The sequence below is a fragment of the Thioalkalivibrio sp. ALE23 genome (genome assembly GCF_000378545.1).
In the GTDB taxonomy this organism is placed as follows: Bacteria; Pseudomonadota; Gammaproteobacteria; order Ectothiorhodospirales; family Ectothiorhodospiraceae; genus Thioalkalivibrio.
Genome location: NZ_KB900035.1, coordinates 56,342 through 167,676, shown reverse-complemented (window position 1 = coordinate 167,676; position 111,335 = coordinate 56,342). Strand labels below are relative to the sequence as shown.

At 68.6% G+C, this 111,335-nt stretch carries 112 protein-coding genes, 1 pseudogene and 1 riboswitch (2 of these 114 running past the window's edge); of the genes and pseudogenes, 68 read left to right on the top strand and 45 right to left on the bottom strand.

Features of this window, described 5'->3' with window-relative positions:
- Positions 1-375, bottom strand: partial view of a histone deacetylase family protein gene (locus F573_RS0111120; protein ID WP_019022641.1) — the start only. The gene continues 549 nt to the left of window position 1, outside the view; only the first 375 of its 924 coding nucleotides appear in the window; the start codon lies at positions 373-375; its stop codon lies off the left edge, out of view.
- Positions 376-435: 60 nt separating this feature from the next.
- Between F573_RS0111120 and F573_RS0111115 the strand changes: the two genes are divergently transcribed.
- The 3 genes from F573_RS0111115 to F573_RS0111105 all read left to right on the top strand — a co-directional run bounded on the left by F573_RS0111115 (position 436) and on the right by F573_RS0111105 (position 4,618).
- Positions 436-3,117, top strand: a complete 2,682-nt coding sequence (locus tag F573_RS0111115; protein WP_019022640.1) for a bifunctional acetate--CoA ligase family protein/GNAT family N-acetyltransferase — start codon at positions 436-438, stop codon at positions 3,115-3,117.
- 20 nt (positions 3,118-3,137) lie between these two features.
- Positions 3,138-4,103: a YafY family protein gene (locus F573_RS0111110; protein ID WP_019022639.1), complete on the top strand. Its 966-nt coding sequence runs from the start codon at positions 3,138-3,140 to the stop codon at positions 4,101-4,103.
- A 98-nt stretch (positions 4,104-4,201) separates the two neighbouring features.
- The gene (locus tag F573_RS0111105; RefSeq protein WP_018869635.1) at positions 4,202-4,618 is read left to right on the top strand and encodes an HIRAN domain-containing protein; all 417 of its coding nucleotides are present in this window, start codon (positions 4,202-4,204) and stop codon (positions 4,616-4,618) included.
- A gap of 170 nt (positions 4,619-4,788) precedes the next feature.
- Here the strand turns inward: F573_RS0111105 and F573_RS0111100 are convergent, their stop codons facing one another.
- Entirely contained in the window at positions 4,789-5,043 is a 255-nt protein-coding gene (locus tag F573_RS0111100) for a type II toxin-antitoxin system RelE/ParE family toxin (protein ID WP_024329990.1), read from the bottom strand.
- 26 nt (positions 5,044-5,069) lie between these two features.
- Positions 5,070-5,342: a CopG family ribbon-helix-helix protein gene (locus F573_RS0111095; protein WP_018869633.1), complete on the bottom strand. Its 273-nt coding sequence runs from the start codon at positions 5,340-5,342 to the stop codon at positions 5,070-5,072.
- 237 nt (positions 5,343-5,579) lie between these two features.
- On the opposite strand from F573_RS0111095, the gene F573_RS0111090 reads away from it, so the two are divergent.
- On the top strand, positions 5,580-6,584 hold the full coding sequence (locus F573_RS0111090; RefSeq protein WP_019022638.1) for a hydrolase: 1,005 nt from the start codon (positions 5,580-5,582) through the stop codon (positions 6,582-6,584).
- A 38-nt stretch (positions 6,585-6,622) separates the two neighbouring features.
- Here F573_RS0111090 and F573_RS0111085 read toward each other — a convergent pair whose 3' ends face one another.
- Positions 6,623-8,131 (bottom strand): SulP family inorganic anion transporter, encoded by a 1,509-nt coding sequence (locus F573_RS0111085; RefSeq protein WP_019022637.1) that lies wholly within the window; start codon positions 8,129-8,131, stop codon positions 6,623-6,625.
- Positions 8,132-8,418: 287 nt separating this feature from the next.
- On the opposite strand from F573_RS0111085, the gene F573_RS0111080 reads away from it, so the two are divergent.
- Positions 8,419-8,913: a universal stress protein gene (locus tag F573_RS0111080; RefSeq protein WP_018869630.1), complete on the top strand. Its 495-nt coding sequence runs from the start codon at positions 8,419-8,421 to the stop codon at positions 8,911-8,913.
- 13 nt (positions 8,914-8,926) lie between these two features.
- Positions 8,927-10,351: a hypothetical protein gene (locus F573_RS0111075; protein WP_019022636.1), complete on the top strand. Its 1,425-nt coding sequence runs from the start codon at positions 8,927-8,929 to the stop codon at positions 10,349-10,351.
- Here the strand turns inward: F573_RS0111075 and F573_RS0111070 are convergent.
- Positions 10,348-12,399, bottom strand: coding sequence for a GNAT family N-acetyltransferase (locus F573_RS0111070; protein WP_019022635.1), 2,052 nt, complete (start codon positions 12,397-12,399; stop codon positions 10,348-10,350). The genes F573_RS0111075 and F573_RS0111070 overlap by 4 nt on opposite strands.
- 129 nt (positions 12,400-12,528) lie before the next feature.
- Between F573_RS0111070 and F573_RS0111065 the strand changes: the two genes are divergently transcribed.
- The 14 genes from F573_RS0111065 to F573_RS0111000 all read left to right on the top strand — a co-directional run bounded on the left by F573_RS0111065 (position 12,529) and on the right by F573_RS0111000 (position 26,153).
- The gene (locus F573_RS0111065; protein ID WP_019022634.1) at positions 12,529-12,831 is read left to right on the top strand and encodes an STAS domain-containing protein; all 303 of its coding nucleotides are present in this window, start codon (positions 12,529-12,531) and stop codon (positions 12,829-12,831) included.
- Positions 12,832-13,093: 262 nt separating this feature from the next.
- Entirely contained in the window at positions 13,094-13,456 is a 363-nt protein-coding gene (locus tag F573_RS0111060) for a response regulator (RefSeq protein ID WP_018869626.1), read from the top strand.
- Positions 13,457-13,458: 2 nt separating this feature from the next.
- Positions 13,459-15,525 (top strand): chemotaxis protein CheA, encoded by a 2,067-nt coding sequence (locus F573_RS0111055; RefSeq protein WP_026300891.1) that lies wholly within the window; start codon positions 13,459-13,461, stop codon positions 15,523-15,525.
- A gap of 21 nt (positions 15,526-15,546) precedes the next feature.
- On the top strand, positions 15,547-16,068 hold the full coding sequence (locus F573_RS0111050; protein WP_018869624.1) for a chemotaxis protein CheW: 522 nt from the start codon (positions 15,547-15,549) through the stop codon (positions 16,066-16,068).
- A 13-nt stretch (positions 16,069-16,081) separates the two neighbouring features.
- Positions 16,082-16,837 (top strand): ParA family protein, encoded by a 756-nt coding sequence (locus F573_RS0111045; RefSeq protein ID WP_019022632.1) that lies wholly within the window; start codon positions 16,082-16,084, stop codon positions 16,835-16,837.
- 15 nt (positions 16,838-16,852) lie between these two features.
- The gene (locus F573_RS0111040) at positions 16,853-19,159 is read left to right on the top strand and encodes a methyl-accepting chemotaxis protein (protein WP_019022631.1); all 2,307 of its coding nucleotides are present in this window, start codon (positions 16,853-16,855) and stop codon (positions 19,157-19,159) included.
- A 23-nt stretch (positions 19,160-19,182) separates the two neighbouring features.
- Positions 19,183-20,007, top strand: a complete 825-nt coding sequence (locus tag F573_RS0111035) for a protein-glutamate O-methyltransferase CheR (protein WP_019022630.1) — start codon at positions 19,183-19,185, stop codon at positions 20,005-20,007.
- Positions 20,004-20,630 (top strand): chemoreceptor glutamine deamidase CheD, encoded by a 627-nt coding sequence (cheD, locus tag F573_RS0111030; protein WP_019022629.1) that lies wholly within the window; start codon positions 20,004-20,006, stop codon positions 20,628-20,630. Before F573_RS0111035 ends, cheD begins: the two co-directional genes overlap by 4 nt.
- Positions 20,627-21,739: a chemotaxis response regulator protein-glutamate methylesterase gene (locus tag F573_RS0111025; RefSeq protein ID WP_019022628.1), complete on the top strand. Its 1,113-nt coding sequence runs from the start codon at positions 20,627-20,629 to the stop codon at positions 21,737-21,739. Before cheD ends, F573_RS0111025 begins: the two co-directional genes overlap by 4 nt.
- Positions 21,736-22,938 carry a methyl-accepting chemotaxis protein gene (locus tag F573_RS15515; RefSeq protein ID WP_019022627.1) on the top strand — a complete coding sequence of 401 codons (1,203 nt, stop codon included), beginning with the start codon at positions 21,736-21,738 and terminating at the stop codon, positions 22,936-22,938. Before F573_RS0111025 ends, F573_RS15515 begins: the two co-directional genes overlap by 4 nt.
- A gap of 27 nt (positions 22,939-22,965) precedes the next feature.
- Positions 22,966-23,271 (top strand): STAS domain-containing protein, encoded by a 306-nt coding sequence (locus tag F573_RS0111015; RefSeq protein WP_018868784.1) that lies wholly within the window; start codon positions 22,966-22,968, stop codon positions 23,269-23,271.
- A 5-nt stretch (positions 23,272-23,276) separates the two neighbouring features.
- Entirely contained in the window at positions 23,277-25,016 is a 1,740-nt protein-coding gene (locus F573_RS0111010; protein ID WP_019022626.1) for a SpoIIE family protein phosphatase, read from the top strand.
- A complete protein-coding gene (locus tag F573_RS0111005; RefSeq protein WP_019022625.1) occupies positions 25,013-25,768 on the top strand; it encodes an SDR family NAD(P)-dependent oxidoreductase in 756 nt (251 codons plus the stop codon). The genes F573_RS0111010 and F573_RS0111005 overlap by 4 nt, the downstream gene beginning before the upstream one ends.
- A gap of 181 nt (positions 25,769-25,949) precedes the next feature.
- On the top strand, positions 25,950-26,153 hold the full coding sequence (locus tag F573_RS0111000) for a cold-shock protein (protein WP_018868787.1): 204 nt from the start codon (positions 25,950-25,952) through the stop codon (positions 26,151-26,153).
- Positions 26,154-26,328: 175 nt separating this feature from the next.
- Here F573_RS0111000 and glnA read toward each other — a convergent pair whose 3' ends face one another.
- Both glnA and F573_RS0110990 read right to left on the bottom strand, forming a co-directional pair.
- A complete protein-coding gene (gene glnA, locus F573_RS0110995; protein ID WP_019022624.1) occupies positions 26,329-27,738 on the bottom strand; it encodes a glutamate--ammonia ligase in 1,410 nt (469 codons plus the stop codon).
- Between the two features lie 218 nt (positions 27,739-27,956).
- Positions 27,957-29,183: a cation diffusion facilitator family transporter gene (locus F573_RS0110990; RefSeq protein WP_019022623.1), complete on the bottom strand. Its 1,227-nt coding sequence runs from the start codon at positions 29,181-29,183 to the stop codon at positions 27,957-27,959.
- A gap of 139 nt (positions 29,184-29,322) precedes the next feature.
- Between F573_RS0110990 and glyQ the strand changes: the two genes are divergently transcribed.
- From glyQ to F573_RS0110970, 4 genes are all read left to right on the top strand, one after another.
- Positions 29,323-30,270, top strand: a complete 948-nt coding sequence (glyQ, locus tag F573_RS0110985; RefSeq protein WP_018936517.1) for a glycine--tRNA ligase subunit alpha — start codon at positions 29,323-29,325, stop codon at positions 30,268-30,270.
- A 90-nt stretch (positions 30,271-30,360) separates the two neighbouring features.
- Positions 30,361-32,442, top strand: coding sequence for a glycine--tRNA ligase subunit beta (gene glyS / locus F573_RS0110980; protein WP_019022622.1), 2,082 nt, complete (start codon positions 30,361-30,363; stop codon positions 32,440-32,442).
- 12 nt (positions 32,443-32,454) lie between these two features.
- A complete protein-coding gene (locus F573_RS0110975; protein ID WP_019022621.1) occupies positions 32,455-33,195 on the top strand; it encodes a 1-acyl-sn-glycerol-3-phosphate acyltransferase in 741 nt (246 codons plus the stop codon).
- A 114-nt stretch (positions 33,196-33,309) separates the two neighbouring features.
- The gene (locus F573_RS0110970) at positions 33,310-33,954 is read left to right on the top strand and encodes a hypothetical protein (protein ID WP_018868793.1); all 645 of its coding nucleotides are present in this window, start codon (positions 33,310-33,312) and stop codon (positions 33,952-33,954) included.
- 25 nt (positions 33,955-33,979) lie between these two features.
- Here the strand turns inward: F573_RS0110970 and F573_RS0110965 are convergent, their stop codons facing one another.
- The 3 genes from F573_RS0110965 to F573_RS0110955 form a co-directional block, all read right to left on the bottom strand.
- Positions 33,980-34,981, bottom strand: coding sequence for a PA2778 family cysteine peptidase (locus F573_RS0110965; RefSeq protein WP_019022620.1), 1,002 nt, complete (start codon positions 34,979-34,981; stop codon positions 33,980-33,982).
- Positions 34,982-34,988: 7 nt separating this feature from the next.
- On the bottom strand, positions 34,989-35,468 hold the full coding sequence (locus tag F573_RS0110960) for a PA2779 family protein (protein ID WP_019022619.1): 480 nt from the start codon (positions 35,466-35,468) through the stop codon (positions 34,989-34,991).
- Positions 35,469-35,561: 93 nt separating this feature from the next.
- A complete protein-coding gene (locus F573_RS0110955; protein ID WP_018868796.1) occupies positions 35,562-36,827 on the bottom strand; it encodes a 6-phosphofructokinase in 1,266 nt (421 codons plus the stop codon).
- A gap of 191 nt (positions 36,828-37,018) precedes the next feature.
- On the opposite strand from F573_RS0110955, the gene F573_RS0110950 reads away from it, so the two are divergent.
- On the top strand, positions 37,019-38,032 hold the full coding sequence (locus F573_RS0110950) for a class 1 fructose-bisphosphatase (RefSeq protein ID WP_018868797.1): 1,014 nt from the start codon (positions 37,019-37,021) through the stop codon (positions 38,030-38,032).
- A gap of 277 nt (positions 38,033-38,309) precedes the next feature.
- On the opposite strand, the gene F573_RS0110945 is transcribed toward F573_RS0110950, so the two are convergent.
- The 3 genes from F573_RS0110945 to F573_RS0110935 all read right to left on the bottom strand — a co-directional run bounded on the left by F573_RS0110945 (position 38,310) and on the right by F573_RS0110935 (position 42,756).
- Positions 38,310-39,611, bottom strand: a complete 1,302-nt coding sequence (locus tag F573_RS0110945; RefSeq protein WP_019022618.1) for an acetyl-CoA carboxylase biotin carboxylase subunit family protein — start codon at positions 39,609-39,611, stop codon at positions 38,310-38,312.
- 33 nt (positions 39,612-39,644) lie between these two features.
- Positions 39,645-41,654 (bottom strand): CocE/NonD family hydrolase, encoded by a 2,010-nt coding sequence (locus tag F573_RS0110940; protein WP_019022617.1) that lies wholly within the window; start codon positions 41,652-41,654, stop codon positions 39,645-39,647.
- A 94-nt stretch (positions 41,655-41,748) separates the two neighbouring features.
- The gene (locus F573_RS0110935; RefSeq protein ID WP_019022616.1) at positions 41,749-42,756 is read right to left on the bottom strand and encodes a 2-hydroxyacid dehydrogenase; all 1,008 of its coding nucleotides are present in this window, start codon (positions 42,754-42,756) and stop codon (positions 41,749-41,751) included.
- Positions 42,757-42,913: 157 nt separating this feature from the next.
- On the opposite strand from F573_RS0110935, the gene F573_RS0110930 reads away from it, so the two are divergent.
- From F573_RS0110930 to F573_RS0110880, 11 genes are all read left to right on the top strand, one after another.
- Positions 42,914-44,026: a sulfite reductase subunit A gene (locus tag F573_RS0110930; RefSeq protein WP_019022615.1), complete on the top strand. Its 1,113-nt coding sequence runs from the start codon at positions 42,914-42,916 to the stop codon at positions 44,024-44,026.
- Positions 44,023-44,496: a Crp/Fnr family transcriptional regulator gene (locus F573_RS0110925; RefSeq protein WP_019022614.1), complete on the top strand. Its 474-nt coding sequence runs from the start codon at positions 44,023-44,025 to the stop codon at positions 44,494-44,496. Before F573_RS0110930 ends, F573_RS0110925 begins: the two co-directional genes overlap by 4 nt.
- Positions 44,486-45,361 (top strand): FAD/NAD(P)-binding protein, encoded by an 876-nt coding sequence (locus F573_RS0110920; RefSeq protein ID WP_019022613.1) that lies wholly within the window; start codon positions 44,486-44,488, stop codon positions 45,359-45,361. The genes F573_RS0110925 and F573_RS0110920 overlap by 11 nt, the downstream gene beginning before the upstream one ends.
- Positions 45,358-46,146: an oxidoreductase gene (locus F573_RS0110915; RefSeq protein ID WP_019022612.1), complete on the top strand. Its 789-nt coding sequence runs from the start codon at positions 45,358-45,360 to the stop codon at positions 46,144-46,146. Before F573_RS0110920 ends, F573_RS0110915 begins: the two co-directional genes overlap by 4 nt.
- Positions 46,143-47,441 (top strand): Ni/Fe hydrogenase subunit alpha, encoded by a 1,299-nt coding sequence (locus F573_RS0110910; RefSeq protein ID WP_019022611.1) that lies wholly within the window; start codon positions 46,143-46,145, stop codon positions 47,439-47,441. The genes F573_RS0110915 and F573_RS0110910 overlap by 4 nt, the downstream gene beginning before the upstream one ends.
- A gap of 68 nt (positions 47,442-47,509) precedes the next feature.
- Positions 47,510-47,782, top strand: a complete 273-nt coding sequence (locus F573_RS0110905) for a BrnT family toxin (RefSeq protein ID WP_019022610.1) — start codon at positions 47,510-47,512, stop codon at positions 47,780-47,782.
- Between the two features lie 25 nt (positions 47,783-47,807).
- A complete protein-coding gene (gene brnA / locus F573_RS0110900; protein ID WP_019022609.1) occupies positions 47,808-48,017 on the top strand; it encodes a type II toxin-antitoxin system BrnA family antitoxin in 210 nt (69 codons plus the stop codon).
- Positions 48,018-48,246: 229 nt separating this feature from the next.
- Positions 48,247-48,720 carry a hydrogenase maturation protease gene (locus tag F573_RS0110895; RefSeq protein WP_019022608.1) on the top strand — a complete coding sequence of 158 codons (474 nt, stop codon included), beginning with the start codon at positions 48,247-48,249 and terminating at the stop codon, positions 48,718-48,720.
- Positions 48,721-48,979: 259 nt separating this feature from the next.
- Complete coding sequence (locus F573_RS0110890; RefSeq protein WP_019022607.1) at positions 48,980-50,104, top strand: Fic family protein; 1,125 nt, start codon at positions 48,980-48,982, stop codon at positions 50,102-50,104.
- Between the two features lie 261 nt (positions 50,105-50,365).
- Positions 50,366-50,839, top strand: a complete 474-nt coding sequence (locus tag F573_RS0110885; protein ID WP_019022606.1) for a hypothetical protein — start codon at positions 50,366-50,368, stop codon at positions 50,837-50,839.
- Between the two features lie 57 nt (positions 50,840-50,896).
- The gene (locus F573_RS0110880) at positions 50,897-52,036 is read left to right on the top strand and encodes an acyl-CoA desaturase (RefSeq protein WP_019022605.1); all 1,140 of its coding nucleotides are present in this window, start codon (positions 50,897-50,899) and stop codon (positions 52,034-52,036) included.
- A gap of 92 nt (positions 52,037-52,128) precedes the next feature.
- Here F573_RS0110880 and F573_RS0110875 read toward each other — a convergent pair whose 3' ends face one another.
- Together F573_RS0110875 and F573_RS0110870 are read right to left on the bottom strand one after the other, a co-directional pair.
- Positions 52,129-52,446 (bottom strand): hypothetical protein, encoded by a 318-nt coding sequence (locus F573_RS0110875; RefSeq protein ID WP_018868813.1) that lies wholly within the window; start codon positions 52,444-52,446, stop codon positions 52,129-52,131.
- A gap of 16 nt (positions 52,447-52,462) precedes the next feature.
- Positions 52,463-52,702 carry a hypothetical protein gene (locus tag F573_RS0110870; protein ID WP_019022604.1) on the bottom strand — a complete coding sequence of 80 codons (240 nt, stop codon included), beginning with the start codon at positions 52,700-52,702 and terminating at the stop codon, positions 52,463-52,465.
- Between the two features lie 73 nt (positions 52,703-52,775).
- Between F573_RS0110870 and F573_RS0110865 the strand changes: the two genes are divergently transcribed.
- From F573_RS0110865 to F573_RS0110820, 10 genes are all read left to right on the top strand, one after another.
- Positions 52,776-53,036, top strand: coding sequence for a hydrogenase maturation nickel metallochaperone HypA (locus F573_RS0110865; RefSeq protein WP_019022603.1), 261 nt, complete (start codon positions 52,776-52,778; stop codon positions 53,034-53,036).
- A complete protein-coding gene (gene hypF, locus F573_RS0110860; RefSeq protein ID WP_019022602.1) occupies positions 53,033-55,381 on the top strand; it encodes a carbamoyltransferase HypF in 2,349 nt (782 codons plus the stop codon). Before F573_RS0110865 ends, hypF begins: the two co-directional genes overlap by 4 nt.
- A 4-nt stretch (positions 55,382-55,385) precedes the next feature.
- Positions 55,386-55,643, top strand: coding sequence for a HypC/HybG/HupF family hydrogenase formation chaperone (locus F573_RS0110855; RefSeq protein ID WP_019022601.1), 258 nt, complete (start codon positions 55,386-55,388; stop codon positions 55,641-55,643).
- A complete protein-coding gene (gene hypD, locus F573_RS0110850) occupies positions 55,640-56,728 on the top strand; it encodes a hydrogenase formation protein HypD (RefSeq protein WP_019022600.1) in 1,089 nt (362 codons plus the stop codon). Before F573_RS0110855 ends, hypD begins: the two co-directional genes overlap by 4 nt.
- Complete coding sequence (hypE, locus tag F573_RS0110845; RefSeq protein WP_019022599.1) at positions 56,725-57,729, top strand: hydrogenase expression/formation protein HypE; 1,005 nt, start codon at positions 56,725-56,727, stop codon at positions 57,727-57,729. Before hypD ends, hypE begins: the two co-directional genes overlap by 4 nt.
- 58 nt (positions 57,730-57,787) lie before the next feature.
- Entirely contained in the window at positions 57,788-58,006 is a 219-nt protein-coding gene (locus tag F573_RS0110840; RefSeq protein WP_019022598.1) for a hypothetical protein, read from the top strand.
- A gap of 115 nt (positions 58,007-58,121) precedes the next feature.
- Complete coding sequence (locus F573_RS0110835; RefSeq protein WP_018868822.1) at positions 58,122-59,072, top strand: PDC sensor domain-containing protein; 951 nt, start codon at positions 58,122-58,124, stop codon at positions 59,070-59,072.
- 99 nt (positions 59,073-59,171) lie between these two features.
- Positions 59,172-59,732, top strand: a complete 561-nt coding sequence (locus F573_RS0110830; RefSeq protein ID WP_019022597.1) for a rhodanese-like domain-containing protein — start codon at positions 59,172-59,174, stop codon at positions 59,730-59,732.
- Between the two features lie 146 nt (positions 59,733-59,878).
- Complete coding sequence (locus F573_RS0110825) at positions 59,879-60,721, top strand: PP2C family serine/threonine-protein phosphatase (protein ID WP_019022596.1); 843 nt, start codon at positions 59,879-59,881, stop codon at positions 60,719-60,721.
- Between the two features lie 63 nt (positions 60,722-60,784).
- Positions 60,785-61,828, top strand: coding sequence for a LysM peptidoglycan-binding domain-containing protein (locus tag F573_RS0110820; protein ID WP_019022595.1), 1,044 nt, complete (start codon positions 60,785-60,787; stop codon positions 61,826-61,828).
- Here the strand turns inward: F573_RS0110820 and F573_RS0110815 are convergent.
- The 4 genes and pseudogenes from F573_RS0110815 to F573_RS14255 all read right to left on the bottom strand — a co-directional run bounded on the left by F573_RS0110815 (position 61,777) and on the right by F573_RS14255 (position 66,681).
- Positions 61,777-63,498 carry a serine/threonine-protein kinase gene (locus tag F573_RS0110815; protein WP_019022594.1) on the bottom strand — a complete coding sequence of 574 codons (1,722 nt, stop codon included), beginning with the start codon at positions 63,496-63,498 and terminating at the stop codon, positions 61,777-61,779. The two genes, F573_RS0110820 and F573_RS0110815, sit on opposite strands and share 52 nt — an antisense overlap.
- A gap of 3 nt (positions 63,499-63,501) precedes the next feature.
- Positions 63,502-64,044 (bottom strand): FHA domain-containing protein, encoded by a 543-nt coding sequence (locus F573_RS0110810; RefSeq protein ID WP_018868827.1) that lies wholly within the window; start codon positions 64,042-64,044, stop codon positions 63,502-63,504.
- A 76-nt stretch (positions 64,045-64,120) separates the two neighbouring features.
- A complete protein-coding gene (locus F573_RS0110805) occupies positions 64,121-64,669 on the bottom strand; it encodes a copper chaperone PCu(A)C (RefSeq protein ID WP_018868828.1) in 549 nt (182 codons plus the stop codon).
- 26 nt (positions 64,670-64,695) lie between these two features.
- Positions 64,696-66,681 (bottom strand): annotated as a pseudogene (locus F573_RS14255) (TonB-dependent copper receptor).
- Positions 66,682-67,013: 332 nt separating this feature from the next.
- Between F573_RS14255 and F573_RS0110795 the strand changes: the two are divergent.
- Entirely contained in the window at positions 67,014-67,982 is a 969-nt protein-coding gene (locus tag F573_RS0110795) for a sigma-54-dependent Fis family transcriptional regulator (RefSeq protein ID WP_019022591.1), read from the top strand.
- A 3-nt stretch (positions 67,983-67,985) separates the two neighbouring features.
- Here F573_RS0110795 and F573_RS0110790 read toward each other — a convergent pair whose 3' ends face one another.
- From F573_RS0110790 to F573_RS0110780, 3 genes are all read right to left on the bottom strand, one after another.
- A complete protein-coding gene (locus F573_RS0110790) occupies positions 67,986-69,425 on the bottom strand; it encodes a DUF945 family protein (protein WP_019022590.1) in 1,440 nt (479 codons plus the stop codon).
- 65 nt (positions 69,426-69,490) lie between these two features.
- Positions 69,491-70,057 carry a hypothetical protein gene (locus tag F573_RS0110785; RefSeq protein WP_019022589.1) on the bottom strand — a complete coding sequence of 189 codons (567 nt, stop codon included), beginning with the start codon at positions 70,055-70,057 and terminating at the stop codon, positions 69,491-69,493.
- A 96-nt stretch (positions 70,058-70,153) separates the two neighbouring features.
- Positions 70,154-70,525 carry a DUF5362 family protein gene (locus F573_RS0110780; protein WP_018868833.1) on the bottom strand — a complete coding sequence of 124 codons (372 nt, stop codon included), beginning with the start codon at positions 70,523-70,525 and terminating at the stop codon, positions 70,154-70,156.
- Between the two features lie 201 nt (positions 70,526-70,726).
- Between F573_RS0110780 and F573_RS0110775 the strand changes: the two genes are divergently transcribed.
- On the top strand, positions 70,727-71,413 hold the full coding sequence (locus F573_RS0110775) for a hypothetical protein (RefSeq protein ID WP_019022588.1): 687 nt from the start codon (positions 70,727-70,729) through the stop codon (positions 71,411-71,413).
- Positions 71,414-71,424: 11 nt separating this feature from the next.
- On the opposite strand, the gene F573_RS0110770 is transcribed toward F573_RS0110775, so the two are convergent.
- The 3 genes from F573_RS0110770 to F573_RS0110760 are packed head-to-tail and all read right to left on the bottom strand — an operon-like array spanning position 71,425 to position 74,990.
- Positions 71,425-73,530 carry a CHASE2 domain-containing protein gene (locus tag F573_RS0110770; RefSeq protein ID WP_019022587.1) on the bottom strand — a complete coding sequence of 702 codons (2,106 nt, stop codon included), beginning with the start codon at positions 73,528-73,530 and terminating at the stop codon, positions 71,425-71,427.
- A 57-nt stretch (positions 73,531-73,587) separates the two neighbouring features.
- On the bottom strand, positions 73,588-74,493 hold the full coding sequence (locus tag F573_RS0110765; protein ID WP_019022586.1) for a M48 family metalloprotease: 906 nt from the start codon (positions 74,491-74,493) through the stop codon (positions 73,588-73,590).
- Complete coding sequence (locus F573_RS0110760; protein WP_231364934.1) at positions 74,493-74,990, bottom strand: SH3 domain-containing protein; 498 nt, start codon at positions 74,988-74,990, stop codon at positions 74,493-74,495. Before F573_RS0110760 ends, F573_RS0110765 begins: the two co-directional genes overlap by 1 nt.
- Positions 74,991-75,212: 222 nt before the next feature.
- Between F573_RS0110760 and F573_RS0110755 the strand changes: the two genes are divergently transcribed.
- Positions 75,213-76,310, top strand: coding sequence for a diguanylate cyclase (locus F573_RS0110755; RefSeq protein ID WP_019022585.1), 1,098 nt, complete (start codon positions 75,213-75,215; stop codon positions 76,308-76,310).
- A 9-nt stretch (positions 76,311-76,319) separates the two neighbouring features.
- On the opposite strand, the gene thiC is transcribed toward F573_RS0110755, so the two are convergent.
- A complete protein-coding gene (gene thiC / locus F573_RS0110750; RefSeq protein ID WP_019022584.1) occupies positions 76,320-78,209 on the bottom strand; it encodes a phosphomethylpyrimidine synthase ThiC in 1,890 nt (629 codons plus the stop codon).
- An 80-nt stretch (positions 78,210-78,289) separates the two neighbouring features.
- Positions 78,290-78,396: riboswitch (TPP riboswitch) on the bottom strand.
- An 82-nt stretch (positions 78,397-78,478) separates the two neighbouring features.
- Here thiC and F573_RS0110745 point away from each other — a divergent pair.
- Both F573_RS0110745 and F573_RS0110740 read left to right on the top strand, forming a co-directional pair.
- A complete protein-coding gene (locus F573_RS0110745; RefSeq protein WP_019022583.1) occupies positions 78,479-79,159 on the top strand; it encodes a TIGR00153 family protein in 681 nt (226 codons plus the stop codon).
- A gap of 33 nt (positions 79,160-79,192) precedes the next feature.
- Positions 79,193-80,449, top strand: coding sequence for an inorganic phosphate transporter (locus tag F573_RS0110740; RefSeq protein WP_019022582.1), 1,257 nt, complete (start codon positions 79,193-79,195; stop codon positions 80,447-80,449).
- Between the two features lie 34 nt (positions 80,450-80,483).
- Here the strand turns inward: F573_RS0110740 and ubiB are convergent, their stop codons facing one another.
- The 12 genes from ubiB to F573_RS14885 form a co-directional block, all read right to left on the bottom strand.
- Entirely contained in the window at positions 80,484-82,160 is a 1,677-nt protein-coding gene (ubiB, locus tag F573_RS0110735) for a ubiquinone biosynthesis regulatory protein kinase UbiB (RefSeq protein ID WP_019022581.1), read from the bottom strand.
- Between the two features lie 5 nt (positions 82,161-82,165).
- The gene (locus tag F573_RS0110730; RefSeq protein WP_019022580.1) at positions 82,166-82,765 is read right to left on the bottom strand and encodes an SCP2 domain-containing protein; all 600 of its coding nucleotides are present in this window, start codon (positions 82,763-82,765) and stop codon (positions 82,166-82,168) included.
- A 19-nt stretch (positions 82,766-82,784) separates the two neighbouring features.
- Entirely contained in the window at positions 82,785-83,537 is a 753-nt protein-coding gene (gene ubiE, locus F573_RS0110725; RefSeq protein WP_019022579.1) for a bifunctional demethylmenaquinone methyltransferase/2-methoxy-6-polyprenyl-1,4-benzoquinol methylase UbiE, read from the bottom strand.
- 13 nt (positions 83,538-83,550) lie between these two features.
- Positions 83,551-83,916: a gamma-butyrobetaine hydroxylase-like domain-containing protein gene (locus F573_RS0110720; protein ID WP_018868852.1), complete on the bottom strand. Its 366-nt coding sequence runs from the start codon at positions 83,914-83,916 to the stop codon at positions 83,551-83,553.
- 149 nt (positions 83,917-84,065) lie between these two features.
- Complete coding sequence (gene hslU / locus F573_RS0110715; protein WP_019022578.1) at positions 84,066-85,397, bottom strand: ATP-dependent protease ATPase subunit HslU; 1,332 nt, start codon at positions 85,395-85,397, stop codon at positions 84,066-84,068.
- Between the two features lie 55 nt (positions 85,398-85,452).
- Positions 85,453-85,995: an ATP-dependent protease subunit HslV gene (hslV, locus tag F573_RS0110710; RefSeq protein ID WP_019641486.1), complete on the bottom strand. Its 543-nt coding sequence runs from the start codon at positions 85,993-85,995 to the stop codon at positions 85,453-85,455.
- Positions 85,996-86,054: 59 nt separating this feature from the next.
- Positions 86,055-87,023 carry a tyrosine recombinase XerC gene (locus F573_RS0110705; RefSeq protein WP_019022577.1) on the bottom strand — a complete coding sequence of 323 codons (969 nt, stop codon included), beginning with the start codon at positions 87,021-87,023 and terminating at the stop codon, positions 86,055-86,057.
- Entirely contained in the window at positions 86,998-87,705 is a 708-nt protein-coding gene (locus F573_RS0110700) for a DUF484 family protein (RefSeq protein ID WP_018868856.1), read from the bottom strand. The genes F573_RS0110705 and F573_RS0110700 overlap by 26 nt, the downstream gene beginning before the upstream one ends.
- On the bottom strand, positions 87,702-88,541 hold the full coding sequence (gene dapF / locus F573_RS0110695) for a diaminopimelate epimerase (RefSeq protein ID WP_019022576.1): 840 nt from the start codon (positions 88,539-88,541) through the stop codon (positions 87,702-87,704). The genes F573_RS0110700 and dapF overlap by 4 nt, the downstream gene beginning before the upstream one ends.
- Positions 88,538-89,215: a trans-aconitate 2-methyltransferase gene (locus F573_RS0110690; protein WP_019022575.1), complete on the bottom strand. Its 678-nt coding sequence runs from the start codon at positions 89,213-89,215 to the stop codon at positions 88,538-88,540. Before F573_RS0110690 ends, dapF begins: the two co-directional genes overlap by 4 nt.
- A complete protein-coding gene (gene lysA / locus F573_RS0110685) occupies positions 89,212-90,501 on the bottom strand; it encodes a diaminopimelate decarboxylase (RefSeq protein ID WP_019022574.1) in 1,290 nt (429 codons plus the stop codon). Before lysA ends, F573_RS0110690 begins: the two co-directional genes overlap by 4 nt.
- A complete protein-coding gene (locus F573_RS14885) occupies positions 90,502-90,633 on the bottom strand; it encodes a lipoprotein (protein WP_019022573.1) in 132 nt (43 codons plus the stop codon).
- Positions 90,634-90,947: 314 nt separating this feature from the next.
- On the opposite strand from F573_RS14885, the gene soxY reads away from it, so the two are divergent.
- From soxY to gpmI, 11 genes are all read left to right on the top strand, one after another.
- The gene (gene soxY, locus F573_RS0110675; RefSeq protein WP_019022572.1) at positions 90,948-91,421 is read left to right on the top strand and encodes a thiosulfate oxidation carrier protein SoxY; all 474 of its coding nucleotides are present in this window, start codon (positions 90,948-90,950) and stop codon (positions 91,419-91,421) included.
- A gap of 46 nt (positions 91,422-91,467) precedes the next feature.
- Positions 91,468-91,770 carry a thiosulfate oxidation carrier complex protein SoxZ gene (gene soxZ, locus F573_RS0110670; RefSeq protein ID WP_019022571.1) on the top strand — a complete coding sequence of 101 codons (303 nt, stop codon included), beginning with the start codon at positions 91,468-91,470 and terminating at the stop codon, positions 91,768-91,770.
- Between the two features lie 184 nt (positions 91,771-91,954).
- On the top strand, positions 91,955-92,548 hold the full coding sequence (gene hisB / locus F573_RS0110665) for an imidazoleglycerol-phosphate dehydratase HisB (RefSeq protein ID WP_019022570.1): 594 nt from the start codon (positions 91,955-91,957) through the stop codon (positions 92,546-92,548).
- 24 nt (positions 92,549-92,572) lie between these two features.
- Positions 92,573-93,229 (top strand): imidazole glycerol phosphate synthase subunit HisH, encoded by a 657-nt coding sequence (gene hisH / locus F573_RS0110660; RefSeq protein WP_019022569.1) that lies wholly within the window; start codon positions 92,573-92,575, stop codon positions 93,227-93,229.
- A gap of 25 nt (positions 93,230-93,254) precedes the next feature.
- Positions 93,255-93,992, top strand: a complete 738-nt coding sequence (gene hisA / locus F573_RS0110655; protein ID WP_018936454.1) for a 1-(5-phosphoribosyl)-5-[(5-phosphoribosylamino)methylideneamino]imidazole-4-carboxamide isomerase — start codon at positions 93,255-93,257, stop codon at positions 93,990-93,992.
- A gap of 1 nt (position 93,993) precedes the next feature.
- Positions 93,994-94,782 (top strand): imidazole glycerol phosphate synthase subunit HisF, encoded by a 789-nt coding sequence (hisF, locus tag F573_RS0110650; RefSeq protein WP_018868866.1) that lies wholly within the window; start codon positions 93,994-93,996, stop codon positions 94,780-94,782.
- Positions 94,779-95,141, top strand: coding sequence for a phosphoribosyl-ATP diphosphatase (locus tag F573_RS0110645; RefSeq protein ID WP_018868867.1), 363 nt, complete (start codon positions 94,779-94,781; stop codon positions 95,139-95,141). The genes hisF and F573_RS0110645 overlap by 4 nt, the downstream gene beginning before the upstream one ends.
- A 70-nt stretch (positions 95,142-95,211) precedes the next feature.
- Positions 95,212-95,511, top strand: a complete 300-nt coding sequence (tatA, locus tag F573_RS0110640) for a twin-arginine translocase TatA/TatE family subunit (protein ID WP_019022568.1) — start codon at positions 95,212-95,214, stop codon at positions 95,509-95,511.
- 44 nt (positions 95,512-95,555) lie between these two features.
- Entirely contained in the window at positions 95,556-96,323 is a 768-nt protein-coding gene (gene tatB, locus F573_RS0110635; protein ID WP_019022567.1) for a Sec-independent protein translocase protein TatB, read from the top strand.
- Positions 96,320-97,444, top strand: a complete 1,125-nt coding sequence (gene tatC / locus F573_RS0110630; protein ID WP_019022566.1) for a twin-arginine translocase subunit TatC — start codon at positions 96,320-96,322, stop codon at positions 97,442-97,444. Before tatB ends, tatC begins: the two co-directional genes overlap by 4 nt.
- Before the next feature lie 100 nt (positions 97,445-97,544).
- Positions 97,545-99,095 (top strand): 2,3-bisphosphoglycerate-independent phosphoglycerate mutase, encoded by a 1,551-nt coding sequence (gpmI, locus tag F573_RS0110625; RefSeq protein WP_019022565.1) that lies wholly within the window; start codon positions 97,545-97,547, stop codon positions 99,093-99,095.
- Between the two features lie 18 nt (positions 99,096-99,113).
- Here gpmI and F573_RS0110620 read toward each other — a convergent pair whose 3' ends face one another.
- Positions 99,114-100,637, bottom strand: coding sequence for a YdiU family protein (locus tag F573_RS0110620; RefSeq protein WP_019022564.1), 1,524 nt, complete (start codon positions 100,635-100,637; stop codon positions 99,114-99,116).
- A gap of 118 nt (positions 100,638-100,755) precedes the next feature.
- Here F573_RS0110620 and F573_RS0110615 point away from each other — a divergent pair, with 118 nt between their 5' ends.
- A complete protein-coding gene (locus tag F573_RS0110615) occupies positions 100,756-101,280 on the top strand; it encodes a hypothetical protein (RefSeq protein ID WP_019022563.1) in 525 nt (174 codons plus the stop codon).
- Here the strand turns inward: F573_RS0110615 and argH are convergent.
- The gene (gene argH / locus F573_RS0110610; protein ID WP_019022562.1) at positions 101,265-102,698 is read right to left on the bottom strand and encodes an argininosuccinate lyase; all 1,434 of its coding nucleotides are present in this window, start codon (positions 102,696-102,698) and stop codon (positions 101,265-101,267) included. The two genes, F573_RS0110615 and argH, sit on opposite strands and share 16 nt — an antisense overlap.
- A 56-nt stretch (positions 102,699-102,754) precedes the next feature.
- Between argH and F573_RS0110605 the strand changes: the two genes are divergently transcribed.
- A complete protein-coding gene (locus tag F573_RS0110605; RefSeq protein ID WP_019022561.1) occupies positions 102,755-103,837 on the top strand; it encodes a sensor histidine kinase in 1,083 nt (360 codons plus the stop codon).
- Positions 103,838-103,840: 3 nt separating this feature from the next.
- The gene (locus F573_RS0110600; protein ID WP_019022560.1) at positions 103,841-104,557 is read left to right on the top strand and encodes a LytTR family DNA-binding domain-containing protein; all 717 of its coding nucleotides are present in this window, start codon (positions 103,841-103,843) and stop codon (positions 104,555-104,557) included.
- Between the two features lie 51 nt (positions 104,558-104,608).
- Here F573_RS0110600 and F573_RS0110595 read toward each other — a convergent pair whose 3' ends face one another.
- Entirely contained in the window at positions 104,609-105,079 is a 471-nt protein-coding gene (locus tag F573_RS0110595) for a thioredoxin fold domain-containing protein (protein WP_018868877.1), read from the bottom strand.
- Between the two features lie 90 nt (positions 105,080-105,169).
- On the opposite strand from F573_RS0110595, the gene hemC reads away from it, so the two are divergent.
- Together hemC and F573_RS0110585 are read left to right on the top strand one after the other, a co-directional pair.
- Positions 105,170-106,099 (top strand): hydroxymethylbilane synthase, encoded by a 930-nt coding sequence (gene hemC / locus F573_RS0110590; RefSeq protein ID WP_019022559.1) that lies wholly within the window; start codon positions 105,170-105,172, stop codon positions 106,097-106,099.
- Positions 106,100-106,109: 10 nt separating this feature from the next.
- Positions 106,110-106,931, top strand: a complete 822-nt coding sequence (locus F573_RS0110585; protein WP_019022558.1) for a uroporphyrinogen-III synthase — start codon at positions 106,110-106,112, stop codon at positions 106,929-106,931.
- 71 nt (positions 106,932-107,002) lie between these two features.
- Here the strand turns inward: F573_RS0110585 and F573_RS0110580 are convergent, their stop codons facing one another.
- Positions 107,003-108,028, bottom strand: coding sequence for a CDP-6-deoxy-delta-3,4-glucoseen reductase (locus tag F573_RS0110580; RefSeq protein WP_019022557.1), 1,026 nt, complete (start codon positions 108,026-108,028; stop codon positions 107,003-107,005).
- Between the two features lie 170 nt (positions 108,029-108,198).
- On the opposite strand from F573_RS0110580, the gene F573_RS0110575 reads away from it, so the two are divergent.
- Entirely contained in the window at positions 108,199-108,765 is a 567-nt protein-coding gene (locus F573_RS0110575; RefSeq protein WP_019022556.1) for a hypothetical protein, read from the top strand.
- 111 nt (positions 108,766-108,876) lie between these two features.
- Here the strand turns inward: F573_RS0110575 and ubiD are convergent, their stop codons facing one another.
- The 3 genes in view from ubiD to F573_RS0110560 are tightly spaced (at most 41 nt apart) and all read right to left on the bottom strand, a layout consistent with a single transcriptional unit that may run on beyond the window.
- Positions 108,877-110,340 (bottom strand): 4-hydroxy-3-polyprenylbenzoate decarboxylase, encoded by a 1,464-nt coding sequence (ubiD, locus tag F573_RS0110570; protein WP_019022555.1) that lies wholly within the window; start codon positions 110,338-110,340, stop codon positions 108,877-108,879.
- Positions 110,341-110,381: 41 nt separating this feature from the next.
- Positions 110,382-111,152, bottom strand: coding sequence for an exodeoxyribonuclease III (xth, locus tag F573_RS0110565; protein ID WP_019022554.1), 771 nt, complete (start codon positions 111,150-111,152; stop codon positions 110,382-110,384).
- Positions 111,149-111,335: the final stretch of a M3 family metallopeptidase gene (locus tag F573_RS0110560; RefSeq protein ID WP_019022553.1), read on the bottom strand. The gene runs 1,868 nt beyond the window's last position; 187 of the gene's 2,055 nt are visible here — the last part of the coding sequence; the start codon falls outside the window, past its right edge; the stop codon is at positions 111,149-111,151. The genes xth and F573_RS0110560 overlap by 4 nt, the downstream gene beginning before the upstream one ends.

Sequence of the window (111,335 nt, the reverse complement as noted above, 5' to 3'; positions counted from 1 at the left end):
GTGCCCCGGCGGACGCACCGCGCAGAACGCGCGCCGGCCCTGCGCGCCCATCACCCAGTCCACCGCGGTCATGCCCGCGCCTGCCGCCAGCAGGGCCGCCTCGTGGCTGCCGGGGGACAGCGCGGTGTCGCCGTCGAGCATGATCCGCTCGCCCGCCGGCACATGCCGCAGCACCTGCGCCACGTGGGCCTCGGTATGGACCCGCAGCAGGTCGGCGCGTCCGGCCGGCAGCGCCTCGCGGTGCAGGATCCACGGGTCCAGCCCGCCGGCCACCAGCTGGTCGCGGATCGCGGTCAGCCGCTCGGGACACTCCGGATGCCCGGGCCCGTTGTCGTGTTCCAGCCCGGCATCGGGAGATAAAAAGGCAAGATTCATGTTATGAAGGCCCCTCCGGGCAGCACCAATTCATCGGATCCACCACCGCAGGAAGCATGCATGGGCACCCATATCCTCGACAAGATCTTCAATCCCCGCGGCGTCGCCGTGTTCGGCGCCACCGAGCGCGAGGGGGCCGTGGGCCAGACTGTCCTGGCCAACCTGCTGACCGCCGGCTACGAAGGCACGCTGGTCCCGGTCAATCCCAAGCATGACACGGTGCAGGGGCTGCCCTGCGTGCCCGATCTGCGCCCCGGCGAGCACCGCGTGGACCTGGCGCTGATCGCGACGCCCGCGCGGGCCGTGCCCGCCATCCTGCGCAACTGCGGCGAGGCCGGTCTGCGCGGCGCGGTGATCCTGTCGGCCGGCTTCGGCGAGGCCGGGCGCGAGGGCCAGCGCCTGCAGCAGGAATGCGTGGAAATCGCGCAGCGCTACCGCATGCGCCTGATCGGCCCCAACTGCCTCGGCATCATGCGCCCGCGGATCGGGCTCAACGCGACCTTCAGCCACAACCAGGCGCTGCCCGGAAAGCTGGGGCTGGTCTCCAGCTCGGGCGCGCTGGTCACCGCGGTGCTGGACTGGGCACAGTCCACCGGCATCGGCTTTTCCGGGGTGGCCTCCACCGGCGACGCCGCCGACGTCGACTTCGGCGAGCTGCTGGACTACCTCGCGGTCGACCCCGAGACCCAGGGCATCCTGCTGTACGTCGAGGGCATCCGCCACACCCGGCGTTTCCTCTCCGGGCTGCGCGCGGCCGCTCGCATGAAACCCGTGGTGGTGCTCAAGTCGGCGCGCCACGCCGCCACCGCCCAGGCCGCGGCCACCCACACCGGCGCGATGATGGGCTCCGACGCAGTCTTCGATGCCGCGCTGGAACGCGCCGGCGTGGTCCGCGTGGAGCGCGTCTCGCAGTGGTTCTCCGCGGCGCACATCCTGGCGCAGGGCATGCGCCTGCGCGGCGAGAACCTGGCGATCCTGACCAACGGCGGCGGGCCCGGGGTGATGGCCGTGGACCGTGCCGCCGACCTCGGCCTGGAACTGGCCAGCCTGGCGGACAAGAGCATGGACGCGCTGAACGACCTGCTCCCCGGCCACTGGTCGCACGGCAACCCGATCGACATCCTCGGCGACGCCACCGCCGAACGCTACGGCGAGGCGCTGCGCATCACGCTGGCCGACCCCGGCGTAGATATGGCGGTGGTACTGCTGACCCCGCAGGCCATGACCGACCCGGACGCCTGCGCCGAGGCCGTGATCGAACAGGCGCGCAACAGCCGCAAGCCGGTGCTCGCCTGCTGGATGGGCGACCCGCTGGTGGCCAGCGCGCGCCGGCGCTTCGACGAGGCCGGGATCCCGCAGTACCGCACGCCCGAAGCGGCGATCGAGACCTTCGCCTGGCTGATCGAACACCGCCGCAACCAGCGCATGCTGCTGCAGACCCCCGGCCCGCTGTGCGACGAGACCCCGTCCGACATCGAGGGCGCCCACCTGATCCTGCAGAACGCCCGCAACGATGGCCGCAAAGTTCTCAGCATCCGCGAGTCCAAGGCCGTGCTGGCCGCCTTCCACGTGCCCACCAACCCCAGCATCCTCGCGCGCGACCCGGCCGACGCGATGCTGGCCGCCGAGACCCTGGGCTTTCCGGTGGCGCTCAAGATCAGCGCCACCGGCATCAGCCACAAGAGCGATTTCGGTGGCGTGCGCCTGAACCTGCGCAGCGTGCAGACCGTGCGCCAGCAGACGCAGGAGATGCTGGACCAGATCCGCGAGCACTTCCCCGACGCCGACGTCGAAGGCGTCACCGTGGAACGCATGTCCGAGGTCGGCCACGCCCGCGAGCTGCTGCTCGGGATCTCGCGCGACCCGGTGTTCGGCCCGGTGATCGCCTTCGGCCTGGGCGGCACCGCGGTGGAAGTCATCGGCGACCAGGCCATCGCCCTGCCGCCGCTGAACCGCTCGCTGGCCGAACGGCTGGTGGACCAGACCCGCGCCGCGCGCACCCTGGGCGAGTTCCGCGGCGCGCCGCCGGTACCGCGGGAGGCCATCGAACAGGTTCTGCTGCGGGTCTCGGAGATGGCCTGCGAACTGCCCGAGCTGGCCTCGCTGGACATCAACCCGCTGCAGGCCGGCGAGCACGGCGTGATGGCGGTGGACGCCCGCATCGAGCTCGCCGAGCCCGGGCACGACACCCGCCACCACTCGCACATGGCCATCCACCCCTACCCCGGGCACGTCGCCCGCAACGTGACAACCCGCGACGGCCACGAACTGGAACTGCGCCCGATCCGTCCGGAAGACGCCGCTATCGAACAGGCTTTCGTGCGCAGCCTGTCGGAAAAGGCCCGCTACCTGCGCTTCATGCGCTCGCTGGACGAACTCACCCCGGAGATGCTGGTGCGCTTCACCCAGATCGACTACGACCGCGAGATGGCCTTCATCGCCGTGGATCACGCCGGCGGCGAGGAGACCCAGGTGGGCGTGGCCCGCTACACCACCGAACCCGACGGCGAGAGCGCCGAATTCGCCGTGGTCGTCAGCGACGCCTGGCAGGGCCGCGGCGTGGGCTCCCTGCTGATGGAGGCCATCGTCGACTCCGCCCGCCGCAACGGCCTGCGCGAACTGTTCGGCGAGGTCCTGCGCCAGAACGACGGCATGCTCGCCCTCGCCCGGCGCCACGGCTTCCAGCGCGAGATCCTCACCTCCGACGACGAGATCATCCGCGTCAGCCGCCGGCTGCACTGACCCACAGCCCGATCCGGCCCATGAACCGCGCCGAACGCATCTTCCACCTGCACCGGCGGCTCAAGGAAAGCCGCCAGCCGCCCTCGCTGGCGCAGCTGGTGGAGCAGCTCGGGGTGTCGCGCGCCACCCTCAAGCGCGACATCGAATACATGCGCGACTTCATGCAGGCGCCCATCGAGTACGACGCGCAGGCCAACGGCTACCGCTACGACCCCGACGCCCCGGCCTTCGAACTGCCCGGGCTGTGGTTCAACGAATCCGAGCTGCTCGCCCTGCTGACCATGGAACAGCTTCTGGAAGACATGCAGCCGGGCCTGCTCGCCCCCGTCATCGGCCCGATGAAGACCCGCATCCGCCGCCTGCTGGAAACCGGCGGCCAGGACTCCACCGAACTCCGCCGGCGCATCCAGATCCAGCCCCAGGCCCACCGCACCAGCGCCGCCGACACCTTCCGCGTCGCCGCCGAAGCCACCCTCGCCGGCCGCCCGCTGGACATCGAGTACCACGGCCGCGCCCGCGACAGCGCCACCCGCCGCCGCATCCACCCGCAGCGCCTGCTCTACTACCGCGACAACTGGTACCTGATCGCCTGGTGCGAAAACGCCGAAGCCCTGCGCACCTTCGCCCTGGAACGCATCCGCGCCGCCACCCCCGTGCAGGACGCCCCCCTGCGCGAAGAAGCCGATGCCGACCTCGACCGCCACATCGGCGCCGCCTTCGGCATCTTCACCGGCCCCGCCAGCGAATGGGCCGTACTCCGCTTCAACCCCGAACACGCCCGATGGGTCGCCGACGAAACCTGGCACCCCGACCAGATCGGCCAGTACCGCGGCGACACCTGGGAACTGCAGATCCCCTACTCCGACCCCACCGAACTGATCCAGGAAATCCTGCGCCACGGCCCCGGCGTGGAAGTCATCGCCCCCGAATCCCTGCGCCAGCGCGTCGCCGACACCCTGCGCGAAGCCGCCGCCCGTTACGCCTGAACCTCCCTCGCCACACCACCCCCGTGCGGGGTGGCTCACTGTGTGAGCCACCGCCTGTGGTGGGATACGGGTACTGCCACACGAACCCGGAGGTTCCCATGCAACGCAACGGTTCCCGTTTTCCCGATCAGGCCCGTCCCGTTCCGGTGCTGCGCGGTTATTATGCGCGGCGCGACCGGATTCAGAACACGGCGACCACGGAGGAGCTCCTGCAGCGGATCCCGCTGGCGGGGTATCGGCATCACGAGGCGCCGCGGCTGTGGCCGCATCTGCGCCGCGGGCAGGGGCTGACGGTGCAGCGCGAACGGCTGAATCCGGTCGATCCGAACGCAGTGGCGGTGTGCTGGCTGGATCACCAGCTGGGGTATCTGCCGCGCGAGGAGAACGACATGGCGGCGGAGCTGCTGGACCGCGACGAGGAGCTGGTGGCCCGCATCATCGACAAGCGCGACAGCGAAGATCCGTGGGAGCGCCTGGAGCTGGGGGTCTACCGTCGACGGACGCCGGGCCAGTAAGCGCGCCCCACCGTCCAGTGGCCGCACCCGACGCCGTTCAGGCGCTCCTGCCGGACCGCCTCACGCCGGACGATCTGAAAATTCCGGCCCCGAACCTGTAAGGCGCGGTTACGGATTCCGCTGTTCGTGACCGATGCACGGCACAAGCGATTGAAGCTCGGGCTCCGCATTCAGTAACCCGCCTCTTTCTGGTGCCGGAAGGCGAGGACGTACACGGCGTCGTCGGCCGGTTCGTGACGGTAGAGGGCCACGAATCCGGAGTCGCCGAAGGCAATCACCAGCTCACGCAGTTCGGGGATTTCAGGGTCCGGTCGCCCAATATCGGGGGCCGTTTCCAGCAGCAGGAATTGCCGCTCGATCACCTGACCCGCGCGCCTGGCCGCATCCGGAGCTTTAGTGGCGAGAGCGCGCCGGCATCGCTCCAAACCTTCTGCGGCGCCTGCGGTGACGATTACTCGTGGCACTCGGGCACGGCTCCTTCATCGTCAGTGCCCCATGTTCTCAACCAGTCGCGGGCTTCCTGCCCGGTCAGGTGCTGGCCAGTTTCCCGATAGGCCGACCAGGACGCCAGGGCTTCCTGCCTGAAACTCTCTCGGGCTTCCTCGCGGTCAACGTATTGGCGGATGGCTTCGAGCATGATCCAGTGGGGCGACCGTCGGCGTTGGGCGGCGAGATCCTGGAGGCGGGCTTTCAGTGCGTCATCGATTTTCAGGGACGTTGCCATGGTGGACCTCGTATTACTGAGTATTACCTTGTGCTAAGTTAGCGCGGCATCCGGCCCCGAGTCCATCCCTGCGATCCATGAGCGGGGAGTCTCGAAAACGATCGACACCAGGACATCCGGAGGCAAGATCGTTTCCCACGTCTTTGGCGCCGTGGCCCGGTTCGAGCGCGCTCGGGGCACTTCATGGCCTGCTCGCTGTCCGCAAAACCATCCGGTGGCGATCCTGGAGACCAGAGGTTGAGCGACCCGCCCGAGGATAAAACGGATCAGGCGTTCCGGCCGGCCTGGTGGCTGCCGGGACGCCATGCGCAAACGGTCTTTCCGGCACTGTTTCGCGCGCCGCCACCGGTGCGGCTGGAGCACGAACGCCTGGAACTGCCGGACGGGGATTTCCTCGAGCTGGCCTGGGGGCCGCCGGGACGCGGTCTGGTGCTGGTGGGCCACGGTCTGGGCGGCGACGAGACCTCGGGCTACGCCCTGGGCGTGGTGGCGGCGCTGGCACGGCGCGGGATCGGCAGCGCGGTGCTGATCTCGCGCGGGGCCGGCTCGCACCCCAACCGCCTGCGCCGCAGCTATCACGCGGCGGCATGGGACGACCTCAACCACGTGGTGGAGACCCTGCAACGGCGCGATCCCGCCCGGCCGATGGCGGTCTGCGGGTTTTCCCTGAGCGGTTCCATGCTGCTGTCGTGGCTGGGGGAACGCGGCGACACGCCATTGGCCACGGCGGTGGCGGTATCGGTGCCCTTCGATCTGGCCGCCAGCGCCGATGCACTGGAGCGCGGCTTCGCGCGGGTCTACCAGCGGCATCTGATGCGCGGTCTGCGCCGGGTGACGCTGCGCAAGTTCGCGGCGCGCGACGATGCCCCGCTGCCACTGGCGGAACTGCACCGCATGCGCCGGCTGCGCGAATTCGACGAGCGCATCACCGCCCCGCTGCACGGCTTTCGCGATAGTGCCGACTACTACACCCGCGCCAGCTGCCGCCCGCGCCTGGGCGCGATCCGCCAGCCGACCCTCATCCTGCATGCCGCGGACGACCCGTTCGTCCCGGCCACCGGCGTTCCCGCCACCCGCGAACTGGGCCCCGGGATCCGGCTGGAGCTGCAGGCGCGCGGCGGGCATGTGGGCTTTGTGGCCGGAGACGTGCCCGGGCGCCCCCGTTACTGGCTGGACACCCGCATAGCCGACCACATCATCACGCACCTGGAAGCGGCGCTGAACACCGGCGCCGGGCGATAGCCGAACGCCCGGGGCGCCCCGTCACGCGCCGGCGCGGATCAGTGCCCGCCGGGTTCGCTGGCGCCACCTTCCTTGTCGTGCTGCGCGAGCTTGTCGTGGAGCTCGCCGCTCTGGCCGGGCGGGGCCTTCACTTCCACTTCCATGCCATTGCGGCGGAATTTGGCCACCACCTTGTCGATGGCGGCCACCGCGGAGCTGTCCCACAGCGAGGCCTCGCTGAGGTCGATGACCACGTGATGAATGCGCTCGCGGTAGTCGAAGCTGTCGATGAACTTGTCCACGGCCACAAAGAACAGCTGCCCGCGGACCTTGTACGTGCGGGTCCTGCTTCCTTCCGGTCGTTCGCTTTCCACATGGACGGCGTTGACCATCTTGCGCGCGAAGAACACCGCGCTGAGCAGCACGCCGGCGAACACGCCCAGCGACAGGTCGTGGGTCACCACGGTCACGCCCACGGTCACCATGAGCACGGTGGCATCGGTGCGCGGGAGCTTGTGCAGGGTGGTCAGCGAGCTCCAGTCGAAGGTGGCGATGGAGACCATGATCATCACGGCCACCAGTGCGGCCATGGGGATGATCGACACCAGATCGCCGAGGAACACAATCAGGATCAGCAGGAAGATGCCCGCCGACAGGGTGGACAGCCGCCCCAGGCCGCCGGATTTGATGTTGATGACCGACTGCCCGATCATCGCGCAGCCGGCCATCCCGCCGAAGAAGCCGGTCACGATGTTGGCGATGCCCTGCCCCTGGGCTTCGCGGTTCTTGCCCGAGGGGGTGTCGGTCAGGTCGTCCACCACCTGCGCGGTCATCAGCGATTCCAGCAGCCCGACCACGGCCAGCGAGAACGCGGTGGGGAAGATGATCTGCAGGGTCTCCAGGTTCCACGGGATGTCGGGGAACAGGAACACCGGCAGGCCGTCGGGCAGCTCGCCCATGTCGCCTACTTCCATGGTGGGCAGGCCCATGTAGTAGACCACGATGGTCAGGACCACGATGGCCACCAGCGGAGGCGGCAGCAGTCTGGGATAACCCGGGATCAGCGGCAGGCCGTAGAGGATCAGCAGGCCGACGGAGACCAGCACCCACATGGTGGTGTCACCGTCCACCAGATACGGCACCTGGGACATGAAGATCAGGATCGCCAGCGCGTTCACGAACCCGACCATCACGGTGCGCGGGATGAACATCATGTAACGCCCCAGCTTGGCCCAGGCGAACAGCAGCTGGATCACCCCGGTCAGCAGGGTCGCGGCCAGCAGGTACTGCAGCCCGTGTTCCGCCACCAGGGTGACCATCAGCAGGGCCATGGCCCCGGTGGCGGCGGAGATCATGCCCGGGCGGCCACCGGTGAACGCGATCACCACCGCCATGGAGAACGAGGCGTACAGCCCCACCGACGGGTCCACCCCGGCGATGATGGAGAAGGCGATCGCCTCGGGAATCAGGGCGAGGGCGACCACGATCCCCGCGATCAGGTCGCCACGCACGTTGAAGAACCAGATGTCACGCTGGCGTTGCCAGAAGGCCTTTAGCGTCTGCTGCACGGCAAATCTCCCGGATCAGAGGTTTGACGCGCCGGCCCTGAGCACGGTGCAGACCGCGACTGCAGTGATAAGACGGGTGGGATTGACGGGCACCGGTCAGTGGGGTACTGCTAGGCATCCCGTGGCCACCAGTTACGGCGCTGGATCACGGACGAGGAGCAGGTCACAGGAACCGCCCGTGAGAAAGGCGCGAGAGTCTAACACCTCATCAGCGTTTTCTGAAGTGCCAGCCTCAAAGTCCAACGGGGTCGCCCCCGCCACGCACGCTCGAAAATCAGGATTTCCGCATGCTGCAACGCGTCATCGTCGCCATCGATTTTTCTTCCGCCTCGGCCGCGGCCCTGGCCATCGCCCGGCACCATTGCCCCGGTGCCACGCGCCGCCTGCTGCACGTGATGAAACCCGCAGATGTCGCCCGCGGCAGCGCGGCCGGGGCGATGGCCGGGGCCGGCTCCTCGCCGCTGCATTCGAAAGACATGCGCCAGTCGGCGGAGGATCAGGCCCATGCGCGGCTGAAGGAATGGGCGCGGGACGACGAGGAATGCGCGGTGGCCGTGGGCAGTGCACCCGAGGAAATCTCCCGCCTGGCCGAGGAGTGGGATGGCGAACTGATCGTGATGGGCACCCGCGGGCGCAGCCAGCTCGCCAGCATGCTGTCGGGCTCGGCCACCGAGTGGCTGGTGCGCCACGCCAGTCTGCCGGTGATGGTGGTGCACGATGTCCCGCTCAGCGACGCGATGCGCGAGCACCTGCCGCCCGGCTTCGAACACCACAAAGGATGATCCCGGAGGTTTCATGATGACTGCAACGACTCGATTCGGCGGCACCCTGATCGCGGCGCTGAGCCTCGCGGGAGGCGCCGCGCATGCGGACACCGGCACCGGCACGGTCGCCCAGACCCTGGACCGCAACGGCCAGCCGCTGGTCTCCGTCGACGGCGCACGGGCGGAGGACACCTTCGCCGCCCTCGGGGCCCTGACGGTCAAGGGCCGGCTGATGCGCGACAGCGAGATGGGCCATGAAGGCTATCGCCCGGAACTGGCCGGAGACCCGATGCAGGCGGTCGGCGAACGCTGGCTGGACCTGCTGGACTACGCCCAGGGGGCGTTCCTCGACCAGGGCCGCCTGCGGGCGCACGTCGGTGGGGAAGACGAGGCCGGCCCGGCCGCCTATGCCGAGGCCGGCTATCTCTATCACATGCACCACAGCGCGGGCCGGTTCGAGGACCTCGGGCTGTACGACGACCTCACCCATAAGCCCAGTCCGATGATCTCGCAGCTGGAGAACCATCTGGTCAACACGCGCCACGAAGACGGCCGGATCCACAGTGCCGACGCCAGCGATGCCGAGGCCTTCGCCTACGGCATGGATGCGCTGCACGCCTCGGCCTATGCCTGGGTCCGCCAGGACAAGCCGGGTGGCGCCGATGACATGGGCCAGCTCGACCTGGACGCGCTGGCCGGCTGGCTGGGCCATTCGCGTGACGACCTGGTCGCGGTCGCCCGCGCGGTCGCGGACCGGGCCGACGAGGCCTGGGACGCGGACGCCGGGATCTACGTGCTGGACGAGGGTGCCGAGTGGTCCGTCGATCAGCTCGGTGCCATGCTGCGCGGGCACAAGGGCTTGTACGAGATGCTGGCGCTGTACGGAGACGATGACGACCAGGAACGGGCGGAAACCCTGGCGGATCGCGCCGCGGCCATCACCACGGCCGTGCTGGACGGACACGGGCCGCTGCGTGACTGGGGCCTGCCCGCGCGCCTGGAATTCGTCGACGGCCGGGCCATGGCCGCGTCGGACGAGGTGGATGTCGGCGGCCAGTGGCGCTTCGTGCATCAGGTCACCGGCGGGTTTTCCATCCTGCGCGAGCGCGACGGCACGTCCGGCCTGATGGGTGAACGCCACCCCGAACTGGAGCAGAAAGTGGGCCGGGCGCTGGACCGCATGTTCCTCGGCGCGCTCGAATACCAGCTCGACGGCGACTACGTGCCGGCCCGCCTGGACCATGGCGACGGCTCGGTCAGCGACCCGACCGTCACCACCCGCGCGGCGGCGGCCTTCGTGCAGGCCGTGGGCAACGGCTACCGCGCCGGCGATGCATTCGACCGCCCCGGGGCCTGGGACGACGACGCCGAACTGGCCGAACGCAGCGAGGGCCTGTACGACGCGATGCTGCGCCACGGCGAGCTGGTCAGCTCGCGCCTGGTGCGGGTGGACTAGCGGGTCCCGGGCCGGATCTCGGGCCGAATCTCGGGCCGGCTCCCGGCCAGCCACCGGGCCGCCGCCTCGCGCAGGCGGCGGATGACCCCGCGCCGGCCGGAGACCCCGGCCAGCGCTTGCAGGGCCGCCCAGTCCTGCTGCTGCACGCACGCGGCATGCAGCAGGGCCCGGCCCGAGTCCTGGCCCGAGTTCAGATCCAGCTCGCGATCCCGCGCGGCCTCGGCCGCCAGGGCCCGGCGCAGTGCCGGCAGGGCCCACTCGAAGCTGCGGCTGCGATGGGCAAACGCCTCGATCGAGGCGCGATCGTCCGCCTCGACTTCACCGTGCTCGCCGGGCGCCGGCAGGCTCTGCTCGATGGCACGGGTGGTGGCGCTGTCCAGCTGCTCCGCAGCCAGCGTTCGCCATAACGGCCAGTCGCGGGCGAACGCCCCCTGCACCGCCGCCAGCGCCGGCCCCGCCTCGCCGGCCTGCGGCAGTGCACGCATTACGATCAGCGTGACCTGCCCGCTGGCCGGATCCGGGCGCACGCCCAGGCGCACCGGCGCGAAGCCCTCGCGCCGCCAGAAGTGCAGCATGCCCGGGGTCACCCCGAACGCCGCGCCCAGGAGCCCCACCCCGTCGCGCGCGGCCCTTTCGGCCACCGCGCGCAGCAGGCGCGTGCCCAGCCCGCGCCCCTGCCAGGCGGGATGCACCGCGATCCGGTGGATCCGCCAGGCGGTCTGCTGCGCCAGTGAAAAGGAACCTACTGCGGCCAGGGTGCACGGCAGGAAGCGTCCCGGCGGCCGCCGCTCGCCGGCCCACACCGCGTCCGCCAGCTCGGGCTCCAGCCCCGGCTCGGCCTGCACCAGCACCGCCCCGAACAGCGCGCCATCACGCACGCCTTCCAGCAGCAGCACATGCAGGTCGGGATCATCCAGCCAGCGCTGCAGATCGGAGGGCCGGGTACGATAATGCGCGTCGGCCAGCAGGCCGGTCAGCGCCTGCAGGCGGGCGGCGTCGCCCGCGAGCTCGGCCGGTGAGCGCCACACGAAGCGTACGGCCTGGGGCGAAGGCTCGAGGCTGGCCGCCTCCAGCAGGAACAGCCGGTTGATCCAGTCTTCCAGCGGATCGCCCGCGGCCCAGCGCACGGGCTCGTGCAGGCGCAGGATCCGCGGTCGCAGGCTGGCCCGTTCCAGCGCCGGCAGCACCCGCAGGCGGAACCCCTGACCGCTGCCCTCGAACCCGCCGGTGGTGGTCGCCAGCACCACCCGCCGGGCGCGCCGGGTCAGCTCCAGCAGGCGTTCCACCGGGATGGCCGCGGCCTCGTCCACGATCAGCAGGTCGGGCCGTGCCGGGGAATCCAGCAGGACCGCCGGTGCGCAATACAGCGTCGCGGGATCCACGACGGGCGAGCCTTCCGCAGCCTGCGCCAGCAGGCGCTCGGCCGCGGCGGGGGCCGGCGCGGTCACGGCAATCTCCCCGTCCGGAGCGCCCGACAGCCGCACATGTTCACCCAGCCACTGTCCGAGCACGGTGGACTTGCCGCGCCCGCGCGGGGCGATCACCACGTCGCAGCGCCGCCCGCCCGGGGCGTCCGGTTCGCCCGGGTCGCGCAGCCGCTCCAGCACCCGCTGCTGGTCGTCGGTCCAGCCCTCGCCGGGCACGGCGCCAGCGGGGCGCGGCCAGTTCGCCGGCCGTCCAGGGTCGGGATGCTCCACCACCGCTTCCGCCAGCGCCTGCCGCCAGCGCTCGCCGAACGGCGTGGCGCCACCGGCATCCGTGAGCAGCACCAGCACCCCACCCCCGCGCAGGATGCCGCTGACGATCACCAGGGCATCGGCGGGGAGACCGGACTGCGCCTCGAATACCACCACGTCGCGCTCGCGGCCCAGCCAGTCTCCGGCCTGGGCCGGACGCACCGAGGGCAGATCCGGGGGCGCGCTGCGGCCCACCCACAGGACGCCGTGGCCACCAGCCTGTTGCCGCAGCCATTCGCCCGCGCACTCGCAGACCTCCGGCCGCCCCGGCAAGGCGATGATGCGTCGATGCGGCGGACCGGTACGGACCATCGCGAGTGCCCCCGGAAAAAAGAAACGGAACTTGTGAAAACGTGACAAACCTCAAAACCTGCGTCCCGATGCCGACACAGACAGGAACGCCCCTCACGCGACATCTCGCAGCATGAACCAGGAGCCCGCATGAATACCAACGAACAGCCCGCCACCGAACTGCCGGAACGCCTGCGCATTGACGCCGTCGAGGCGCTGACCGAAGCCGCGCGCCAGACCCTGGACCAGGGCCAGCCCCTGCGGCTGGACGGTCAGGGCGTCCGGGACACCGACACCGCCGGCCTGCAGCTGCTGGCGATGCTGCGCCGGGAAGCCGAACGCCGCGGCCAGCCCATGACACTCGATCCCGTCAGCCCCACCCTGGAAAGCGGCCTGCAGCGCCTGGGCCTGGAGGGCCACGTGCAGGACTCCGCGAACCCGCCGGGATCCTGACGGCAGCAGGACACAAAGCCTTTCCGGTTGCACAGGAAGCGTCAAGATTTGGTCGTTTTTCCGCGGAGCGGAACCGCTCGGCTCAAGTTTTTCCTCCGGGGCCCGTTAAATTCTGTGACGGACCCCGAGTTTGCTGTACAGTCCTTGTACAGGTTTTTCGGAGAATGCGACGGCGACCCTGGCACACGGCTTGCTGCAGGTCACACGACCGGACCCGGGGTCGCCCGCATGAACAAGACAATCGAATAACAGGGGGCACGCAATGGCCAAGGTGCTGGTGGTGGACGACTCGTCCTCGATGCGACAGATGGTGAGCTTCGCGCTCAAGCAGGCCGGTCACGACGTGACCGAGGGCCGGGATGGCAACGACGGCCTGAGCAAGGCACAGGGGCTGAAGGCCGATCTGGTCATCACCGACGTGAACATGCCCGGCAAGGACGGACTGGAGCTGACCCGCGAGCTGCGCAAGCTGCCCGACTACAAGTTCACGCCCATCCTGGTGCTGACCACCGAGGCCGGCCCGGAGAAGAAGCAGGAAGGCAAGGCCGCCGGCGCCACCGGCTGGCTGGTCAAGCCGTTCGATCCGGAAAAGCTGATGAGCACCGTCAACAAGGTCCTGCGCTAGCCATGTCCATGGATATGTCCCAGTTCACCGAGGCCTTCCTCGAAGAAAGCTTCGAGGGGCTGGAACACATGGAGACCGAGTTGCTGGCGCTCAACGCCGGCGACGAGGAAACCCTGCACACGATCTTCCGTGCGGCCCACTCCATCAAGGGTGGCGCCGGGACGTTCGGGTTCAGCGCGATCTCCGAATTCACCCACGGCATGGAGACCCTGCTGGACCGCATGCGCAACGGTCAGCAGGAGACCACCCCGGAGATCGTGAATCTGCTGCTGCGCGCGGTGGACGTGCTGCGCGGCCAGCTGCAGGCGGCCCGCGATGGTGGCGAAGCCGACCCGGCCGAGGCGGCCGAGGTACGCGCCCTGATCGAGGCCACACTGGGTGAGGACACCCCGACACCGGAGACCGGCGGAAACGGCGATGACGCCGCATCCGGCGGCACGACCGGGAGTGGCGACGGCACACCTCGCGGCTGGCGCATCCAATTCCGTCCGCACGCCGACCTCCTGCGCACCGGCAACGACCCGCTGCGCATGTTCGAAGTACTGGAGGAGCTGGGCGAGCTGACGGTGCACTGCGACGCGGAGGGCCTGCCCCCGACGCTCGAAGGCTACGACCCGGAGGCCAGCTACCTCGCCTGGACCCTGGAACTGCGCGGCGACGCGGAGCGTGCCGACGTCGAGGAAGTCTTCGAATGGGTCGAGGACGAATGCGACCTGACGATCGAACCGCTCGAAACCGCCGGCGACAGCACCGGAGCGCACCCCCCGGCGGACCCGGCCCCGAACGGCTCCGGCCCGGAATCCACGCCCCCCGGCGGTGAGGACGGCGCGGGCGGGGCGCCCGCACGCGCGGCCTCGAAGCCGACCGAATCCAGCTCCATGCGGGTCAACGCCGCCAAGATCGACGCCCTGATCGACATGGTCGGCGAGCTGGTCATCACCCAGTCGATGCTCACCGACATCAGCGAGCAGATGGAAGAAGACCCCGCGCGCGTGGAGCAGCAGATCGAGCGCCTGCGCTCGGGGCTGGCCGAACTGGAGCGCAATACCCGCGAGCTGCAGGAAAGCGTGATGGGCATCCGCATGGTGCCGATCGCGCAGGTCTTCAACCGCTTCCCCCGCCTGGTCCACGACCTCTCGGGCCAGCTCGGCAAGCAGATCGACCTGCAGATGGAGGGCGAGCTCACCGAGATCGACAAGACCGTGCTGGAGCACCTGGGCGATCCGCTGGTGCACCTGGTGCGCAACGCCATCGACCACGGCATCGAGATGCCCGACGAGCGCAGCGCGGCCGGCAAGGACCCCACCGGCCGGGTCACGCTGGAGGCCTACCATCGCGGCGGCAACGTGGTGATCGAGATCCGCGACGACGGCCGCGGGATGAACTCCGACCGCATCCTGGAGAAGGCCCGCGCCGCCGGTCTGCTGCGGCCGGACCAGAATCCGGAACCGCACGAGATCCTGCAGTACATCTTCGAGCCCGGGCTTTCCACCGCGGAGAAGCTGTCGGACCTGTCCGGCCGCGGCGTGGGCATGGACGTGGTGAAGAAGAACATCCGCAGCCTCGGCGGCAACATCGAACTGCATTCCGAGCCGGGCCGGGGCTCGCGGATCACCATTCGCCTGCCGCTGACCCTGTCGATCATGGACGGCCAGCTGCTGAAGATCCACGACGAGACCTTCGTGATCCCGCTGATCGCGATCGTCGAGTCACTGCAGACGGAACCCGAGAACGTGAAGCAGGCCTTCGGCAAGCTGCCGCTGTATCGCCTGCGCGACGAATACATCCCGGTCGTCGACCTGGCGGCCCTGTTCGGCCAGGCCGAACCCTCGCCGATGCCGGATCGGGCCCTGCTGGTGGTGGCCGAGGCGGACAACCAGCGCGTGGCCCTGCGGGTGGATGACCTGCTGGGGCAGCAGCAGGTCGTCATCAAGACGCTCGAAACCAATTTCCGCCGGGTGCCGGGGACAGCCGGGGCCACCATTCTCGGCGACGGCCAGGTGGCGCTGATCCTGGACGTTGCGGGCATCGCCCGGATGGCCGCCGGACACGACACCCGCGCCGCATGATCACCAATGGAGTCCAACGCAATGGCTAACGACGCGACCCAGTCCATCCAGGACCCGGCCACCGCCGGGGAGGACCAGTACCTGACCTTCATCCTGGCCGACGAGGAATACGGGGTGGACATCCTCCGCGTGCAGGAGATCAAGGGCTGGGAACGCCCCACCCCGCTGCCCAACACGCCCGACTACATCCGCGGCGTGATCAACGTGCGCGGCATGATCGTGCCGATCATCGACATGCGCCTGCGTTTCGGCATGGAGCCGCTGGAGTACGGCCCCACCACGGTGGTGATCATGCTGCGGGTGATCAGCGAGGACCGCGAACGGGTGATGGGCATCGTGGTGGACGCGGTCTCCGAAGTGTACAGCATCGGCGACGACAATCTGCAGCCGGCCCCGGATTTCGGCACCCGCATCGGCATCGACTTCGTGCGCGGGCTGGCCACGGTGGAGGAGAAGATGATCCTGGTGCTGGACATCGACACCCTGCTCGGCCCCGGCCTGATCGCCAGCGAAGACGCGATCCGGGAAGAACAGGGCGCCTGAGGCACAACGACCCATGCGCACGTTCGCGGTGATCAACCAGAAAGGCGGCGTCGGCAAGACCACGGTGACGCTGAACCTGTCGCACGCGCTGGCACTGGCCGGAAACCGCGTGCTGGCGATCGACGCGGATCCGCAGGGGCACCTGACCATGGCCTTCGGCCTGGAGGATCCCGCCGGACTGGACCGGGTGCTGCACGGCGAGGCGCGCATGCGCGACGCCTTCAGCGAGGCCGGCAACGGCCTGCAGGTGGTCGCCGCCGGCGAGCATCTGCAGGAAGTGGAAAACCTGAACGAGGGCGGCGCGCAACGCGGCTGGCGGCTGCAGCGCGCACTGGCGGCGATGGACGAGCCGTTCGACTACGTGCTGATCGACTGTCCGCCGTCGGCCGGCCTGCTGGGCATGAACGCGATCATCGCCGCCGACGAGATGCTGATCCCGGTAGCCGGCGACTTCCTCTCGCTCAACGGGCTGTCGCGGCTGATGCGCATCCTGCACGGCATCGAGGAGCGCCTGGGCGGCTCGCGGCCGAAATGGATCGTGCTTTCGCGCTTCATGGAACAGCGCCGCCACGCCCGCGAGGTGCGCGACCGGATCCGCGAGCACTTCGGCTCGCAACTGCTGGACACCACCATCCGCGAGTCGGTGGTGCTGGCCGAGAGCCCGAGCTTCGGCCAGACGATCTTCGAATATCAGCCCCGGCATCGCGCCGCCGGGGACTTCAGGGCCCTCGCCGGGGACCTGATGGAAACGGCGACGGCAACGGCCTGAACGACGGGACACGCAATGAGCACACGCAAGCGCAACAAACTGGGCAACGATCCGCTGGGCTGGATGGACGACGGCGACGAAGCCCGGTCCGAGCCCTCGGACGAGCCGCCGCAGACCGAGGCATCCGGGTCCGACGATACCGGCGATACCGGCGATACCGGCGACGCCATTGACGCCGCCGAGGGCGAAGCCCGCCCCGCGCGCCGCAAGGCACCGGCGAAGAGCCGCAGCCGCAAGAACACCGGATCCGCCCGCACCGAAACTCCGCAACAAGCTTCCAGCGAGGACAGCACCATGGCCGAAAAAACGCAGCATGCCAACGTCTACGAAGAACGACTCGACGGCGAGTTCATGCGCGCCGCATGTGAGGGGTCGCGCATGTCCGTGATGATGTGCGACACGGACATGAACATCATTTACGCGAATCAGCATGTTGTGGACCTGCTAAATGAACGCAAGCAACAGATCCGGCAACGGTTCCCCGATTTCGATCCGGAGCACCTGGTGGGCCAGTCGATCGACCAGTTCCACGAGAATCCCGCCCACCAGCGGGCAATCCTGCAGAACCCGGAACGTCTGCCCTGGACCGCGAACATCGAAGTAGGCGGAATCGAATTCAAGCTCGAGGCCACCGCGGTCGTGGACGACGACGGCAACTACCGGGGCAACATGGTGGCGTGGAGCGACATCACCGAATTCAATCGCTCCGAACGTGAACGCGCGCGCTTCGCCGCAGCCATCGATGGCGCCGAGGCCGCCCTGATGATGTGCGACGAGCACATGAACATTACTTTCGCCAACCAGGCGCTGCGGCGGATGTTCGAGCGCCATCAGGCGATCTTTTCCCGACACTTCGCGGGTTTCGATCCGCAAAACCTGGTGGGCGAGTCCATTGATCGGTTCCATCAGAACCCTGCGCACCAGCACGCCATCCTGCAGAATCCCGCGCGCCTGCCGCACGAGGCCGAGATCGCTCTGGAGGATCTGCGCTTCCGCATCAATGCCACCGCCATCATCGACGCACACGGAAACTACGCCGGCAACATGCTGGAGTGGCAGGACGTCACGGAGGTCCGCAAAGCCGAGGAAGAGATCACCACGCTGATTGAGGACGCGGCCAGTGGCAATCTGGGCGAACGCCTGGATCCCGAGAAGTACAGCGGCTTCACGCGCGTGGTCGGCGAAAAGATCAATGGCCTGCTGGACGCGGTGGTACCGCCGTTGCGCGAGGGTTCGCGCGTTATGCAGGCGATATCCGAGGGCGATCTGACCGCGCGACTGGAAGGGAACTTCCAGGGCGAGTTCGCGGAGTTCCGCGATGCCATCCACGACACCATCGACAACCTTGACCGGCTGGTCGGCCAGATCCTGGAAGGGGCCAACAACGTGCGTTCGGCCTCCTCCGAGATCGCCCAGGGCAACACCGATCTGTCCCAGCGCACCGAGGAACAGGCCTCCTCGCTGGAGGAAACCGCCTCTTCCATGGAAGAGATGACCTCCACGGTCAAATCCAACGCCGACAACTCCAAGCAGGCCAACCAGCTCGCCGTCGCCGCCCGCGACAAGGCCGCCGAGGGCGGCGAAGTCGTCAGCAAGGCCGTCGGCGCCATGGGCGAGATCAACCAGTCCTCCAAGAAGATCTCCGACATCATCGGCGTCATCGACGAGATCGCCTTCCAGACCAACCTGCTCGCCCTCAACGCCGCGGTCGAGGCCGCCCGCGCCGGCGAACAGGGCCGCGGCTTCGCCGTCGTCGCCACCGAGGTCCGCAACCTCGCCCAGCGCAGCGCCCAGGCCGCCAAGGAGATCAAGTCCCTGATCTCCGACTCGGTCGAAAAGGTCGACGAGGGCACCAAACTGGTCGACGCCTCCGGCAAGGCCCTGGAAGAGATCGTCGACTCGGTCAAGAAGGTCTCCGACATCATCGCCGAGATCGCCGCCGCCTCCGAGCAGCAGTCCACCGGGCTCGACGAGATCAACAAGGCCGTCTCCCAGCTCGACGAGGTCACCCAGCAGAACGCCGCCCTGGTCGAGGAGGCCGCTTCCGCCTCCGAGTCCCTCGACGATCAGGCTCGCGAACTGCTCGAGCTGATGGCCTTCTTCAAGGGCTCGCGCAGCGAGGCCCCGGCCGCTCCGGCCGCGGCCGCCCGCCCCGCCGGGCGCACCGAGGAAAACCGGGCACAGCGCCCGGCCGCCGCTGGCAGCGCTCGTCCCGCCGCGAAGAAGGAAGAGGAGAAGAAGAAGCCGGCCCCGGCCCCGCGCGCCCGGACGCAGCAGAAGTCCGCCACCGCGGACAGCAGCGAAGAATGGGAAGAATTCTGAGACGCACGGGAGACCTTTGCTGAATGGGCCGTTTCGAGAGCCTGAGCGACCGCGACTTCCGGCGCGTCGCCCGCCTGATTGGCGAACGCACCGGGATCATGCTCAACGAGAGCAAGCGGGAGCTGGTCTACAGCCGCCTGGCACGGCGGCTGCGGGCCCTGGGCCTGGAACGCTTCGAACAATATCTCGACCGGGTCGAGGGTGGCGACGAGGCCGAGCTCGAAGAGTTCATCAATGCCCTCACCACCAACCTCACGGCGTTCTTCCGCGAGCCGCATCACTTCGAGATGCTGGAGGGATCGGTGTTGCAGGAGATGCGCCGGGCCAACCCGGACGGACCGCTGAAGATCTGGTCGGCCGGCTGTTCCACCGGAGAAGAGCCGTGGTCGATCGCGATGACCCTGGCCGACGCGACGGGCTCGACGGATGCGGCGCGCATCCTCGCGACCGACGTGGACTCGCGCGTGGTTGCGCATGCCGATGCCGGGATCTACGACGGCAGTCGCATCACCGGGATCGCGCGCGAACGCCAGCGGCGCTGGCTGCTGCGCGGCAAGGGCGGGCAGGACGGGAAGGTCCGGATCCGCGATGGCCTGCGCTCGATGGCACGCTTCCAGCAGCTCAACCTGTTCGACGAATGGCCGATCCGGGGGCCGCTGGATGCGATCTTCTGCCGCAACACGCTGATCTATTTCGACAAGCCGACCCAGAAGGAGCTGGTCGAACGCTTCGCGACCATCCTGCGCCCCGGCGGCTACCTGTTCATCGGCCACTCCGAGTCGCTGTACCGGGTGACCGACACGTTCCGGCTGCTGGAACAGACTTTGTACCGGAGGGTTTCGCCATGAGCGCGCTGCCCGAGCTGCATGATGGGGCCTTCGCGCACATCAACCGCTACTGGGACCGCTTGAATAATGCCCCGGCGGCCAAACTGCTGCCCGGGGAATGCTATGTTTCGGTGTCGTCGACCGAGCTGATCACCACGGTCCTGGGCTCCTGCGTGTCGGCCTGCGTATGGTCGCCGGAGGCCGGGGTGGGTGGCATGAACCATTTCATGCTCCCGGAAGGCGAACGCGACAGCGGCTGGGGCCCGGCGGTTTCCAATGCCACGCGTTACGGCACCCACGCGATGGAGTTCCTGGTGAACGAGCTGCTCAAGCTCGGCGCCGAGCGCGACGACCTGCGCATCAAGATGTTCGGGGGCGGGCGCGTAATGGCGGGCATGAGTGATGTGGGCGCGCGCAACATCGCGTTTCTGCGCCGTTACGCGCGCGAGGAAGGGCTCGAGATTCTGGCCGAGGACGTGGGCGGCCCGTGGCCGCGCAAGGTGGTGTTCTTCCCCGCCTCCGGACGGGTGCGGCTGAAAAAGCTCGTGTCCCTGCACAACAACACCCTGCTCGAACGCGAGCAGGACTACCGCCGCCGCCTCGAAGGCGAGGACCTGGCCGGCGACGTGGAGCTGTTCGAATGAGCACAACGCAGGCCCGCCCCATCCGCGTGATCGTGGTCGATGACTCGGCCCTGATCCGCAAGCTGCTGGCACGGATCCTCGATCAAGCGCCGGATATCGAGGTGGTGGAAACCGCGGCCGATCCGTACGACGCCCGCGAGAAGATCAAGCAGCACGACCCGGACGTGCTCACCCTGGACGTGGAGATGCCGAAGATGGACGGCATCACGTTCCTGCGCAATCTGATGCGCCTGCGCCCCATGCCGGTGGTCATGGTCTCCTCGCTGACCGAGGCGGGCGCGGATGTCACCCTCCAGGCACTGGAGCTGGGGGCGGTGGATTTCGTGACCAAGCCGGGGACCGACGTGGCGCATACCATGGAGGCCTACGCGGACGCCCTGATCGAGAAGATCCGCACGGCCTCGCGCATTCGCGTGCAGGCTCGCAGCAGTACGTCGTCCGAAGGACCGACGCCGCCCCCCCCGACCAGCGCCAGCGGCGGGAGCCGGCGCTTTCGCACCACCGACCGCGTCATTGCGCTGGGCGCGTCGACCGGCGGCACCGAGGCCCTCAAGGAGGTGCTGATGGGACTGCCGCCGGACGCACCCGGGATCCTCATCACCCAGCACATCCCGGCCGGCTTCAGCCAGGCCTTCGCCGAGCGCATGGACCGCAGCACCGCGCTGCGCGTGAAGGAGGCCGAAGACGGGGACGTGGTGATGCCGGGGCACGTGTTCGTGGCACCCGGCACGGACTATCACCTGCGCCTGGAGCGGGACGGTGCGCGCTATGTCTGCCGGCTGGACGGCCAGGGCCCGGTGAACCGTCATCGGCCCAGCGTGGACGTACTGTTCGAATCCGCCGCACAGTCCGCCGGTTCCAACACCGTGGCCGCGCTGTTGACGGGCATGGGCGACGACGGCGCCCGCGGGCTGCTGGCGCTGCGCGAGGCCGGAGCCCACACCATCGCCCAGGACGAGGCCACCAGTCTGGTCTGGGGCATGCCCGGCGAGGCCGTGGAACGCGGCGCGGCCGTACAGGTTCTGCCGCTGGGGCGCATTGCCGACGCACTGCTGGACGATCATCGCGACACCGCCCGCGCCGTCGCCAACGGAGGAGACACGTCATGAATGACTGGAAACAACGTCTGACGCATCCACCGCTGCAGCGGGGCCTGGCGATCGCCCTGGTAGCCACCCTGCTGGCCGGCATTGGCGGCGTCTGGCTGGCCGGAGCAGCCGCGGCGGCCAGCCTGCTGGTGGTGCCCCTGCTGTTGGGGGCCGCGCTGGTGGTCACCCTGTGGCACACCCCGGACGCGGACGCCACCCGCCACGGCGAACAGGAAGCCGCCCACCACGTGGCCGGTGGCGCGGAACTGTCCGACGAGATCGATCAGGCGATGCGCTTCGAGCTGGATCAGATCGATCAGGAGATCACCCGGCAGAAGGGGCTGATCGAGAACGCGGTGAAGGAACTGGGCGACAGCTTCAGCGACATGCACCAGATCGCCGAACGCCAGCAGGAGCTGATGAGCTCCGATCTGGCGAGCCAGAATAGCGCCGGGGTAGAAGGCAAATCCCAGCCGGAGATCCTGCGCGACCTGACCCGCCAGTCGGACGAGACCCTGCAGATGTTCATCGACACCCTGGTGGAGGTCAGCCGGCAGAGCGTGGAGAGCGCGCACCACATGGCGGACATGAACCAGCACATGGACGGGGTATTCAAGCTGCTGGACAGTGCCGGCGAGATCGCCGACCAGACCAACCTGCTGGCCCTGAACGCCAGCATCGAGGCCGCACGGGCCGGCGAGGCCGGGCGCGGGTTCGCGGTGGTGGCCGACGAGGTCCGCAACCTGTCGAAGCGCTCGGCCACCTTTCACGAGGACATCCGCAAGCAGATCGAGGAGGCGCGCCGCAGCATCCGTCAGGTGCACGACACGGTCCACGCCATGGCCTCGCGCGACATGAGCGACAGCATGGAAGAAAAGGAGCGCGTCGGCTCGCTGTTCGAATACGCCCGCGAGGCCACCGAGGACATGGAAAACCGCCTGCGGGAAGAGGCGGAGCTGACCGATCGCATGAACCAGGCGGTCGCCACCGCGGTTCGCTCGCTGCAGTTCGAGGACATCGCGCGTCAGTCTCTGGGCACCGCCGAAGACGCCCTGGCCCATCTGCACGAACTGCAGGGGATCCTCCACGAGGCACGCTCCACCGACGATGCCCGCGCGATGGCCGAGCGCGTGCGCGCCTGGCGCGAGGATCGCCAGACCCGTCATTATCGCGCCGTGAATCAGGAAAACCTGGACACCGGCGACGTTGAACTCTTCTGACCCCCGAAAACTCCCGACGGAGACCGCATGAGCATCCAGACCCGGACATCGACGGACGGCAGCGAACTGCGCATCGCCATCCACGGTCGCTTTGATTTTGACCAGCACCAGGACTTCCGCAGCGCCTACCGCGAGACCCGCGGCGCCGGCATGCGCTACGTCATCGACCTGTCGCAGACGGAGTACATGGACAGCTCCGCGCTGGGCATGCTGCTGCTGTTGCGGGAACACGCCGGCGGCGATGGCGCCGACGTGCGCATCGTCGGGGCGTCCGGCGGGGTGCGCAAGGTGCTCGACATCGCCAATTTCGGTCGCCTGTTCACCATCGAGTGACGTCCGTGAGCGCCTTCCCCGAAAGCGTGCCGCTGGCGTCCGGCGAGGGGCGTGTGCTGATCGTCGACGACGACAAGCACAACCGGCGCCTGCTGAAGATGATGCTGACCGGCGCCGGCTACGACACCGAGGAGGCGACCGACGGCCACCAGGCCGTGGAGCAGGCACGCAACGCTCCCCCGGACCTGATCCTGATGGACGTGATGATGCCGGGGCTGGACGGCTTCGAGTCCACCCGGCAGATCAAGCACGAGTGCGGTGATCGTTTCATCCCGGTAATCATGCTGACCGCCCTGGACGACGAGGACTCCCTGCTGCGCGGCATCCGCGCCGGTGCCGACGACTTCCTCAGCAAGCCCCTCAACCTCTCGGTGCTGCGCGCCAAGATCCACGCCATGGAGCGCCTGCGCGATCTGCACCACGGGCTGCGCGAGCGCAACGAGGCCCTGGACCGCGCCCGGGCGCGCCAGGCATGGGAGGAAGAGACCGCGGAAAGCGTGTTCTCGCGCGCCATCACCGGACGCAATGTGGGCGACGAACGGCTTCACGTACGCCAGTGGGCCGCCGCCACCTTCAGCGGCGACGTGGTGCTGTCGGACTTCACCCCGGACGGCGGCCTGCGCGTACTGGTGGGGGACTTCACCGGGCATGGCCTGGCTGCGGCCATCGGCACCTATCCGGTTTCGGAGACCTTCCATACACTGACGCGCGAGGGTGTGGGCGACACCGAACTGGTCTTCGAGCTCAACCACGTGCTCCACGGCTTTCTGCCACCGTCGATGTTCATGGGCGCCGTGCTGGTCACCTTTGAGCCCGACGGGCAGACCCTGACCGCCTGGAACGGCGGCCTGCCGGATGCCCTGCTGTGCGGCGGCGACGGACAACTGCGCAGCCTGCCCTCGCAGGCGATGCCGCTGGGGATCCTTTCCCGGCTGGAGCTGGACAGCGGCCCCCGGCGTCACGCCATCGCCGCCGACGAGACCCTGCTGATCGTCACCGACGGGGTTCTGGAAGAGGGAGGCACCGCCGGTGAACCGTTCGGCGAGGCACGCCTGCATGCCTGTCTGTGCCATCCGGAGCGCCCACCGGAACGGATCGAACGGCTGGGCGATGCCCTGTCACGGCACATGGGGGATGCGTCACCGGCCGACGACATCACCGCGGTCGCGATCACCTGCGCCCCCGAGGTCGTGCTGGAAACCGGCCTCGCGGTACCCCCGGACACCACCGGCAACCGACGCTGGTCCATGGAGGCCGCCGGGGCCGAGCTGGCCCGCGTGGACGTCGCGGAAGAGGCCCGGCAGCAGCTCCGGCGCTGGTTCCCGGAGCCCGGCGAACACGTTCAGGCCCTGCAGACGGTGGTCGCCGAGCTCTGCAACAATGCCTTCGAACACGGCGTGCTGGGCCTGTCTTCCGAGATGAAGGCCACCGCGGAAGGCTTTGCCGAGTACTATCGCCTGCGCCAGGAAGGACTCGAGCGCCTGGAAGGGCGCATCGGCATCAACCTGCGCTACCGCCGCACGGACGACTGGCACTGCGTGCGCATCCGTGTGCGCGACAGTGGCGCGGGCTTCGACCACCAACGGGTGCGGCGGGCTCTCGAGGGCGAGAGCGACGAAAGGCTGTGGGGGCGCGGCCTGACCCTGGTGCACCGGTTGTGCCGGCAGATGCGGCACCTCGGGAGCGGCAACGTGGTGGAGGCCGAGTACGCCTGGATGGAACCAATCAGCGAGGAGCAGACATGACATCGACCACTCCGCAATCGGCACTGATTACCGGCAATTCCAGCGGCCTGGGCCTCGGACTCGCCCGGGTCCTCGCCGCCGACGGCGCGGCGGTCTACGGCATGAGCCGCCGCGGCTGCCCTGACGACGGAGTCGCCGGCGACGCACAGGTCGACCTCGCGGACTTCGACGCCATCCCGGAGGCCATGGACCGGCTGCTGCAGGGCGCCACCCGGCTGGACCTCGTGATCCTGAATGCCGGCCTGCTGGGACACATCCAGCGCATGCCGGACGCCCCGATGGACGAACTGCGCCAGCTAATGGACGTGAACACCTTCGCCAACAAGGTGATCCTGGATCGTCTGCTGACGCGCGAGATCCCGGTCGGCCAGATCGTAGCCATCTCCTCGGGGGCGGCGGTGTTCGGCAATGCCGGCTGGAGCGGCTATTCCCTGTCCAAGGCCGCGCTGAACATGCTGATGCAGCTCTACTCGCACGAATTCCCCGGCGTGCCCGTGCACTCGCTCGCACCGGGTCTGATCGACACCGCGATGCAGGACTATCTTTGCGACGAGGCCGACAGCGAGACCTTCACTGCCCTGCAGCGGCTGAAGGCCGCGCGCGGCACCCGCACCATGCCGGAACCGGAAACCGCGGCACGCGACATCCTCGACGTACTGCCACGGCTGCGCGAACAGCCGTCTGGAAGCTTCGTGGACATCCGTGCACTCAACGATCCCGAAGAGTATGCGCGCCTGACCGGCCGGCGCTGACAGAAAAACTTCATCGCACCCCATTGGCTTTTGCCGACACAGGAGCGTATAGTCGGAAACGTGATTCGCGGTTAGCAGCAACTCCAAGGAAGTCCCCAGTTTTCTGGACCAGTGCTCCCGTTGATCTGTTGGTAGCGTTCCGCAGTCACGTTTCTTTAGTTACATGATGAGGTAAGTAGTTGTGAATACCGGTGTTGTTAAGTGGTTCAACGAGAGCAAGGGTTTCGGTTTCATCACCCCCGATGATGGCGGCAAGGACGTGTTCGTGCACTTCTCCGCGATCAACGGTTCGGGCTTCAAGACCCTGGCCGAAGGCCAGAAGGTTTCCTTCGAGATTCAGGAAACCGCCAAGGGTCTGGCCGCGGGTGACGTGACCGCGCTGTAAGACTGCCCGCACGGCGCGCCTCCGGGCGCGCTTCGGGAAGCAGAGGGCCGCCTTCGGGCGGCCCTTTTTTGTGCGCGCTCTCCGCGCAGGCCGCGCAGGTTCGCCCGGAGCGGAACCAAAAAAAGGCCCCGGCGCGAACGCCGGGGCCCGATGACGGCCGGAAAGCCCGCGGGGCTTACAGGCTGTAGTACATGTCGAACTCGATCGGATGGGTGGTCATGCGCATGCGCGTGACGTCTTCCATCTTCAGATCGATGTAGGCATCGATCATGTCGTCGGTGAACACCCCGCCCTGGGTCAGGAACGCGCGGTCGGCGTCCAGCGCCTCCAGGGCCTGATCCAGCGAATGGGCGACCTGCGGGATGCCCTTCTCTTCTTCCGGCGGCAGGTCGTAGAGGTTCTTGTCCATCGCCTCGCCCGGGTGGATCTTGTTCTGGATCCCGTCGATGCCGGCCATCAGCATCGCGGCGAACGCCAGATACGGGTTGGCGGTGGAGTCCGGGAAGCGCAGCTCGATGCGGCGGGCCTTCGGGCTCATCACGAACGGGATGCGTATGGACGCCGAGCGGTTGCGCGCGGAGTAGGCCAGCATCACCGGCGCCTCGAAACCCGGCACCAGACGCTTGTAGCTGTTGGTGGACGGGTTGGTGAAGGCGTTCAGCGCGCGGGCATGCTTGATGATGCCGCCGATGTAGTACAGCGCGGTCTCGGACAGGCCGCCGTACAGGTCACCGGAGAACAGGTTCTTGCCATCCTTCGACAGCGACTGGTGCACGTGCATGCCGGAGCCGTTGTCGCCGACGATCGGCTTGGGCATGAAGGTGGCGGTCTTGCCGTGCATGTGGGCAACGTTCTGCACCACGTACTTGAGCATCTGCACTTCGTCGGACTTCTTGGTCAGGGTCGCCGCGCCGACGCCGATCTCGCACTGGCCGGCCGTCGCCACCTCGTGGTGATGCACCTCGGTGGTCAGGCCCATCTCGGTCATCACTTCACACATGGTGGAGCGGATGTCGTGCAGGCTGTCGACCGGCGGGACCGGGAAGTAGCCACCCTTCACGCCCGGACGATGACCGATGTTGCCGTCGTCATACACGCGCTCGGAGTTCCAGGAGGCCTCCTGGGAATCCACGCGGCAATAGGAACCGGAGAGGTCGGAGCCCCACTTCACGTCGTCGAACACGAAGAACTCGTTCTCCGGACCGAACAGCGCGGTGTCGGCAATGCCGGTGCTCTGCAGATAGGCCTCGGCACGACGCGCCAGCGAGCGCGGGCAGCGGTCGTAGCCCTGCATGGTGGCCGGTTCCACGACATCGCAGCGGATGTTCATGGTCATGTCCTCGAAGAACGGGTCGATGGCCGCGGACTCCGAATCCGGCATCAGGATCATGTCGGATTCGTTGATGCCCTTCCATCCGGAGATGGAAGAGCCGTCGAACATCTTGCCTTCTTCGAAGGAATCTTCGTCGAGGTCGTGGGCCGGCAGGGTGACATGCTGTTCCTTGCCCTTGGAATCGGTAAAACGAAGGTCAACGAAACGGACTTCCTGTTCCTTGATCTGCTTCAGCACTTCGGCTGCGGACATAATGAGGACTCCTCTGGTCTTCAGTTTGAGACGGTCGATGCCGGTGCGGTCGCCTGGGGCCGATCGGCGTCTGCCGGTTGGTCATGCAGGTGGCGTGCCAGCCTGCAAGCCCCGGTTCGGGGCGCCCCTGCGCCCATCTCTGCGCCACCACGGCCGAATGCCGCACACCCGCAGTGCACAGAATGCACCATTATAGTGCTACCGCGCGGCATGCGCCCTCATTCGGTGCAAGTCCGATAGAGCACGGTCACCTGTCCCAGTACCGGCCCCAGAACGGGGTGTTCCCGCAGCTGCCGGGTCAGCAGATCGGCGCGCTCCTGCAGGGCGGCTCCCGTCCGCGCGGGATCCAGCCGCAGAGTGACGGTGGCATGCACCCGCCCGCCGAGATAATGCAGGGAAAGGTGCTCCAGGGCCTCCAGCTCGGGGAAGCCGGCCCAGGCCTCGCGCAGGCCGGCCACCAGTTCGGGGCGCAGGGGCAGCCGCGAGCTGGCCACCTGCTCCTCGTCGTTCTCCGGATCCACGTGCACGGTGATGTCGCTGACCTCGCCCGCATCCTCGGTCACAGCGCGATGCACGGCATCGGCGATGCGGTGCCCCTCGGACACCGAAATCATCGGCGCAACCTGCACGTGCACGTCGGCCACGGCGTCGTCGCCGGAGCGGCGCGTGCGCAGCATGTGGGCATCCTTAACTCCGGGCACGTCCAGGATGGTGCGGTGGATGCGCTCGACCTTTTCCGGTTCCAGCGCGGTGTCGATCAGTTCGGCCACGCTGCGACGGATCAGGCGCCCGGCGATATGCAGGATGAACAGGGCCACCAGCAGCGCCGCCAGCGCGTCCAGCCACGGCCAGCCGGCGACCGCACCGGCCACCCCCAGCAGCACGATGACCGAAGAGATCGCATCGGTGCGGTGGTGCCAGGCATTCGCCTCCAGCATGCGCGAGCCCAGCCGCCGCGCGACCCGGCGGGTGTACTGGTACAGGCCTTCCTTGGCCACGAGGGTCACCACGGCGAACGCGATCGCCAGCGGTGCCGGCCCCGTGGCATCGTCCAGCTCCAGCAGGCGTCCGCCGGCGCCCCAGGCGATGGCCAGCCCCGCCAGCGCGAGGAACAGGCCCACGACCACCGTCGCGAGCGTCTCGATGCGGCCGTGGCCGTAGGGGTGATCCCGATCGGGGGAAGCGGCAGCCTGCCCTGCCGCGACCAGGACCACGGCATCGGTGACCAGGTCGGAGACGGTATGCACGCCATCGGCGATCAGGGCCTGGGAGTTGAGCAGCCAGCCGCTGAGCAGCTGGGTCACGGCCAGCCCGGAGTTCACCGCGGCGCCGGTGAGCGTGACCCGGCGCGTGTCGCGGTAGCGCCGGTCGTCGGTGCCCGACTCGAGCGGGTCAGGCGGTTCGGCGGGCGCCCTGTCCGGCTGCTGCTGGTGATCCGCGGCCATCGTACCCCCGGAGATGCCTCGATTCGGGGCATTATGGACCGCGCCGCGACCTCCGGCCACCGCAGCCGGGCCGGGCGGTGGCCGCACCCCGGCACGGGCCGATATACTGCCGCCCCTGATCCGCTCCGGACCCCCAGCCATGGCGAACGCAAGCGACCGAACCGAGACCGCGAGTCCCACCTTCCAGGACCTGATCCGCCGACTGCAGGATTACTGGAACGACCACGGCTGCGTGGTGATGCAGCCCTACGACATGGAGATGGGCGCCGGGACTTTCCATCCGGCGACCTTCCTGCGCTCGATCGGCCCGGAACCCTGGCGCGCCGCCTACGTGCAGCCCAGCCGGCGCCCGACCGACGGCCGCTACGGCGACAATCCCAATCGCCTGCAGCACTACTATCAGTTCCAGGTGCTGCTGAAGCCCTCCCCGGCCGACATCCAGGACCTGTATCTCGGCTCGCTGGAGGCGCTGGGCTTCGACACGCTGACCCACGACGTCCGTTTCGTCGAGGACAACTGGGAATCGCCGACGCTGGGCGCCTGGGGGCTGGGCTGGGAGGTCTGGCTGAACGGCATGGAGGTGACGCAGTTCACCTACTTCCAGCAGGTGGGCGGGATCGACTGCCACCCGGTCTCCGGCGAGATCACTTACGGGCTGGAGCGCCTGGCGATGTACCTGCAGGGCGTGGAGAGCGTCTACGACCTGGTCTGGACCGTCGGCCCGGATGGGCGCGCGGTCACCTACGGCGACGTTTACCACCAGAACGAGGTCGAGCAGTCGAAGTACAACTTCGAGCACGCCGACCGCGATGCCCTGTTCGCCGCGTTCGACCACCATGCGGCGGAGAGCGACCGCATGATCGAGCTGGGCCTGCCGCTGCCGGCCTACGAGCAGATGCTGCGCGCCTCGCACAGCTTCAACCTGCTGGATGCGCGCGGGGCGATCTCGGTCACCGAGCGCCAGCGCTACATCCTGCGCGTGCGCGAGCTCTCCAGGAACGTCGCGCAGAAATACTATGAATCGCGCGAGGCGCTGGGCTTTCCACTGTGCGCCCCGGGCGACACCGGCAAGTCCGACGCCGCCTGACGCCACCCGACACCGGGGCATACCCCGAACCCGTGCCCGCCGCCGCCCCGAACGGGCGCGCGGGCCCACCGGAACCCGACTGGACCGAACATGGACGAAGCCCGCGAACTTCTGATCGAACTCGGCACCGAAGAACTGCCGCCGGCCGCGCTGGCACGCCTGCGCGACGCCTTCGCCGAGGGCCTGACCACCCGCCTGCGCGAGGCCGGGCTGGAACCCGGCGAGCCCGAGGCCTTCGCCACACCCCGGCGCCTGGCCGTGCGCTTCCCCGCGGTACCCGGCCGCCAGCCCGACCAGCTGCAGGAACGCCGCGGCCCGGCCGTGGCCGCCGCCTTCGACGACCAGGGCCAGCCGACCCGCGCGGCGCAGGGCTTCGCCTCCTCCTGCGGGGTGGAGGTGGACCAGCTCGAGCGCGAGAACACCGGCAAGGGCGAATACCTGATCTTCCGCCGCATGCAGCCGGGGCAGGCCCTCGGCGGACTGCTGCCGGAGATGCTGGCCGGAGCCCTGGAACACCTGCCCACGCCCAAGCGCATGCGCTGGGGCGAGAGCACCACGGAATTCGTGCGCCCGGTGCACTGGCTGGTGGTGCTGCACGGCACCGACGTCCTGCCGATGACGGTCCTGGAACAGGGGGCCGGCCGCCACACACGCGGTCACCGCTTCCACCACCCGGCCCCGCTGGAGCTCGCCGGCCCCGGCGACTACGCCGAAAGGCTGCGCGCCGAGGGCCGTGTGGAGCCTTCGTTCGAGGCCCGTCGCGAGCGCATCCTGGAGCAGGTCCACGCCACCGCCCGCGAGCTGGGCGGGCGCGCGCTGGTCGACCCGGACATGCTGGACGAGGTCACCGCGCTGGTGGAATGGCCGGTGGCACTGGGCGGCAGCTTCGATCGGCGTTTTCTGGAGGTCCCGCAGGAGGCGCTGATCTCCACCATGCAGGACAACCAGAAATACTTCCCGGTGGTGGACGAGGCCGGCCGCCTGCAGCCGCATTTCATCGTCGTCAGCAACATCGAGTCGCGCGATCCCGAAGCAGTACGCGATGGCAACGAGCGCGTGCTGCGCCCGCGCTTCGCGGATGCCGAATTCTTCTGGGAGCAGGACCGCAAGCACCGCCTGGAAGAACGCCTCGACGAGCTCGGCTCGGTGGTGTTCGAGAAGCGCCTGGGCACCCTGCGCGACAAGTCGCAGCGCCTGGAAGCGCTGATGCAGCGCCTCGCCGGCCTGATGGATCTGGATGCGCAGCAGGCGGCGCGCGCCGCGCGGCTGTGCAAATGCGATCTGCTGACCCGGATGGTGTTCGAGTTCACCGAACTGCAGGGCACCATGGGGCGCTACTACGCGCTGCACGACCGCGAGGACGAGGCCGTCGCCGACGCGATCGAGCAGCACTACTGGCCGCGCCAGTCGGGCTCGGAGCTGCCGGACGGCCCGCTGGCGCAGGCCCTGGCGCTGGCCGACCGCCTCGACACCCTGGTCGGGATCTTCGCCATCGGCAAGCAGCCCAGCGGCACCAAGGACCCGTTCGCCCTGCGCCGGGCCGCGCTGGGTCTGGTGCGCATCCTGGTGGAACGGGAACTCCCGCTGACCCTGACCCCGCTGCTCACCGCGGCCGCCGAGCCGATCCGCGAACGCGTGGCCGAGGCCGACCAGGCGGTGGACCCGGTGCGCGAATACATCGTCGAGCGCCTGCGCGGCTACCTGCTGGAACAGGGCCATGCCCACGAGACCATCGAGGCCGTGGGCGCGGTCGGCCCCGACCAGCCACTGGATTTCGCCCGCCGCGTGCGCGCGGTCTCACAGTTCCGCGAACGCCCGGAGGCCGAGGCCCTGGCCGCGGCCAACAAGCGCATCCACAACCTGCTGCGCAAGGCCGGCGACGAGGCCGCCGGCACGCTCGAGCCCGACGCCCTGGTGGCCGACGAGGAACGCCAGCTGCACCAGGGTCTGCTGGCGGTGCGCCCGGCGGTGGACGCGGCAGTGGCCGACGGCGACTACGTGCGCGCCCTGGGCGAACTCGCCGGGCTGCGCGAGCGCGTGGACCGCTTCTTCGACGGGGTGATGGTGATGGCCGAGGACCCCGCCGAACGCCGCAACCGCCTCGCCCTGCTGCGCGAACTGCGCCAGGCCTTCGAGACCGTGGCGGACATCGGGCGGCTGGCCACCGGCTGAAGGAGACGGGCGATGCGCTATCTGGGGGCACTCCTGTTTCAGGCGGGGCTGATCAGCTCGTCGCTGATCTACGGCCTGATCATGCCGCTGCTGATCTGGCCGCTGTCCCATGAACGCCGCTACCGCGTCCTGATCCAGTGGGGCCGCTTCAACATCTGGTGGCTGCGGGTCACCTGCGGGGTGCGCTACCGGGTTCGTGGCCTGGAACACGTGGACACCTCGCGCCCCCACGTGGTGATGTCCAAGCATCAGTCGGCGTGGGAGACGCTCGCGTTCGTGTCGATCTTCCCGCGCCAGACCTGGGTGCTCAAGCGCGAGCTGATGCGCATCCCGCTGTTCGGCTGGACCCTGGCCATGCTCAACCCGGTACCGATCGACCGCAGTGCCGGTCGCCAAGCGCTGGAGGGCCTGCTCCGGGAAGGCAAGAAGCGGCTGGACCAGGGTCTGTGGGTGATCGTGTTCCCCGAGGGCACGCGCATGAACCCGGGGGAGAAGGGGCGCTACCGTCAGGGCGGCGCCCAGCTCGCCGCGCGCGGCGGTTACCCGGTGCTGCCGGTGGCGCTGAACTCCGGTACGTACTGGCCGCGGCGCGGGATCCTGCGTCACCCCGGGACCATCGAGGTCTCGGTGGGGCCGCCGATCGAGACGCAGGGCCGTTCGGCCGCCGAGGTGCTGGCGCTGACCGAGGACTGGATCGAAAGCGAGATGGCGCAGCTTGAAGCCCGCGACGAGGCCACCCCGCGGGAGCAGTGATCCTGTGATCCGGCGGCCCGGCGATCCCCCGCCGGAGTCCGGCCCAAATTGCGCGCGGGGCAGGAAGCCCGCAATCTCCCCGGCTACACCCCAGAGGAACCCGGAGACGCCCGAATGTCCGCTTCCCCCGGAACGATCGGTCCGGCACTGGTCGAACTGCGCGAACGCAACATCCACCGCGTCGGCGATGACGAGCCGGCGGTCTGGCTGATCGACGACCGCGAGATGGGCGGGATCCTGGTGAACGCCCCGCCGTTTTCGGATGCCCTGCTGCAGGAACTGCGCGCGCTCACCGAGCCGCGCTGGCTGTTCCTGCCCAGCCACCGCGGCGCGCGCGACCTGGAGGCCTGGCGCGAGGCCGGACTGGAGGTGCTGGCCTACGAGGCCGAGGCACCCGCGATCCGCGCCGCCGGCGGCACCGTGGATACCCCGTTCAACCGCAAGCAGCGGCTGTCGCGCACCATCGACTTCCTGCCGATGGGCGGCGTCACCGAGGGCACCTGCGCCCTGCGGATCAAGAATCTGCCGGGGGCGATCTTCTTCGGTCCCGCGCTGACCCCGGGCGAGGACGGCTGGCCCACGGTGATCCCCGAGGCCACCGACCATTCGGCCGAGGCGCGGCTGTTCGGCTCGCTGGGGATCAAGGACCTGAAATTCGCCTGGGCGTTCTGCGACCGCCACGATCCGGAGACCACGCACATCGGCCCGGATGCCGACCAGCACATCCACGCGCGGGTGGAGGCGCTGTTCGAGGACTGACGCCGCGCCGAGCCGCGTGCCCGCATCAGTCGGCGCGCGGATCCGCCGGGCAGTCCGGGACGGGGTCGCATGCCCCGCCGGACGGAGCCGCCCGCTCCAGCGTCCGCAGGGTCGGGGCATACGGGGATGCGTCCTCGCCCCCGCTCAGCGCCACCGCGCAGGCGGCCGCGGCCCGGGCGGGTTCCGTACAGTCCCGCGCCAGCAGGACATGGGCGAGGTTGTTCCAGGCCGCGTCCACGCCCGAGTCACGCTCGATCAGCTCGCGCAGCGCAGACTCGGCCGACTCGGGATCATCCTGCGCCATCGCAACGTTCGCCAGACCGACATAGCCCACCGGCTGATCGGGCCATTGGTCGATCGCCGTGCGGTAACCCGTGGCCGCGCTCTCCAGTGCGCCGATGACCTCCAGCTCGTTGACCGCGCGCAGCCAGTTCAGCGGCTCCGCGGTGGCCGGCAGCTCGTCCGGCGCCACCGGGATGAAGGCCCAGCGCTCGCCGCGCGCCCAAGTCCGCTCGAAGCGGGCGAACTCGTTCACGTGACGCTCGTGGGTGCCGCTGCGCAGGATGATCTCGCCGGCGTCGAGGTCGTAGCCGATGACCACCGCGAAATGCCATTCCGGGAACATCGCGAGCCCGAGGTTCTGGAACACCACCACCGGATGACCGGCCGCGACCTCGCGCAGGACCGCTTCCAGATCCGGCTCCAGGCGATACGCCACCAGATCGCGCGCGCGCACCGCCGCACGCATCTCGGCCTGCAGCGTGCCCTCGCGGACGGGGATGTAGACCTCGTCGATCAGCCCTTCCAGCGACACGTCCAGACCGCGCCCCTCGAGCACCGTGGCCAGCGCGGCCGGGCCGCACTGGTACCCCTCCTGCGGGTGGAACGGGGTGTCGGTCAGCTCGACGCGCGGCGGCAGATCCGGCAGGGCCCCGGGGTCACCCGCCAGGTCGCGGCTCTGCGGCGCGGTCGCACAGCCGGCCAGCAACGCCGCCAGCAGCAGCGCCGCGAGTCCCCGGAGGATCACGCGGTGACTACCGGTCGCGCGGCGGCTGGACGAAGGAGAAGATGTCGGTCACGCCCAGGGCGTCGGTGATCACGAACACCAGGAACACGATGGCGACCACGCCCAGGGCGCCGGCGGCCCCCACCGGTTCGGAGTCCATGCGCGCTTCCAGCTCCGCCAGCTCCTCGTCGGTCAGCCGGGCGACGCGCTCGCGGGCCTGTTCCGGATCCACGCCCATGGCGATCAGCTGCTCCTGTACGGGCGCCTCTTCCAGACGTTCCAGCAGTTGCGCCCGGGTGTCCTCCGCCTGCGCCTGATCGATCAGGGCGCGGGTACCCACCATCTGCCCGGTGTCATCGCCGCTTGCGGATGCCCCCTGCGCGCGCTCGGCCGTTTCGGCCAGCACGGAGGTGGCCGGCAGCAGGGCCAGGCCGAGGGCACAACAACCGGCCAGCATGCCGGATACGGACGGGGTACGACGCAAACGCGAGACGCTCGGAATCGACATGGACGGCCTCCTCGAAGGCTCGGATGGGGAAACGTACTTCCTATCTTACGCTCGTTACGGGGCGCGCCAAGCCCCGCGAACGATCCGCCAGGCTCAGTCGTGATCCACGTCGAACGGCGGACAGCGTTTCGGCAGCAGCTCCCCGCGGATGCGCGGATAGGCGGGCAGTCCGCGCTCGAACGGCGGCTGGTCCTCGCCCTGGATCAGCGGGCGCAGATAGTCGCGTGCCTCCTGCGTGATCCCGTAGCCATCGGGGGTGATGTATTCGCGCGGCATGCCCTGCTCGATGTCGGCCACGCTCTCCAGCGAGGTACGCCCGATGCTCCAGCGGTAGGGCTGGGTGGAATCGCGCCGGATGATGGGCATGAAGCTGTGCTCGCCGGCCACCACGCCCTCCACCGCGGCGCGCCCGCAGGCATAGGCCTGGTCGACGTCCACCTTCGACGCGATGTGCCGCGCGGCCCGCTGGATGTAGTCCACCACCGCCCAGTGCAGCTTGTGCCCGGTCTTTTCGCGGATCAGCTCGGACAGCCGCGGCGCGGCGCCGCCCAGCTGCGTGTAGGCGTACACGTCGTGGCTCTGCGCCACCGAGAACAGGCTGCCGTCGGGGTTCTTCAGGCCCTCGGAGACCACGACCACGCAGTAGCCGTGGCGCTCGATGGTGCGGTTGAGGTGATCCAGGAAATCCGCCTCGTCGAACGGCGTCTCGGCGAACAGGATCAGCATCGGCGGCTGGCCGTCGAACTCCTGGGCCAGCGCGGCGGCGGCCGCCAGCCAGCCGGCATGCCGCCCCATCACCTCGAGGATGAAGACCTTGGTCGAGCTGGTGTGCATGGACTCCACATCCAGGCTGGCCTCGCGCACGGTGGTGGCGATGAACTTGGCCGCCGAACCGAAACCCGGACTGGAATCGGTGATGGCGAGGTCGTTGTCGATGGTCTTGGGCACGCCCACCGCGGTGATCGGATAGCCCATGCGGTCACCCATCTTCGCGACCTTGAGGGCGGTATCCATGGAACCACCACCGCCGTTGTAGAAGAAATAGCCGATATCGTGGGCGCGAAAGACCTCCACCAGCCGCTCGTACTGCTCGGGGTGGGTGTCCGGATCGCCCAGATCGAAGCGGCAGGAACCGAAGGCACCGCCGGGGGTGTGCTTCAGCGCCTGCAGGGTCAGCGGGTCCTCGTGGTCGAGATCGATCAGCTCCTCGCGCAGCGCGCCCAGGATCCCGTCGCGCGCGGCGTAGATCCGCCCGAAATGCGCCGGATGACCGCGCACGGCCTCGATCACCCCCCAGGCACTGGCGTTGATGACGGCGGTGACCCCGCCGGACTGGGCGTACAGTGCGTTCTGCGGCATGTGTCTCTCCCTGGATGTCCCTGCTCATCGGGCCCCGTGGCCCCGGAATCGGCCCCCGCGCCCGCTTTTGCTACACTGTGCCGGTTAGGACACGGGCCGAACGGCGCGGTTCGCGCCAGCAGCGTGCGCAACCGCCTGCCCCCAAGAGTGCCCCGATGTCGCACGGACTCACAACCATCAGGATCGGCAATATGCATATCGGCACGACACTGACCAACTACATCATCGAAACCCAGCGCGGGATCCAGGGCGCCACCGGCGAGTTCACCGGCCTGCTCAACGACATCGCCACCGCGTGCAAGAAGATCTCGGCGCTGGTCGACAAGGGCGACCTGGTCGGCGTCCTCGGCTCGGCCGGTTCGGAGAACGTACAGGGCGAGACCCAGAAAAAGCTGGACATCATCACCAACGAGGTGTTCATCGAGGCGCTGTCGCACAACGGTCATGTCGCCGGTCTGGCGTCCGAGGAGCTGGACGAGATCCTCGAGCTGCCCAAGGACGCCCCGCGCGGCCACTACCTGGTGCTGTTCGACCCGCTGGACGGCTCCTCCAACATCGACGTGAACGTCTCCGTCGGCACCATCTTCTCCATCCTGAAGGCACCGGAGGGTGTCGAGAACCCGAAGACCGAGGACTTCCTGCAGCCCGGCACCACCCAGGTGGCCGCCGGCTACTGCCTGTACGGCCCGTCCACCATGATGGTGCTGACCACCGGCCAGGGCGTGAACATGTTTACCCTGGACAAGGATTTCGGCGAGTTCCTGCTGACCAAGGAAAAGATCCACATCCCCGAGGACACCCAGGAGTTCGCCATCAACATGTCGAACATGCGTTTCTGGGAAGCCCCGATCAAGCGCTATGTCGACGAGTGCCTGGCCGGCAAGGAAGGCGCGCTGGGCAAGGACTACAACATGCGCTGGGTCGCCTCCATGGTGGCCGAGGTGCACCGCATCCTGTCGCGCGGCGGTGTCTTCATGTATCCGCTGGACTCCAAGACCACCGCCAAGGGCCAGGAAGGCAAGCTGCGCCTGATGTACGAGGCCAACCCGATGAGCTACATCGTCGAGCAGGCCGGCGGTGCCTCCACCACCGGGCGCCAGCGCATCATGGACGTCCCGCCGAAGGACATCCATCAGCGCGTGCCGGTGGTGCTGGGCGCGAAGAACGACGTGGAGCGCGTGACCCGCTACCACAACGAAGGCTGACCGCGCCCCGGCGGCCGCGAGGACTTCGCGGCCTGCCGACCCGGCCTTGCAGGGCCCGGCCCCTTCGGGGGACCGGGCCTTTTTTGCTGGCCCGTACGGAGGTTCGGGCCAAGCGAGAGACACCGCCGGCTGGCAGCCCGTGACGCCGATCGGCCGGAGGGCCGGCCTCCTACGGGTCAGGTGTCAACCGCGGTAGGAGGCGAGCCCTCTCGCCGATCCGGCCCGGGGAGGCATCAACCGGCAGGAGGCGCCCCCTCTCGCCGATCCGGCCCGACGATCAGGTGATGACCGCCTCGGTGTCCTTCTCGATGTCGAACTGCAGTACCGACAGGGCCTCGTCGTACTTGTCCAGCAGATCCGCCCGGTCGCGGCCGCCGATGAACACGTTGGCGATCTCGAAGCTGTACATGTCCTGGCCCTGCAGGTCCTTGAGGTGCTGACCCGGCTTCACCGGGATCTTGACCTCGGTGCCGGGCTGGCGGGTCTTCAGCCGGGTGATGGCCTCGGGGCTGGGGATACGCCGCACGCGGCCGGCTTCATGGGTGCGGAACATGAAATGGGCGGCCACGTTGAACTCGCCGTTACGCTCCATCGGCCGCGGCTTGCGTCCCAGCGCCAGGTCCACCATCACGGAATGGTGCGAGATGCCGTGCACCTTCTCGAAGATGTCCGAATGAGCCTGGGAGATCCGCGGGTTGATCTCCAGCAGCCACACCTGGTCGCCGGTCTGGTCGTAGTAGAACTCGGCGTTGAACGGCGAGTTGTCCAGGCCGGTTTGCTGCACCGCCAGCCGCGCGAGATCCATCATGCGGTGCTGGATCTCCAGCGGCAGCGAGGACGGGTATTCGTAGCGCGAGAACGACGAGCCGTCCTGTTCGGTCACCGAGTCGACCACGCCGTAGACATTCACCTGCCCGTTGTAGCTGTACCCCTCGAGGGTGCACTGCCAGCCGCCGATCGGCGATTCAGCCACGAAACTCTCGGGCATCTCGGCGATTTCCGGCGGGGCGCCGGAGCGCTGCATGAGCCAGGCGAAGGGCCCGCCGATGAAACCGCCCTTCTCGCGGCAGATCTGCATGACCGACCGGAACTGTCGCTCGTCGTTGATCTGGAAGGCGAGAAACGAACGGAACGACTTGATCGGCTTGATCCAGAACGGCGGCAGCATGTCGAGTTTCGACCACGCATTCTCGTCATGCGGGTCGAAGGCCCGAAAGCGCGGGATATGGTCGGGGATCACCTTGCGCTGCTCGAGCCGGCTCCAGTACTTGTGCTCGCACTTGAGCACGGCCTCCAGCGAGGGGCCGGGCACGCCGAAGCGCTCGGCCAGCAACGGGACCATCACGGTGCTGGGGAAATCGTAGAAGCTGACGATGGCATCCACCGGCACCCCGGCCGCCTCGATGTTGCCGGCCGCACGTTCAATCAGCGCCTCCATGTCGAAGGACTCGACGTTGCGGATGTCGCTGAAATCCAGGGCCGAGTGGAACTCGCACTCGGCCGCCTGGGGCAGGCGCTCCAGCTTGGCCTGGTTGAAGGCGTCCATGCCAACGACAAAGACGTGCTTCTTTTCGCTCATGCTCTCCCTCCCGGTTTCCCGGTATTTGTCGGGTTACACCAGGTCGCGCGGGATGCTCTCGTCCCAGCTCTGCGCGTAGACGCGCACGTCACCCTCGTAGGCGTCCAGGGTGGCGCGGATCCGGAAGGTGTCGGGGGTAGAGGTGAGCACGGTGCGGGTCACCGTGCGCACCGACCAGTCATCACGCCGGAAATGCCGGGTCTGCACCACCTCGCCGCGCACGGTGTCGTAGGACTCGCTGCGGTAGCTGTAGCGTTCGTGCACCTCCCGGCCAAAGGCCAGGTCATTGTCATGCAGCTGCAGCACGGGGTCGTTGTTGATCACGTTCAGGGCGACCTCGTTGGTCGCCAGGTTGTGCTCGGTCTTCCATTCCCGGTGGGCCGGAGCCAGCAGAGTATGCCCCGGGGTGGGGGCATGCCGCGGCTCGCCGAGATCCCGCGGGACGGGGGTGTCGGCGTCGACCCGGCGTTCCGGCAGATGCAGGCAGCAACCTTCCAGATGCAGCGTCAGACGTGCGGGTTCCGGTGCCGGCCACGCCAGCGGCCAGTAGGAACTGGAGATTGACAGGCGAATCCGATGACCGCGGCGAAACCGCTGGGCCACCTCGTTCAGCCGGAACCGGACATGGTAGCGCCGCCCGGGCTCCAGCGGCTGCGGGTCCTCGTGCCCGTCGCGATGCGTCAGATTGCGGATGCCGAAGGTGACGCGCGTGGCCCGGTCCTCCGGGTCCACATCGGACAGGCGCGCGGCGACCTGGGCCACCGGACGATCAGCCTCGATCTCCAGTTCCAGTTCGGTATCGCCCAACAGGTCGAAGTCTTCGTCCAGCGGATCGGTCTCGAACACCAGTGCGCCGCCGTCTTCCAGGCGCTGGTCCGAAGGCAGGTCGGTGGTCTCGGCGTAGGAACACCACTTGCCGGCGAACAGCCCCACGCTCAGCGGGCTGCGGATGGTCAGGGTTTCCGCTTCGTCGGTGCGTTCGCCGCCGGCGACCAGGCGCCCCCGGGCCAGACCGAATTCGTGGTAGTGGATGTTGGGGCTGGGCCAGCGCTGCTCGGCGATCCACTCACCGGTGATCTCCGGGACCAGCGGGCTGCGCGCGTCGTGCAGCCACAGCCGTGCCATCGGATCGGCGTCCACGCCGCGGTCGATGCCCTTGAGCCAGTGGTCCCACCAGCGCACGCATTCGCCGAGGAAGTCGATGGTCGGCCCCGGCCCGCCCATGTGCGGATACTTGTGGCCCCAGGGCCCCACCAGCCCGGCGCGCGGTACCTGCAGGTGCTCGAGCAGGCGGAACACCGTATTGGAGTAGCCGTCGGCCCAGCCGCTGACCGCCATCACCGGGACCTGGATGGCGCTGTAGTCCTCGCAGACCGAAGCGTGCTTCCAGTAGTCGTCGCGGCGCTGGTGCTCCAGCCAGTTGCGGATCCACAGGCCGGACCCCTCCAGCCGCTCGCGCCACATGTCGCGCCAGCGATCCTCGCCGACCACTTGCGGATCCGGCGGGCAGGAATTGAAACCGAACATGGTCGAGGCCCACGAGAGGTTGTCTGTCAGCAGGCAGCCGCCCATGTAGTGCACGTCGTCGGCATAGCGGTCATCCGACGAGCAAACCGAGATCACCGCCCCCAGTTCCGGCGGCTGCAGGGCCGCCAGCTGCAGCCCGTTGAAGCCGCCCCAGGACAGGCCGAACAGGCCGACCCTGCCGGAACACCACGGCTGCTGCGCGATCCAGCGGATCACCTCGAGGCCATCGTCGAGTTCCTGCTGCAGGTATTCGTCGCGCAGCACGCCCTCCGAGTCGCCGCTGCCGCGCAGGTCCACGCGCACCCCGGCGTAGCCGTGCGCGGCGAAGAACCCGTGCACCTCCGCATCGCGCAGGGCCTTGTGGTCGTTCTTGCGGTAGGGGATGTACTCGAGGATCGCCGGCACCGGGTTGTGCTCGGCGTCCTCCGGCAGCCAGATGCGGGCGGCCAGATGGCAGCCGTCGCTCAGGGTGATCCAGGTGTTCTCGATGACCCTTGCACCGTCGACCTCGCTCATCTTCTGTCCTCCCTGCCCGAATGGCCTCTGTTCAGGACATATATGGTGCCGGGCAGGGAAAATCAAGCGCCTCGATCGAGCGCCAGGCCCGTCATCACACCAGCCGGCCGGGCAGTTCCTCGTGGCCTTCCGGGTCGCGCGCCAGCACCTGCAGGTTGTGCACGGTGGTCTCGGCGATGCCGGTCAGTCCTTCGTGGGTGAGAAACGCCTGGTGGCCGGTGACCAGGACGTTGTCGCGGCGGGTCAGGCGGACCAGCCGGGCATCGGGGACACCGTCCGGGGTACCGGTCCAGTCGCGGAAGAACACCGGGCCTTCATCTTCGTAGACATCCAGACCCGCCGCCCCGAGCTGGCCCGAATCCAGCGCGGTCTCCACCGCCTCGGTGTCCACCAGCGCCCCGCGCGCGGTGTTGATGAGGATGGCCCCGCGCGGCATGCGCGCCAGCGTGTCGGCGTTGATCATGTGGTGGTTGTCGCGCGTCAGCGGGCACATCAGGCAGACCACATCGGAGGCCGCCAGCAGTTCGTCGAGGTCGGTGTAGGTGACGCCGGCGGCCTGCAGTTCCGGATCCGGGTACGGGTCCATCGCGCGAACGCGAGCCCCGAAGCCAAGCATGATGCGGGCGAAGGCCGCGCCGATCTTGCCGGTGCCGACCACGCCGACACTGCGCTGCGCAACGTCGAAGCCGACCAGGTTGTTCAGCCGGAAATCGCCGCGCCGGGTACGCTTCCAGGCGAAGTGGGTGTGGCGGTTCAGGGTCATCAGCAGCGCCACCGCGTGCTCGGCGATGGCATTCGGCGAGTACGCCGGGACCCGGGCCACGCGCATGCCGATGCGGCGTGCATGTTCGTCATCCAGGTTGTTGTGGCCCGAGCAGCGCAGGGTCACCACGTGGATGCCGTGACGTTGCAGACCGTCCAGGGTGGCCGCACACAGGTCGTCGTTGGTGAAGGCGCAGACCGCATCCGCACCGGCCGCGTCGCCCACCGTCTTCGGGGTCAGGCGGCGTTCGTCCAGTAGCGGCTCCATGCCGGCCTCGCGCAGCATCGGCACCAGATGCTCCTGATCGTGTTGCTGGGCACTGAATACGGCGACCTTCATCCATTTCCTCCCGTGGCGGCCCCGTGCCGGGCCCTGGCTGGTGGCCTACAGCTTCGCACGACCGGGGCCACGGATGCGCGTCGGGGCGGCCGGGGGTTGGCCCGATGGGGCTTCTGGCGCAATATGGAAACCATCCCATCGGGAACGGGAGTGACCCGTGGAAGTGATCGCACCCCAAGCCGTGGATACGCTGATCCGCCTGCTGGCCTCTGATGGCTACGAGGTGGTGGGTCCGACACGGCGCGACGGCGCGATCGTCTACGATCGCGTGGAAGGACTCGACGACCTGCCGGCGGGCTGGACCGACGAACACGCCCCCGGTCACTACCGCCTGCGCGAGCGTGACGACGCGGCCCTGTTCGGCTATGTGGTCGGTCCGCACTCCTGGAAGAAGTACCTGTTCCCCCCGCAGGAGACCCTGTTCCGGCTGACCCGCCAGGCGGACGGCAGCTTTACCACCGAACCGGGCGAATCCGACGCGCCGCCGCGCGCGTTCATCGGCATGCGTGCCTGCGAGCTGGCGGCGATCGGCGTGCAGGACCGGGTGTTCCTCGGCCAGGCGGTGCAGGACCGCGGCTATGCGGCGCGGCGCCGGGACGTGTTCATGGTGGCGGCCCACTGCGCCGAGCCCGGCGGCACCTGCTTCTGCGCCTCGATGGATACCGGACCGCGCGCCCGCGAGGGCTTCGACCTGGCCCTGACCGAGGTAATCGATGCCACGCAGCACTTCCTGGTCGCCGAGGCCGGGAGCGACGCCGGGCGCGCGGTACTCGAGCGGCTGGAGCCGCGCCCGGCCACGGACGCCGAGCAGGCCGCGGCCGAACGGGTGTGGGCCGAGGCGCCTTCAATGATGGGTCGACAGATGCCCGGCGACGCCCGCGAGGTGCTGAACCGGGCCTTCGAGCACCCGCGCTGGGAGGAGACGGCCGAGCGCTGCCTGTCCTGCTCCAACTGCACCCTGGTCTGCCCCACCTGCTTCTGCTCGCAGATCGAGGAGGTGCCCGACCTGGAGGGTCAGCGCACCGAGCGGGTGCGGCGCTGGGATTCCTGCTTCAACCAGGAACACTCGCATCTGGTCGGCGGCGCCCACCGCGACTCGGTAGCCGCACGCTACCGCCAGTGGATCACCCACAAGCTGGCGACCTGGCACGATCAGTTCGACACCTCCGGCTGTGTCGGCTGCGGACGCTGCATCACCTGGTGCCCGGTCGGGATCGACATCACCGAGGAGGTCACCGCGGTGCGCCGCGACCCGGAGGGCCGGGCATGAACGAGCTGCTGGCGATCCTCGAGGACCAGCCGTTCTTTGCCGACATGGAGCAGGAACACCGGCGCCTGCTGGCGGCCTGCGCCGCCAAGTGCGGTTACCCGGCCGGCACGCGGCTGATGCGCGACCACGAGCCGGCGGAGACCTTCTGGCTGATCCGAGAGGGCCAGGTCGCGCTGGAGAGCCCACTGCGCGAAGGCTGCGTGACCTTCCAGACCCTTGGGCCCGGCGACATCCTCGGCTGGTCGTGGCTGCTGCCGCCGTATCGCGCCAGTTACGACGCCCGGGCGATCACCGATCTGCAAACCCTGCACTTCGATGCCGGCGTGCTGCGCGAACATATGGAGGCCAACCCGGCCTTCGGCTACATGCTGATGAAACATTTCTCCGCACTGATCGTGCAGCGGCTGCAGGCCGCGCGGTTGCAGGCGCTGGACATCTACAGCCACGGAGGCCCCGGGGATGGAACCTGAGACCCTGCAGCCCCGCGCCGACAGCGCCCTGCCGGAACAGGCGATGGCGCCGCAGCCCTGGCGCATCCATTCCGTGCGCCCGGATGTCGCCAGCAACGAGGTGTTCAGCTGGACGCTGTACCCCGAACCGGGGGTCGAACCGGGGCCGCCGCCGGCGCCCGGGCAGTTCAACATGCTCTACCTGTTCGGCGTGGGCGAGGTGCCGATCTCGGTGTCTGCGATCACCGACGATGGCGGCATCGTGCACACCACCCGCGCGGTGGGCAGCGTGACCCGCACGATGCAGGAGCTGGGACCCGGCGCGGTGGTCGGCCTGCGCGGGCCGTTCGGCACGGCCTGGCCACTGGAACAGGCGCGCGGGCGCGACCTGGTGCTGGTCGCCGGCGGCATCGGTCTGGCCCCGCTGCGGCCGGTGATCCATGCGGCGCTGGAACGGCGCGACGACTTCGGCCATGTGGTGATCTGCTACGGCGCACGCTCGCCCGGCGACATGATCTTTCGTGACGAGCTGGACGCCTGGGGCGCGCGCGACGATCTCGACCTGCGCATCACCGTGGATCGCGGCACGGCCGCGTGGCGCGGCGATGTCGGCGTGGTCACCCAGCTGATCGACCGCGGCGGCTTCGACCGGCGCAACACGCTGGCGATGGTCTGCGGCCCGGAGGTGATGATGCGCTTCGCGGCGTCCTCGCTGGAGCGACGCGGCGTCAAGCCGGAAGACATCTTTGTCTCCATGGAGCGCAACATGCGCTGCGCGGTGGGCTTTTGCGGGCACTGCCAGATCGGTTCGCAGTTCGTCTGCCGCGACGGCCCGGTCTTCCCCTACCCGGTGATGGAGCCGGCCTTCCGGATACGCGAACTATGAGTGCCGAACGTCCGACCCTTGCCGTATTCAAGTTCGCCTCCTGCGACGGCTGCCAGCTCTCGCTGCTGGACTGCGAGGACGAGCTGCTTGCGGTCACCGACCGGATCCGGATCGCCCATTTCCCCGAGGCCACGCGCACCCGCATCGACGGGCCGTGGGACCTGACGCTGGTGGAGGGCTCGATCACCACGCCGGAGGCGGCCGAAGAGATCCGCGAGATCCGCCGCGCGTCGAAGTTCCTGGTCACCATCGGCGCCTGTGCGACCACCGGCGGCATCCAGGCCCTGCGTAATTTCGCGGACGTCGAGGAATTCACCCGCCAGGTCTACGCCCACCCGGAGTACATCTCGACCCTGGCCACCTCGGATGCGATCAGCCAGCACGTGCCGGTGGACTTCGAACTGCGCGGTTGCCCGATCGACAAATACCAGCTGATCGAGGTCATCAGCGCCTTCCTCTACGGTCGGCGTCCGCAGGTCTCCAGCGCCAGCGTCTGCGAGGAATGCAAGCGCGCCGGACAGGTCTGCGTGATGGTCGCCCACGGCACGCCCTGCCTGGGTCCGGTCACCCACGCCGGTTGCGGCGCGTTGTGCCCCGGCTGCCACCGCGGCTGCTACGGCTGCTTCGGCCCCAAGGAGACGCCGAACGCGCCCGGCCTGTCCGGGCAGCTGGAGGCCCTCGGCATGGAGCGCGCCACCCGCGTGCGCTTCTACCGCACCTTCAATGCCGGCGCCGACGCCTTCCGCGAGGAGAGCGAGCGCGAAGAATCAGGAAACGGACCATGAGCGAGACCCGCACCATCGAAGTCGACTACCTCGCGCGCGTGGAGGGCGAGGGCGCGATGTACGTGCGCACCGAGGGCGACCGCGTGGAGGAGGTGAAGCTGTCGATCTTCGAGGCCCCGCGCTTCTTCGAGGGCTTCCTGCGCGGGCGCGACTTCCGCGAGGCCCCGGACATCACCGCGCGCATCTGCGGCATCTGCCCGATCGCCTACCAGCTGGGCGCCTCGCTGGCGATGGAGGACGTCTGCGGGGTAACCGTGGATGGCGTGCTGCAGGACCTGCGTCGGCTGGCCTACTGCGGCGAATGGATCGAGAGCCACGCGCTGCACGTGTTCATGCTCCACCTGCCGGACTTCCTCGGCTATCCCGACGCGGTCACCGCCGCGAAGGACCACCCGGACATGGTGCGCAACGGCCTGCGCATCAAGAAGATCGGCAACTCCATCCTGCGCCTGCTGGGCGGGCGCGAGATCCACCCGGTCAACCTGCGGGTCGGCGGCTTCTACCGCACGCCGACGCCCGACGAGGTCGCCGGCCTGCGCGAGGAGCTGGCCTGGGGCCTGGAGGCTGCCTCCGAGGTGGCCGAATTCCTCGCCACCCTCGACTACCCGAACCTGGAACGCGACTACGAGTTCGTGTCGCTGGTGCACCCGGACGAATACCCCATCACCCACGGCCGCCTCGGCTCCGGCAGCGGCCTGGACGCCGCCATCCGCGAGTACGATGACGTCTTCACCGAGGAGCACGTGGCCCACTCCAACGCCCTGCACAGCCACCGCTCCGACAGCGGCGAACCGGTGTTCATGGGTCCGCTGGCGCGCTTCGCACTGAACCGTGAACGCCTCACCCCGCGCGCCGCCGAACTGGCCGAGCGCGCCGGGCTGGGCGCCGCCTGCCGCAACCCGTTCCGCAGCATCCAGGTGCGCATGATCGAGATCGTGCTCGCCTTCGAGGAGGCCCTGCGCCTGGTCGACGGCTACCGGGCCGCACCGGCCGAACCCGCGCTGCCGGTCACCCCGCGCGCCGGCACCGGCTTCGGCGCCACCGAGGCCCCGCGCGGCATCTGCTACCACCGCTACAGCATTGACGAGGCGGGCCTCATCACCGACGCCAAGATCGTCCCGCCCACCTCGGTCAACCAGCCCACCATCGAGGCCGACCTGCGCGAACTGGTGCAGACCCATCTCCATCTGCCGGACGACGAACTGCGCCACCACTGCGAGGTGGCCATCCGCAACTACGACCCCTGTATCTCCTGCGCCACCCACTTCCTCGACCTCACCGTCGACCGCCAGTAAGGCCCTGCGCGAAGGAACGCTTGCCTCTACGAGAGCAAAAACCACCATTCTGGTATAATTTCTACACCATGAAGTCATTCGAGTTTGACGAACGGAAGAGTCGATCGAACCTAGAGAAACACGGCATCGACTTCGTGACCGCCCAGGCCCTCTGGCGTAACCCCGATCTGCTGGAGATCCCCGGCCGCACGGAGGACGAACCCCGCTTTCTGGTGATCGGTCGCATTGAAAGAAGGCACTGGACCGCCGCTGTCACTCACCGAGAGGCCTGCGTCCGTATCATTTCCGTACGCAAGTCGCGCAAAGAAGAGGTTGCGCTGTATGAAAGCGAAGACAGTTGACGAGCGCTTTGACAGCGGAGAAGAGATGACCGATGCCCTGGACCTGTCCGGGGCCCAACGACCGCTGCGCAAACAACGGCGGGTAAACGTGGACTTCCCGGACTGGATGATCGAGTCCCTGGACCGAGAAGCCAGCCGATTGGGCGTCACCCGTCAATCCATCATCAAGATCTGGCTGGCGGAGCGGCTGGAAACGACCGCTGCTGCCCGGAAAAGCGAGGGCGCGCCGCGTTAGTCACCGCCAGGTATCGACTGGGAGCGCCCCGTGGCACGACCATCCGGACAGACCCCACGGGAAAAACGGCTGCCTGCGGCTTCCGAGGCAGACGGGCGGCGATCGGACCTGAGCGACGAACACCGCGAAGAAACTCTCAAGGCGGCAAGAAACTCTCAAGGCGGCAAGAAACACCCCCGTAGCACCTGAACACCCGCAAGAGGCATCCGCTGCCGCTCCCGACATGCCAATGACCGACAAAGAGGCGCTGGTCATCGGCATCGGCAACCCCTGGCGCGGCGACGACGGCATCGGCCACGCCGTGGTGGATGCACTGGCCGATACCCCGGGTCTCGCCACCGCGAAAAGCCACGGCGAGCCCGCCGAACTGATGGAGCTGTGGCAGGGCCACGACCCGGTGATCCTCGTCGATGCCATCGTCACCGGCGCTGCGCCCGGCACCCTCCACCGGCTGGACGCCCGCGAGCCGCTGCCGCGCGGCGCCCGCTACTCCTCCCACGGCATCGGCCTCGCCGAGGCCGTCGAACTCGCCCGCTCGCTGGACGAACTCCCGGACACCCTCATCGTTCACGGCATCGAGCCTGCCCGCCTCGAAGATGGCGCCGGCCTCTCGCCCGAGATCCGCGACAGCCTTGCCCGGGTCGTCCGCCGAATCACGAGCGATCTCGCCGGGGCGGTATCCGGGTCTCGCGGCACCCCCTGAATCGATTCAGTCCAATGGCAAACAACCGCCTTGGTCCGGGATTCGGGGCCGATCAGGAAACTTGGCACGCTTGTCGCTCACCGACCTCGCCGAATGAACAACAAACAAGTTTGACAGTAACGGAATGCCGGCAAGCCCCATTGAGATCAATAATCCGGCCATTATTGAACGCAAACCCTGTTGGGGTCTTCTTGTTGACGACAAAGCCATTTGTTGCTCAAATCCAGTCGTTGGTTAATCACAAACGAGCGTGGGCGACATGAACATCGACTGTACTCGCGCCATGCATTACCACACCGGTGACTTCCCGCCCCGCCCGCTCGATTACAGCCGTCTCATGCCGTCGTTGCTGGCCGCAACCGATGCGCTGGCGCGCTACGACCAGACCCTGCAGAACATCCATAACAGCGAAATCTTCCTGGCCCCGCTACGCAGCCAGGAGGCCGTGATCTCCTCGCGCATGGAAGGCACCATCAGCACGCTCGACGAGATTCTGGAGCTGGAAGCGGAACAGGACGAAAACGAGACCGGGGCCACCGGACTGTACCGATCCGACGTTGTCGAAACGGCCCTGTACCGACGGGCCCTCAATACGGCCCAGGCACAGCTCGAAGACGGCTACCCGCTCTCCGAGGGCCTGATTCGCAGCATCCACCAACAGCTACTCTCGTTCGGGCGGGGGGCGGAGAAATCCCCCGGCCAGTACAAGACGGAGCAGAATTACGTCGGTGAACGCGGCAGCCGGGAGGCCCGTTTCGTTCCCGCGACACCCGAACAGCTGGTCAGCGGCATGCAGACGCTGTTCGCGTTCATAGCCAGCGACGATGTACCGCTGTTGCTCCGCACCGCGCTGGCGCACGCGGAGTTCGAGGCCCTGCACCCGTTCAAGGACGGCAACGGCCGCGTGGGACGGATGCTGATCACGCTGATGTTGTGGCACGGAGGAGCCATATCCGCGCCACATTTCTATGTGAGTCGCTACTTCGAAGAGCAAAAGGACGACTATGTTGCCCGGTTACGCGAGGTATCGGCCAGCGGCCACTGGGAGGAATGGTGCTGCTTCTTTCTGGACGCCGTGCGTGAACAGGCCCGGAGGAACACGGACGTGGCCCGCTCCATTCGCGATCACTACGAGGAAATGAAAGTCCGTTTTGCCGATGTCCTCGGCTCCCGGTATTCCGTCCTCGCACTCGACTACCTGTTCACCTGGCCGGTCTTTCGCAACAGCCATTTCACACAGTCCGCGGGAATTCCCCGACAAACCGCCGCGCGCTTCACCCGTGTACTTCTTGAAGAAGGCCTTCTGCAGCCGGTGCGCGAGGCTGCTGGCCGCCGTTCGGCCGTCTATCGCTTCGAGTCCCTGATGCGGCTCGTCCGCGTTTGACTCCTTTCTGCACTCAAAGGTCTGTGCTGCATGCGCCCGGACGGCAGACACGCATTTTTCCGTGGCGACAGAAGTGGGCCGCACTCTCCGACCCGGGGGAGTTCATTCGCGAGGCCTATCCGGGTCCGTGAGAAGAAAGGGGCCGGATACGACGAGAGACCCGGCCCCGTTTCCATTTTTGCGTCGGGCGAAAAGGGCTGCCCGAGGCTGGCCTATTTGTGAACGATCTCCTCCTTCAGGGAGCAGGAAATGAAGTGAGAGATGGCGGAGCCAGACCTGACACGGGTACGCGCAGCCCTCGACGCCGGTGACTATGCCCGGGCGCGCGAGCTGATTGACGACCTCACCCTCCCGCCTTCGTCGGAGCTGCTGGAACTCCAGGCCATGGCGGCATATGGAGACGGAGACCTGGAAGGGACTCTGGCCGCGGATGCACCGGACAACCCGATCCGGGCGTGGATCGCTGCGGCAAGAACCTACGAACGTCTGATGTGCGGCGACATGCCGGGGACCGGACACTGGGCGCGAAAGGCGATGGAAAGGGGACACAGGCCCGGCCTGAAGGCACCGGCAATCATCGGACAGGTAGCCCACGCCAGAGCCCGCATCCATGATGGCGCGGTCGACGAAGGGCTGAGTGCGCTGGACGATGTGGCCGTTGAGCTGACCGCCGGCGCCCTGGGCCCTGTGGGTTTTACACCCTGTTGGGCATTTTTTGCTCGCAACGTGGTCTGAACGAACATGAAGGGGCAAGCATTGGCGCTTGCCCCGATCGTCAGCAGGTATCTTTCGATGTCCGAACCGACCCCGCCGATTGCCCGGACCACGGCGATCTTCTTTCTGGCGAGCAATCTGGCCGCCCTCACGCTGGTGCCGTGGTGGGGCCTGACGCAGGGCTTCAGTGGCGCGGCCTGGGCCTTTTTCGGGATCTTCATGGTGCTCGGCGGCCTGGGGATTACCGTGGGCTATCACCGGCTGTGGGCGCATCGCAGCTTCAAGGCGCGCGGCCCGCTGCGCGTGATTCTGGCGCTTTGCGGGGCCCTGGCACTGCAGAACAGCATCTACAACTGGAGCGCGCGGCACCGCGTGCATCATGGCTACGTGGATGACGTGGAACGCGACCCGCATTCCATCAAGCGCGGCTTCTGGCACGCCCACATGGGATGGATGCTGCGCAACTGGCCCGCCAGCCGGGCCGATTATTCACGCGCGAAGGACCTGACGAAGGATCCGGTGGTGATGTGGCAGCACCGCCACTACTGGACCCTGGTGTGGGGGCTGAACCTGGGGCTGCCCTTGCCGCTGGGGCTGGTGTTCGGGGACGTGATCGGCATGCTGCTGCTGGCGGGCGTGCTGCGGCTGGTGCTCAGTCACCATTTCACGTTCTTTATCAACTCCCTGGCGCACTGGTGGGGATGGCGCCCCTACAGTGACGAGAATACCGCCGTGGACAACGGCCTGGTCGCGTTGCTCACCTGGGGCGAGGGGTACCACAACTTCCACCATGCCTTTCAGGGCGACTACCGCAACGGCGTGCGCTGGTGGCAGTACGACCCCTCGAAGTGGCTGATCAACCTGCTGGCGTGGACGGGGCTGGTGCATGACCGGCGCTGGACGCCGCGCTTCAAGATCCTGCGCGCGCGGCTGCACACCGAGTTCCGCCGCCTGCTGAACTCCGATGCGGCCGGGCCGGTGCACGACACCTGGCGCGCGACCGTGGAACGCGAGTACCAGCACTTCCGCGATACGGTGAACCAGTGGCAGCAGGCGCAGGCGGACAACATGCGGGCCGGTCGCGAGGCCCTGAACGACCGCTGGCTGCGCACGGAACTGCGTACTCGATTCAAGGAACTGGAGTATCGCCTCAAGATGCAGCGTCGCCGCCTGCGCGCGCTGTCGGCCTGCCAAGGCACGGCATCGGCTTCCGCCTGACGCCCTGCCCTCCCGGGAGTTCAGGGGCCCGGAGAGTGCATTGAAGCGGACGACCCGGTCGGCCTCGGGCATGCGCCCGCTACCCGACTGCGCTAGGCCGTGTCGTCGGCGATCTTTTTCGCCACGCGGTCGGCGACCTTGCCGCGCACCACCACCTCGTCGGCTCCGGCCTCACGCGCGGCCTTGAGCATGCTCCCTTCCACATGCGGGCCAAAGGCGAGGATGGCGGCATCCGGGCAGCGTTCACGCCAGGTCGACACACTCCCGACGTCCCGTGCACCCAGGTCGATCACGATCAGGTCGGGGGCTGCGGGCTCGCCGCTGCCGGTCACTTCGGCACCGGCCGCGCGCCAGCGCGATTCGAGCCGCACGCGGGTCATCAGGTCGGGGGTGTCGATGTGGATCTGCATGGATGTCGGGCTCCGTTCAGTGGGTATCCGCCGCCCGTACCCGTCGAACATGCCGGATGACATCCGCGGCGAACGGGATGGAGAGGACAACGCCGGCCGCGATCAGTGCCGGGCCGTAGTACGGGAAGCGCAGTGCCTCCGGCACCAGATGGAGTCCGGCAAAAAGTTCGACCAGCCCCAGCGTAATCAGAACGGTCCCGAAGAGGTCGAGACCCAGCAGAAACATCGACGGTTTCCAGGTTTCGTTCTTTTCCATGCCGCCTCCCTGCAGCCATTATAGGAAGGAACCAGTCTACCTTAAGGAAACCGGGACGGGGAGACACTGAACCATGCACGAACATTCGCTTATGGCCGACTTGCTGCGCAAGATCGAGCAGGTGGCGGCCGACAACAATGCCGAGCGCGTGACCCGGGTCCGGGTGTGGCTGGGGGCGCTGTCGCATATCACGCCGGAGCATTTCCGCGAGCATTTCGAGGACGGCACCCGCGGCACAGTGGCCGAGGGCGCCGAACTGGAGGTGGAGACCTCGGACGACGACACCCACCCCGAAGCCCAGCAGATCCTGCTGCGGAACCTGGACGTGGTGTGAACGACCGCGCTCGTGCGCGCTGGCGCCTGATCGTCGCAGGCCGGGTCCAGGGCGTCGGGTTCCGGCCGTTCGTCGCCCGCCAGGCGCGTCGGCTGGGGCTGACGGGGGCGGTCGCGAACACCGCGGAAGGGGTCGTGATCGAGATCGAAGGGCCGCAGGCGGCACTGAAGTCCTTCCGACATTCCCTGGAGGAGGACGGCCCGCCGGCCGCACGCGTGGACCTGATCACCGCCACTACGATTCCGCCGCTCGGCGATACGGATTTTTACGTCCGCACCCATCATGCCGCCGGCGGGGGCGCTCCCGCACTGGCCCCCGACCGCGCGCCCTGCCCGGCGTGTCGGACCGAAATCCGTGACCCGGCTGCGCGGCGGTTCCGCTATCCGTTCACCGCCTGTGCCGACTGCGGACCGCGCTGGAGCATCACGACCGGCCTGCCCTGGGAGCGGGCGCGGACCACGCTCGCCGGGTTTGCCCTGTGTCCGGCGTGTCTCCGCGAATTCGAGGACCCGGAGGACCGGCGCTTCCACGCGGAGGCCATGGCCTGTCCGGAGTGCGGCCCGCAACTCACGCTGCGCACGCCGGACGGGGACGCGCGGAGCACCGGCGACGCCGCCCTGCGCGCGGCGGTGGACATCCTGCGCGAAGGGGGCATTCTGGCCCTCAAGGGCACGGGCGGCTTCCAGCTGCTGGTGGATGCCACCCGACCGGATGCGGTCGCGCGGCTGCGCCGGCGCAAGCAGCGGCCGGAAAAGCCGCTGGCGGTCATGCTGCCGGGCCGGGCCGAACCGGCATCGCTCGCCCGCATCGACGAGGTCGAGCAGGCGCTGCTGGAATCCCCCGAGGCCCCCATCGTGCTGGTCGAGGGCCGGCCGGAGGCGCCGCTGGCCGAGGAGGTCGCCCCGGGTCTCGGGCGTCGCGGACTGATGCGCCCGTCCACCCCGCTGCACCTCCTGCTCCTGGACGACTTCGGCGAACCGGTGGTCTGCACTTCCGGGAACCGCAGCGGCGAGCCCCTGTGCGTGGAAGGCAACGAGGCGGTTGCCCGGCTGGGCGATATCGCGGACGCGATCCTGGATCACGACCGGCCGGTCGCGCGGGCGCTGGACGACTCCGTGTTCCAGGTCGCCGCCGGCGAACCCCAGTGCCTGCGACTGGGGCGCGGCTGCATGCCAACGCGCGTGCCGCTGCCTGCGGGGGAGCCCGCGGTTGCGCCCGCGCCGGTGACCCTGGCCCTGGGCGGACAGCTCAAGGCCGCGCCCGCCCTGGCGCTCGCGAACGAAGTGGTGGTCGGCGCCCATGTCGGCGACCTGGAAAGCGATGCGGCATTGCAGCGGCTGAACGGCGAGGCCCGGGCGCTGGGGGAACTCTGCGGGGTGGACATCGAACGGATCGCCTGCGACCGACACCCGGATTACGCGTCCACACGCCTGGCCGAAACCCGGGACCTGCCGCTCACGCGGGTACAGCATCATCACGCCCATGCGGTGGCGGCCCTCGCGGAGCACGGCGTGCGCGAACCGGCGCTGGCCCTGGTGTGGGACGGGGCCGGGCTGGGCGACGACGGTACGCTGTGGGGCGGCGAGTGCCTGAGTCTCGACCGTGACGGTAGCTGGCGCCGCAGCGGGCATCTGCGACCGTTCCGCCTGCCCGGAGGCGAGGCCGCGATGCGCGAACCGCGGCGCGCGCTGCTGGGTCTGCTGCATGCCCGGTACCACGGCGATCGCGCGACCCTCGAGGCCAGTCCCGCGCGCGCCCTGTTCACCGCAGCGGAATGGCAGCCGCTGCTCGCCTGCCTGGACCGGGGGATCAACGCCCCGGTGACCTCCAGTGCGGGAAGGCTGTTCGATGCGGTCGCGGCACTCAGCGGCCTGCGCATCGCCGCCGGCTACGAAGGCCAGGCCGCGCTGCGCGTGCAGGAAGCCGCGGAGGCAGCCGGGCCCGCAGACAATGGTGCAAAGTACGGCGATACAGACGCGATCCCGCTGGATACCGACCTTGCACCCTGGCAGGGCGACTGGGCCCCGCTGGTCGATGCCCTGCTCGCGGAACGCCCGGCGCGGCCGGTGGACGCGCCCGCACGCATGGCCACGCGGCTGCACCGGGCGCTCGCGGGATTCGCGGTCGCGGCGGCCCGCGCCAATAACCGGGAAACCGTGGCATTGACCGGCGGATGCTTCCAGAATCGGTGGTTGCTGCAACAATGCGTGGACGCCCTGCGGGCGGCCGGTTTCCGCCCGCTCTGGCCGCAGCGCATCCCGCCCGGCGACGGCGGGCTGGCGACCGGCCAGGCCGTGATTGCAAGACGGGCGACCTCGCCCGTGCGAACCACCGACGGAGACTGAGACCATGTGCCTGGCCATCCCCGGCCGCATCGACCATGTGGAGGAAGCGGACGATCCGCTGTTCCGCCAGGCCCGCGTGGCCTTCGGCGGGGTTGCGCGCACGGTGTCGCTGGCCTGTACGCCGGAGGCCGGGCCCGGCGACTACGTGCTGGTGCACGCCGGCATCGCGATCGCCACCGTCGACGAGGCGGCCGCCGAACGCACCCTGGCCGCCCTGCGCGAGATCCCCGGGCACGATCCGTCCGCTCCGGAGGGTCCGTGAAGCACCTCGACGAATACCGCGACCCGGCGCTGATCCTGCAGCAGGTCGAGGCGATCCGCGCGGCCTGCACCCGGCGCTGGACGCTGATGGAGGTCTGCGGCGGCCAGACCCACGCGATCCTGCGCCACGGGCTGGACGAGCTGCTGGCCGACTCGGTCGAGCTGCTCCACGGGCCCGGCTGCCCGGTCTGCGTGACGCCCACCGAGACCCTGGACCGGGCCGTGCTGCTGACCCGCCGCCCCGAGGTGATGCTGTGCACCTTCGGCGACATGCTGCGCGTACCCGGCGCGCTGGGCGACCTGAACGCCGCGCGCGCGGCCGGCGGGGAGGTGCGCGTGATCTACTCGCCGCTGGATGCGGTCGCCCTGGCGCGCGAACACCCGGAGCGCGAGGTGGTGCTGCTGGCGGTCGGCTTCGAGACCACCGCCCCGGCCGCCGCGCTCGCGGTACTGCAGGCCGAGGCCCTGGGGCTGTCCAACCTGTCGCTGCTCGTCTCGCACTCGCTGGTACCGCCGGCGATGGAGGCCCTGCTCACCGATCCGGACAGTCGCATCCAGGGCTTTCTGGCCGCCGGACACGTCTGCACGGTGGAAGGTGCAACCGTCTACCGGACGATCGCCGAACGCTTCCGGACCCCGATCGTGGTGACCGGCTTCGAGCCGGTGGACCTGCTGGCCGGGATTCGGGCCTTCGTGGAGCAGCTGGAACGCGGCGAAGCGCGGGTGGAGAACCGCTACGACCGCGCCGCCCGCGATGACGGCAACGCCGCCGCGCGCGATGCGGTCACCCGCGTGTTCGAGCCGGTGGAACGCGAGTGGCGCGGGATGGGCCGCCTGCCCGCCAGCGGGCTGGGCCTGCGTCCGGAATACGCGCGCTTCGATGCCCTGAAGCGCTTCGAACTGGCCGGGACCGAATCCGGAGGAGACGGTCCCTGTATCGCCGGCCAGGTGCTGCGCGGGCTGAGTCGACCCACCGACTGTCCGGCCTTCGGCCGCGAATGCACCCCGGATCACCCCCTGGGAGCGCCGATGGTCTCCTCCGAGGGGGCCTGCGCGGCCTACCTCCACTACCGGGGCGAAACATGACCGCCGAGGTCGTGCGGCTGGCGCACGGCGGCGGGGGCCGGCTGCAGGCGAAGCTGCTGGACGAGGTGATCCTGCCGGCCCTGGGCGCCCGCGCCGGCGGCGCCCCCGATGCCGCCGTGCTCGATGCGCCAGGCGGGCGCCTGGCCATGACCACCGACAGCTTCGTGGTGCGGCCGCTGTTCTTTCCCGGCGGCGACATCGGCCGCCTCGCGGTGCACGGCACGGTCAACGACCTGGCGATGGCCGGGGCGCGTCCGCTGTGGCTGACGCTGGGGCTGATCCTCGAGGAGGGGCTCCCGCTGGAGGACCTGCGCCGCGTCCTCGCCTCCGTAAGCGCGGCCGCCGAAGAATGTGGTGTGCAGGTGGTGGCCGGCGACACCAAGGTGGTCGAGGCCGGGCATGGTGACGGGGTCTACATCAACACGAGCGGCGCGGGCGTGGTCCCGGACGGGGTTGGCATCGAACCGAGCGCGATCCGGCCGGGCGACGTGCTGCTGGCCAGCGGCGATCTCGGGCGCCATGGCGTGGCCATCCTCGCCGCCCGCGAGAACCTCGGCCTCGAGCCGCCGGTTCCCAGCGACAGCGCGTCGGTGGCCGCGGGCGTGGCGGCCCTGCTGGACGCCGGTGTGCCGGTACATGCACTGCGCGACCCCACCCGCGGCGGCACGCTGGCCGCGCTGCAGGAGCTGGCCGAGGCCTCCGGCTGCCGCCTGGTGCTGGAGGATGAGGCCATTCCCGTACGCGAAGACGTACGCGGGGCCTGCGAGATCCTCGGGCTGGACCCGCTGCACTCGGCCTGTGAGGGGCGGTTCCTCGCGGCCGTCCCGGCGGACCATGCCGAGCAGGCACTGGCGATCCTGCGATCCGTTCCCGAGACCCGGGACGCGGTCGCCATGGGCCGGGCCGCGGCCGGCGACCCTGCGGTGATCCGGCGCCTGGCCACCGGCGTGGAACGCCGACTGGTCCTGCCGGCCGGAGAACAGCTCCCGCGCATCTGCTGAAAACCGCGCCGGCACGCGCTATCGTTGGTCGGGCCCGCCACACCACCGGAGACCGACCATGACCCTTCGCCCCCTCGCTCTCGCCCCGCTGGCCCTGGCCTCCACTCCGGCGCTCGCGCACCCCGGACATGGTCACGGCGACGGCCATTCCCTGCTGCATTATCTGAGTTCGCCGGAGCATGTCTGGCCCGCGGCCGCGGTCCTGCTGCTGGCCGCCGTGATCGGCGGCGCCTGGCTGTGGCGGCGCTCGCGCCGACGGAAAAACCTGCGGAGCTGACGGCGGGCACGAAACCTGCTGACAAAACCGGTGAATGCTCGGGAGAGCCGGTCACGACTGTGAAAACCCGGTTCGGGGATAGTGCGCGCGCACCAAAAGGAATCGGAAACGCACCATGAACGAACTGAAACAGGCCATCGAGCACCAGCGGGAGTACCTGGAAGAGCGGCTGCATGAGCCGCTGAGCGGGATCGCGGCGCGCCTGGTGCCGGCCTGGCCCCGGCGCGAGGAACTGGACTCGATCCTGGAGGACGGGATCCGGCGGATCCCCGAGGCCACATTCATGTACGCGCTCAACACCCGCGGGATCCAGCTGTCCGACAACATCTCCCGCAGCGGCGTGCTGCCCGAGCACTTCGGCCGCGACCGCTCGCAGCGGCCGTACATGAAGGAGGCCGTGCCGGCCGACGGTTTCCTGCTGTCCGAGGCCTATATCAGCCTGCTGGGGCGGCGCCCGTCGCTGACCGCCCTGCAGCTTGTCCGCGACGACAACGGCCGGGCCCTGGGTTTCCTCGGCGCGGACTTCGACCTGCGCAACCTGCCGGACCTGTCGGAAGACCTGTACGAGGAATCCAGCGAGTGGCGTCAGATCAAGGGCGACCCGTCGATCCGCGGCACGCTGTTCCAGCAGAGCCGCACCGAAAGCCTGATGGACCGCAACATGGACACCGCGCTGGCCATCCTGGAGGAACTGTTCACCGAGCGGGGCGTGTTCCAGGGCGTGTTCCACTTCTCCAGCTCGCGCGCGACCCTGTGGACCACCGAGGATCCGTACCGCTACCGCATCCTGACCCACGAGTCGCTGGCCGACCCGGATGTCTGTCTGGCCTTCCCCCACGAGCCCTACCCGGAGGAGGCACTGATCCCGCAACGGGACATCGGCCGGGTGCTGGACGGCCTGCGGACCCTGCGTTTCGCCGACGACACCGTGTATCTGCGTTCCGCGTCGCTCAACCTGTTCAACGGCATGGTCAGCCTGACCTTCTCCTGCGACGGCTCGCATTACATGACCTCCGAGGAATTCCTCGGGCGTTCCATCGAATTCTGGCTGGGGGCGACCGGCTGATCCGCCCCGGCCTCATACCCCCTCGGGGGCCGGGTCATTTTCCCGGGATCACGGCGCTGCATGTATATTAGGATTCCCTAATAAATACTGGAGAGAAGCATGCAGCGTACCCTCGCCGCCCTGACTCTGGGCCTGGCCCTCGCCCTGCCCGCCACCGCCGTGGCCGACGACGTCCACGAATTCGGGATCTCGCCGCAGGCGACCTACAACCTGGTGCAGGAAGACGGCGATGACGTCCTGTTCATCGATGTCCGCGACCCGGTCGAGATCATGTTCGTGGGCTTCACCGACGAGGTCGATCTCAACATCCCCTTCCTGCTGGTGGACCGCCACGACTGGGATGACGAGAAGAACCGCTTCAACCCCTCGCGTAACCCCGACTTCGTCGACCAGATCGACGCGGCGCTGGAAGAGCGCGGTCTGAACCGCGACGCCACGATCATCACCATGTGCCGCTCCGGCAGCGAACGCGGAGAGCCCAGCGCGGCATTCCTGCGCGAGAACGGCTTTCCCAACGCCCGTTACGTGGTCAACGGCTTCCAGGGCGACGCCATCAGCGAAGGCGAACGCGCCGGCTTCCGCCTGAAGAACGGCTGGCAGAACTCCGGCCTGCCGTGGAGCCGCGAGATGAACGCCGACAAGATCCACCGCAGCGACTGACCCTACCCGGATCCGTCCGGATCCTCCGCGGCCCCGGATGCCACCGGGGCCGTGTCACCCGTTTCGTACTCTCCCGCCCGGGGGTGTCCCGCAATCCCCGAAACCGGCATCATGGCAGGGTCTTCATCCCTCCCGCCGGACTCGACATGGAAACCGCCTCCGCCAGCGACATCGGGGCGCGCCCCGAACAGCAGGATGCCGTCACCGTCCGGGTCTCCGACGACGGTCGCCGCGCACTGCTGGCCGTCGCCGACGGCATGGGCGGCCACGCGGCCGGGGCCTGGGCCTCGCATACCGCCATCGCCACCATCGAGGCGCACTGGGAGCAGTGCAACGGCATGCCCACGCGTCCGGCCCGCTGGCTGGAAACCGTTGCCCGCGCGGCCCACGACGCCCTGCGCGCGGAAATCGCCGACGACACCGCCCCGCCCGGGACTACCCTGGTGGTGCTGTTCGTGGATGAGTCCGGTGCGTGGTGGGTGCACTGCGGCGACAGCCGCCTGCTGCATTTCCGTGGCACGCGCCTGATCGAACGCACCCGCGACCACTCGCGGGTGCAGGAGCTGTTCGAGGCCGGAATGATCCGCGAGCAGGAGATGGCCACCCACCCGGATCAGAACCACCTGCTCGCGGCGCTGGGCATGCCCGGAGGCCTGCGCCTGGACCACGGACACGCGAAACGCCATCCGGACTCCGCGTTCCTGCTGTGCACCGACGGCTTCTGGGAACAGATCGAGCCGGCGGAGATGGCGGGCCTGCTGGTGTCCGATGACCTGTCCCGCGGGCTCGACGAGGCGGTGCGGGTAGCCGCCAGGCGCGGGGGCCCGCGCGGCGACAACATCGCCGTGGCCGCCTGGCGCAGTGGCGCCCCCCGGGGCTTCGACCGCCTGCGCCATCGGGGCGGGTCGCTGGTGCCGTCGACGCTGCTGGGCGGGATCATCCTGCTGGCGGTGCTGGCGATCCTGTTCTGGCCGGTCGGCGGCGGATGAGCGGAAATCACCGAACCCGTATACTGCAGAAAAAGTGAAGCCGTTCACATAATGGATCGCCCGATGCCCCCCTCCCGTTTCGTCCGCGCGCTGTTGCTGCTGTCCCTGCTGTCCCTGACGGGCGGCTGTGCACTGCTGGAACAGGAACCGGACGCAGACCCGGAACCGACCCGGGACCCGCAAGCGACGGATGAACCGCCGGAAGCAGCCCGGTCGGCCGAAGAACGCGCCTCGCCGCCGACCCTTGCGGCCATCCTGAACCGGCTGCAGGCAGGCGAATGGGACCGGGCGGAGGCCATGCTGGAACAGTTCCTGGAATCCCGCCCCGAGGACCCCACCGCGCGCTCGCTGCAACGTCAGCTCAAGGAGGACCCGGAAACGCTGCTCGCCGACGGCGAGACCCGGCATACCGTAGAGGCAGGGGAGACCCTGGGTCTGATCGCCAGGCGCTACACCGGCGACGCCACGCAGTTCGTGATCCTGGCTCGGCTCAACGACATCCGGCGGCCGGAACACCTGACCGTCGGTCAGCAGCTGCGGGTTCCCTCGCCCGCCGACCCGCAGGACGCCGGCGAGCCCGGTGTCACCCCCGATCTCGACGAGCAGCTGCAGGCCCTGGACGCAGGCGCGGAAGACGTCTCGGGCGAACGCGGGGAGTCCTACCGCATGACCATCCGCGCCGACCTCGACGCCGGGCGCCACGAAGCGGCCTACGAGACCGCACGGGCCGCCCGGGAGGCCGCCCCCGGGGAGGCCTGGGACGACTGGCTCGACCCGCTGGAACGGGAGGCCGCGGCGGCCCATTACGAACAGCGCGGCCTGGATGCGCGAGACCGGGACGACGCGGACGCAGCCAGGGACTGGCTGGAACGCGCACTCGAAGCGGAACCCGGGCGCGAACCGGCACAAACCGAACTGGCGCGTCTGCGGCGCGCGGAAGCGGAGACCCTGCACTCCGCCGCGATCGTCCACTACCGCAACCAGGAACTCGAGCGGGCCATTGAGCTGTGGGATGCCGCGCTCGAGCTCGATCCCGACTTCGACGCGGCGGAAGGCTATCGCCTGCGCGCCCGCGAGCTGCAGCGGCGCCTGGAGAACATGGAGTAACCGGCCGGCGGCCGTTCCGGTGGAGCCACCGGCATGGTCCGCGTGGCGGAGGCATCGTCCTTGTGCCCCGAGGGCGCCGGGTCCGCAGCCGCCCGCTTGACCCGCGCTTCCAGCGAATCCGCCATGGCGTTGTAGGCGGAGAATACGCGTTCGAAGTCGTCCCGCCGCCGCACCCGGATACGGGTATCCAGCCGCCCCTGAGCGATCTGGTCCAGCGCGCCGCGCAGGGTTTCCATCGGCACCTGCAGGCGCCGGGCAAAGACATAGACGCCCAGCAGCACCGCCAGCACGGTCACCACCGTCAGCATGAGCAGCGCCATCATGGTAGTGCGCCCCGCTTCCTGCAGCGAAGAGGTACTGAGCGCCACCTGCAGATGTCCCAGTTCGAAATCCTGGAACCGCACCGGCGCCTCGAACAGGAACACGTCGTTGCCGTCCGGACCGGCGGTGGACCATACCGTGCGCCCGTCGCGCGAGAGCAGAAGATCCTCGGCCGGCGGCTCGTTGCGCGGTTCGCCCAGCGCGTCCGGATCGGAGCTGGCGACGATACGTCCGTGCCGGTCGCTGACGGACAGCAGTTCGATCTCGCGGTTGGCCTGCATGTCCCGCAGGCGCGCCTGCATCGCGATGGAATCCTCCAGCAGCAGGTCCTCGGCGCTCTCCACCGCGATGGTGCCCGCGAGCGTGGAGCCGTAATCGAAAGCGAGGTCGGTCATCACCTCGTTCTGTTTCTGCTGCACCAGGAAGGCACCCACCGCCAGCGTGACCGCGACCAGAGCCCCCATCACCGCGGTCCAGCGCAGGCGCAGGGGCACGATGCGGCGCCCGGCACCGGCGCGTTCGCGTTCGGCGCGCTCGTCCTCGATGCGCTGCAGATCCACCAGCAGCTCGGCGGCCGACTGATACCGCCGGGACGGGTCGCGTTCCAGCAGCCGGCGCACGACCGCGACCAGGTCTTCCGGGCAGTCGCGGATGATCGGCCGTGGTTCCGGCACCGGCTCTTCCAGGACCCGCTGCAGGACCCGACCGGCCTCGCCATCGAGAAACGGCCGATGCCCGGTGAGCAGTTCGTACAGCACCACGCCCATCGACCACAGATCGCTGCGACCATCGGCATCACCGCCGCGGATCAGCTCGGGGGCCATGTAATGGGGGGTCCCGGCCGACGCGGTGTGGTCCTCGGCGCGCCATTCGGGGTCGAACAGGGTCTCGGCAATACCGAAATCCATCACCTTGATGTTGACCGTGGCACTGGTGACGAGGATGTTTTCCGGCTTGATGTCCCGGTGGATCACGCCATGGCGGTGAGCATAGTCCAGCGCCTCGGCCAGCTGCTGCGCCACCTTGAGAAAATTGCGCAGCAGCAGCGGACGGAACTGTTCGGCGTAGGCATCCAGCGTCTGCCCCTCCACCAGCTCCATGGCGATGAACGGCCGGCCCTCGGCTTCGCCCACGTCGAAGACCGTGACAATACCCGGGTGGGTCAGCGTACCCGCGGCACGGGCCTCGGTCAGGAAGCGCTGGCGGTATTCCGGATCGCAGGCGTAGTCGTCATGCAGGATCTTGATGGCCAGAGTCCGACGGATCTGCGGGTCATACCCCTGATGGACCGTCGCCATCGCGCCGCGGCCCAGCTCCTCCCCTACTTCGTACCGGCCGAAGCGCCGCATGAATCAGGCCAGGACCTCCAGCCCGATCCGTACCAGCACCGCCACCACCAGCACCGCGGCACCGCCCGCCAGCCAGGCCCGCCAGCGCGGACGGCGGCCGGCCAGGGGCAGACCGGCCCCGGCATGATCCCGGTGATGAAACACGAATTCGGCCCCGCCGAAGCGCACGCGGTCGCCCTCACGGAGCGTGGCCTCGTGCACCCGCTCGCCGTTGACCCAGGTGCCATTGGTGGAGAGCAGGTTCATCACCCGGCATTCGCCGTCCTCGTTGATGACCCAGGCGTGCTGGGAGGACACGCTCGGCTCCTGCAGGACGATGTCGTTGTCGGACTGACGCCCCAGCGAATGGCGGCCGGGGCGCATGAGCAGGCGTTGCTGCTTGAACGGCTCGGCGACCCCCACCAGCACCGGCAGGTCACTCTCCTCGACCTCGGTGCCGGCGGGCTCCGGCGGGGCCTCGGGCAGTTCGCCGCGCTGAAACAGCATGGTGCCCTGCGGGCCGTTACGGTCGCGGCCCTCGCCCCGTCCCTCGGAATGCTCGTTCATGCTCCCCCCGTGAATGGACATACGGGATGGAGTATGCCCGCACCCCCGGGAGGGTCACAACGATCTGGATCAATCCTCAGTGCCCGTGGTGACCGGACCCGTGGCCATGGCGCGACCCGTCACCATCGCGTACCGTGGCCTCGAAGCGCGCGGTTTCGCCCGCGGCCGTCTCCAGGGTGACCGACACACGCTGATCCCGCTCCAGCGGTTCATGCAGATCGATCAGCATCACGTGCAGGCCACCCGGCTCCAGCGCGGTCTTCCCGCCGGCCGGGATGGTGATGGCCTCGACCTCGCGCATGCGCATCACGCCTGCGTCATCCTGCACGTGGTCGTGCAGCTCGGTGACCCCGGCGACCGGCGATTCGCCCCGGACCAGCTCGATGTCCTCGTCGGTATGGTTGGCAAGGGTCAGATACGCCGCGGTCGAGCCCATGCCCGGCGGCATCATGCGCACCCAGGGCTCGGACACGATTTCCAGGCCCTCCGGACAGTCGCAGGCGAAGGCCTCGTCCGTGCCGTGAGCCGGTTCTCCGGCCGTGGCGCCGGTGGCGACCAGTGCCAGGAATGCGGCACCGGTCAGGGCCGCACGGCCCGGGCGAAAACACTGCAGCCAATGGATCATGCGATGCTCCTCCACTCTTTCATTTTTCAGAATTCAACATTCCACTGGGCCCAGACGGTCCGCCCGGGCTCGTTGACCGGCCGGGTGGCCGCTCCCAGTTCGGCACTGCCGCGCTGGATGTGCTCGCTATAGGTGCGATCGAACAGGTTGTCCACGCCCACGGTCAGCTGCGAGTTCCCGAACAGCTCCACCCCGCCGTACAGCGCGACGGTGGCAAAGCCCGAGGTCTCTCCGGTGTCCAGGCTGTAGATCGTACCGTGATCCTCGTGGATGCGGTCCTGACGCATCACGCCGCGGACCTGCAGCCCGCCGAAATACGTCCCCGACGCATACTCCGCGCCCAGCGTTGCCTCCGCCGGCGGGGTCTGCGCCAGGGGCACGTCGTCCGTGGTGTTCTACGAGCGCACCCAGGCGGCACTCGCGTTCACGGTCCACGCCGACGTCAGCTCCCAGGCCGCGTCCGCTTCAAAGCCCCAGGTCCGCGCATCCACGTTGCGCGTGCGATCCCCGGGCTGCGCCACTAGGATGTAGTCGTCGAACTCGCCGTAGAAACCGGACAGCGAGGCTCGCAGGCGCGGCCCGCTCCAGGCAATGCCCGCATCCAGCTGGGTCAGGACCTCGGTATCCAGATCGAATACCCGCCGGCGTTCCCAGAAATCCGCCGCACGCTCCGAACGTCCGATCCCGACGTGCCAGGCCAGCGGCCGCTGAGCCTGCTCCTGTTCGTAGCGCAGGAAACCGCTGGTGGCGGTCGCACGCTCGCGGTCGCCGTCGCTGGCGCCACCAATGCCGTCCCGCTGCGCCTCGGCCCGGGTCCGGTCAACCCGCAGACCGCTGACCACGCGGCGCCGCGCATCCAGCGGGATCTCGAGTTCGCCGAACACCCCCGCATCGCGGAATCGCGCGTTATCCTCGCGGGCGACATCGCGCCACCCGAAGGCATCCGGCCCCATCAGCCGGTTCCCGCTGTGGCGGTTACGGCTGTAATCGACCCCGGCATGCAGGACCATGCCCCGCGGCAGAAGGAAGTCCCCGGCCACCCGTGCCCCTTCAGTGATGCGTTCGGGGTAGCTGACCATGGGCATGCCCGGAGGCTCCCGCAGGGTGTAGTTGTCCATCACATGGTCGATCTCGTTGCGGAAGACCCGCGCCTCCAGGGTCTCGAACCAGGGCGCGAGATCATCGCGGGTCAGCGCAAGGCTGTAGCCGGTGCGGTCGAAGCGCACGCCGTCCATGCCACGGTCGTCGTAAGCGGCCTCGGCGTCGGAACGGTCATACGTGAACTCAATGAGGGTCTGCTCGTCAGGGCGCCAGCCGGCGATCCCGGTGCCACTCCAGCGGGAATACCGCGAGTGGACCTCGTTGCCATCGCCGTCGCGGTAATCGTCCTGATCCGAGAAGGTGCCGATGGCACGCAGATAACCCGCGGAGGACCCGGTCGCCACGTCCGCCACCAGGTCGGTGCGATCGAAACGCCCGACGGTCAGGCCCGCGAACCCGGTGACCTCCCCCGCCTCCGTGAACACCGGCGCGTCCCGCTCGAAACGGACCGTACCGCCCGACACGGCACCGTGCCGCACGCTCTGCGGACCCTTGCTCACCTCGATGCGGTCAAAGGCCTGCGGATAGGCATACGCGGTGGGCGGGTCCATGCGCCCGCCGCAGCCGCCCAGCACCGGATCGTCGTCCAGCAGCAGCGACAGTCGCGAGCCTCCCAGGCCTCGCAGGGCCGGATCGCCACTGGTACCGCCCTTGCGGCTGGTCACGAATCCGGGGATGGAGGCCAGATACGCCCCGCCATCATGCGCCGGCAACGGAAGCCGGGGCTGGCGTGGATCGGTACTGATCCGCCCGGGCCCCTCCATGGCGGGAACCGTTACCACCACCGGGGCCAGCCGCGCCGGATCCCCGGCCTGCGGCGCAGAAGGCCCTTCGGCCGCCACGGGCGCGGCCGCGGCACCGGCGATCGCCAGGGGGATCCAGCGGCACCGGAATCCATGCAAATGCTTCATGATTTCTCTCCGTCCTTGTTCTTGTCATTGGTGTCGTGCGACCGACTCGCCAGCAAGCACCGGGCCAGGTAGGGGCCAGGTACGGGCACCAACAAGGATCGGGAAACCGGAATGGCGGACTGCGGCGCCCGAAGCACCATTGGGAGCACCACCGGAGGTGGCCGGAACCGCCACGCACACACGGCAGCCCCCGGGACCGGTGCGGGATTTGCCACAGCGGAGGGGTGAAACGCCGCAGTTGCGAACCGGACGCGTACGGAGTCCCTTGCCCGGGCACGGACTCTGGGGCAGGCTATGCAGTCATGCCGCAAGCGCCTGGCGGCCGGGAGGAGATGTTGGTCGAATCAGCCGAAAATACCGCCGAACATTTCGTTGGGAGCTCGCCCGAGCTGCAGGCCGTGCTGCGTCAGGCCAGCATGGTAGCGGCCACCGATGCCACGGTACTGGTGCTGGGCGAGAGCGGAACCGGCAAGGAACACCTGGCGCGCCACATCCATGCCCGCAGTCGGCGCCCGGACGGACCGCTGATCACGGTGAACTGCGCGGCCCTGCCCGAAGAGCTGGTCGAGTCCGAGCTGTTCGGCCACCGCCGCGGGGCCTTCACCGGCGCGAACGACCATCAACCGGGGCTGGTGCGCCAGGCACATGGCGGCACGCTGCTGCTCGACGAGATCGCCGAACTCCCGGCCGGGGCCCAGGCCAAGCTGCTGCGCTTTCTGGAAAACGGGGAATGCCAGCCGCTCGGTGCGGCCGAGGCGGAACAGATCGACGTTCGCGTGATCGCCGCGACCCACCAGGATCTGCAGCAGCGCGTGGCCGACGGGCGTTTCCGCGCCGACCTGTACTATCGCCTGCAGGTGGTGCCGCTGGAGATGCCGCCGCTGCGCAGCCGCCAGGGAGACGTGCGCCGCCTGGCCGAACACTTTCGCGTCACACTGGCGGAACACCACGGCGTGGAACCGCCGCGGTTCACGCCCGCACTGCTGCGCTGGCTCGGCCAGTGGCCCTGGCCCGGCAACGTGCGCGAGCTGAAGAACCTGGTCGAGCGCTGCGTAATCTTCATGAGCGGTGCCGAGGTCAACCCGGGCGATCTGCCCGATGCCTGGCTGCAGACCCCGCAGGACCAGGCCGGCGGGCCGTTTGTAATCCCGCCGGGAGGGCTCAGCCTGGAGCGCCTGGAGATGGACCTGATCCGCCAGGCCCTGGAACAGACCGCCGGCAACCGGTCGCGGGCCGCCCGCCTGCTGGGGCTGACCCGCGACACCCTGCTCTACCGGATGAAGAAATACCAGATCGCCTGACCGCTATCCCTGCAGCAGCATCATCAGGTCGGTGACTGCCATCATCGGCTCGCCATCGACCACGATCATGCCCTCGGCGACCTCGACGTCCAGCCGGACCCGGTCATCCTCCACCGTGAACAGCGGGAACTCGCGCGCGCCCTGCATCAGCATGGCCACGATTTCCTCGGCCTCGCGATCCACCTCCGCCGCCGGCCGATGCGGCTCACGCAGGGCCATGTCCTCGCGCACCGAGGTACGGATCAGCCCCCGGTCCACGCCCGCCTGCAACGAACCCGACAGATACTCCAGCAATCCCGGGCCCTGCCAGGCGGCTGGCGGGATCTCGCCGGCCCGCAGCGTCAGGCTGCCGTCCAGGGCATCGCCCCGGGCGTCCACCACCCGCAGTTCCCGCAGCTCCAGGGCGGCGCCGTGCGAGGCGGTATCCATCAGCCACTGCTGATACAGGGCGTCCACATCCTCCAGCGCATGCAGGCCGGCTTCGACTTCGCGGCCCAGACGCCCGGCCTCGCGGACGGAGGCGGCATCGAGGTCCAGATGCAGCTCGGCGTGGAACTGCTGCAGACCGGTCAGGCCTTCCGCCCGGGTCTCGCCCAGCTCCAGACTCAGGTCACTGCGCGAACGGCCGTCGGTCTCGCGGGTCACCCCCGCCAGACGCAGGTCGCGCATGCGGAAAGACCCGTCGTCGAACTCACCCTCGATCCCGTCCAGCGCGAGTTCGGAATCGCCTTCCACCAGCAGCGAGTCGACGATGACCAGGTTGTCGCCGCGCATGCGCAGGCCGTCGATCCGCAGATCCACCTCGCCCGGCACGCCGACCCAGGCCCGGGGCAGCTCGACGTGCAGCGCCTGCATACCGGCCTCGCCCGCGATCTGTGCGGAGGCCTCCCAGGCGTCCCAGGACAGCTCGCCGATGCGATGCTGGCCGGCCATCAGCAGATCGCCGTCATAACCGGTGCCCTGCAGCTGGATGCGGGTGTCGCCCCCGGGGCGATGGGCGACCTCCAGCGTGGCCCAGTAACCCTGCTCCAGTGCGGGCAGGTCGGCCGCCACCGCCTCGGCCCACGGCAGCGTACCGGCCGCGCGGAACGGCTGGCCGCTGACCCAGCGGGCGAGGCCGTAATCCTCGACCTCCATTTGCCCACTGGCACTCACGCTCGGCTCCGGCGTGCCCTGCAGTTCCGCCAGCGGCTCGTGCAGCGGGTTGTCGGACTCCGGGCGGTAGCGGAAGCGATAATCGACCGTCCCGGCATCCCGGTCATATGCGAGCCGGATCACGTCGAACTCGTCCACCGCCGCGGCATCCGCCTCGAAGCGGTCGAGCGCCTCCTGCAGGCTGTTCTGCGCCTGCGCCTGAACCAGACGGTCACCGCCCGCCCAGGCCGCTCCGCCGAGTACCACAACACCGACGGCCACGCCGGCCTTCGCCAGTCCACTTGCCATAATGACTCCCTTCTTTGGTGGGTGTTGCCAGTGTGCCCCGGGGTGAGCAACGGCCCCGGAGCGAATCAGTCGTCGTCCGCGGTCACCAGGGCCGCCGACCCCATCAGCTGGCCCCGGCCGTCATCGTCGGCCGGGGCCAGGCTCAGGGTGAACAGCTGCTTGAGAGGGGCTTCGGGCACCGCCCATTCCCAGGATACGGTACGCGTCGGGCCGCGCCCCGGCACCTCCCGGGTGTCATCGCGGACCTCACGGGCCTCGATCGGGTCGGGGGCCTCCGAGATCAGACGCACGAACGCCTCGTGCGCATGCTCGACATCGGCGCGACGCGCGTGCACCGCACAGAACGTGTCACCCTCGGGAAGGGCCAGCACGAAACGCCCGGCCTCGGACTCCAGACGCCAGGCTTCGCCTTCCTGTCCGCCCAGAAACGGCGCGGCCAGCTCCGGACGCAGCAGATCGTCTTCCTCCTGTTCGGCCCGCAGTGCCTCCAGATCGCTCACTCCGCTCAGGCAGGAATCCGCGTAGGCACGCGTGAAGGCATCGGCTTCCGCCTCACCGGCATCCGGCCCGGCCAGCGCGGGAACGGGGAGCACAAGCGAAACGGCGAACAGCACGGCTGGCGAGCGGGTCATCACGAACCTCCGTTCTGGACGATGGACATACCGGAGAAGCTATGACGACGGGCCGCAAAAGGCAATGGGCCGCGGCTGGCGGCCCGACTGCCCGGGTTACATGCCCTGAAGCTCGCTCATGCCCATCATCCCCGCGCCGATGCCGAACAGGAAACCCAGCACCATCAGCAGGATGTAGACCAGCAGGAGCACGCCCATGATGGTGAAGTGGGTGCGCAGCCGGCCCATGGCATTCTTCGCCTCCAGCTCGTCATCGCGCTCGTAGGCGCGGGCGAAACTGCCGGCGGCCTGCATCAGCACCACGCCGGCCCAGATCGGGATCCAGGCCACGATGATGCCGATGATCGACAGGGCCGTGAGCACCCCGGACAGGATCAGCATGACCCCGATCAGCTGCATCCAGAATTTGCCGCGATAAACCGGCTCGATTAGTTCGCGCACGCCGGTCGTACTGGTTGTCTCGTTCATGATTCCCCTTTTTCTCTCCCTCAGTGGCAGGTCGCCCGCAGCCGCCGACGCCTTGCCGAAGTGTAGCAGCCGAACCGCGCGAACTTACCTGCATGTTTGCAGGGGGCACGAGCCGGGGCCCGCGAGGGCGGAGAACGGCAGGCCCGGCGAGGCGTGATAGGCTTCACAAAAACACGGTGAAAGCGGCGGGAAGAGAAAGCGATGAGCGAAATCATCTATCGCCTGGAACGCAGTGACGGCAGCGAGTGGTGCTACCAGGTGGATATCCACCGCTCGCGGGACCCGGCGCGCCACAATGACGAGGCCCATCCGGACTGGACCCGTCTGGAATGCCGACAGTGCGAAAACTGTCCGCTGGATGCGCGGACCGTGGAATACTGCCCGGCGGCCATCGAGTTCGCCGATATCGCCCGGCATTTCGTCGACAGCCCGTCGGTGGAACGCATCCGGGGCCGCGTGGACACCCCCGTACGCAGCTATCTGAAGGAATGCGACGTCCAGGAATTCCTGCGCTCGCTGTTCGGGCTGATCATGGCCTCGGGCGCCTGCCCGATCCTGTCGCGGCTGCGCCCGCTGGCGGAATTCCACCTGCCGTTCGCCACCCTCGAGGAAACGCTGTACCGCATGGCGGGGACCTATCTGGTCCGTCAGTACCTCGACCGCCGGGAGGGCGAAGCACCGCCGGACTGGGACATGGAGGGGCTGCAGGAACTGCACCGGGAGCTGAACACGGTCAACCGTGCCCTGATGGAGCGAGTTCGCCTGGCATCGCGGCGCGACGCCAACATCAATGCCATGCAGAACTTTGTATCCATCACCACGATCGTCGAGATGGACATCGACGCGAGCCTGAACCAGCTGCTGGGGACCCTGCGCCAGGGGCTCTGAACGCGGCGCGGCTACTTCGCGTCGAGTTCCCAGACGCCGTCGCCGGCCTCGCCCCGTTCCAGCAATCGCGTGCAACGTTCGACGTAGCGTGCCGCGGGCGGGTCCCGGTCGGCGATGCTCGCGAACAGCGCTCGCGCCTCCTCCACCCGACCCAGGCGCAGCGTCTGCAGCGCCCGGGCGAAGACCTGGTAGCGTTCGGGAGCCGCATCCAGGGCCAGCCGCGCGACCGGTTCGTAGACCCGCACCGGGCGCGCCCGTCCGACCACGCGGATCTCGCCCAGCTCGCGGCAATACAGCGTTTCGGGGAGCTTCCGTACGGTGCTCTCCGCGATCAGGGTGTACGTGCCGAAGACCTTGTTGGCCCCCTCCAGCCGCGCGGCCAGATTCACCGCGTCACCGAGCATGGTGTAGTCGAAACGGGTACGCGACCCCATGTTGCCGACCACCGCCTCGCCGGTGTTCACGCCGATGCGCATCGCGAGATCGCGCCCCGCCCGCCCGCGCAGGCGCGGCGCCATGGCCGCCAGCCGGCGCTGACATTCGAGCGCCGCCTCCACCGCCCGGCGCGGATGGTCGGGGACATCCACCGGCGCGTTCCAGAAGGCGATGATCGCATCGCCCTCGTACTTGTCGATGGTGGCGCCACAGGCCGTGAGGATGTCGGTCATCTCGGTCAGGTACTCGTTGAGCAGCCGCGTCAGCTCATCCGGTGACAGCCGTTCGCTGAGGCTGGTGAACCCCTCCAGGTCACTGAAGAAGATGGTGAGTTCGCGGCGCTCGCCGCCCAGCTTCAGGCGATCGGGCTCCTCCAGCAGGCGCTCGATCACCTGCGGGCTGAGATACTGCGCGAAGGCCGCCTTGATGAAGCGCCGTTCACGGCCCTCGCGGGCATAGTTATAGACCGCGGCCCCCACGGTCCCCGTCAGCCCGGCCACCAGCGGCACGACCAGGGGCAGCCAGACCCCGCCGGCATGCGCAAAGCCGGACAGCAGCACCGGCGCCACCAGGGCGAACGCAATCGCCAGGGCCGTGCTCGCGCTGCTGCGCCCCAGCCCGGCGAGGAAGGCCGGCAGAAAGGCCAGCAGGCCCACCAGCACCTGCGCCCGGGTGGCGTCGACCTCGCGCATGAAACGCCCCGCGGTCAGGTTCTCCAGCATGGTCGCGTGGAACTCCACGCCGGGCGCACGCGGATCCAGCGGCAGCGGTCGCAGGTCGAACAGTCCGGCCGCCGACAGCCCCACCATTACGTGCCGGCCTTCGAGTTCTGCGGGGTCAATCGGCGTATCAGCCCCGGCGTCGGCCGCCAGCCGCAGTTCGCTCTGGATGACCGCGGCCGCCCGCAGCCGGGTACGTTCCGCACCCGGCCGCTCGAAGCGCAGGATCAGGCGACCCTCCGGGTCCAGCGGCAGACGCCGGTCACCCACCCGCAGCGCCCGCCCGTCGTCCTCCAGCCGCAGACCGGGCGACTCCCCCGCTCCCGCAAGAAAGGCCGCCAGCCCCAGACCCGGCACCAGCTCCCCGTCGAAGCGGGTCATCGGCGGGGCCCGGCGGTAGACACCGTCGGGATCCGGGGTGATGTGCACGTTGCCCATGCGCGCCGCCGACTGCGCAAGCTCGGTCACCGGGAAGGTCGCGCGGGAAAACGCGGGGAAGGTGGCGCTGCCGGCCCCTTCGACCTCCACCGTCGCGGACGAGACGGGCGCGTCCTGCGGAAACCGGTCGTGGCGGGCGGCCTCCTCGCCGTACAGCGCGGCGAAAACGGTCGGACCGAAATCCGCGGCGGCCCGCGCGAACCGCCGATCATCATGCACGCCGAAACGGGAATCGTCGGTGTAGAGCACATCAAAGGTCAGCGAGGCGGCCCCCGCACGACGGGCGAAATCGGCGATCACCGCCGGGTACTCGCGCGGCCATGGCCAGCCCTGGCCCTGGGTATCCAGCGCCCACTCGAGGCTCTGCTCGTCGACCAGGATCAGCACGACCTCGTCGTCCTGGTCCGGAGGCATCAGCCCGGCCAGCAGGCGCGCCTGCAGGTCGTAGGCCGCCCGCTCCGGACCGTCGACCCAGCCCGACTGCTCCGCCACCAGGGCCAGCAGGACCGCCAGCAGCCCGGTCATCAGGGCCCGCCGGAAACGGCCTCCGGAGCGGGAGCTGGCGGACATCCGGAGTCGCCGTCAGAGGGCCGCGCGGAACCGCGAGAAACGCTCGGCCCGGGCCTCGCTGCGCGAGTCCGCCGGCTCCAGCCCCAGCTCCGCGATGCGCCTGGAGGGCGATGGATGGGTGCGGGCGAATCCCGGGCCCTGCGGGTCCCATTCGTCATCCATGCGCTCCAGCACGCGAGTCAGCGCCTCGGGGCGATAGCCCGCGCGCTCGAGGATGGCCACCGCGCCGGCATCGGCCTCGCGCTCGAACTCGCGCGAATAGCCATTCACGAACAGGGTCCGGGTGATGTCGTCGATGGAGTCCTCGAAGATGTCCGTCAGCTCGCGCAGATCATCGTCCCCCGCCAGCTGCGCCCCGGTCAGCGCCGCACTGGTAAGCGCCGCGGTCACGCGCGAGCTGCGGATCGCCTGCAGGCCATGACGCTCCTGCACGTGCGCGATCTCGTGCGCGAGGATGGCCGCCAGTTCGTCCTCGGTTTCCGCCAGCCGGGCCATGCCGCGGGTGATGAAGATATGCCCGCCCGGGGTGGCAAAGGCATTGAGCTCGTCGGAATCCAGCAGGCGGAAGGAATACCCCTGATAGAGGCTCGGGCGCTCCGAGTGCAGGGCCAGGACCCCGCCCAGGTTGTTGAGGTACGCCTGTGCGGCCGGATCATCGAGGACCGCGTAGTCCTCCAGCACCCGGGCCGCCACGGCGCGGCCGATGAAATATTCCTGCTCCGGGGTGAAGTCCTCCATGCTGCGCTCCGCCAGCTCACCGGTCTGGCGCAGGCTTTCGGCCTGCCGCGCATCCAGCACGCCGGTCCGGGTCCCCAGCTCGGCACCCACCGAAGCGACCGTGCGGCAACCCGCCAGCAGCGCCAGCGACAGTACCAGGAACACCAACGGCAGCAGGGATGATCCGTTGCAGACCCGCATCACTCACCCCCCGGCAGATGCAGCTCGCCCTGCTCGATGAATGCCCTCAGATCCTCGGGATCCGCTCCCCCGGCTTCCATCCGGTCGACCGGGGCAAAGGACAGGCCGCGCTCACGGCGATAGCGCTCTTCCACCTCCTCGTTGAAGCCGCGCCCGGCCAGCGCGATCTCGTCGCGGTCCGCGTCCCGTTCAACGTCGTCTCCGTCCTCCGTCAGGATCACCGGATCCCGGCTCAGCGCGGACGGGTGCAGCCAGCCCTCCTCGCCGGCCTCGCTGCGCACCCGCAGAAATCCCTGGCTATGGTCCCTGACCTCGACTCGGGTGCCGTAATCGAGATGACCACGGATCGCGCTCAGATGACCGGGCGCCTCGCGCAGCTCGGCCGAACGCACGGCCACGTCCCCGGGATCGCCGCGCTCGAAGGCCAGCGCCACGGAGCCGGGACCGGCGACGGCCAGCACGAGAAACAGCACCGGGAGGGTTCGGATTCGCAACATGGAAGGACCTCGACCGTGAGTGATTGCCCGCGACGGAAAACCCGACGGACAATGGACATTCTTCCTACCGAAGCGGGCCCACAGCGTCAACCCGCCAGGCGAGGCCATCGCTCCTGCCGGGCTGACATTTTCCGGTGAATACCCGCATCATGATGGTGGCGGGCCCATGGTGCCCCGGTGGCACACCGGCGGCGGAGGCCGGTCTCGCAACGGGGGGTCAATTTGGAGACGGAACGACCACTGCGGGCCCGACTGGATCCGCTGCACGGCGAAGACGAGGCGACCCGCCACGCGTTCTCGGCCTGGCTGCGGGCCACGCGCATCCCGCAGGTTCGCTACATCGCGCTTCTGACCGCCGCGATGTATCTGCTGTACGCCGGCATCGAACAGACGGTGGACGCCGATGCGGCCGGCCTGCGCGTCTTCGCCCATGCCCTGCTGGTCCCGGGGATGCTGCTGGCGGTGGCGGCGATGAGCCTGCGGGCCTCCCTGCAGCGCTGGATGTGGGCATTGCTGATGATCGCGCCGGTGGTCGCGAACGCCGCCAATCTGCACCTGAACGCGGGCTCGCCGCAGTTCCTGGTGTTCGCCCCCGAGATCTACCTGAGCATCATCTGGACCTTCACGGTATCGGGACTGACGCTGCGTCAGGCCTCGATTTCGGCCGGAGCGATCGTCGCCCTGGTGATTGCCGCCACGGTTCAGCTGCCGATGCCAACCGGGCTGGTGCAGCTGCATCTGTTCTGGGTACTGGCGGCCTTCTCGTTCGGGGTGCTGGCCGCCTTCATCCTCGAACGCGCGCTCAAGGCCACATTCCTGCAGCAGTGCGAGCTGACTCATTCCGCGCAGATCGATTCGCTGACCTCGCTGTGGAACCGCGCGCACATCGAACAGCGGTTCGAGGAGGAGCGCGCCCGCGCCGAGCGCTACGGCCACCCGTTCTCGGTGATCCTGATGGACATCGACCACTTCAAGGCGGTGAACGACACCTGGGGCCACAGCGTCGGCGACGCGGTGCTGCAGCAGTTCGCCGAGCTGCTGCGCCACCACCTGCGCAAGGCGGACGCCGCGGGGCGGATCGGCGGGGAGGAATTCTTCGTGCTGCTGCCGCAGACCCGGGCCGACCAGGCCGTGGCCGCCGCCCGCGACCTGCAGGCCCGCATCAATGCCTTCGACTTCGAGACGGTCGGGCCGCTCACCGCGAGCTTCGGGGTGACCGAATACCGACCCGGCGAGGACCGGGTCGACACCTTCGACCGCGCCGACCGGGCCCTGTACGCGGCCAAGAAGAATGGCCGCGACCGCATCGAAGTACGCTAACGCGGCGGCTCACACCTCGCGGTAGATCTGCGCGCCCTTCTCGACGAACTCCACCGCCTTCTCCTGCATGCCCTTTTCCAGCGCCTCCTGTTCCGAAAGCCCCTGGGCCGCGGCGTAGTCGCGCACGTCCTGGGTGATCTTCATCGAGCAGAAGTTCGGGCCGCACATGGAACAGAAGTGGGCGACCTTGTGCGCTTCCTTCGGCAGGGTCTCGTCGTGGAATTCGCGTGCGCGCTCCGGGTCCAGCGCCAGGTTGAACTGGTCCTCCCAGCGGAATTCGAAGCGCGCCTTGCTGAGTGCGTTGTCCTGCAGCTGCGCGCCGGGGAAGCCCTTGGCCAGATCGGCGGCGTGGGCGGCGATCTTGTAGGTGATGATGCCGTCGCGCACGTCCTGCTTGTTCGGCAGGCCCAGATGTTCCTTCGGTGTCACGTAGCAGAGCATCGCGGTGCCGTACCAGCCGATGTTGGCCGCGCCGATGCCGGAGGTGATGTGGTCGTAGGCCGGGGCGATGTCGGTCACCAGCGGGCCGAGGGTGTAGAAGGGCGCCTCGAAGCAGTCCTCCAGCTCCTTGTCGACGTTCTCCTTCACCTTCTGCAGCGGGACGTGGCCGGGGCCCTCGATCATCACCTGCACGTCGTGTTCCCAGGCCTTCCGGGTCAGCTCGCCCAGGGTCTCCAGCTCGCCGAACTGAGCGGCGTCGTTGGCGTCGGCCAGGCAGCCGGGGCGCAGGCCGTCGCCCAGCGAGAAGGAGACGTCGAACGCCTTCATGATCTCGCAGATCTCGTCGAAGTGGGTGTAGAGGAAGTTCTCCTGGTGATGCGCCAGGCACCACTTGGCCATGATCGAGCCGCCGCGGGAAACGATGCCGGTCACCCGGTCGGCGGTCAGCGGCACGTACTGCAGGCGCACGCCGGCGTGGATGGTGAAGTAGTCCACGCCCTGTTCGGCCTGCTCGATCAGGGTGTCGCGGAACAGCTCCCAGGTCAGGTCCTCGGGCTTGCCGTCGACCTTCTCCAGCGCCTGGTAGATCGGCACGGTGCCGATCGGGACCGGCGAGTTGCGCAGGATCCACTCGCGGGTCTCGTGGATGTTCTTGCCGGTGGACAGGTCCATCAGGGTGTCGCCGCCCCAGCGCGCGGACCACACCAGCTTCTCCACCTCCTCCTCGATCGAGGAGGTGACCGCGGAGTTGCCGATGTTGGTGTTCACCTTCACACGGAAGTTGCGGCCGATGATCATCGGCTCGAGCTCGGGGTGATTGATGTTCGCCGGGATGATCGCGCGGCCGCGGGCGATCTCGTCGCGCACGAACTCGGGGGTGATCTCCTCGGGGATGGAGGCACCGAACGACTCGCCGGCGTGCTGCCGCAGCAACTTCTGGTAGCGCGGGTCGGCGCGCAGTTCCTGCAGGCGGTTGTTCTCGCGGATCGCGACGTACTCCATCTCCGGGGTGATGAGGCCCTGGCGGGCGTAGTGCATCTGCGAGACGTTCGCGCCGGACTTTGCGCGGCGCGGCGGGCGGATGTGCTCGAAGCGCAGGCTGGCCAGTTCCGGATCGGCGGCGCGGGCGCGGCCGTACTCCGAGCTCGGGCCGTCCAGCCACTCGGTGTCCGCGCGTTCGTCGATCCAGCCACCACGCAGATCCGCCAGGCCCCGGTGCAGGTCGATGCTCGCCTCCGGATCGGTGTAGGGGCCGGAGGTGTCGTAGACCGGGATCGGCGGGTTCTCCTCGGGGGTGCCGGAGGTCATCGTCGGCGTCTGCGCGACCTCGCGATACGGCACGCGGATGTCCACACGCGAACCCTGGACGTAACGCTTCCCGGAGTTCGGGAACGGGCGGGTGACTTCGGCGGAGACCTCGGCGGTCTTGCGGGCAAACGACTCGGGGATGGCGCTCATGATCGGACCTCTGCTGCTGTCGCACGGGGCGAAGGGAGCGCGGGCAGGGCGATCGCGGGGGCAGGAACCCCGGGTGCAGCGGACCGTTGACCGAGCTTCCCTCCGCCGGTGTTAACCGGTTCAGGTTCAAGGGGACTCTCTCAGCCCCCTCGTCGCTCGCGACAACGGGGCACCCCCAGCTCATAGCCGAGTGTAACGCAGAGCCGCCCGGTAAGCACGGCGGGGTCGTTTGCGCTAGATTAAAGGTCTGTGACACTCTTCGCGCCGCCATGAGCCCCAAGAACTTTGTCTTCGAGCTGTTCGGCCGGTCCCCGGTGCGCCCGCTGCAGGCGCACATGGACAAGGTCCGTTCCTGTATCGCGGAACTGCCGCTGTTCATTCAGGCGGTGGATCGCGAAGACTGGGATGCGGCCCGCACCCATCAGGAGCGCATCGTCGAGCTCGAACACGATGCCGACCGCCTGAAGAAGGATCTGCGTCTGCACCTTCCCAAGGGGCTGATGCTCGCCATGTCGCGCCGCGACGTCCTCGACACCCTCCTCATCCAGGACCAGATCGCCAACAAGGCCAAGGACATCGCCGGGCTGATGCTGGGCCGGCAGATGCGTTTCCCCGACGACATGCAGGAACCGGTACAGCGTTTCCTGCAGCGCAGCGTGGACACCGTCGACCAGGCGGGGCGTGCGGTCAACGAGCTGGACGAACTGGTGGAAGCGGGTTTCCGCGGCCACGAGGTCGAGGTCGTCAACCGCATCCTGCAGAAGCTCGACAGCCTCGAGCACGAGGCCGATGACGCCCAGCGCGAGGTCCGCGAAATGCTGTTTGCCCGGGAGACGGAGCTGCCGCCGGTGAACGTGATGTTCATGTATCGCGTGATCGACTCCATTGGCGATCTCGCCGACCTGGCACAGCGCGTGGGCAGCCGCCTGCAGCTGATGCTGGCCAAGTAACCACCCGACACAAGACGAGGCTCGGGAGACGGCATGGAATACGGCATTGTGCTGCTCGCCCTCGCGGTCATCTTCGGTCTGTTCATGGCCTGGGGCATCGGCGCCAACGACGTGGCCAATGCCATGGGCACCTCGGTGGGATCACGTGCCCTGACCATCCGCCAGGCGGTGGTGGTGGCCGGGGTCTTCGTGTTCGCCGGTGCATGGCTGGCCGGGGGCGAGGTAACCCAGACCATCCGCAGCGGGATGGTCGATTCCGATCTGCTGGCGGACAGCCCGGACCTGCTGGTGTTCGGGATGCTGGCGGCCCTGGCGGCGGCCGGGACCTGGCTGATGGTCGCGTCCTATTTCGGCTGGCCGGTCTCCACCACGCATTCCATCATCGGCGCCATCATCGGCTTCGCGGTGGTCGGGCTCGGGTTCGAGGTGGTGCGCTGGGAACGGGTCGGCACCATCGCGGCGTCCTGGGTTCTTTCGCCGATGATCGGCGGCGCGATCGCGTTCGCCCTGTTCCGCAGCGTGCAGCTCCTGATCCTGGACACGGTGGACCCGCTGAAAAACGCAAAGCGCTGGGCCCCGCTGTACATCTTTCTCACCGCCTTCGTGACCGCGCTGGTCACCATGTTCAAGGGGCTGACCCATGTCGGCCTGAATCTGACCACCGTACAGAGTTACGGCCTGGCGATCCTGATCAGCCTGATCGTGGTGGCGTTCGGCATGCTGGCCATCCGCCGGCTGCGGTTCGAGGAGATCCCGGCGGACGAAAACGGCTCGCACTTCAGTGACGTCGAGAAGGTCTTCGGCGTGCTGATGGTGGTCACGGGCTGCGCCATGGCCTTTGCCCTGGGCTCCAACGACGTGGCCAATGCGGTAGGCCCGCTGGCCGCGGTGGTGGACGTGATCCAGACCGGCGAGGTGGACCCGGAGACGCTGGTGCCGATGTGGGTGCTGCTGCTGGGCGGCTTCGGGATCGTGTTCGGCCTGTTCACCTACGGCCACAAGGTGATCGCCACGGTGGGCACCGGCATCACCCAGCTGACCCCCAGCCGCGGCTATGCCGCGACGGCGGCTGCGGCCGCCACCGTGGTGCTGGCCTCGGGCACCGGCCTGCCGATCTCCACCACCCACACCCTGGTGGGCGCGATCCTCGGCGTGGGCCTGGCCCGCGGGATCGCGGCGATCGACCTGCGCCTGGTACGCATGATCTTCATGTCGTGGATCGTGACCCTGCCGGCCGGGGCGATCCTGGCGATCCTGTTCTTCTACGTGCTGCGCGGCCTGCTCGGCTGAGGCCCGGGCCGGGCCAGGAACGGAGCCGGCCGGGTCAGTTCTGCGGCCGCGGCGGCAGCGGCCGCAGGCTGAACAACAGCAGACCCAGGCCCAGGACCCCGGCGGGCCACGCCGGCCAGGCGATCCCCAGCCATTGCGGCACGTCGAGCTGGAAAGTCAGGCCCGCCACCACCAGCAGCCCCAGCGCGGCCAGGCCCTCGCGCCGGCGCCGGTCCTGCCGGCCGAGACCGTCCTCCAGCTCGCGGATCTGCTGGCGCAGCGCGGCATCGCGTTCGGCCCGCTGCTCCTCCACCGTCAGCGCCTTCTCCACATGCAGCGGCAGCTCCGGCAGATGGGCCAGCAGCCGCGGCAGGTGTTCGCGCGCGCTGCGGAAGAAGGCTCGCGTCCCCATGCGCTCGTGCATCCACTGCTCGATGAACGGCTTGGCGGTGGTCCACAGGTCCAGCTGCGGGTACAGCTGGCGCCCCAGGCCCTCGATGTTCAGCAGGGTCTTCTGCAGCAGCACCAGCTGCGGCTGGACCTCCATGTCGAAGCGCCGCGCGGTCTGGAACAGCCGCATCAGCACCTGGCCAAAGGAGATCTCGTCCAGCGGCTTCTGGAAGATCGGCTCGCACACCGACCGGATCGCCGCCTCGAACTCGTCGACCCGGGTGTCCTTCGGGACCCAGCCGGATTCCACGTGCAGCTCGGCCACGCGCCGGTAGTCACGGTTGAAGAAGGCGTAGAAGTTCTCCGCGAGGTAACGCTGGTCGGAGTCCAGCAGCGAGCCGACGATGCCGAAATCGACCGCGCGGTACGTCGGGTCGTCGGGATGGGTGGCATCGACGAAGATATTGCCCGGGTGCATGTCGGCGTGGAAGAAGTTGTGCTTGAACACCTGGGTGAAGAAGATCTCCACGCCGCGCTCCGCCAGCAGCCGCAGATCCACCCCGCGTTCACGCAGGGCGGCCACGTCGGCCACCGGAATGCCCTCGATGCGTTCCATCACCAGCACGCTCTGGCGCGTGTAGTCCCAGATGATCTCCGGGATGTAGAGCAGGTGGCTGTCCGCGAAATTGCGATGGATGGCCGCCGCGTTGGCGCCCTCGCGGATCAAGTCCAGCTCGTCGGTGACGGTCTTCTCGTACTCGTCCACCACCTCGCGCGGGCGCAGCCGCCGAGCCTCGCTCCAGTAGCGATCCGCCAGCGCGGCGATGGTATGCATCACCTCGAGGTCCGCGCGGATGGTCTTCAGGATGCCGGGCCGCACGACCTTCACCACCACCTCGCGGCCGTCCTGCAGCCGCGCCTCGTGCACCTGGGCGATGGAGGCCGAGGCCAGCGGGGTATCGGAAAACTCGGCAAAGGCGATGTCCACCGGGCGTTCCAGCTCGGCCTCGATCACCGCGCGTGCTCGGTCGGCGGGGAACGGCGGGACGCGATCCTGCAGGCGCGCCAGCTCCACCGCGATGTCGTCCGGGAGGAGGTCGCGGCGGGTCGACAGCATCTGCCCGAACTTGATGAAGATCGGCCCGAGGTCCTCCAGCGCGCGGCGGATGCGTTCGCCCCGCGTGCCCCGGGTGCGGCGGAACCAGTTCCACGGCGCGAGATAGAGCAGGAAGCTCAGCGGACGCAGCGGCTTGAGGGTGAACAGGATGACGTCCAGGCGGTAGCGCACCAGGACCCGGGCGATGGTCCACAGCCGCAGACCCTGGTAGAAGCTGCGTCGCATGGGGGTCAGGCATCTCCGGATTCGAGACGGCGCAGGCGCGCCTCCAGCCGGGCGGTATCGTCACGCAGGCGGGCCACGTCCTCGCTGAAGGCCTCGAAGGCCCCGGACGGCGGCAGCCAGCCCGCCTCGTCGCGGGCATAATCGGCCAGATCCTCGGCGGAGCGGGTGGCCGCATGACGCAGGCCGCCGGTCGCACGCCGGAACAGGTCCTGCAGCGGACCCGCGGACCCGGCGCCGGCGACCCGTTCGAACAGGGCCGCCCAGTCATGCTCGGCCTCGCCCAGCGCGCGCTGAAGATCGGACAGCGCGGTGGCATCCCCCTCGATCTGCAGGCCGCTGCGGTCGTCGCGGGCCATGGCCGCCCCCAGCGACAATGGCGAGCCGGCCACGCGGGCATCCACGGGTTCTTCCACGCCCCCGATCACCTGCAGGCGGTCAGCGGCACCCACCAGACTGAACGCGACCCCGGGCGGCTCGACCACGATGGCCACCGCGCGTCCGGCCAGGCGTTCGCGCGCGTGGGGCGGGGCGGCCTCCAGGAGCTCGTTCAGCAGGGTCTCGACCAGAGCGGTGACGGGGCTCGGCAGGGCGGCGGGCTCGGCCATCGCGATTCTTCTCCGGCTGTTACAGGCGGGTAGCGCGGTGCAGGGCGACGATGCCGCCCGTCAGGTTGTCGTATTCGACGCGTTCCAGGCCGGCATCGCGCATCAGCCCGGCCAGGGTCTCCTGATCCGGATGCATGCGGATGGATTCGGCCAGATAGCGATAGGAATCCGCATCGTTGGCCACCAGACGGCCCATCAGCGGCAGGAGTTTGAAGGAATAGACATCGTAGGCCGGCCGCAATGGCGCCACCGGCTGCGAAAACTCCAGGATCAGCACCCGACCGCCGGGCTTGAGCACCCGGCGCATCTCCGCCAGCGCGTTTTCCTTGCGGGTCACGTTGCGCAGGCCGAAGGCCATGGTGATGCGGTCGAAGGACTCGTCGGGATACGGCAGGACTTCGGCATCCGCCTGCACGTAGTCGATGTTGCCGACCCGGCCCTCGTCGATCAGCCGGTCGCGCCCGGCCTCCAGCATGGAGGCGTTGATGTCGCAGACCACGACCTGGCCCTTCGGTCCGACCCGCGGCGCGAACGCACTGGCGAGATCGCCGGTCCCGCCGGCCAGGTCGAGGATGCGCATGCCGGGCCGCACCCCGGCGCGTTCCACGGTGTAGCGCTTCCACACGCGGTGGATGCCCATGGACATCAGGTCGTTCATCACGTCGTAGCGGGAAGCCACGGAGTGGAACACCTGTCCGACCCGCTCGGTCTTCTCGGATTCGGAAACGGTCTGGTAGCCGAAGTGGGTCTTGCCGGGGTCGTCGTCGTTCATGAGTCTTCTTGCGTCAGTGGGTGCGGCGTTCGTGACCGGCCTGATGCAGCCGTTCCAGGTAATCCTGCCACAGACGCTCCTGTTCCGTACCCAGCTTGTAGAGGTAATCCCAGTCGTAGATGCCCGTATCGTGGCCGTCGGAGAACACCAGCTTGACTGCGTAATTGCCGACCGGCTCGATCGCGGTGATGTTCACATCCTCCTTGCCGACCTGCAGCACCTCCTGTCCGGGGCCGTGCCCGCGCACCTCAGCCGACGGCGAATACACCCGCAGGAACTCGCAGGGCAGCTCGAAATGCGAGCCATCGGCGTAGCGCAGTTCGAGGATGCGCGACTTCTGGTGCAGCTGGATGTCCGTGGGTCGTTGCGTACTGCTCATGCGGCCTCCGACGTGCGGCGCCCGGATTGCCCGGGACGATGGGAACGCCCGGAACCGCCAGGGCGGTTCCGGAATCACTGCCGCCGTCGAGGATACCAGCCCGCGCGCCCCGGCGGGCATACCCCGGCACGGGCTCCGGGGTTGGCGCGCTACAGGATGTAGCGCGACAGGTCCTCGTCCTCGGCCAGGTCGCTCAGGCGTTCGTCGACGAACGCGCGGTCGATCACGACCGGTTCCGGGATATCGGGGGCGCGGAAGGCGACGTCCTGCAGCAGGCGTTCGAGCACGGTGTGCAGCCGCCGCGCGCCGATGTTCTCGGTGCGCGCATTGACGTCGTGGGCGATCTCGGCGAGGCGCTGCACGCCCTCGTCGCGGAATTCCACGCTGACGCCTTCGGTCTTCATCAGCTCGACGTACTGCTCGGTCAGCGACGCGGTGGGCTCGGTCAGGATGCGCACGAAGGCCTCCACCGACAGCGGTTCCAGTTCCACCCGGATCGGCAGCCGGCCCTGGAGCTCGGGGACCATGTCCGACGGCTTGCTCAGGTGGAACGCGCCGGAGGCGATGAACAGGATGTGGTCGGTGCGCACCATGCCCAGCTTGGTGGACACGGTGGTGCCCTCGATCAGCGGCAGCAGGTCGCGCTGCACGCCCTCGCGGGAGACATCCGAGCCGCTCTTCTCGCTGCCCTTGGCGACCTTGTCGATCTCGTCGAGGAACACGATGCCGCTCTGCTCGACCCGCTCGATCGCCTTGACCTTGAGTTCCTCCTCGTTGACCAGGCGCGCGGCCTCCTCGTCCACCAGCAGACGCCGGGCATCGGCGATCTTCAGGCGCCGCTGCTGGCTCTTCTGGCCACCCATGTTCTGGAACATCGACTGCAGCTGGCTGGCCATCTCTTCCATGCCGGGCGGTGTCATCAGTTCGACGTTCTGCCCCTGCTGCTGGAGCTCGATGTCGATCTCGCGCTCGTCCAGGCTGCCCTCGCGCAGGCGCTTGCGCAGCTTCTGCCGGGTCTCGTTGTTGGCTGCGTCGTCGCCGGACTCGGTGAAACCGGCGTTGCGCGGCCGCGGCAGCAGGGCATCGAGGATGCGCTCCTCGGCGGCGTCCTCGGCCTGGCCGCGGTGCTGCTGCATCTCTTCCTCGCGCAGCTGCTTGATCGCGTTTTCGGCCAGGTCCCGGATGATCGACTCCACATCGCGCCCGACATAGCCGACTTCGGTGAACTTGGTCGCCTCGACCTTGATGAACGGGGCCTTGGCCAGCTTCGCCAGGCGGCGGGCGATCTCGGTCTTGCCGACGCCGGTGGGGCCGATCATCAGGATGTTCTTGGGCGTGACCTCGGGCTGCAGGGCCTCGGGCAGCTGTCGCCGGCGCCAGCGGTTGCGCAGGGCGACGGCCACGGAACGCTTGGCCCCGTCCTGGCCAATGATGTAGCGATCCAGTTCCTGGACGATTTCGCGGGGGGTCATGTCGCTCATGGCTTGCGGTCCTGAAGGGTCGCGGCCGGGGAGCCTTGCGGGCGACGCCGGGGCGTCACTCGGCGTCGAGGCTCTCCAGCGTGATGTTGTGATTGGTGTAGACGCAGATGTCGGCGGCGGTATGGAGGCTCTTCTCCACCACGTCGCGCGCCGGCAGGTCGGTGTTCTGCAGCAGGGCCTGGGCCGAGGCCTGGGCGTAGGGGCCACCGGAGCCGATCGCGATCAGCGCGTTCTCGGGCTCGATCACGTCGCCATTGCCCGAGATCACGAACGAGTTCTCGCGATCGGACACCGCCAGCAGCGCCTCCAGCTTGCGCAGCGCACGGTCGGTGCGCCAGTCCTTGGCCAGCTCGACCGCGGCCCGGGTGATGTTGCCGGAGTGCTTCTCCAGCATGCCCTCGAAGCGCTCGAACAGGGTAAAGGCGTCGGCCGTGCCGCCGGCGAAACCGGCGAGGATGCGGTCATGGTAGACGCGGCGCACCTTGCGCGCGTTGCCCTTCATCACGGTGTTGCCCAGCGATACCTGGCCGTCGCCGCCCAGGGTCACGGCGCCGTTGCGGCGCACGCAGACGATGGTGGTGCCACGAAACTGCTCCACGGTGGTCTCCTGCAATCGGTGGTCGGATCCGGACCGGGATTGTACGCGGTTGCGCCCGCCTACGAACCCGTCTCGTCGGCCGGATCGTGACGCCGCGCGCGGGGATGGGCGGCATCGTAGACCTCGGCCAGGTGCTGATAGTCCAGATGGGTGTAGATCTGGGTAGTGGACAGATCGGCATGCCCCAGCAGTTCCTGCACCGCACGCAGGTCGCCGCTGGATTCCAGCAGGTGGCTGGCGAAGGCGTGGCGCAGGCGATGCGGGTGCAGATGCACGTCGAGCCCGCCCCGGCGCCCGGCCTCCTCGACCCGGCGCTGCACCGAGCGGTTGCTGATGCGCCGCCCCCGGCGGGTCACGAACAGCGCGGGTTCGTCGTCGTTGGCCCACTGGCCTCGCACCGCCAGCCAGTCGCGCAGGGCAGCCAGCGCCATGCGCCCGGCGGGCACCCGCCGCTCGCGGCGGCCCTTGCCGAGAACCCGTACCATGCCGGCATCCCGGTCCACGTCCGGCAGATCCAGCCCGGTCAGTTCCGCCAGCCGCAGTCCGGAGCCGTACAGCAGCTCCAGCATCGCGCGGTCGCGGCGCGCCAGGGGCGAATCGGGATCGTCCGCGTCCAGAGCGGAGGCGGCGCGCGGGGCATCCAGCGCCTGCTGCGCCTGATCGACGTCCAGCCCGCGGGGCAGCGGACGGTCGGTCTTCGGACCGCGCAGCCCGGCGGCGGGGTTGGCGGCGCGCTCGCCACGCTCCACCTGAAAATCGAGGAAACCGCGCACTGCGGCGAGGAACCGGCGGACCGAGCGCGGATGGCGCCCGCCCCGGGCCAGCCCGGCCACGATGCGGCGCAGCGCGGCGGCATCCAGCTCCGTCCAGGGCGCGTCCCAGGCCCGGCGCAGTTCGCGCAGGTCGCGACGGTACGCAGCTACGGTGTGCGACGAAAGCCCGCGCACATCACGCAGATGCGCGAGATAGGCCTCGATGGCGGGGTCGGGTTGCGGCTCGGACTCAGGCGGCCTGTTTGCGGTCGGCATGACAGCGGATGGACTCGGCCAGCAGCTCGCCGATATGGGTGACGAAGTAGGTCCCCATGTCCGGCTGGAAACGATCCGGCGAGGCGCTGGCCAGACCCAGCACGCCCACACGTTCGTCGTCCGCCAGCAGCGGCATCAGGATCGCCGAACCCACCGTGTCGTCCGCATCGTCGAACAGCACCTTCAGCATGTCCGGGGGCACGCGGCCGCACTGTGCCCGGCCGCGGGCGAACAGTGGTTCCAGCACGGCCAGCTGGGCGGTATCCAGGGCGTGCAGGTCCTGCACCTCGCGCTCCGCCAGACGGATGCTCACCCGCTCGGCGCCCAGTTCATCGCGCAGGGCGTCCTGCGTCAGCGCCAGCACCGCATCCAGGTTCTCCGCACGCATCAGGGTTCGGGCCAGATCGTGCAGCTGGCGGCCGACCCGTTCGTTGTCGCGGGCACGCTCCACCAGCTCGTGCATACGCTGCTCCAGCTGGCGGTTCTGCTCGCGCAGGCGCTTGAGCTGGCGTTCGACCAGAGACTCGGCTCCACCGGCCGGATGCGGGATGCGCAGCACGTCCAGCAGGGCCTGGTGGTCGAGGAAGAAATCCGGGTGCTCGCGCAGCCAGGCCTCGACCTCGGCCGCCGAGAGTTCGGCGCCATCCCCCGCCGGGGAGGCACTGGAGGGGTCTGTACTCATAGATCGATCCTGCCGTTGAATACCGTGGTTGCGGGGCCGGTCAGCCGCACCGGCGACTCCGGGCTGCCCTCCCAGCTTAGCACAAGGGCCCCGCCCGGCAGCGAGACCCGCACCCGGTCGTCAACCCGGCCCTGCAGGCGGGCCACCACCATCGCCGCGGCGGCGCCGGAGCCGCAGGCCAGGGTCTCGCCGGCGCCGCGTTCGTACACCCGCAGGTCCAGATGCCCGCGATCGCGTACCGTGGCAAAACCGGCGTTTACGCGGCGCGGGAAGCGGGGATGCGCCTCGATCGCCGGACCCAGGGTCGCCACCGGTGCCTGCCCGACGTCGTCGACGAAGGTCACGGCATGCGGGTTGCCCATGGACACCGCACCGATCTTCAGGGCCGTGTCGCCGACCTCGAGGCGGTACTCCGGTGCCTCAAAGTCGGCCTCGAACGGGATGCGAGCCGGTTCCAGCACCGGGCAGCCCATGTCGACGGTCACCTGTTCGTCCGCCTCCACCCGCAGCACCAGCGGACCGCCCAGGGTCTCCACAGGGATCTCGCGGGCGTCGGTCAGGCCCTGTTCGCGTACGAAGCGGGCGAAGCAGCGCGCGCCATTGCCGCACTGCTCCACCTCGCCGCCGTCGGCGTTGAAGATGCGGTAGCGAAACAGCGCGCTCGCGGGATCGGCGGGCGGCTCCACCAGCAGGATCTGGTCGCAGCCCACGCCGAAATGGCGATCCGCCAGCAGGCGCAGCTGCTCGGTGCTCAGCGCGACCGGCTGGCGCACGCCGTCGAACACCACGAAGTCGTTGCCCAGGCCATGCATCTTGGTGAAAGTCAGCTCGCTCATTCCGCGCGCTCCGGCAACCGCCCGTGGATGACCATGTGGCGGTCGCTGGTGACCCGCACGCGGAAGCCGTCGAGGCCGGCCGCGGCCAGCTGGTCCTGGACCTCCTCGGGGGTAAACGCCGCATGCAACGAGTGTTCGAAGTCGCGCCGCAGGACTTCCGGGGCGTCGGCCGCGTGCTCCGCCACCAGGCGTTGCACTTCGGCCTCCGAATCGGGACGGCGCAGATCCATCACGAACACCCGCGCCCCGGGAGCGCCGTCACGACGGATCACCTGCCACAGCACTCCCGGATCATGCAGGTGATGCAGCAGCGAGTTGCAGATGATGGTGGCGTAGGGCGCGCGCGGGCCCCGCGCATGGGGCAGGCAACCCTCGGCCAGATGGACACGCGCGGCGGCCGGATGGCCGACCCGCAGCGCATCCCCGGCCGCCAGCATCGCGGGAGCCCCGTCCAGCCCGTCGACCTCGCACGCGGGATGGCGCGCAGCGAAGCGCAGGCTGACATCCCCCGGGCCACAGCCCGGATCCAGCACCGGGCCGCGCACCGGCTCCGGGAACACCTCGGCGAAGGCATCGACAAAGCCCTCGTGGGGCTGCGCGAAATCCGCCTCGGCATAGGCCCGGGCCTGGCCGGGCTCCAGCATCAGCTCGGGCTCGGGCCGCCGCGGGATCACGGATCGACCCTCCCGGGCGGATCTTCCTCGTCGGGATCGCGCGGCAGCATGCTCTCGCGCATCATCAGATGATCGACCTGCTCGCGGCGGTTGACGATCTGATAGTGGTCACCGTCCACCATGACTTCGGGCGGGCGCGGGCGGCTGTTGTAGTTGCCCGCCATCACGTAACCGTAGGCACCGGCGGAGCGGACCGCCAGCACGTCGTCGGGGGCCAGCGCGAGATCGCGTTCGCGCCCGAGGAAATCCCCGGTCTCGCACACCGGCCCGACCACGTCGTAGCTGCGCGTTTCGGTATCGTCGCGCGGGACCACCGGGTCGATCGCCTGCCACGCGCCGTACAGCGCCGGGCGCAACAGGTCGTTCATCGCGCCGTCAACGATCGCGAAATCGCGGTGTTCCGAGTGCTTGAGGTATTCCACCCGGGTCAGGAACACCCCGGCGTTGGCGGCGATCGCCCGGCCCGGCTCCAGCAGCACCTTCAGCGGCCGCTCGCCCAGAGTCTCGCGCAGGGCCGCGGCCCAGACGTCGGGCTCCGGCGGGGTCTCGTCGCGATAGCGCACGCCCAGCCCGCCGCCGACATCGATGTGCGACAGCTCAATGCCGTCTTCCGCCAGCCGGTCCACCAGCGCCAGCACCCGTTCCAGCGCGTCGACGAACGGCTCGGTGCTGGTCAGCTGGGAGCCGATGTGGAAATCCACGCCGATCGCGTCCAGGTGCCCGGACTCATGGATGCGGCGATACAGCGCCGGCGCGTCCTCGATCGCCACGCCGAACTTGTTGTCGCGCAGGCCGGTGGCAATGTAGGGATGGGTCTCGGCGTCGACGTCCGGGTTCACCCGCAACGACACCGGGGCGGTCTCCCCGCGCTCGGCGGCGACCGCTTCCAGGCGTTCCAGCTCGCCCTCCGATTCGAGGTTGAAGCAGTGGATGCCCACGTCCAGCGCGCGCTGCATCTCCGCCGCGGTCTTGCCGACCCCGGAGAACACCACCCGCGCGGGGTCGCCGCCGGCACGCAGCACCCGCTCCAGTTCGCCGCCGGAGACGATGTCGAACCCCGAGCCCATGCGGGCCAGCACGTTCAGCACCGCCAGGCTGGAGTTGGCCTTGACCGCGAAGCAGACCTGATGCGGCATCCCGATCAGGGCCTCGGCGAACGCGCGGTAATGGCGCTCCAGGGTGGCGCGGGAGTAGACGTAGGCCGGGGTCCCCACCCGGCGGGCCAGGGCGTCGAGGTCCACGCTCTCGCAATGCAGCGTGCCCCCGCGGTAATCGAAATAGTCCATCTAGCGGGATTCCTCCTGCTCGTCCTCGGGGAGGTAGAGATCGCCCTTCTGCCCGCAGCTGGCCAGCATCTGCGCGCCTCCGAGGACGACAACCACGATCAGCAGCAACAGGTGGGCCTTGCAGAAGGGCATGGGTGCGGTATCCGGAAATGATTGCATCGGGAGGGCATAGTGTGCCATTGATACGGGGCTGGCTTCACTCGGATCAGGGGCGATGCGGCCCGGAGCCGCTCGATAACGGATCCGTTCATGAAGCGTTCAGCCACATTCTGGGACTCTGGAGTTGCAGGATCAGCAAAGGGCCCGACACCAAAGGGGGCTGATCCGGGGACGGGGAATAGAACCGAACGGTACCCCGTCACAACGCACAGGCGCCTGCATCCAGATGGATCGCTCGCGCCCCGGGAATGTCCGGATTTGATCCAAAAAGATGAGAGGAGATCTCCATGATTAGCACCAAGCGTCGTGTCTTCCTGAAAGGCACTCTCGCCGCCGGTACCGTGGGCGCCGCCGTGGGCGCCGGTCTGCTGGCCCCGAGCAAGCTGCTCGCCGCCTGGTCCGCCGACATGTTCGAGACGGAGGGCATGTCCGAGGCGATGAACGCCGTCGCCGGCACCACCGACATGCAGCAGTCCGACGACATCGACCTGAGCGCCCCGGAAATCGCCGAGAACGGCGCCGTGGTCCCGGTCTCGGTCGAGGCCCACATGGACAACGTCGAGGAGATCGCGGTCTTCGCCGAGGCCAACGAGCGCTCCCTCACCGGCCGTTATGTCTTCGCCTCCGGCGCGAAGCCGAAGGCGTCCATGCGCATCCGCCTGGGTGACACCTCGGACGTGATCGCCGCCGTCAAGGCCGACGGCAACTGGTACATGACGTCGCGCAACGTCGAAGTGACGGTGGGTGGCTGCGGCGGCTAAGCCGGCACCCTCACCGATCCGATCAACAGTCTGGAGGTAAAGAACTATGTCCATCCGTATTCGCGCCCAGGAACAGGACGGAATGATCAACGTCCGCGCCCTGCTGAGCCACCCGATGCACACCGGGGATCAGACCGATGATGCCGGCGAGATCATCCCCGAGCATTTCATTCAGACCGTCGAAGCCAAGCGCAACGGCGAAACCATGGTCACCGCCCACTGGAACGTGACCATCTCGCAGAACCCCTTCCTCGAGCTGGAATTCGAAGGTTCGTCCGGCGATACCGTCGAGATCAGCTGGGAAGACAACCAGGGCGACACCGCTTCCGAGTCGGTTTCCGTCCGGTAAATCCATCTCCATTGATGGATACGGAAAGGCCGGGGTTCGCCCCGGCCTTTTTTGTGGGTATCCGTATCCGACCCGCCGATGGGGCGGACAGACGTCGTGCTGCATGTCCCGGGCCGCGAGTACGGCATACCGGCCGGGCGCCAGCCTTGCTACACTGGAGCTTTATGCGTCGAAGCCAGCCAAGATGAACCAGCGTACCGCCTCCGTCCGCCGCGACACCCTCGAGACCCGGATCTCCGTCGAACTGAACCTCGACGGCACCGGCCAGTGCCACACCGAGACCGGCATCCCGTTCCTCGACCACATGCTCGACCAGATCGCGCGTCACGGGATGGTCGATCTGGACGTGCGCGCCGAAGGCGACCTGCACATCGACGACCACCACACGGTGGAAGACATCGGCATCACCCTGGGCCAGGCACTGGCGCAGGCGATCGGCGACAAGAAGGGCATCCGCCGCTATGGCCATGCCTATGTTCCGCTGGACGAGGCCCTGTCACGGGTGGTGATCGACTTCTCCGGCCGCCCGGGCCTGGAGATGCACGCCGATTTCCGCCGTTCGCACATCGGCCAGTTCGATGTCGACCTGTTCCACGAATTCTTCCAGGGCCTGGTCAACCATGCGTGGATCACCCTGCACGTGGACTGCCTGCGCGGGGACAATGCCCATCACGTGGCGGAGACCATCTTCAAGGCCTTCGGCCGCGCGCTGCGCGAGGCCGCGGAGGAAGACCCCCGCGGCGCCGGCATTACGCCCTCCACCAAGGGCAGCCTGTAAGGCCCGCCGTAACAGGGAAGCCACATGGAAACCGTCGCCGTCATCGACTACGGCATGGGCAACCTCCACTCGGTGGGGCGTGCCCTGACGCACGAGGCCGCACCCGGCCAGCGCATCCTGCGTACCGACGACCCGGAGATCCTGCGCGAGGCCGACCGGCTGGTGTTTCCCGGCCAGGGGGCGGCCGGCGACGCGATGCAGGCCCTCGCCCGGCGCGGTCTCAACCGCCTGCTGCCGGAACTGGCCGGTTCGCGCCCGTTCCTCGGACTCTGCCTGGGGCAGCAGATCCTGATGGAGCACTCGGACGAAAGCGGCGGCGTCGACCTGCTGGGGGTGATCCCCGGCGGGGTCGCCCGCTTTCCGGAACGCAGCGATGCGCAGGGGCGTCGCCTGAAGGTGCCGCACATGGGCTGGAACCGCGTGCAGCCCACCGGCGAGCACCCGCTGTGGCACGGCCTGCCGGAGACGCCGTGGTTCTATTTCGTGCACAGCTTCCGGGTGCAGCCGCGCGACGCGGCCAGCGTGGCTGCGCACACGGATTATGGCGAAACCTTCGCCTCGGCCCTCGCCCGCGGCTCGCTGTTCACTATGCAGTGTCACCCGGAAAAGAGCGCGGCCTGCGGCCTGCGCCTGCTGAACAACTTTCTGCGCTGGGACGGCGACGCCCCGGACGCCCCGTGAACGCCGCAACAGGAGGCGGAGAGAGATGCTGGTCATTCCCGCGATCGACCTGAAGGAAGGCAAGTGCGTGCGCCTGCGCCAGGGGCGCATGGAGGACTCGACGGTATTCGGCGAAGAGCCGGTGGAAATGGCCCGACGCTGGGTCGAGGCCGGGGCCGAACGCCTGCACATCGTGGACCTCGACGGGGCATTCGCGGGGCGGCCGCGCAATGCCGAGGCGATCCATGCAATCGTCGAGACCTTTCCCGACCTGACCATCCAGATCGGTGGCGGCATCCGCGACGATGACACCGTGCAGGCCTACCTCGATGCCGGCGTGCAGTACGTGATCATCGGCACACGGGCGGTCAGCGCGCCGCATTTCGTCAACGACCTGTGCCTGGAATTCCCGGGTCACATCATCGTCGGCCTGGACGCCCGCGACGGCAAGATCGCGGTGGACGGCTGGTCCAAGCTCTCGCGTCACGACGTGATCGACCTCGCCCAGCACTTCGAGTCCGACGGCGTCGCCGCGATCATCTACACCGACATCGCGCGCGACGGGATGATGGAAGGCCCCAACGTGGAGGCCACCGCGAAGCTCGCGGAGAACGTGCGCGTACCGGTGATCGCCTCCGGCGGCGTCAGCTCGCTGGACGACATCCGCAGCCTCGCCCGCGGGGCCGACGCCGGTATCGACGGCGTGATCGTCGGCCGCGCCCTGTACGAGGACGCCTTCACCCTGGAGCAGGCGCGCGCGGCCGCCCGGGGCGAGGACACCTGAGATGCTGGCACGCCGCATCATCCCCTGCCTGGACGTGGACGCCGGCCGCGTGGTGAAGGGCGTGAACTTCGTCGGCATCCGCGACGCCGGTGACCCGGTGGAGATCGCCCGGCGCTACGACGCCCAGGGTGCCGACGAGCTGACGTTCCTCGACATCACCGCCTCCTCCGACGACCGCAGCACCATCCTGCACGTGGTCGAAGAAGTCGCCTCGCAGGTCTTCATCCCGCTGACCGTGGGCGGCGGCGTGCGCGCGGTGGACGACATCCGCCGTCTGCTGAACGCCGGGGCGGACAAGGTGTCCATCAACACTGCGGCGGTTCACCGACCCGAACTGGTGCGCGAAGCCGCCGACTGGGTCGGCTCGCAGTGCATCGTGGTGGCCATCGACGCGCGCCGCACCAGCGCCGAAGGCGAGCCCGCACGCTGGGAGATCTTCACCCACGGCGGGCGCCGCGAGACCGGCCTGGATGCCATCGAATGGGCGCGCCACATGGCCGAGCTGGGCGCCGGCGAGATCCTGCTGACCAGCATGGACCGCGACGGCACCCGCAGCGGCTTCGACCTGGAACTGACCCGGGCGGTGAGCGACGCAGTGAACATCCCGGTGATCGCCTCGGGCGGCGTGGGCAGCCTGGAACATCTGGTCGAGGGCGTGACCACCGGGCACGCGGATGCCGTGCTGGCGGCCAGCATCTTCCACTTCGGCGAGCACACGGTCGGCGAGGCCAAGGCCGCGATGGAAGCCGCGGGGGTGCCCGTGCGTCCCCTGCAGGAGGTGACGGCTTGAACGACCCCTCCGCAAACCCGCGCGAGCACCTGCTGGCCGCGCTGGCCGAAGTCATCGACGAGCGACGCTCCGCGGACCCCGAACGCTCCTACGTCGCGAAGCTGCAGGCGCGCGGCCTGGATGCCATGCTCAAGAAGGTGGGTGAAGAAGCCACCGAAGCGGTGCTGGCGGCCAAGGACGACGACGCCGATGCGCTGGTGTCGGAAATGGCCGACCTGTGGTTTCATACCCTCATCGTCCTGCGGGCGCGCGACCGGCACCCCGACGACGTCCTCGACGAACTGGCCCGGCGTTTCGGCCTGTCCGGCGTGGACGAAAAGGCCGGCCGCGAAGTCGCAGGACAGCGTTCGGACAAATAGGCAGCCTGGTTGATTCGGGAACCCTCCCCGGTCAGGCTGTCCGGCAAGGAACTTATTTCGGAGACACTCCATGGGTATTGGTGGTATCAGCATCTGGCAGCTCCTGATCATCCTTCTGATCGTGGTCCTGCTGTTCGGCACGAAGAAACTGCGCAACATGGGCGGTGACGTCGGCTCCGCGCTGAAGAACTTCCGGCAGGCGGTCAAGGACCCCGACGGCGAGAACCAGAAGAAGGAAGAAGGCGCGGAAGGCGAAAAGCCGGGCGTCGAGAACCAGAGCGAGGACGACGAAGGTCGCGTGGTCGACGCCGAGGTGAAAAAGCGCAGCGAGAAGTCCGGCGACAACGACTCGTCGGACAAGAACGCCTGATCCGGTTCCGGTCCGCAACGACCGGCCGGCAGCGGCGCTAGTCCATGTTCGACATCGGCTTCTGGGAAATCCTGATCATCGTCGTGGTGGCGCTCCTGGTCGTGGGACCGGAGCGCCTGCCCGGCCTTGCGCGCGAGATCGGCCGGTTCGTCGGCAAGACCCGGCGCTTTGTCCAGAGCGTGCGCTCGGACGTGGAGCGCGAGTTCCAGACCGAGGAACTGCGCGAGATGGTCAAGAGCCAGGACCGCGAGATCCGCGAGCTCAAGCACATGGTCGAGGACACCGAGACCAGCCTGCGTGAGGATCTGGAGCAGACCGAGCGCGAGATCAACCGCGAGCTGCGCGACACCGACGACACCCCGGCGGATGCGGATGCCGGCGAGTCGGCCGACGGGGACACGCAACCGGCGAAGCCGGCACGTCCCGCGGTTCGCGAACGTCGCACCCCTCCGGAACCGGCCGGTCGCGAAACCGACACCTCCCGCGCCAATTCGGTAGAGGATGCCGGCACGCAGGACAGCGAGGCGGGATCCGCGCCGGAGGAACCGGCCTGGGACGCGGCCGACGGCGACCTCGAGCGGGTACCCGTCAGCCACGACATGGGCCCGGACCTGGCCACCGAAGATCCCGCGCTGGCGGCCGAACGCGAACAGCGCAGCACACGGGAAGAACGGCCCCGGCGGCGCACCGCCGGGCGCCGGCCGCAGCGCCCCGCCGGGCAGGCGCCGGAATCCCCGGAAGCACAGGGCGGCGACGGGCCGCAGGAAACCGACACCGACCACTCACCCCGCACGCCTGACGAACGCCCATGAGCAAGACCAGCCCGGGGGTCGAACCCACGGAAGAGGCCACCGAGACCCTGCTCTCCCACCTGATCGAGCTGCGTGACCGGGTCCTGCGGATGTTCATCGCCGTGCTGGTGGTGTTCCTGATCCTGTTCCCGTTCGCCAACCAGCTCTATACCTTCCTGGCCGATCCGCTGATGGCGCATCTGCCGGAAGGCACCAGCATGATCGCGATCGAGGTGGCCGCGCCGTTTCTGATCCCGTTCAAGCTGACCCTGCTGCTCGCGGTGGCGATCAGTATCCCGTACCTGCTCTATCAGCTCTGGGCGTTCATCGCGCCGGGGCTTTATCAGCACGAGAAGAGCCTGGCCGGGCCGCTGGTCGCGTCATCCACCATCCTGTTCTACCTCGGGATGGCGTTCGCCTATTTCGTGGTCTTTCCGCTGATCTTCGCGTTCTTCACCGCGGCCGCGCCGGAAGGCGTGGACGTAATGACGGACATCTCGCGCTACCTGGATTTCGTCATCCTGCTGTTCATCGCCTTCGGTATCGCCTTCGAGATGCCTGTGGCCACCATCCTCCTGGTGACCATGGGGGCCACCACCACCGAGAAGCTGGCCGCCAAGCGCCCGTACGTGATCGTCGGGGTGTTCCTGGTGGGCATGGTCCTGACCCCGCCGGACATCATTTCGCAGACGCTGCTGGCCCTGCCGATGTGGTTGCTGTTCGAGGTCGGCCTGATCCTTGCGCGCATCATGGAGCGGCGCAAGGCCGAACAGAAGGCCACCCCCGAGGACGACCCGGAGGGGCCCGATGACCCCGAGGGCGGACCGGGCGGCGGCCCGGGCGCGGGGCCGCAGAGCGGACCGGATTCCGGCCCCGCACCGCGCTCCGGCACCACCCGGCCCGAACCCGCGGGCAGGGCGCCGGCCGCCGACACCTCCGTCGAAACGCGTCCGTCTCCCGCGGCCCGTACCGGCTACACCCCGCTGTCCGAGGCGGAGATGGATGCCGAACTCGATCGCATCGAGGCCGAAGACGCCCGACGGGTAAACCAGGCCGCGGATAACCGGAAGGATGCGCCGACCGATGCCGCGGACGACGCGGTGGACGAATCCGGGGACCGCCCCGAGCGCGATCCCCGCTGATTCGCGAGCGTCCCGGACCTCCAAACCGCGTGCGGAGCTGGTAAAATTCAGCACTCACTGAAATTCCGTCCCACCCACGCACCCAGGTACCGAGACCGCGATGGCTGATCCGCGCACCACCCCTCGCCGCCCCGTCCTCCTCATCGTCATGGACGGGGTGGGCGTGAACCCGAGCAAGATCAACAACGCCTACGCCGAGGCGGACACCCCCAACCTCGACCGCTATCTGTCGACCCGCACGCACACCACCCTGGATGCCTGCGGCCGGGCGGTCGGCCTGCCGGACGGACAGATGGGCAACTCCGAGGTCGGCCATCTGACGCTGGGCGCGGGCACGGTCGTCAATCAGGACCTGGTGCGCATCGACGACGCCATTGCCGACGGCAGCTTCTTCGAGAACGATGCCCTGGTCAGTGCGGCGCGGGCCGCGGCCTCCAAGGATCAGCCGCTGCACCTGATCGGCCTGGTGTCCGATGGCGGCGTGCATTCGCATATTCGGCACCTGGTGGCCCTGATTGGCATCTGCCGTCAGGAAGGCGCCCGGCCGATCGTGCACATGATCACCGACGGCCGTGATACCGCCCCGCGCTCGGCCCTGAACTATCTCGAGACCCTGGAGCCGGAACTGGAGCAGGCCGGCGGGTTCATCGCCACGGTCTGCGGACGCTACTATGCCATGGACCGTGACAAGCGCTGGAACCGCACGGAGAAGGCCTTCCGCGCGATGGCCTTCGCCGAAGGCGAACCGGTCGGCAGCGCGCGCGAGGCGATCGAGGGTGCCTGGGCCGCGGGCGAGGATGACGAATTCATCAAGCCCCGCATCATCAATGGCGGGGCGCCGATGGGCACCGAGGCGGAATGCGTGCTGTTCAACTTCCGCAACGACCGCCCACGCCAGCTCACCGCCGCCCTGGGCATGGATGATTTTGACGGGTTCGATCGCGGGGACTTCCATCCGGTCTCCGAGACCTGCCTGACCGAATACGACCCGCGCTTTCTGTCGCCGATCGCATTCCCCCCGGAACGCCCGTCCACCACCCTGGGTTCCACCATCGCCTCCGCCGGGATCCCGCAGTTCCACTGCGCGGAGACCGAGAAATACGCCCACGTCACGTTCTTCTTCAACGGTGGCAAGGAAGAACCCTACGCGGGCGAAAAGCGGGTGATGGTGCCCTCGCCCGCGGTGGACACCTATGACGAGCAGCCGGAGATGAGCGCGCGCGAGGTGGCCGACGAGACCATCAAGGCGATGGAAAGCGGGCGTTACGGGTTCATCCTGGTGAATTTCGCCAATGGTGACATGGTGGGCCACACCGCCCGCCGCGAGGCCCTGATCGAGGCGGTCCACACCCTCGACCGCGAAGTCGGGCGCGTGCTGGATGCAGCCGAGGCCCAGCAGTATTCGGTGATTCTCACCGCCGACCACGGCAACTGCGACGAATACGTCGACCCGGTCACCGGGGCACCACATACCCAGCACACCATCTACCCGGTGATGTGCATGATCCTCGACAGCCAGCGCTGGCGCCTGCGCACCGGCGGCGGACTCGCCGACGTCGCCCCCACGGTGCTCGACCTGATGGGCGTACCCAAGCCGAGCGCGATGGGCGGACGCAGCCTGCTGCTGGAAGAGGTCCCCGACTCGGCCTGAAGCCGGACAGCGCCCCCCTCAGGACGAACAGCTGAGCTGGATCCCGCTGGCCCAGGCCGGCGGGAGCCCGGCGAGGTCCTCGTCCTCCGGCTGTTCGTCGAACGGCCGGCTCAGCACGCACTGCAGTCGTTCGACCTCCGACAGGTCACCCTCCTCGGCGCGTTCGATAGCAGCCTGCGCCAGGTGGTTGCGCAGGATGTATTTCGGGTTGACCGCCCGCATCGCCACATGGCGTTCCGTGGTCGGGCGCGTCTCGTGGCCCAGACGGGCACGCCAGCGATCCTCCCAGGCCTCCCAGGCACGCGGGTCTTCCAGTTCTTCGATGAATCCCTGACGCGTCTCTCCGTCTTCCAGTTCCGGCAACTGACGGAAGAACCGGGTGTAGTCGACGCCTTCGGCCGCCATCCGGGCGAGCAGATCCTGGATCAGGGCCTCGTCCTCGTCGCGTTCGAGCTGCAGGCCCAGCTTGGCGCGCATGCGCCGCAACCAGGCCGCGCGGAACTGCTCCTGGTACGCCTCGAGGACGGGCTTCGCCTGCTCCACCGCGGTGTCGATGTCGGGGGCGCGGAACTGCCCCACCAGGGTCTCCGCGAGACGGATCAGGTTCCACTGAGCCACGCCCGGCTGGCTGCCGAAGGCATAACGCCCCCCCTGGTCGGTATGGTTGCAGATGTAATCGGGGTCGTAGGCGTCCATGAACGCAAACGGGCCGTAGTCGATGGTGAGCCCGGTCAGGCTCATGTTGTCGGTGTTCATCACCCCGTGGCTGAAGCCCACTGCCTGCCAGTCGGCCATCAGCTCGGCGGTGCGGGCGGTCACGGTCTCCAGCATCGCGCGCACCGGGTCCTCGGCCTCGCGGTGCTCGGGGAAGTCATGGTCCAGCGCGTAGTCGATCAGCTGGCGCAGCCGCTCCGGATAGCCGGCATAATGGAAGTATTCGAAATGCCCGAAACGCAGGAAACTGGGGGCCGCGCGCAACACCACCGCGCCACTCTCGATGCGCTCGCGGAACACCCGCAGCGAGGACCCGTAGAGGGCCACCGCCCGCGTGGTGGGGATGCCCAGCGCCGCCATGTGCTCGGAAACCAGGTATTCGCGGATCGACGAGCGCAGCACCGCGCGCCCGTCGGCATGACGCGAGAAAGCCGTCGGCCCGGAGCCCTTGCTCTGCAGTTCCCAGTGCTCGCCGGCGGGCGTGCGCACCTCGCCCAGCAACTTGGCCCGGCCATCGCCCAGCTGCGGCACGTAGACCCCGAACTGGTGACCCGCATACACGCTGGCGACCTGCGGCGTGCCCGCCACCGGCTCGCCGCGGGTGATCATGCCGAGCCACGGCTCGGCGGCGAGATCCTCGGGCGTCAGACCCAGACGCTCGCGCATCGCCGGGCTGCTGGCGAGCAGCCGGGCCCCGGGGAACGGGGCCGGCTCCGGGCGGTGATGGAAGGCATCCGGCAGCGCGGCGAAACGGTTGATCCATTCCAGCCCGGCACCCGACGGCGGTGTCTCCGGAGGACGTTCGCGGTTCGGCTCGGCGGCGGACATGGGGCGGCACCTCGGCAGCGGGAACATTGCGGGTTATCATGCGCCACATGTCGAGGGTACGTCCCATGGGCCCACTCGGCCCGGGACTACCGCCCGCCCGCAACCGAGGAGAACCGCCGTGTCCCAGGATGATGAAAACCGCAACCCCGAGACCGACAACGAGGATCCGGGTCGCCTGCGTACCCGTGAACGCCTGATGTGGCTGGGCGTGATGGCGTTCTTCGTCATCATCCTGGCGATCTACATCGCGCGCGCCGAAGGCCTGGAGCACGACGTCACCGAGGCCAACCGCGAGCTGCTGGAGGCCCAGATGCAGCTGGCCGAATACACCCGCGAGGAGGTGCCGCGCCCGGTGGAGATCGGCCTGCGCAATGCCGACATCCAGCAGCTGCAGCGCCTGGGGATGACCAACCCGGAGCGCCGGCTGTCCGAGGATCTGGTCGAGAATCCGCAACTGGTTCCCGAGGTGCTGCGCGACGGTGACACCACCGAGTTCCGCGAAGACGGGATCTACGTACTCAACGCGCGCTGGGTGCTCGCCCATTTCGAGAGCGGCGACCGCTTCGGCCAGCTGCTACTGGAATACGAGGTGGTGCACGGCAACGTGATGTGGGAGGTGGTCGACGGCTACGTCGAGGACTGATCCCCGGCTGCTGCCAGACGCGCGCGCGCGGCCGCGACCTGGCGCCGGACCTGTTCCGGCGCCGTCCCGCCGGTCACCCGGCGGGCGGCCACCGAACCCTCGGCGGTCAGCACCCCGTGGACATCCTCGCCCACCGCGGCACTCAGCTGCTGCAGTTCCCCCAGTGACAGCTGTGCCAGGTCCACACCCCGCTCCTGCGCCAGGCGCACCGCACGGCCCACCACCTCGTGGGCGTCGCGGAAGGCCACGCCCCGCTCCACCAGGTAGTCGGCGAGATCGGTGGCGGTGGCGAAACCGCGGGTAGTGGCCGCCAGGGTGTTCGCACGACGCACGGCCAGGTTGGGGACCATGTCGGCGAACGCCCGAAGGGAGCCCAGCAGGGTGTCCACGGTGTCGAACAGCGGCTCCTTGTCCTCCTGGTTGTCCTTGTTGTAGGCCAGCGGCTGGCTCTTCATCAGGGTCAGGAGACTGGTCAGATGGCCATACACCCGGCCGGTCTTGCCGCGCACCAGCTCCGGCACGTCCGGGTTCTTCTTCTGCGGCATGATGGAGGATCCGGTGCAGTAACGATCCGGCAGCTCGATGAAGTCGAACTGGGCGCTGGTCCACAGCACCAGCTCCTCGGCCTGACGCGACAGATGCATCATCAGGGTTGAGGCCGCTGCGCTGAATTCGATCGCGAAATCGCGATCCGACACCGCATCCAGCGAGTTGCGCGTGACCCCGTCGAATCCGAGCTGTTCCGCCACGTATTCACGGTCCAGGGGGTACGGCGTACCCGCCAGGGCAGCGGCGCCCAGCGGCAGGATGTTCACCCGGCGCCGGCAGTCGCGCAGCCGTTCGGCATCGCGCTCGAGCATCTCGTACCACGCCAGCATGTGGTGGCCGAAGGTCACCGGCTGGGCCGTCTGCAGATGGGTGAACCCGGGCATGATGGTGTCGGCCTCGCGCTCGGCCAGATCCACCAGACCGCTCTGGTAGGAACGAATCAGTTCGAGGATCTCGTCGATCGCGGCGCGCAGCCACAGGCGGATGTCGGTGGCGATCTGGTCGTTGCGCGAGCGGCCGGTGTGCAGCTTCTTGCCGACATCGCCGATGCGCTCGATCAGGCGCGCCTCGATGTTCATGTGGACATCCTCGCGGCCCACCTGCCAGTCGAACTCCCCGGCGGCGATCTCGTCGCGGATGGCGTCGAGCCCGTCGACGATCCGGCGCGCCTCGTCCTCGCTCAGGACCCCCACCCTGGCCAGCATGTGCGCGTGGGCCTGCGAGCCCCGGATGTCCTCGCGGTAGAGGCGGCGGTCGAAGTCCACCGAGGCGGTAAATCGCTCCACGAAGGCATCGGTGGGCTCGGAGAAGCGGCCACCCCAGAGCTTGGCTTCGGCGGCCGGCTTGTCCTGCGGGGAATCCTGCGTCATGGTGCACTCTGAACGGGGTTTGAACGACAGGGAAGTATACAGGGAGAGCGACTGCCATGCGCCCGGAACCGGGTTCGTCCAGCGGGAACACCCCGGCGCTCGAGGCCAGCGCGGAACGCGTCTCGCCGCTGCCGGATTTCTGTGGCGCGGAGACCCTGCTGCGGGTGCTCATGCTGGCGGTGCTGCTGGCGCTGGCGATCACCCTGCTGCGACCGGGGACCGGCGACTGGGCGGGGACCCTGGCGCTGTATGCCCTGTTCATCTTCTGGGTCGCGCTCACCAGTCTGCTGATCCTGTGCCTGCTGCAACGCCCGCTGCGGCGTGGCCCGCTGACCCTGCAGATCGTCCTGCCGCCGCTGGTCCCCATCGTCAATACCGCGCTGGTGCAGCGCGCCGCCGAGTCGGTGCAGCTGGCGGATCCCGAGCTGCGTCTGCCAGTGCTGGGCATCGCGGTGATCCTGAGCCTGGTCGCGATGCACTACCTGTATCTGCAGGCGGCCTGGCAGCGCGAGACCCGGGCCGTGGCGCAGGCGCGGGAACAGGCCATGCGGGCACGCCTGCGGCCGCATTTCCTCTACAACAGCATGAACACGATCGCCGGGCTGTGCCGGACGGATCCCTCGCGCGCGGAGCAGGTCACCCTGGACCTCGCGGATCTGTTTCGTGCCGCGTTCAATGGCGCCGACCGCCATTCGCTCCGCGAGGAGCTGGCCGTGGTCGAGGGCTATCTGCGGGTGGAGCAGACACGCCTGGGCGGGCAGTTCCGGATCGACCGGGAGTGGCCCGAGCAGGACCCGGCGCTGGAACAGCAGATCCCGTCCCTGGTGCTGCTGCCGCTGGTGGAGAACGCGATCCAGCACGGGATCGCGCCGGCCCGCGGGCAGGGGCATCTGGGAATCCGGATCCGCCCGGAACGGGATACGCTGAGCGTCGAGATCCGCAACAGCCTGCCGGAGGTGGCCGCCCCGGCCGGTACCGGAACCGCCAGCGACGCGGTCCGGCTGCGCCTGCGCCACGCCTTTGGGGATCGGGCATCGCTTCACGCGCAACGTGACGGAGACGAATTCGTCGTCCGGCTGCAGATACCGCGCACGCTGCCGGATCGATCGGATTCGGAGAGAGGGAGAGGGAGACGCTGATCCATGGAATTGCTGATCGCGGATGACGAACCGGTCGCGCGCGAGCGGCTGCGCGACCTGGTAACCGAACTGGGCCACCGGGTGGTGGCGGAAGCCGCGGACGCCGGGGAGGTACGCACGGCTCTGCAGACCCACCGGCCGGGAGCGCTGCTGCTGGATATCGAGATGCCCGGCGAGCGCGGGATCGAGCTGGCGGGCGAACTCGCGCGGAGCCATCCCGAAGTGGTCGTGATCCTGGTCACCGCACACGAGGCTTTCGGCCTGCAGGCCTTCGAAGCGGGGGTGCGCGACTACGTGCTCAAGCCCGTACGCCGGGAGCGACTGGAGCAGGCTCTGGAACGAGCCCGGCATGCAACGGACGGATCCGCGCAGCCGGACGAGCCGCCGGCCATACGCCTGCGCATCGGCCGACGCGAAGAGTCGGTGCAGCTGGATGCGATCGACTGTTTCGTCACCGAGGATGGCTGCGTAGTCGCACGCGGGCGGGACCTCGAGGGCTTCGTCGAGGCTCGGCTGCAGGATCTGGAGCAGGCCCTGGGGGACGAGGTGCTGCGCGTGCACCGCGGGGCCCTGGCGGTGGCCCGGAATGTGGCGGGCCTGGAGACCCGCAACGCCGGCGACCATCGTCTGCGGTTTCGTGACGGGCGCGATCCGGTACCGGTGAGCCGGCGGCAGCTGGCCCGAGTGCGCGAGTTTCTGCGGCGGCACACCCGGGTGTGATCCGGGCGGGCCTGATCCGCGCGGGTCCGGTCCGGCGGGACGTGGCGCGGGTCAGCTGCCCTCGCGTGCGGCGTTGATGCGCATGCGCACCTGACTGCGGTAGAGCTCCTCGTTGGGAATGCCCACCAGCGGGCGCCCGACCGGATTGCCCTCGGCGTCGAACGCCACCAGGGTGGGGGTCACGCGGGCCCCGTACCGGTTCCCCAGCTCGGAGCCACGCATGGTATCGCCATCGAAATCACGGACTTCTTCGCCGTTCATCTCCACCATGAGGATATTGACGTCGGAATGGGCCTCGTCACGGCTCATCGGGCCCAGATGGGCCTCCTTCGCGAGCTCGCAGTAGGGGCAATTCTCGGCGGTGAACATCACCACGGTGGGCTTGCGCTCGCCGTTGTCCTTGAGCGCCTGCAGGTCGGTCACCCGTTCCAGCTCCGCCTGAGCCGGACCGGCGAACAGCATGGCCGCGGCCAGGCCGAAGGCCGCGAGAATCCGGTTGCGTGTCATCATGAACTTGTCCATCGGTTTTTCGGCTGCGGGTTGCGAGCCGTTATACTACGTCGTTTTTATGGACCCGGGACAAACCACCGGGTTCCCCGAACGGGACACTGCATGAAACCGCTACGCATCGCCACCCGCAAGAGTCCGCTGGCCATGTGGCAGGCCGAACACGTCGCCGAGCGTCTGCGCGCGGCACACCCCGACCGGCCAGTCGAACTGGTGGGCATGACCACTCAGGGCGACCGCGTGCTCGACTCGCCTTTGGCGAAAATCGGCGGCAAGGGCCTGTTCGTGAAGGAGCTGGAGAACGCGCTGCTGGAAGATCGCGCGGATATCGCGGTGCATTCGGTCAAGGATGTCCCGATGGAGCTTCCGGAAGGCCTGGCCCTGCCCGTCATCCTCGATCGCGAGGACCCGCTGGATGCGTTCGTGTCGAATCACTACGGGCACGTGGACGAGCTTCCGCAGGGCGCGCGGGTCGGCTCCTCCAGCCTGCGTCGCCAGTGCCAGCTGCGTGCCCGCCGGCCCGATCTGGAGGTCCATGACCTGCGCGGCAACGTGAACACGCGGCTGGGCAAGCTGGATGCCGGCGAATACGACGCGATCCTGCTGGCCGCGGCGGGACTCAAGCGCCTCGGCTTCGATGCGCGCATTCGCAACTGCCTGGAACCCGAGGTCAGCCTGCCCGCCGTCGGTCAGGGGGCCATCGCAATCGAATGCCGCGACGGGGACAACGAGGTGGAAACACGGATCGCCAGCCTGAATGATCCGGATACCAGCGATCGCGTACGCGCGGAACGCGCGTTCAACCGCCGGCTCGAGGGGGGTTGTCAGGTACCGCTGGCCGCCCATGCGATCCTCGAGTCCGACGGTGGCCTGTGGCTGCGCGGGCTGGTGGGCGCGGTCGATGGCAGCCAGCTGCTGCAGCGCGAGGTACGCGGGCCCCGTGCCGAGGCCGAGGCACTGGGCATCCGCCTGGCGGACGAGCTGCTGGAACTGGGCGCCGGGGAACTCCTGCGCGCCGCAATGAACGATCACTGAGGACCGCATCATGGCCGAAGCCGAAACCGCTGCCCGGAGCCGGGCCCCGACCCTCGCCGACCGGGGCATTCTGGTGACCCGGCCCGCCGCTCAGGCGGAACCGTTCTGTGAGGCGCTGGAGAGTGAAGGGGCCCGGGTGATCCGCTTCCCGGTGCTGGAGATCCTCGCACCCAGCGATCCCACCAATCTGCGCGCGGTGCTGGACGAGCTGGATCAGTTCGATATTGCGGTGTTCATCAGCCCCAACGCCGTTCAGCGCGTGATGAACCTGGCGCTGGCGGATCGTGAGTGGCCCGCCGGGACCGCCATCGCCGCGATCGGCAACCGGACGGCCCAGGAATTGCGCAGTTTCGGCCACGCGCCCGACATCGCCCCGCCCCGCCGCTTTGACAGCGAGGCGCTGCTGGCGGAGCCGGCGATGCAGGAGGTGGGCGGCAAGCGGGTGGTGATCTTCCGCGGGGACGGCGGGCGCGAGCTGCTGGGAGATACCCTGCGCGAACGCGGCGCCACGGTGACCTTCGCCGAGGCCTACCGGCGCGGGCGCCCGGAGGGGGACACCGGGGATCTTATGTATGCGTTCTCGCGCGGGCAGATCGACATCATCACCATCACCTCGGGCGAGGGCCTGCGCAATCTCTACGAGATGGTTGGCAAGCTGGGGCGCATGTGGCTGCGCAAGACCCCCCTGGTAGTCGGCAGCGAGCGCATCGCCGAAATCGCGCAGGAGCTTGGCTTCAAGGCCGCGGTGGAGACGGCCGAGGATCCCACCGACGCATCCATGCTGGCGGCCGCACGCCGTCTCGCGGCGCGCCTGGACGGCGGCGACGGCTGAGAAAGGGTCTGGCCCGCGCCCACGAAACCGGCAGGCGCCGGTTGGCAGGCGAACAGGGTCACGTGCCCCGGTCAGGAGCCACCCGCGGGCTCGAAGCTGTCGTAGTACAGCTGCTCCGGGGGCAGGCCCGCTGCACGGAAGGCCTCGCGGGCCGCATGGACCATGGGTGGCGGCCCCGCCATGTAGACATCGAAGCCGGACAGATCCGGGTATTCGGCCAGCACCGCCTCGTGGGGCAGTCCCGCCCGCGCGGCGAAGCCCGCCGCCTCGTCCTGCGGATGATCGGACAGCACCGGGGTAAAACGGAAGTGATCCGGTTCCGCCGCCGCCATCGCCTGCAGCCACTCGGGCGCATAGATACCCACCGCCTCCCGCGCGCCCCAGAACAGGTGGTGCCGCCGGTCCAGCCCCTCGTTCGCCAGGTGGTCCAGCATCCCCTTCAGCGGACCGAAGCCGGTCCCCCCGCCCACGAACAGGCGCGGGCGCGGGGATTCCTCGTCCACGAAGAACTGCCCCAGCGGGCCCTCGATACGCAGCAGGGCCTTGGGCTGCATCTCTTCGAATACATGGGCCGAGAAGCGCCCGCCCTCGACGTATTTCACGTGCAGGATCAGCTGTTCGTCGTCATGCGGAGCGTTGGCCAGGGAATAGCTGCGGCGTTCGCCCCCTTTCAGCAGGACGTCGAGGTACTGCCCGGCCAGGAACTGAAGGCGTTCCCGTGCGGGCAGCTGGATCCGGAGTTCCATCACGTCATCGGCCAGCCGGTTGAGGGCTGCCACGCGGCACGGCAGTGTCTTGACCTCGATGTCACGGGCCGCGCCGATCTCGCGCACCTCGATCTCCAGATCGTCCACCGGGACCGCCTGGCAGAACAACGCCAGGCCGTCGGCCAGCTCGGCCTCGGTAATGCCCGGTGGCAGTTTCGGTCCGTGATCCACCTCGCCCGAGAGCACCCGACCCTTGCAGGAGCCGCAGGCGCCGTTGCGGCAACCGTAGGGGAACGCGAATCCCTGGCGCAGACCGGCCTCGAGGACGGTTTCATCGTCCTCGACTTCGAACTGGTGGCCGCTGGGCTGGATGGTGACGTCAAAGGCCATGGGGCGTTCTCCATGCGGAAAAGGCGTTCATTGTGGGCAGAGAACCGGGGAACGCAAGCAACCGCAAGGAATCCGCAAGGACCTCCCGGACCCCCCGTTTTGGAGGGTGCATGACGGGTGGGTTCTGGGGCAGACTTTGCGAGACCACAATGGGCAAAGGGGAGAAAGCCATGCAAAAGAAGCGATACCTGAGCGTGCTGGCCGCAACGGGCCTGCTGGCACTGAGTGGCTGTGCCGCGAACGAGACCCGGGATTCGGGCGGGGAGGCGCAGGCGGCGCCGGCGGTCAGTGATCCGGCGGTCACCATCGTGATGCCCGAGCGCTTCGCCTACAGCGATGATGCGGTGGTGACGCAGGCCATCCGCAATGAATGCGAGCTGGAAGAACGCTTTCCGGAGTTCGTGCGGGAGTTCGGTGCACGGCATGACATTCGCTTCGAGGAGCGCGGTGACGCGAATCCGGCGGACGGCGGCCAGGTCCTGATGGTGGAGATCACCCAGGCGCGCAACGACGGGAATGCCTGGTCCGGACACCGTGCCTTCAGCGAAGCCGAAGGGACCCTGTACGAGGACGGTGAAGCCGTCGCGGACTTCACTTCTCGTCGCATCTCCGGTGGCGGCGCCTTCGGCGGATTCAAGGGTACCTGTTCGGTAATGGGACGCACGATCCGCGCGATGGGCTCGGACATCGCGGCATGGTCGCGGGTACCGGAAGACGGCGCCCATCTGGGCGACTGAGTCCCGCAACCGGGGGGCGGGCCCGAATATCCCCGGGCTTGCCCCCCTTCCTGCGCCCCCCTTCCGGCGGAGGCATCGACCGTTGGCCGACGGGCAGCCCGGTAGGCGGGTTCAGAGCCCCAGTTCGTCCCAGATGGCGTCCACCCGTTCCTTCACGGCCGGATCCATGCTGATGGGTCGGCCCCATTCGCGGTCGGTCTCGCCGGGCCATTTGGATGTCGCATCCATCCCCATCTTGGATCCCAGACCGGATACCGGCGAGGCAAAATCCAGATAATCTATAGGTGTATTCTCGACCAGCGTGGTATCGCGCACCGGATCCATGCGGGTGGTGATCGCCCAGATCACGTCCTTCCAGTCGCGGGTGTTCACGTCTTCGTCGACCACGATGACGAACTTGGTGTACATGAACTGCCGCAGGAAACTCCAGACCCCCATCATCACCCGCTTGGCGTGGCCGGGGTACTGCTTGCGCATGGAGACTACCGCGAGGCGGTAGGAACAGCCTTCGGGGGGAAGGTAGAAATCCACGATCTCCGGAAACTGCTTCTGCAGGATCGGGACAAAGACCTCGTTGAGCGCAACCCCGAGGATGGCCGGCTCGTCGGGCGGGCGGCCGGTGTAGGTGGAGTGATAGATCGGCTGGTCGCGGTGGGTAATCCGGTCGATGGTGAAGACCGGGAATTCGTCGACCTCGTTGTAGTATCCGGTGTGATCGCCGAAGGGGCCTTCCGGCGCGTTGTCGCCCGGATGGATATGGCCCTCGAGGACGAATTCCGCGGAGGCGGGCACCTGCAGATCGGAGCCGATACAGGTGGCCAGTTCGGTCCGGCGCCCGCGCAGCAGGCCGGCGAAGGCATACTCCGACAGGGTATCCGGCACCGGGGTGACCGCGCCCAGGATCGTTGCCGGGTCCGCACCCAGGGCGACGGCCACCGGAAACGGCTCGCCCGGGTGGGCCCGGCACCATTCCTGGTAATCCAGCGCGCCACCCCGGTGTGACAGCCAGCGCATGATCACGCGATTGCGTCCGATCACCTGCTGGCGATAGATGCCGAGGTTCTGTCGGGTCTTCTCCGGGCCGCGGGTCACGACCAGGCCCCAGGTGATCAGTGGCCCGGCATCGCCCGGCCAGCAGGTCTGCACCGGCAGTCGGTTCAGGTCGACGTCATCACCCTCGAGCACGTGTCGCTGGCAGTCCGGACTGCGCACCTTCTTCGGCGCCATGTCGAGGACCTTGCGGAACACCGGGAGCTGCTCCCAGGCCGCCTTCAGACCCCTGGGCGGATCCGGCTGCTTGAGAAAGGCGAGCAGGCGGCCGACCTCGCGCAACGCCTCCACCGAATCCTCGCCCATGCCCAGGGCTACCCGTTCCGGCGTACCGAACAGATTGGCCAGCACCGGGATGTCGGAACCGGTCGGGTTCTCGAACAGCAGGGCGGGGCCGCCGGCCCGCAGTACGCGGTCGCTGATCTCGGTCATCTCCAGATCGGGGCTGACCTCGCGCTGGATGCGGCGGAGCTCTCCCCGCTGTTCCAGGCCGTCGATGAAATCGCGCAGATCCTTGTACTGCATGGGTCCTCCCCGTGATGGGTGGTGGTACCGCGGGCGGCGGGTCAGTCGTCGTTAAATTCCGCCCACACCGGCGCGTGGTCGGAGGGGCGTTCCCAGGCGCGGGGTTCGCGGTCGATACCGGCCCCCGCCAGCCGGCTGGCGAGGGCCGCCGACGCGAGGATCAGATCAATGCGCAGCCCGCGATTGCGGCGGTAGGACGCGGCACGGTAGTCGAACCAGGAGAATTCACCTTCGGGCTGATCGAACGCGCGGAACGTATCCTGCAGCCCCAGGGCCTGCAGGGACTGCAACGCTTCGCGTTCGGGTGCCGAACACAGGACCTTGCCCTCCCAGGCCTCCGGGTCGTGGACGTCGCGGTCGTCCGGCGCGATATTGAAATCGCCGAGCACCACGAGCCGGTCGTGGTTCCGGGCCTCTTCTTCCAGCCAGCTACGGACCCGCGACAGCCAGTCGAGCTTGTAGGCGTATTTTTCCGAATCCACGGCCTCGCCATTGACCACGTACAGGTTCACCACGCGCACGCCGGCGATGGTCGCGGCGAGGATGCGGCGCTGGGCGTCCTCGAGCCCGGGCGGATCGGTCGCCACGTCGGTGGCCTCGGTGCGCGACAGGATGGCGACGCCGTTATAGGTCTTCTGGCCGGAATGGACCACCTGATAGCCGGCCTCTTGGATGGCGGCCACGGGGAAGGCGTCGTCGGTCAGTTTGGTCTCCTGCAGGGCGAGGATGTCGGTATGCGACGTCCCCAGCCATGACAGGACCTGGGGCAGACGCACCTTCAGGGAATTGACGTTCCAGCTGGCGATCTTCACGCGGCCTTCTCCTCCAGTCCACTGTGGCGCAGCAGCGCATCGATCTGCGGGTCGCGGCCGCGGAACGCGCGGAAGGAATCCGCGGCAGGACGGGAGGCCCCGGCCTCGAGGATCTCGTGCAGGTAATCGGCGCCGGCTTCGCGCGAGAACAGGCCCTCCTCCTCGAACCGGGCGAAGGCGTCC

What these genes read in the sequence shown, in the direction of transcription:
- F573_RS0111115 (WP_019022640.1), top strand. Translation starts at nt 436, where the DNA reads ATGGGCACCCATATCCTCGACAAGATCTTCAATCCCCGCGGCGTCGCC.
- F573_RS0111110 (WP_019022639.1), top strand. Translation starts at nt 3,138, where the DNA reads ATGAACCGCGCCGAACGCATCTTCCACCTGCACCGGCGGCTCAAGGAA.
- F573_RS0111105 (WP_018869635.1), top strand. Translation starts at nt 4,202, where the DNA reads ATGCAACGCAACGGTTCCCGTTTTCCCGATCAGGCCCGTCCCGTTCCG.
- F573_RS0111095 (WP_018869633.1), bottom strand. Translation starts at nt 5,342, where the DNA reads ATGGCAACGTCCCTGAAAATCGATGACGCACTGAAAGCCCGCCTCCAG.
- F573_RS0111080 (WP_018869630.1), top strand. Translation starts at nt 8,419, where the DNA reads ATGCTGCAACGCGTCATCGTCGCCATCGATTTTTCTTCCGCCTCGGCC.
- F573_RS0111075 (WP_019022636.1), top strand. Translation starts at nt 8,927, where the DNA reads ATGATGACTGCAACGACTCGATTCGGCGGCACCCTGATCGCGGCGCTG.
- F573_RS0111070 (WP_019022635.1), bottom strand. Translation starts at nt 12,399, where the DNA reads ATGGTCCGTACCGGTCCGCCGCATCGACGCATCATCGCCTTGCCGGGG.
- F573_RS0111065 (WP_019022634.1), top strand. Translation starts at nt 12,529, where the DNA reads ATGAATACCAACGAACAGCCCGCCACCGAACTGCCGGAACGCCTGCGC.
- F573_RS0111060 (WP_018869626.1), top strand. Translation starts at nt 13,094, where the DNA reads ATGGCCAAGGTGCTGGTGGTGGACGACTCGTCCTCGATGCGACAGATG.
- F573_RS0111055 (WP_026300891.1), top strand. Translation starts at nt 13,459, where the DNA reads ATGTCCATGGATATGTCCCAGTTCACCGAGGCCTTCCTCGAAGAAAGC.
- F573_RS0111050 (WP_018869624.1), top strand. Translation starts at nt 15,547, where the DNA reads ATGGCTAACGACGCGACCCAGTCCATCCAGGACCCGGCCACCGCCGGG.
- F573_RS0111045 (WP_019022632.1), top strand. Translation starts at nt 16,082, where the DNA reads ATGCGCACGTTCGCGGTGATCAACCAGAAAGGCGGCGTCGGCAAGACC.
- F573_RS0111040 (WP_019022631.1), top strand. Translation starts at nt 16,853, where the DNA reads ATGAGCACACGCAAGCGCAACAAACTGGGCAACGATCCGCTGGGCTGG.
- F573_RS0111035 (WP_019022630.1), top strand. Translation starts at nt 19,183, where the DNA reads ATGGGCCGTTTCGAGAGCCTGAGCGACCGCGACTTCCGGCGCGTCGCC.
- cheD (WP_019022629.1), top strand. Translation starts at nt 20,004, where the DNA reads ATGAGCGCGCTGCCCGAGCTGCATGATGGGGCCTTCGCGCACATCAAC.
- F573_RS0111025 (WP_019022628.1), top strand. Translation starts at nt 20,627, where the DNA reads ATGAGCACAACGCAGGCCCGCCCCATCCGCGTGATCGTGGTCGATGAC.
- F573_RS15515 (WP_019022627.1), top strand. Translation starts at nt 21,736, where the DNA reads ATGAATGACTGGAAACAACGTCTGACGCATCCACCGCTGCAGCGGGGC.
- F573_RS0111015 (WP_018868784.1), top strand. Translation starts at nt 22,966, where the DNA reads ATGAGCATCCAGACCCGGACATCGACGGACGGCAGCGAACTGCGCATC.
- F573_RS0111005 (WP_019022625.1), top strand. Translation starts at nt 25,013, where the DNA reads ATGACATCGACCACTCCGCAATCGGCACTGATTACCGGCAATTCCAGC.
- glnA (WP_019022624.1), bottom strand. Translation starts at nt 27,738, where the DNA reads ATGTCCGCAGCCGAAGTGCTGAAGCAGATCAAGGAACAGGAAGTCCGT.
- F573_RS0110990 (WP_019022623.1), bottom strand. Translation starts at nt 29,183, where the DNA reads ATGGCCGCGGATCACCAGCAGCAGCCGGACAGGGCGCCCGCCGAACCG.
- glyQ (WP_018936517.1), top strand. Translation starts at nt 29,323, where the DNA reads ATGGCGAACGCAAGCGACCGAACCGAGACCGCGAGTCCCACCTTCCAG.
- glyS (WP_019022622.1), top strand. Translation starts at nt 30,361, where the DNA reads ATGGACGAAGCCCGCGAACTTCTGATCGAACTCGGCACCGAAGAACTG.
- F573_RS0110975 (WP_019022621.1), top strand. Translation starts at nt 32,455, where the DNA reads ATGCGCTATCTGGGGGCACTCCTGTTTCAGGCGGGGCTGATCAGCTCG.
- F573_RS0110970 (WP_018868793.1), top strand. Translation starts at nt 33,310, where the DNA reads ATGTCCGCTTCCCCCGGAACGATCGGTCCGGCACTGGTCGAACTGCGC.
- F573_RS0110960 (WP_019022619.1), bottom strand. Translation starts at nt 35,468, where the DNA reads ATGTCGATTCCGAGCGTCTCGCGTTTGCGTCGTACCCCGTCCGTATCC.
- F573_RS0110955 (WP_018868796.1), bottom strand. Translation starts at nt 36,827, where the DNA reads ATGCCGCAGAACGCACTGTACGCCCAGTCCGGCGGGGTCACCGCCGTC.
- F573_RS0110950 (WP_018868797.1), top strand. Translation starts at nt 37,019, where the DNA reads ATGCATATCGGCACGACACTGACCAACTACATCATCGAAACCCAGCGC.
- F573_RS0110945 (WP_019022618.1), bottom strand. Translation starts at nt 39,611, where the DNA reads ATGAGCGAAAAGAAGCACGTCTTTGTCGTTGGCATGGACGCCTTCAAC.
- F573_RS0110940 (WP_019022617.1), bottom strand. Translation starts at nt 41,654, where the DNA reads ATGAGCGAGGTCGACGGTGCAAGGGTCATCGAGAACACCTGGATCACC.
- F573_RS0110935 (WP_019022616.1), bottom strand. Translation starts at nt 42,756, where the DNA reads ATGAAGGTCGCCGTATTCAGTGCCCAGCAACACGATCAGGAGCATCTG.
- F573_RS0110925 (WP_019022614.1), top strand. Translation starts at nt 44,023, where the DNA reads ATGAACGAGCTGCTGGCGATCCTCGAGGACCAGCCGTTCTTTGCCGAC.
- F573_RS0110920 (WP_019022613.1), top strand. Translation starts at nt 44,486, where the DNA reads ATGGAACCTGAGACCCTGCAGCCCCGCGCCGACAGCGCCCTGCCGGAA.
- F573_RS0110915 (WP_019022612.1), top strand. Translation starts at nt 45,358, where the DNA reads ATGAGTGCCGAACGTCCGACCCTTGCCGTATTCAAGTTCGCCTCCTGC.
- F573_RS0110910 (WP_019022611.1), top strand. Translation starts at nt 46,143, where the DNA reads ATGAGCGAGACCCGCACCATCGAAGTCGACTACCTCGCGCGCGTGGAG.
- F573_RS0110905 (WP_019022610.1), top strand. Translation starts at nt 47,510, where the DNA reads ATGAAGTCATTCGAGTTTGACGAACGGAAGAGTCGATCGAACCTAGAG.
- brnA (WP_019022609.1), top strand. Translation starts at nt 47,808, where the DNA reads ATGACCGATGCCCTGGACCTGTCCGGGGCCCAACGACCGCTGCGCAAA.
- F573_RS0110895 (WP_019022608.1), top strand. Translation starts at nt 48,247, where the DNA reads ATGACCGACAAAGAGGCGCTGGTCATCGGCATCGGCAACCCCTGGCGC.
- F573_RS0110890 (WP_019022607.1), top strand. Translation starts at nt 48,980, where the DNA reads ATGAACATCGACTGTACTCGCGCCATGCATTACCACACCGGTGACTTC.
- F573_RS0110885 (WP_019022606.1), top strand. Translation starts at nt 50,366, where the DNA reads ATGGCGGAGCCAGACCTGACACGGGTACGCGCAGCCCTCGACGCCGGT.
- F573_RS0110880 (WP_019022605.1), top strand. Translation starts at nt 50,897, where the DNA reads ATGTCCGAACCGACCCCGCCGATTGCCCGGACCACGGCGATCTTCTTT.
- F573_RS0110875 (WP_018868813.1), bottom strand. Translation starts at nt 52,446, where the DNA reads ATGCAGATCCACATCGACACCCCCGACCTGATGACCCGCGTGCGGCTC.
- F573_RS0110870 (WP_019022604.1), bottom strand. Translation starts at nt 52,702, where the DNA reads ATGGAAAAGAACGAAACCTGGAAACCGTCGATGTTTCTGCTGGGTCTC.
- F573_RS0110865 (WP_019022603.1), top strand. Translation starts at nt 52,776, where the DNA reads ATGCACGAACATTCGCTTATGGCCGACTTGCTGCGCAAGATCGAGCAG.
- F573_RS0110855 (WP_019022601.1), top strand. Translation starts at nt 55,386, where the DNA reads ATGTGCCTGGCCATCCCCGGCCGCATCGACCATGTGGAGGAAGCGGAC.
- hypE (WP_019022599.1), top strand. Translation starts at nt 56,725, where the DNA reads ATGACCGCCGAGGTCGTGCGGCTGGCGCACGGCGGCGGGGGCCGGCTG.
- F573_RS0110840 (WP_019022598.1), top strand. Translation starts at nt 57,788, where the DNA reads ATGACCCTTCGCCCCCTCGCTCTCGCCCCGCTGGCCCTGGCCTCCACT.
- F573_RS0110835 (WP_018868822.1), top strand. Translation starts at nt 58,122, where the DNA reads ATGAACGAACTGAAACAGGCCATCGAGCACCAGCGGGAGTACCTGGAA.
- F573_RS0110830 (WP_019022597.1), top strand. Translation starts at nt 59,172, where the DNA reads ATGCAGCGTACCCTCGCCGCCCTGACTCTGGGCCTGGCCCTCGCCCTG.
- F573_RS0110825 (WP_019022596.1), top strand. Translation starts at nt 59,879, where the DNA reads ATGGAAACCGCCTCCGCCAGCGACATCGGGGCGCGCCCCGAACAGCAG.
- F573_RS0110820 (WP_019022595.1), top strand. Translation starts at nt 60,785, where the DNA reads ATGCCCCCCTCCCGTTTCGTCCGCGCGCTGTTGCTGCTGTCCCTGCTG.
- F573_RS0110815 (WP_019022594.1), bottom strand. Translation starts at nt 63,498, where the DNA reads ATGCGGCGCTTCGGCCGGTACGAAGTAGGGGAGGAGCTGGGCCGCGGC.
- F573_RS0110810 (WP_018868827.1), bottom strand. Translation starts at nt 64,044, where the DNA reads ATGAACGAGCATTCCGAGGGACGGGGCGAGGGCCGCGACCGTAACGGC.
- F573_RS0110805 (WP_018868828.1), bottom strand. Translation starts at nt 64,669, where the DNA reads ATGATCCATTGGCTGCAGTGTTTTCGCCCGGGCCGTGCGGCCCTGACC.
- F573_RS0110795 (WP_019022591.1), top strand. Translation starts at nt 67,014, where the DNA reads ATGTTGGTCGAATCAGCCGAAAATACCGCCGAACATTTCGTTGGGAGC.
- F573_RS0110790 (WP_019022590.1), bottom strand. Translation starts at nt 69,425, where the DNA reads ATGGCAAGTGGACTGGCGAAGGCCGGCGTGGCCGTCGGTGTTGTGGTA.
- F573_RS0110785 (WP_019022589.1), bottom strand. Translation starts at nt 70,057, where the DNA reads ATGACCCGCTCGCCAGCCGTGCTGTTCGCCGTTTCGCTTGTGCTCCCC.
- F573_RS0110780 (WP_018868833.1), bottom strand. Translation starts at nt 70,525, where the DNA reads ATGAACGAGACAACCAGTACGACCGGCGTGCGCGAACTAATCGAGCCG.
- F573_RS0110775 (WP_019022588.1), top strand. Translation starts at nt 70,727, where the DNA reads ATGAGCGAAATCATCTATCGCCTGGAACGCAGTGACGGCAGCGAGTGG.
- F573_RS0110770 (WP_019022587.1), bottom strand. Translation starts at nt 73,530, where the DNA reads ATGACCGGGCTGCTGGCGGTCCTGCTGGCCCTGGTGGCGGAGCAGTCG.
- F573_RS0110765 (WP_019022586.1), bottom strand. Translation starts at nt 74,493, where the DNA reads ATGCGGGTCTGCAACGGATCATCCCTGCTGCCGTTGGTGTTCCTGGTA.
- F573_RS0110760 (WP_231364934.1), bottom strand. Translation starts at nt 74,990, where the DNA reads ATGTTGCGAATCCGAACCCTCCCGGTGCTGTTTCTCGTGCTGGCCGTC.
- thiC (WP_019022584.1), bottom strand. Translation starts at nt 78,209, where the DNA reads ATGAGCGCCATCCCCGAGTCGTTTGCCCGCAAGACCGCCGAGGTCTCC.
- F573_RS0110745 (WP_019022583.1), top strand. Translation starts at nt 78,479, where the DNA reads ATGAGCCCCAAGAACTTTGTCTTCGAGCTGTTCGGCCGGTCCCCGGTG.
- F573_RS0110740 (WP_019022582.1), top strand. Translation starts at nt 79,193, where the DNA reads ATGGAATACGGCATTGTGCTGCTCGCCCTCGCGGTCATCTTCGGTCTG.
- ubiB (WP_019022581.1), bottom strand. Translation starts at nt 82,160, where the DNA reads ATGCGACGCAGCTTCTACCAGGGTCTGCGGCTGTGGACCATCGCCCGG.
- F573_RS0110730 (WP_019022580.1), bottom strand. Translation starts at nt 82,765, where the DNA reads ATGGCCGAGCCCGCCGCCCTGCCGAGCCCCGTCACCGCTCTGGTCGAG.
- ubiE (WP_019022579.1), bottom strand. Translation starts at nt 83,537, where the DNA reads ATGAACGACGACGACCCCGGCAAGACCCACTTCGGCTACCAGACCGTT.
- F573_RS0110720 (WP_018868852.1), bottom strand. Translation starts at nt 83,916, where the DNA reads ATGAGCAGTACGCAACGACCCACGGACATCCAGCTGCACCAGAAGTCG.
- hslU (WP_019022578.1), bottom strand. Translation starts at nt 85,397, where the DNA reads ATGAGCGACATGACCCCCCGCGAAATCGTCCAGGAACTGGATCGCTAC.
- F573_RS0110705 (WP_019022577.1), bottom strand. Translation starts at nt 87,023, where the DNA reads ATGCCGACCGCAAACAGGCCGCCTGAGTCCGAGCCGCAACCCGACCCC.
- F573_RS0110700 (WP_018868856.1), bottom strand. Translation starts at nt 87,705, where the DNA reads ATGAGTACAGACCCCTCCAGTGCCTCCCCGGCGGGGGATGGCGCCGAA.
- dapF (WP_019022576.1), bottom strand. Translation starts at nt 88,541, where the DNA reads ATGAGCGAGCTGACTTTCACCAAGATGCATGGCCTGGGCAACGACTTC.
- lysA (WP_019022574.1), bottom strand. Translation starts at nt 90,501, where the DNA reads ATGGACTATTTCGATTACCGCGGGGGCACGCTGCATTGCGAGAGCGTG.
- F573_RS14885 (WP_019022573.1), bottom strand. Translation starts at nt 90,633, where the DNA reads ATGCCCTTCTGCAAGGCCCACCTGTTGCTGCTGATCGTGGTTGTCGTC.
- soxY (WP_019022572.1), top strand. Translation starts at nt 90,948, where the DNA reads ATGATTAGCACCAAGCGTCGTGTCTTCCTGAAAGGCACTCTCGCCGCC.
- soxZ (WP_019022571.1), top strand. Translation starts at nt 91,468, where the DNA reads ATGTCCATCCGTATTCGCGCCCAGGAACAGGACGGAATGATCAACGTC.
- hisB (WP_019022570.1), top strand. Translation starts at nt 91,955, where the DNA reads ATGAACCAGCGTACCGCCTCCGTCCGCCGCGACACCCTCGAGACCCGG.
- hisH (WP_019022569.1), top strand. Translation starts at nt 92,573, where the DNA reads ATGGAAACCGTCGCCGTCATCGACTACGGCATGGGCAACCTCCACTCG.
- hisA (WP_018936454.1), top strand. Translation starts at nt 93,255, where the DNA reads ATGCTGGTCATTCCCGCGATCGACCTGAAGGAAGGCAAGTGCGTGCGC.
- hisF (WP_018868866.1), top strand. Translation starts at nt 93,994, where the DNA reads ATGCTGGCACGCCGCATCATCCCCTGCCTGGACGTGGACGCCGGCCGC.
- tatA (WP_019022568.1), top strand. Translation starts at nt 95,212, where the DNA reads ATGGGTATTGGTGGTATCAGCATCTGGCAGCTCCTGATCATCCTTCTG.
- tatB (WP_019022567.1), top strand. Translation starts at nt 95,556, where the DNA reads ATGTTCGACATCGGCTTCTGGGAAATCCTGATCATCGTCGTGGTGGCG.
- tatC (WP_019022566.1), top strand. Translation starts at nt 96,320, where the DNA reads ATGAGCAAGACCAGCCCGGGGGTCGAACCCACGGAAGAGGCCACCGAG.
- gpmI (WP_019022565.1), top strand. Translation starts at nt 97,545, where the DNA reads ATGGCTGATCCGCGCACCACCCCTCGCCGCCCCGTCCTCCTCATCGTC.
- F573_RS0110620 (WP_019022564.1), bottom strand. Translation starts at nt 100,637, where the DNA reads ATGTCCGCCGCCGAGCCGAACCGCGAACGTCCTCCGGAGACACCGCCG.
- argH (WP_019022562.1), bottom strand. Translation starts at nt 102,698, where the DNA reads ATGACGCAGGATTCCCCGCAGGACAAGCCGGCCGCCGAAGCCAAGCTC.
- F573_RS0110605 (WP_019022561.1), top strand. Translation starts at nt 102,755, where the DNA reads ATGCGCCCGGAACCGGGTTCGTCCAGCGGGAACACCCCGGCGCTCGAG.
- F573_RS0110600 (WP_019022560.1), top strand. Translation starts at nt 103,841, where the DNA reads ATGGAATTGCTGATCGCGGATGACGAACCGGTCGCGCGCGAGCGGCTG.
- F573_RS0110595 (WP_018868877.1), bottom strand. Translation starts at nt 105,079, where the DNA reads ATGGACAAGTTCATGATGACACGCAACCGGATTCTCGCGGCCTTCGGC.
- hemC (WP_019022559.1), top strand. Translation starts at nt 105,170, where the DNA reads ATGAAACCGCTACGCATCGCCACCCGCAAGAGTCCGCTGGCCATGTGG.
- F573_RS0110585 (WP_019022558.1), top strand. Translation starts at nt 106,110, where the DNA reads ATGGCCGAAGCCGAAACCGCTGCCCGGAGCCGGGCCCCGACCCTCGCC.
- F573_RS0110580 (WP_019022557.1), bottom strand. Translation starts at nt 108,028, where the DNA reads ATGGCCTTTGACGTCACCATCCAGCCCAGCGGCCACCAGTTCGAAGTC.
- F573_RS0110575 (WP_019022556.1), top strand. Translation starts at nt 108,199, where the DNA reads ATGCAAAAGAAGCGATACCTGAGCGTGCTGGCCGCAACGGGCCTGCTG.
- ubiD (WP_019022555.1), bottom strand. Translation starts at nt 110,340, where the DNA reads ATGCAGTACAAGGATCTGCGCGATTTCATCGACGGCCTGGAACAGCGG.